The following is a 115,343-nucleotide window of genomic DNA, read 5'->3' on the forward strand; positions in this document are numbered from 1 at the left end:
AACCTTACCCCGAAGGGTAAGATCCGCTCGACTTGCATGTATTAGGCACGCCGCCAGCGTTCGTCCTGAGCCAGGATCAAACTCTCCATAAAAGAAGTGCTTGTATAGCTCATTTCTTACGTTGACATATATCGCTCATTGTTCAGTTTTCAAGGAACAAGTTTGTTTCTTTTTGTTCGTGTCGTCCGTGTTGCTCAGCGGCGACTTAAAGAATATACCATAGGTGTTTTACCCATTGCAAGTACTTTTTGAAATAAAATAATAAAAATCTGCATGGTCCGACATTCGCCTTATAAAGCACGAGTCTAATCATGCAGATTTGTTGTATTACGCGCTACCCCGAACCATGATTTCCTCGATGTAAAGGTGCCTATCGGTCGTTAAGTTGACAATCGTTCCATTCACCGAAACCCATGGTCGGGTCGGATGGTTACGATCGGAAAATACGATCTCGCCAATGCGGTCATCGCTTAAGCGAACGATGGTGCCATTATGAAACTGGGTTACCTTCTCGATAAAGGTCTGAACGTACGAAGGCTCTAGCTTACCGAACGAATCCTTCTGTATTTGTTCCAACACCAAATAGGGAGATGCCGCTTTGCGATAAGCCCGCTTCATCGTCATTGCGTTAAATATATCGCATATGGCCACGATCTTCGCATACGGGTGAATTTTGTCCGCCTCCACGCCAAGCGGGTAGCCACTGCCGTCTACGCGCTCATGGTGCTGCAGAGCGGCTAGTTTGACGCCCTCGTTAATCGCGGTTACGTTCTTCAACAACTGATAACCCAGAACCGTGTGGCGACGCATTTCCTCCATCTCATTGAGCGATAAGGAGTCAGGCTTATACAACACAGCCGGATCGACCTTAACGTTACCGATATCATGAAGCAAGCCCGCCAAGGATGCTTGCATCCAATCCTTCTTGGGAAGCCCCACCCACTGAGCCAACATATAGCAGCTCATGGCGACCATGACGCTCTTATGCTGAATAAACTCTTCATTCTGAACAACCTGCGGCGCAAACTGCAGCACTTTGTATTCCTCGATATAGCCGAGCAGCGCTTCGAGCTGCGTGCGCAGCTCCAGCACAGGAATGCTCTGTCCGCTCACCGTCTGGTTGTAGACTTTCTTGAGCAGCTTCACCATTAGAACGTATTGCTCACCCAGTTCGGATTTTACCTCCACCGAAGGTTTCATCACTTCCGAGTTAGCACTCGCGTCTTTATCCTGGAATTTGTCCGGAGCATCTATGACAACGGTAGGGACAAGGAATGCTTGAAGAATGTCCAATTCTCTCGGCGTTACGACTTTGCCTTTGTGAAACAGCACGCTTCCCAGCGGCGTCAATACGTCTTCAACTAGCTTATCTCCGAGTTTGACCTGCGTAACCGGTACCGTCGCCATTCCCTGAACCCTCCCGTTATCATAAATGTCTAAATAGTTATTCTTCCGCTTGCGGCGGCGTTGATTCTCCGGATTCTTCCGTGGACTCCGATTCTTCGTCCTCTTCTTCGCTGCGGGCAACGCGCGTCACGGTCGCAACCGAATCGTCTTCGCGGATATGGATGAGTTTAACGCCAACCGTATTGCGGCCCATTGTGTTAATGCCGTCCATGCTTGTGCGGATCATCGTACCCGAGGAAGTCATGATCATCAGATCCTCATCGTTCTGCACGACTTTAAGCGCCACGACCGTACCGTTCTTCTCCGTGACGTTGAGCGTCTTGATGCCTTTGCCGCCGCGCGTCTGAATACGGTATTCGCTGATCGGCGTACGCTTGCCGTAGCCTTTGGCCGTCACGATCAGCACTTCGTTCTCCGGAACGACGACATCCATGCCGATGACATAGTCGCCCTCATCCGTCTGAATCCCCTTCACTCCTGTTGCCGCGCGTCCCATGGAGCGAACGTCCTGCTCTTGGAAACGGATCGACATCCCTTGACTCGTCCCCATGATGATCTCTTGGTTGCCATCGGTCAGACGTACGCCAATAAGCGAGTCTTCTTCGCGAAGATTAATCGCGATCAATCCGACCTTGCGAATATTCGCGTAATCGTCGAGCGGCGTTTTCTTGACCACGCCTTCCTTGGTCGCAAAGAAGAGGTACTTATCCGGTTCGAACGCTTCGACAGGTATGACGGCATTCACCGTTTCACCTTGCTCGATCTGGATTAGATTTATAATAGGCGTGCCTTTGGCCGTCCGGCTAAGATCCGGTATCTCGTAGGCTTTCAAGCGATAAACCTTGCCTTTGTCCGTAAAGAACAGCAGATAGTGGTGCGTATTGGAAACGAAAAGATGCTCGACGAAGTCGCTTTCTTTGGTTCCCATGCCGAGAATTCCTTTGCCGCCGCGCTTCTGACTACGGTACGTGGTGACCGGCAGACGTTTCACGTAACCGCCGTGCGTAATCGAAATAATGACGTCTTCGCGCGGAATCAGGTCTTCGTCCAAAATCTCGTCGTCGCTGAGCGTGATTTCGGTACGGCGTTCGTCGCCGAATTTCTCCCGAACTTCGTTGAGCTCGTCGCTGATGATCTGAAGGACAAGTTGTTCGTCGGCCAGAATCGCTTTGTATTCGGCGATCTTATTCTGGAGCTCTTCATACTCGGCTTCGATCTTCTCGCGCTCCAAACCCGTCAGGCGTTGGAGACGCATGTCGAGAATGGCTTGGGCTTGATCATAGCTAAGCGCGAATCTGGAAATCAATCCTTCGCGAGCTTCTTCGGCCGTTCTCGAAGATCGAATCAATGCGATGACTTCATCCAGATGGTCAAGCGCAATGCGCAAGCCTTCGAGAATGTGCGCCCGAGCCTCTGCTTTCTTGAGGTCGAATTCGGTTCTCCGGCGGATGACTTCGACTTGGTGCTGCAGGTAGTAATACAGGCAATCTTTCAGGTTCAACACGCGCGGCTCTTTGTTGACGATCGCGAGCATGTTGATGCCGAAATTGGTTTGCAGCTGCGTTTGTTTGTAAAGGTTGTTCAGCACGACATTCGGATTGACGTCGCGACGAAGCTCGATGACGACTCGCATGCCGTTCCGGTCCGACTCATCCCGCAGATCGGTGATGCCTTCGATCTTCTTCTCGCGGACGAGTTCGGCGATCTTCTCGACCAAGCGCGCCTTATTAACCATATAGGGCAGCTCGTATACGACGATACGCGCTTTGCCGGCATTATCCTCGATGTTGACGCGCGCGCGCATCGTAACCGAACCGCGGCCCGTCGTATAGGCCTGGCGAATGCCTTCCCGGCCCATGACGAAACCTGCCGTCGGGAAATCCGGTCCCTTGATATATTCCATTAGCTCGATCGGGGTAATATCCGGGTTCTTGATGAGCGCCTGCACGCCTTCGATGACTTCCGTCAAGTTGTGCGGCGGAATGTTCGTCGCCATGCCGACCGCGATCCCCGAAACGCCGTTCACGAGCAAGTTCGGGATACGCGCCGGCAGAACGGCCGGCTCATGTTCTTCGCCATCGTAGTTCGGCACGAAGTCGATCGTGTCTTTGTTAATATCGCGCAGCATCTCCATGGCGATCTTAGACAAACGGGCCTCCGTATAACGCATGGCTGCCGCAAAGTCGCCGTCGATCGAACCGAAGTTGCCGTGCCCGTCGATCATCATATAGCGGAGCGAGAAGTCCTGAGCCATCCGGACCATGGATTCATAGACGGCCGAGTCGCCGTGCGGGTGATACTTGCCGATGACTTCGCCGACGATCCTCGCCGATTTCTTGTAAGGCTTGTCCGGCGACATGCCGAGTTCCGACATCGCATACAAAATGCGGCGGTGAACCGGCTTCAACCCATCCCTGACGTCGGGAAGGGCGCGGCTCACAATGATGCTCATCGCGTAGTCCATAAACGATTCGCGCATCTCGGTACTGATATCGCGGTCATGAATCTGCGATTGTTGTTCTTCCGCCATCGTAAACCTCCTAAAAGTTTCGCGTATGATTGTGCTTCGCAGCATCGCCGCTGTTCAATACGACCACACGCAAGTTGACTCCATGCGGGGATATCCGCGGCTTACCTATTCGCGAAGCTTGGTTGCCCCGCACTAATTTCGTATAAGAAATAAAGGGATAACATTACAGTTTGCCCATAAACGGGAGTCGCTTAAACCTCGCAACCGAAGCGCCAGCGCATGGATATTCGTCAATCTATCCGGGTCGATGGGTACAAACCCTCTCCACTCGCCTTGCTTCGACATAAACTATCCCCGGGGTACCAAAAAACAAACGAAAAATAGGCATTATCCCTGATATTATACCATTGTTTGCAGCCTCTGTCTTGTTTGTCTTGTGCCCCTACCAACTCCTGAGAGGCGGATGACATTGGCTATTCAACGGGTTCGAAGCAAATGGGCCAAGACGAGCGTCCTCCTGAGGTCGCCGCTCCTGGCTCCCCGGATACCGGACACGAAGCTATGGAGCGCGGATACCCTGGCCACCATGCTCGATCAATACGGGATGGTGTACGTAAAACCCGACGGCGGCACATTCGGCAAAGGCGTTATGCGGGTATGGAAAGCCGGCGAAGGAGAGTATTCCTTTCAGTCGGGAACAGTGGCGCATGCCTTAACGTCGGTTTCGTCTCTAGTTGAACAGTTGGAATCGATCATAGGCGGACGCGGCTATCTCATTCAACGCGGCATCTCCTTGCTGCAGCTGGAGGGACGAAGCTTCGACTTGCGCGTCATGGTTCAACGAAACGGAGCTAATCGCTGGGAGACGACAGGGATGATCGGCCGCTTGGCGCAGGCGAACAAAATCGTAACCAACTATCATAGCGGGGGCACGCTCACCGAAGTATCCGTCCTTCTACGTCCTTATTTGGACTTAGAAAGCCAGCAACAGCTCTACGAGCAGCTACGTCAGTTGGGCACCGATACGGCCAATCAGCTCTCTGCCGCATATCCCGGCTTGAAGGAAATCGGTCTGGACGTCGCTCTCGACGATCAGTTCCGTTTCTGGGTGCTCGAAGTCAATACAAAGCCGGATCCGTATATATTCCGCGCCTTAAAGGATCCTGCGGTTTTCCGGAAAATCTACCGTTATGCCGTGCGGTACGGCCGGATCAAACGCCCCAAAAAGCGCCGTGCGGCAAAATAATGCAGCCTTACACACACGTCTGGAGCGGTATACCAATCAAAAACAAGCCGCCGGTCGCCCGTGCGGCTTGTTCGCTTACTTCCTCTATCGCTACACGTCGAGGTTCTTCACGAACTTCGCAAATTGCTGAATAAAATCGCGTCGCGGCTCGACTTCGTCGCCCATCAGCGTCTCGAAAATTTCGTCCGCCTTGATCGCGTCTTCGATCGATACCTGCAGCATCGTGCGGCTCTCCGGATCCATGGTCGTCTCCCACAGCTGGCCGGCATTCATCTCGCCCAAACCTTTGTAACGCTGAACGTTGACTTTCACGCCTTCGCCGAATTCCGCGATAATCTCGTCGCGTTCCCGCTCGCTCTGCGCATAACGCACGACCTTATTGCGCTCGATCTTGAAGAGCGGCGGCTGCGCGATGTAGATATAGCCCGCCTCGAGAATTTTGCGCATGTACCGGTAGAAGAACGTCAGCAGCAGCGTACGGATATGCGCGCCGTCGACGTCGGCATCGGTCATGATGATGACTTTGTGGTAACGCGCCTTCGAAATATCGAAATCATCGCTGATGCCCGTGCCAAGCGCCGTAATGATCGCGCGAATTTCGGCATTGCCGAGAATTTTATCCAGACGGGCCTTCTCGACGTTCAAAATTTTGCCCCGCAGCGGAAGGATCGCCTGGAAATGGCGGTCGCGTCCTTGTTTGGCCGAGCCGCCCGCGGAGTCGCCTTCGACAATGTACAGTTCGCTGATCGAAGCGTCCTTAGATGAACAGTCGGCCAGCTTACCCGGAAGGGAACTCACTTCCAGCGCGCTCTTGCGGCGCGTCAGTTCGCGGGCTTTGCGCGCGGCTTCGCGCGCTCTGGCCGCCTGCAAACCTTTGTCGATGATTTTGCGAGAGACGGCCGGGTTCTCTTCGAGGAACTCCTGGAACTTCTCCGCGAAGAAGGACTCTACGATTCCGCGGACTTCACTATTGCCGAGCTTCGTCTTCGTTTGGCCTTCGAACTGAGGTTCCGGGATTTTGACCGAAATGATGGCCGTGAGTCCTTCGCGAACGTCGTCGCCGGAAAGGTTCGAGTCGTTGTCCTTCACGAGATTCGTCTTGCGGGCGTAATCGTTAATGATCCGCGTGAGCGCGCTCTTGAAGCCAGACTCGTGCGTGCCGCCTTCATGCGTATTGATATTATTGGCGAACGAGTAGATGTTCTCCGTGTAACTGTCGTTATACTGGAGCGCTACCTCGACATGGATGTTATCTTTGGCGCCTTCCACGTAAATCGGAGTTTCATGCAGCGCTTCGCGCTTCCGGTTCAAGTGCTGGACGAACTCGATAATGCCGCCGTCGAACTTAAACGTATTGGATGTCGCGGTCCGCTCGTCGGTCAGATTAATCTCGATGCCTTTATTCAAAAACGCAAGTTCGCGAATACGTCCTTGCAAAATCTCATACTCATAAACCGTCGTCTCCGTGAAAATCTCCGGGTCCGGTTTGAAACGAACGGTCGTTCCCGTCTCGTCGCTATCTCCGATAATCTGGAGATCGGATTGCGGCGTTCCGCGACGGTACTCTTGTTGGTGTACTTTGCCTTCCCGTTTAACCGTCACGATGACCTGTTCCGACAACGCGTTCACGACCGAGATGCCGACGCCATGCAGACCGCCGGATACTTTATAGCCTTCGCCGCCGAACTTGCCGCCCGCATGAAGGACGGTCATTACGACTTCAAGCGTGGACTTCTTCAGCTTGACGTTCTCTCCGACCGGGATCCCACGTCCGTTGTCGACAACGGTAATGCTGTTGTCTTCATGGATGGTCACGTCAATGCGCGTACAAAAGCCGGCCAGCGCCTCGTCGATACTGTTGTCGACGACTTCCCATACGAGATGGTGCAGGCCTTTGCTGCTCGTGGAGCCAATGTACATGCCCGGCCGTTTGCGGACAGCCTCTAAACCTTCTAGAACCTGTATCTGACTTTCATCGTAGGTGTGTTGATTCAACGACATGCTTGAATTCACTGCTCCTCTCGACTGCTATGCCCCAGCCCGAAGACGGGCTGCTAAATGCAGGGCTGCTCGCTTCACTTACCGCTGGAATCAAGTCGTCGCAAAATGGTGCGATCTCTTCTTCAGCGTGGAGGACGAGATTGGCGAATAGTAGACTTTGTGCTGCGTCACAACGATTGATTTCGCTTCTTCTTCGCCTATAACTTCGACGTCTTTCCGCTTCCGGGCCTGCGCCACGAATTGTTTGGACAGCTTCGAGGATTGCTCGATCGAAATATCGAAAATCGCCACGAGCTCCGCCGCGCGTATGATCTTTTCCCCGCCCAAATGAATATACATGGCAAGCACGCTCCCCGCAAAATTCCTCTGGTAGTACCAGAAGCGCCGCTACCGCACAACCTGGCCGTCCCTCACCTGATAGATGCGGGAATCGTGCAGTTTGGCGATATTGACGCTCTCAAGCCCGGTCGTCGTAACGAACGTTTGTACTTTGTTCTGGAAGGTCTCAATGAGTTGGGTCTGCCGGTTCTGATCGAGTTCCGACAAGACGTCGTCTAGCAAAAGCAGCGGGTATTCTCCGATCTCTTCGTGAATCAGCTCGATCTCCGCTAGTTTCAGCGAGAGAGCCGCCGTCCGCTGTTGGCCTTGCGAACCGTATACCTGCGCTTCCTTGCCGTTGATGAAGAAGGCGATGTCATCCCGGTGGGGTCCTACAAGCGTTACCCCTCGGCGCAGTTCCTGATCTTTTACCTGTGTTAACTTTATCATAAATCGATCGAATAAAACAGATTCATCTTTTGCATCTTCCGTCTCGAAGGAGGGGCGGTAGACAATGGTGAGCTCTTCGGTGCCGCCCGTAATGCCGGCATGGATCTGCTGCGCCCATCTTTGCAGTTTATGAATAAAGTTTTCCCTTTTTTTAATAATTTTAACACCATACTCCGCAAGCTGCATGTTCCAGATGTCGAGCATGGCCTGGTTGACTGACCCGGGAGTGGCGGTCTTGAGGTAGTTATTGCGCTGTACGAGCACTTTGGAATATTGGCCGAGGGAATGCAAATAACCGGGCTGCACCTGACCGATTTCCATGTCCAGAAACCGTCTGCGAATGCCCGGCGTTCCCTTAACGATCTCCAAATCTTCCGGCGCGAACATGACCACGTTGAGCGAGCCGACAAAATCGCTCAGCTTGCGCTGTTCCAGTCCGTTGATCTTCGCCTTCTTGCCTTGTCCGGATAGCGTCAAGTCGAGCGTCACCGTACCATATCGCTTATCCACCTCGCCGCGAATCCTCGCGTCTTGCGACTGCCATCCGATGAGCTCCTTGTCCTTGCTCGTTCGATGGGATTTGGTGAGCGCCAGCACGAAAATGGCTTCCAGCAGATTCGTCTTCCCCTGGGCGTTCGGACCGACAAACAGGTTCACCTGGCTGTCGGTCCGAAGTTCCAGCTGCTCGTAGTTGCGGTAATGTTGCAATTGAATGGAATTTAAGAACAAGCTGCCGCCTCCTACGCGCCATATATGCGGTGTCTTACCGCCGAACGACCCGGAACTTGCCGCAGCCTTCCACTTCGACCTGATCGTCGTCGTACAGCTTGCGTCCCCTTCTGTTATCCGGCTCCCCGTTAATGACGACCTTCGTTTCCTGCAAAAAGAATTTCGCCTCGCCGCCGGTGCTGATGCAATCGGCCAGCTTTAAAAATTGTCCGAGCGCGATATACTCGGTCGAAATCGAGATGTCTTTCATGTTGGTCCGCCTCTTTCCTCTGCTGCGATTCGTTAGCCTGTCGTCCGGTAAGGCAAAATGAGATGCAAACTATGCGGATGATCCGTCGGCTTGATAATAATGGGACTCATCGGGCCGTTGAAACCGACGAACAAATATTCGCTGTCGATGACTTTGAGCGCATCGAGCATATATTTGGAGTTAAAAGCCACCCGCAGCGGATCGCCGGTGAACTGCTTTACTTCCAACTGCTCGGTCACGCGTCCGAGTTCCGTCGAGCTGGACGAGATTTCAACCATGCCGTCGTCTTGCGTCGCCAGCCGAACGATGTTCGTTTTCTCTTCGCGGGACATCAAGTAGGCGCGGTCGATTGCGTCGGTCAGCTTTTTCGTGTGAAGGACGAGTTCTGTTTTGAAGTTCTGCGGAATAATCTTGGAAGTATCCGGATATGTCCCATCCAAAATACGCGAGAAGAACAACACATGTCCAATTTTGAACAACACCTGATTGTCCGCGACGACAATTTCAACAAGAGTGTTGTCATCCGGTACCAACTTGGACAGTTCAGCGAGCGTCTTGCCGGCGATGACGACATTGGAAAAGCGGAGTCCACTCTCAGTGGACACCGAAGCGGTGCGGCTTGCCAGTCTGTGACGATCTGTAGCAACAAACTTGAATTGATCTTCTTGGAGATTCCATAACACGCCGGTTAAGATAGGCGTTTGCTCGCTCGTGGAAGCAGCGAATACGGTTTGGCGGATCATCGATTTGATCAGGTCGCCCGGAACCGAGATGCTTTCGCTTTGATCGATTGTCGGGAGAACGGGGAATTCTTCCGGATCCAGGCCTACCATTTGGATATCGGTGGAACCGGAGCGCACGAGCGTCTGATGGCCGTCTTTCACTTCAATTTCGACATTTTCGGAAGGGAGCTTCTTCACAATCTCGACAAAAAATTTAGCCGGGAGCACGACGCTGCCGGGTTTGTCGATGGATGCGATGATTTGATCGCCGTCTTCGACGGGAATAAAACTTTGGATGGAGATGTCGGTATCCGATGCGGTGAGCGTGACGCCTTGATGCGTAACATCGAACTTTATGCCTCCCAAAATCGGTATTGCGGGTCTAGAGGACGAAGCTTTGGATACTTGCTGAATAGCGTCATTGAGTTGGTCTTTACGTATCGTTAGTTTCATGATTTCACTCCTCGTGATTTTGGCGAACGGTCGATCGTCTTCGGGAGAAATCGACGTTGTTCTATTGATGATATTTCTTTTAAAAAAAGAGTAGTCGTAGTAGTAGGCGCGGTGGATATGTGGATAAGCGGGTTTGGCCCTGATAGATCAAGCCTATCCACATGTTAATAGCTTGTGCATAGGCTTGTCCGTATAAACTATACACGCGTGCATAACTTTTGTCGTTTATGTCACGCGAATTGTCGATTCTAGGAGTGGTTCTTAATTTTCTCCGTCAGCGTCTGGATGATCTTGAACAGATCGGGGTCGATCTTCAGCTGCTGCGATATTTTCTCATGGGCATGAATGACCGTCGTATGGTCGCGGCCGCCGAAAGCCTCGCCGATCTTCGGCAAAGAATAGTCGGTGAGCTCACGGGAGAGATACATGGCGATTTGACGCGGATAGGCAACCGCTTTCGTGCGCTTGCGGGCTTTGAACTCCTCCATCCGCAGCCCGTAAAACTCGCCTACCTTCTGCTGAATGTCCTGCATGGTGATCATCTTCGGACGGCTGGCGGGAATAATATCCTTAAGCGCCTCGGCTGCCAAATGCGACGTAATGTCGGCATTGATGAGCGAAGAATAGGCGACGACGCGAATGAGCGCGCCCTCGAGCTCGCGGATGTTCGTATCGATCTGGTTGGCGATATAGACCATCGCTTCGTTCGGAATATCCAGGTTCTCGGCCTTCGCCTTCTTGCGTAAAATCGCGATCCGAGTCTCTAAATCCGGGGCTTGGATATCGGTGATGAGCCCCCATTCGAAACGGGAGCGAAGCCGTTCTTCGAGCGTCGGAATTTCCTTAGGCGGCCGGTCGGATGAAATGACGATCTGCTTGCGTTCTTCGTGAAGCGCGTTAAAGGTATGGAAAAATTCCTCTTGTGTCCCGTCTTTGCCGGCCAAAAACTGGATGTCGTCAATGAGCAGCACGTCTATGCTGCGGTACTTGTTGCGGAAACTTTCCCCCCGGTCGTCCCGGATCGAGTTGATGAATTCGTTGGTAAATTTCTCGGACGACAAATAAAGAACGCGCGTGCTCGGATTATGCTCCAATATGTAATGGCCGATCGCGTGCATCAAGTGCGTTTTGCCTAGTCCGACGCCGCCGTATAAAAATAGCGGGTTGTATGCCTTGGCCGGCGCTTCCGCTACGGCAAGCGATGCCGCATGCGCAAACCGGTTGTTGGCGCCGATGACGAACGTGTCGAACGTATACTTGGGATTCAGCATGTGCTGAACCGTTTCTTCCGGCTGAGCCGGTACCGCCGTCACGATAGGCATTTGGACGGCCGGCTCGGGCGGCTTGTTCTCCTCGATCACGAACTTTATGTCAAATTGACGCCCCATATATTCCTGGAGCGTGGTGCGTACTAATTTGGTATAGCGGCTTTCCAACCATTCAACGGCAAAAGTCGTCGGTGCCGTCACAACCACTAGCGATTCGCCATGCAGCGATGCCTTGGTTGCTTTGAACCATGTATCGAAGCTAGGTTTGCTCAGCTTGGTCTGTATAATCGACAGCACCTGCTGCCACATTTCGCTCGTATGGGCTTCCACAGATTGTCACTCCTTATCCAATTCGCCCTTATGCGGCGCAGACATGCGCTTGATGTCGAATAGACCCGTATAGGGAAACCTTCATCCACAGTATAAAGTTATTCGAGAGTAAGATATCAATAGGGGAATGATGTTGTTCACAGTATTATCCACAGGCTGTTGATAAATAAGAGGGGATTGCATAGCTATCCACACAGAAAACATATCTATCATAGCAAAACGACCCCGTATTTTCAACGATTCTAACGAGTCTATCCACAAATTCTATAGGTTGTGTACAAAAGTTATCACCAACACTACATATTGTTTATAACTTGTTGGGATTCGACAAAAATCGCGGAGGGCTATTTAAAGCCATCCACATGTTATTAGTTTGCGACGGATTATCCCGATTATTCTTGTTATCCACAGGCGGGTGTCAGCCAATCCGTTATCCACGGTTTCGAACGGCTGCGGGACTGTTAGGCGCTGGGACCTTCGGTTGACATTTGAGCGTAGGCATGGTTTAATTGAAAAAGCGTTTTTTTTATGTTAAAGATCCGTCGTTCGATCGGCGAAGTATAGAAAGTCGCTTGGCGAGGGAATATGGAAACAGGAGGTGCAATAATGAGACCGACATTTAAACCGAACGTTAGCAAACGTAAGAAAGTGCACGGATTCCGCAAACGTATGGCTTCGAAGAACGGACGTAAAGTGCTTGCTGCCCGCCGTCAAAAAGGTAGAAAAGTACTGAGCGCGTAAGAACAAGACCACGCACCGTGGTCTTTTTTTTATGCCTTGAACCGGAATCGGCCGCGAGTCAGAGGATTTTGTTGCTGTGATCGCGGTTTTTTTTGTATAAAATGAGGGAGCATTTCGTCCAAAAACGTACCTTCATTAATGAGGAAACAAGCCGTTTAGGTTGGCGGAAGCAGGCAATACTTGAAATTAGCGCAAGAAGGTTGGTGAACGAAGAGCCGTGCAAAGGAAATTGCGGTTGCGAAACCGGGAAGATTTTAGCCGGATCTACCGGCAGGGAAAGTCGTTCGCGAACGGACAGTTCGTCCTCTACTGGTCCCGGCAGCCGAAGGCGGAGCCGTTCCGGTTGGGCGTGTCCGCCAGCAAGAAAATCGGCAATGCCGTCGTGCGGAACCGGATGAGACGTGTCGCCAAGGAAATCGTCCGACTGCAGGCCGACCGGATCCAGGCACATGTCGATTTTATTCTGATCGTCCGCAAGCCGGCGGTCGGGATGACGAGCAAGGAACTGGAGCGTAGCATTATGCACGTGTTGAAGCGGGCCGGACTGCTGAAAACGTCGAAATAACGGCGGTTTTGGCGGTTTTTTGCTTCGTCTGCGCTTGTTTCTTTGTTCCATAAAATATGCTATAGTTTGTAATGTATGCATCGGGAGCGGGACGCTTCGTGCAGAAGCCCTTGGCGCTTGATTGCGATGGTTACTCTAGAGAGGAGTTTTTCTGTTGTCCCGTATTTCTAAACGCAGTTGGATCACCATGCTCACGCTTGTACTTCTCGCTCTCTTCTTATCGGGGTGCGCGCCGTCAGCGTCGCATACGGTTGACACTGCCGATCTAAAGGAAGGCAACTTCTGGGAGAAGTATGTCGTGTATTACTTTGCGCAGACGCTCGATACGTTCGCCGATTGGTTTAACGGCGAGTACGGTCTTGCGATTCTGTTGCTGACGATCATCGTTCGCACCTTGATTTTGCCGCTGACGCTCAAGCAGTACAGGAGTTCGAAGGCGATGCAGGCTATTCAGCCGGAGCTCGCCAAAATCAAAGAGAAATATAAAGACAATCCGCAAAAGCAGCAGGAAGAGACGATGAAGCTGTTCCAGCAGAATCAGGTCAATCCGCTTGCAGGCTGTTTGCCGTTGTTCGTTCAAATGCCGATTTTTATCGCGCTGTATAATTCGATCTATTGGAACCCGGCTATTCGAGACCACTCCTTCCTGGGAATCAAGATGGGGATAGCCGTTAACGAACAAGCCTGGTACGCGTATATTTTGCCGCTGCTCGCCGCGTTAACGACATATGTCCAGTCGAAAATGATGCAATCGCAGCAAAAAGGCAACAACCCGATGATGCCGGCGATGAATACGATCATGCTGATTTTCCCGGTGCTGATCTTCGTCATGGCGCTGTCGCTTCCGGCCGCGCTGCCGATCTACTGGATCTTCAGTAACATCTATACGATCATTCAAAACTATTTCTTGTATATCCGCTCTGCAGAGAAGGACAAGGAGAGTGCACCTGCGAAATGAGGAAAATCGTCGCATCGGGCAAAACGATAGATGATGCTGTGCGCAACGGTTTAACGGAATTGAATACGACGATGGACCAGGTAGCCGTTACGGTGCTTGAAGCGCCAAGCCGCGGTTTGTTCGGTCTGATCGGGGTCAAGCCCGCCAAGGTTGAGATCGCGCTGATCGAACGCGAGGTTTCGCCGGCTGCCGCGGAAGCTTCGCCGGAGGGCATTGAACCGGATCATGGCGATGTGGATCCGTTGGATGAGGCCGAGCGTTTCATCGTCGACGTGGGCGCCACCATGGGACTGTCTCTCTCGGTCACGAGAAGCAAGTCGAGGGAAGGGACGACCCTTGCCATCCAAGGCAGCGGCGATCTTGGACTGCTCATCGGGCGCCGCGGTCAGACGCTGGACGCGATGCAGTACCTGGTCAATATCGTTGCCAACCGTTATTCCGACAGCCATCTGCGCATTGTGCTCGATGCGGAGAATTTCCGCGACCGCAGACGCAAGACGCTGGAGGACTTATCCGATCGTCTGGCGGGACGGGTCATCCGGACGAAGAAGGAAGTCATGCTGGAGCCAATGTCCCCGCAGGACCGGAAAGTGATTCACGCCCAACTGCAGAATCATGCTCGGGTCAAAACGTACAGCAAAGGCGACGAGCCGAACCGGTGCGTCGTGATTACATTAAAGCAAGATGCATAAATGAGATGAAGCAATGGCATGCAACAGTTGTCATTGCTCATTTTTTTAAGGGAGTATAAACCATCTATGATGACACAAGAAACGATCGCCGCAATCGCCACCGCGGTCGGCGAAGGCGGAATTGCCGTGATTCGCGTGAGCGGTCCCGATGCCGTGGCCGAGTCGGCGAAGTTGTTCAAGAGTGCTTCGAATATTGTGGAGGCGCCGTCGCATACGGTACATTACGGTCATATCGTGGATCCGGCGAACGGGGAGAAAATCGAAGAGATTCTGCTGACCATCATGCGCGGGCCTCGTTCGTTCACGGCGGAGGATGTCGTGGAATTGAGCACGCACGGCGGCGTTGTCGCGGTCAAGCGGGTGCTGGAGCTGCTGCTGCGGCAGGGCACGGTACGGATTGCCGAACCGGGGGAATTCACGAAGCGCGCTTTCCTGAACGGACGGATCGACCTGGCGCAAGCTGAAGCGGTTATTGACTTGATCCGTTCGAAATCCGACCGCGCGTTCTCGGTCGCGATGAAGCAGGCGGAAGGCACGTTGTCCCGCCGGGTGAAGGCGCTGCGCCATAACTTGGTGGAATTGCTCGCCCATATTGAAGTGAATATCGACTATCCGGAGCACGACGTGGCGGAAATGACAAACAACTATATTCGCGAACGGAGCCAGGAGGCTTGCGACGAAATTGACCGTCTGTTAAAAACAGCGAGCGAAGGCAAGATATTGAGGGAAGGCATTATGACCGCCATCGTCGGTCGCCCGAATGTCGGCAAATCGTCGCTGCTCAATGCGCTCGTGCAGGAGAACAAAGCGATTGTCACCGATATTCCGGGCACGACGCGCGACGTTATTGAAGAGTATGTTACGCTTGGCGGGATTCCGCTTCGGCTACTCGACACGGCAGGGATTAGGGAGACGACCGACGTCGTCGAGCGGATCGGCGTCGAGCGCTCGCGCACCGCGCTGGAGGAAGCGGATCTCATTTTGTTCGTGGTGAATGCCTCGGAATCGCTTCATGAGGACGACTATAAATTAATGGAAGAGCTGCAGGGGCGACCGGTAATTGTACTCTTGAACAAGACGGATTTGCCGGTGGCGGTGGATGAAGGCGAGATGGCCAGCCGTTTTGCCTCGGGATCGATCGTGCGGTTATCGGTATTGCGAGAGCAAGGGCTCGATCAACTGGAGAAGGTCATTCGCGGCATGTTCTTCGGCGGCGAGATCGATAGCGGGGATCTGACCTATGTCAGCAACGTTCGACATATTGCGCTACTGCATCAAGCCAAGCAGTCGCTTGTGGACGCAATGGAAGCGACGGATGCCGGCATTCCAATTGATTTAGTGCAAATTGACGTGCGAACCGCATGGGAACAATTGGGCGAAATGATAGGCGATTCGGTATCGGAGTCGCTCATCGACCAGATTTTCTCGCAGTTCTGTTTAGGTAAATAAGACAACAACGATAAACATTGATAACTGCCAGTTCTGGATTTGCAATCCTTTTCACGAAAAAGAGGGAGAAGAGGGGCTGGCAAGGAGGTAAATTGGCAAAATGGGATATGAAGCAGGAAATTTCGACGTCCTCGTGATAGGCGCAGGCCATGCGGGATGCGAAGCGGCGTTGGCGTCGGCCCGGATGGGCTGCGAGACGCTGTTGCTGACGATTAACTTGGATATGGTGGCATTCATGCCATGTAACCCGTCGATCGGCGGTCCGGCGAAAGGGCATGTGGTACGCGAAATCGACGCCCTCGGCGGCGAGATGGGGCGTAATATCGACAAGACGTTCATTCAAATGCGGATGTTGAACACCGGCAAAGGTCCGGCGGTTCACGCGTTGCGCGCGCAAGCGGACAAATTTCTGTATCAACATACGATGAAGAAAACGATCGAGGAAACCGATCATCTGACGCTTCGGCAAGGGATGGCGGAAGAGCTGATCGTCGAGGACGGCGTCTGCGTCGGCGTTATTACGAAGACGGGGGCCATCTACCGGGCGAGAACGGTCGTACTGACGACGGGAACCTACTTGCGAGGGAAAATCATCATGGGCGAGCTGATGTATGAAAGCGGACCGAACAACCAGCAGCCATCGGTACGATTGTCGCAAAGCCTGCGCGAGCTCGGTCTGGATCTGGTGCGGTTCAAAACCGGTACACCGCCTCGGGTGCATAAGGACACGATCGACTTCGACAAAACGGAGATTCAGCCAGGCGACGACAATCCGAAGTTCTTTTCTTACGAGACGGAATACTCCAACAACGAGCAGCTGCCATGCTGGCTGACATATACCTCGGAAGAGACGCATCGCATTATTAACGACAATCTTCACCGCGCGCCGATGTTCTCGGGAGCGATCGAAGGGACGGGGCCGCGGTATTGCCCGTCGATCGAGGATAAAATCGTGCGCTTCGCCGATAAGCCGAAGCATCAGATTTTCCTGGAGCCGGAAGGTAAAAATACGTCCGAATATTACGTGCAAGGTCTCTCGACGAGCATGCCGGAAGACGTGCAGCTAAGCATTCTTCGTTCGATCCCGGGATTGGAGCGGGTCGAGATGATGCGTACCGGCTACGCCATCGAATACGACGCCGTCGTACCAACGCAGCTGTGGCCGTCGCTGGAGACGAAGGTCGTACCGAATCTGTTCACCGCTGGCCAGATTAACGGTACGTCGGGATACGAGGAAGCCGCTGGTCAAGGGATTATGGCCGGCATCAATGCCGCTCGCAAAGCCCAAGGCAAGGATCCGATCATTTTGGATCGTTCGCAAGGTTATATCGGCGTATTGATCGATGATCTCGTGACGAAAGGGACGAGCGAGCCTTACCGTTTGCTCACTTCGCGTGCCGAATATCGCTTGCTGCTCCGCCATGATAACGCGGATCTGCGTCTGACGCCAACCGGTTACGAGATTGGTTTGATCAGCGAAGCGCGCTACGCGAAGTTCGCGAAGAAGAAGGAGCTCGTCGAACAGGAAATCGAAAGATTAAAATCGGCGAAAATCAAAGCAGAGCAAGGCGTACAAGATATGCTGGCCGAGCTTGGATCGGCGCCTCTGCAGTTTACGACCGATGCGCTCACGCTGCTGCGCCGTCCTGAAGTGACATATACGCATGTGGAACGCTTCGTGCCTTCGCCCGTAGAACTGACGGATGAGATGAAGGAACAGGTCGAGATACAAATTAAATATTCCGGTTACATCGAGAAGCAGCTTCTTCAAGTCGAACGTCTATCCAAAATGGAGAAGAAACGCATTCCTGAAGATATCGACTATACGGCGGTTCATGGTCTTGCTTCCGAAGCGAAGCAAAAGCTGACGAATATTCGCCCGCTCTCGATCGGTCAGGCATCCAGGATCGGCGGCGTCACGCCGGCGGATATCTCGATCTTGCTCGTCTATCTGGAACATTATAACCGCGTAACGGCGGCGCGGGGGTAGGCATCATGAATGATACGCCGCAGTGGTTCCCTTCCCTGCTGGCGGAGAAAGGGGTCGAATTGTCTGCGGAACAGTTAGGGCAGTTCGACCTCTACTTTCGCCTGCTGGTGGAATGGAACGAGAAGATGAATTTAACCGGCATTACGGAGCGGGAAGCGGTATACGAGAAGCATTTTTATGATTCGGTATCGCTTGCTTTCTATGTTTCGATGAATGGGATCGGCAGTATAGCGGATATCGGGTCAGGGGCAGGATTCCCAAGCATTCCGTTGAAAATTTGTTTCCCTCATTTGCGAATAACGATCGTCGATTCGCTTAACAAGCGCATATCGTTCTTGAATCATGTGGCGCAGGAACTTGGCTTGAAGGACGTGAAGTGCGTGCATGGCCGAGCCGAAGATATCGCCAGACAGCCGGAACATCGAGATCGTTATGATTTGGTCACCGCCCGGGCCGTGGCGCGCATGAGCGTGCTGAATGAGTTTTGCCTGCCTTTCGCGAAGAAGGGCGGTGCGTTCGCCGCAATGAAAGGGGCTTCTCTAGAGGAAGAATTACAAGTAGCCAGTCGAAGTTTGAGCGAGCTCCGGGGCAAAGTGCGGACGACGCATTATCTCCAACTGCCGTTCGAGCAGTCGGAACGCCATATCGTCATCGTGGACAAATTGGATGCGACGCCAAAGAAATACCCTCGAAAAGCCGGGTTGCCATTAAAGCAGCCGATTGAGTAGTTTTATAAACGGGAATCTGAGCGCGAGGAGATTTTGACGAGTAGGTAGATTGCGATATGCGAGAAATGCACTGCTCAGTAACATGTTCTATTCTAAATATCTATGTGGAAGACAGGCGAGCAGAAAGAAACACGCTTGTCTTCCGTTTTACATATAAAGTTGAGGCTGGATGTGTTCCTGTATTCATATGGAATGAAGTCGATCTTATGGTATTCGACTAACGCGACGCATTTGAAGTTGGTAGCAATTTGATTCCATACAGTTGTTTGACCGATACGCATAATGTTTGAGTAATGTTCCACGTGAAACATTTTCCCGACTAATAAGAGGCAAGGCTTCTTGTCAAGCAGGAAATCATTTTGAAGCCAGAGAATATATATCGAGAAAGCATTTCTCTGGCACTTTGAATTCGGGTGGTAGTTGACGAGATGAAAGAACAATTTTCGCGTTTATTTGGTCTATCCTCAGATCCAAAGAGCGCCCAAGATGAAGTGAAGCAAATACCGATCGGCGATATCGATACTAGCCCTTATCAGCCGCGGACGATATTCGATGACGAGCGGATCGACGAGCTATGCCAAACGATTAAGACCCACGGCGTCATTCAGCCAATCGTCGTTCGGATTCGGAACAACCGCTATGAGATTATCGCGGGCGAGCGTCGTTACCGGGCTGTCAAAAAACTTGGGTTGGACACTATTCCTGCTATTGTGCGGGAGTTCAATGATTCGCAGGCTGCCTCGATTGCATTGATCGAGAATTTGCAGCGCGAAGGATTGACGGCTATCGAGGAAGCGGTTGCGTATCAGAAACTGATCGATCTCCACTCGTTAACACAAGAAAGTCTTGCACAGCGACTGGGCAAGAGCCAGTCGACGATCGCCAATAAAATCCGTTTGCTCGGCCTGGGCGAAGCGGTGAAAAACGCGCTAATTGAGCGCAAAATCACGGAGCGTCATGCGCGTGCGCTGTTGGCGCTGGATACGGACGAGCTTCAGCAGAAGGTGCTGGAGGATGTCGTTGCCAAAGAATTGAACGTGAAGCAAACCGAAGCTCGGGTTGCGTTCTATAAAGAAGTCGCCAAAGCCAAAAAGTCAAAACGGGTTTCCTTTACTAAAGACGTTAGGTTGGCTTTGAATACGATTCGCCAATCGATCGACATGGTAACCGAATCGGGCTTGCAGATTAAAACGAACGAAAAGGATTTTGAAGATCATTATGAAATCGTCATTCAGATTCCAAAACGATCTCGTGAAGGGTAGCGATCAGCAACCGCCATTAAACTTTTTTCATTTTGTAGCTTTTAAAACGAGAAATATGCGAAAATGATAAGGTGATATCGCCTTTAGGCACTGTTCAGCCGTCCTGACGAAGGGCGGCATCGCCATTTTTCGCAACCATACAACGCGATTGCGCGAAGGAATGTTCCGGCAACTTGAAATCCATGGGGTCGGAACGTTTTTTATATTCTCGCGAAACAAAGTAGAGGGTATGAGGCGTGAGGTGACGGGTAATGGCGGTTTGCGCGTCAACTTCTGATCGTGTTGGAGATGAATGCAGCAAAGCGTGACGACCATGGGTATGGACGTATGAATGTATGTGATGGGAAAATCCTTTTGGACAACAATCTTATGGATGTGCAAGAGCATCGATCGGAGCGCGCCATAAAGCATGCGCTAGCTTAAATGGTGGCGCTACGCTAGTACGGTTTGCAATGTTTCATTAGGAGACGCTCTATTTTGGTTAGCTGCATCTGACTTCAAATCTAATGCTATTGCTGCTTGCGATCTTCCCTCCTATTGGTTGGATATGATGCGCCAAGGCATGCGTGAATCACGGAGGCCTCGATATAGCTAAGTGTGCTGCTGCATTTGTCATTTGAACTTTAAGCGAGACTTTTTCGGTAAATCTGTTTAGTAGTTAGTCGCTATTCAATGCCTTTCCCAGTTGGGCGACATATAAATATATGAGCGATTAATCAACGTTTCATTGATCATGGCCGAGTAAGCTCTTATAATGAATCTATCGATTACACAGTGAACGAGTTTCAACAAGCTATCAACATTAGAGGTGAACGGTTTTGTCTAAAACGATTGCGATATCCAACCAGAAGGGCGGTGTCGGAAAAACGACAACGTCGGTGAATCTGGGCGCCTGCCTTGCTACGCTAGGCAAGAAAGTGCTGTTGGTCGACATTGATCCGCAAGGAAATACGACGAGCGGAATCGGCGTCAACAAGGCAGACGTGAAGTATTGTATTTATGACGTGCTGATTGACGATGTGCATCCGAACGATGCAACGGTAGCAACCGCAATCGAGGGATTGAGCATCATTCCTGCGACGATTCAACTTGCCGGTGCGGAGATCGAGTTGGTGTCGACGATTTCGCGCGAAATGAAGCTGAAGAACGCGTTGAAAAAGGTGAAGAGCCAATACGATTATATTCTCATTGATTGCCCGCCGTCACTTGGCATTTTGACCGTCAATTCGTTGACTGCTTCGGACTCATTGATCATTCCAATTCAGTGCGAATATTACGCCCTAGAGGGGCTTAGCCAGCTGCTCAATACCGTGCGTCTTGTGCAGAAGCATCTGAACACGTCGCTCCAGATCGAAGGCGTGCTGCTTACCATGTTGGATGCCCGCACGAATCTCGGTATTCAAGTCATTGAAGAAGTAAAGAAGTATTTCCAACAGAAGGTCTACCAAACGATCATCCCGCGCAACGTTCGTCTGAGCGAAGCGCCGTCGCATGGACAAGCCATTATCACGTACGATCCGAGATCCAAAGGGGCCGAGGTTTATCTTGAACTCGCGAAGGAAGTGATCATGTATGAGCAAGCGGCTAGGTAGAGGACTTGATGCGCTTATTCCGTCTCTTTCAGTAAGCGATGAAGATAAGGTCGTTGAAGTCAACCTGACGGAGCTTAGACCGAACCCTTATCAGCCACGTAAAACATTTGACGAAGATGCCATTAGAGAATTGGCGGAATCGATTCGGCAGCATGGCGTTATTCAGCCGATTATTGTCCGTTCGGTACTAAAAGGGTTTGAAATCATCGCCGGTGAACGTCGTTTCCGCGCCTCGCAGTTATGCGGTAATGGTACCATTCCGGCCGTCGTCCGCAACTTCTCCGATCAACAGGTCATGGAGATTGCTTTGATCGAGAACTTGCAGCGCGAGGATTTGAACGCAATCGAGCTTGCGCTTGCCTATCAAGCGCTTATGGATAAATTCGATCTGACACAAGAAGAGCTGTCGCTCAAGGTCGGAAAGTCTCGTTCTCACATTGCTAACTTCCTGCGGTTGTTAACGCTGCCGGAACAGATCAAAGAAAATGTTTCACGTGGAACATTATCGATGGGTCATGCGCGCGCGCTGGTCGGCGTGAAAGAAGAGTCGCGTCGTAAAGAGTTGGCTGAACTGACGATGACGCACGAGTGGAGCGTTCGACAGCTTGAAGAAGCGATCCAGAAGTTGTCTCAGCAGGTAGAGCCGGAGAAGACGAAGCAGATTCTAAAAAGACGCGATCCCTACATCGAGCAAGTTGAGGAATCGTTGCGAGATCAGTTTAAGACGACCGTTAAGATTAAACAGCAGAAAGACAAGGGACGTATCGAGCTTCTCTACTACAACAAACAAGACCTGGAGCGGCTGCTTGAGCTGCTGCAGCAAATGGCCTAATTCGTCCGAATGGACGGTAAGGCGAACCATAGCACACGGTTGCAGCGAGCACGTGATTCGCTGTAGGCTGTGTGCTATTATTGTATAGAACGAATACGGTCGGTTAGCATGGAAAGGAGAAATCGATATGGCAGAGGGGCAAGACAGACCATTTATCTATCTGGATCATGCGGCGACATCGTGGCCGAAAGCACCTGGCGTAGTAGAAGCGGTGGCGAAAGCGATGGAGGAGGATGCAGCCAATCCTGGTCGCGGTAGTCATAAGATGGCGGTTCGGGCAAGCCGAGTATTGTTCGATACCCGTAAGGCATTGGCTAGATTGTTCCACATTGCCAACCCCAACGATATCGCATTCATGCTAAATACGACGATGGGTCTGAACCAGGCGATCAAAGGCATGGTCCAACCCGGGGATCATGTAATCGCGACGGCCGTCGAGCATAATTCCATCCGACGACCGTTGGAGTACTTGAAAGCGGCATTCGGCGTGGAAGTGACCTATCTAGAGACCGATGCGAGCGGACAGTTGGATCCGAATCAAGTTAAACAGGCGCTGCGCACCAATACGAGGCTAGTTGCCGTTAACCATAGTTCGAACTTGCTGGGTTCTATTCTGCCCGTAGCGGAGATCGGCGAGATTACGAGGGCGCATGGCAGCGCCAAGCTGCTCGTGGATGCGGCTCAAAGCGCGGGGGCACTGGAGATTGACGTAGATGCCATGGGGATCGATATACTTGCTTTCCCGGGACACAAGGGACTGTTAGGGCCGCAAGGCACCGGAGGCTTGTATATATCGCCTCAGATCGATCCCGTGCCGCTTATGCATGGCGGAACAGGCAGTCAATCCGAATCGCCTGAACAGCCTCAGGTGAGGCCTGATCGATATGAAGCCGGCACGCCGAACACGCCGGGCATCGCGGGTCTGAGAATAGGGGTACATTACGTGCTGAATGAGACACCGCAAAAGATACATACTAAGGAGTGGGACTTAACCCAGCGCATGATCGAAGGATTACTGCGTATCGATGGCGTGCGCGTGCTCGGGCCTGAACAAGGACAAAACCGGACGGGCATCGTATCGATCGTGGTGGATCGCATCGATCCGTCGGAGACGGCTTTTATTCTCGATCAACACTACAACATCGCCGTAAGATCCGGATTCCATTGCACGCCGCTTGCTCACGGCATGGCCGGGACGACGGATACGGGAGCCATTCGGGCTAGCGTAGGGTATGGCACGACGGAGCAGGAAGCAGACGCCTTCGTCGAGGCGATCGCAGAAATCAAACAGCACTATCGTTGAAGTAGGGAATGGGAGCGAAGAAACATTGATGGAAGCATGGAACTTGCAGCCAATGGACGGGGTAACGATCGGTCTGGCGATCGTAGTCTTGATCCTCGTTATTCGGTCAATCGCATTAGGCGGCAAATTAAAAAAACTGCGCAAAAGTTATACGCAGTTTACGAGCGGGTCGGGCATAGAGGATTTGGAACACATTATTATCGCAATGAAGGAAAAACAGGCGCATCAGGAACAGCAGCATGCCGCGCTGCAGCAGCAGGTGGAAGAGCTGCAACGCCTCGTCAAAGAACAGAAAGGGCACGTCGGCATTCATCGTTACAATGCGTTCTCCGACGGAGGCAGCGACCTCAGCTTCTCGCTAGCTATTCTTAGCGAAACGGAAGAAGGACTCGTCCTCAGCGGATTGCACAATCGGGAGAACACATTCGTGTACGCCAAACCAATCCGAGACGGCAATTCCGACTATACGCTAACCCCGGAGGAGAAAAAGGCGATCAATCTTGCGTTGAAGCGGGAATAGCCGGGTGAACCGACTTCACGATCGCCGAGAAGAGGCTGTGCGCGATGACTTCGGACATTCGCATGACAAGATGCAACCTCGTGTTCTGCAAGACGAAGTATTCCATAAAGCCGCCCACATTGACGATGCCCGTTACATGGATGTCGCCGACGGGCGGCAGTTCTTTATTCACGCCGGCGCCGGGGCGGACCGGGCCTGTCCCGACTTGAATGCTGCCGACGCTCGAGACTTGTCCCAAGCATGCATCGATGCCGATGACGTAGGGATGACGAACTTGTCTGTTGATACGCTGTAGCGTGTCATCTAAGTTCATAGCATGCACGGGTTCTTCCAAGGTGCCGTAAATATCAAAGTAGCGGCTGCGATATTTGCTAAGGGCCGTTCCGACGAGGGGGCCAAGCGCATCGCCGGTAGAACGGTCGGTGCCAACGCACACCACGACAATACGCGCATGATCGGGCACATCGCTCAGCAAATAAGCCATACGATTAATGAGCAGACCTGTTACGTTGGGCTCCGAATAGGGTACCTTGAGTGGATTGTCCTTGCTTGAAAACTTCATTGAAATCCCTCCCGCCTGATGGTGAGCAATGGCCCGCGCGTCGGCCCTATTAATCTATGACGATATCGATGCGAGCGATCCGAGAGTCGATAGGATCTTCGCTTATTTACTAGCTAGTATATGGATAAGACAGCCATTTTATACTTGCGGCATGCGAGAAATGATAAAGGAGGCGGGGCTGGATGCTGATTGCGTTCGATTCGACCCAACAAGCGCTTCGGGCGGAAATGCTGCTAGAATACGCCGACGTAGAAATAGATATTTGTCCAACGCCTAAAGAGATCACCGCGGGCTGCGCGTTATCGATTCATTTTCCCCAAGACGATCTGACGACCGTCCGAACGGTGCTGGTCCAAGAAAAAGTTGAAATTCGCGGCATATTTCGTCCATTAGCAGGTGGAGGTTACGAGCCGGTCATCGTATAATGGGGATATCGAAGGACAAGGCGTCCTGATCGGGAAAGAGGGGCGGAAGCGATTGGAACGGAAACAATTTGAACTCGGCGATATCGTCCAGATGAAGAAGCCTCATCCTTGCGGCACGAACGAGATGGAGATCATCCGAATGGGAATGGATATTCGGATTAAATGCGTCGGATGCAAGCATAGCGTGCTCATCCCGCGGTTAAAGTTCGAGAAGAATATGAAGAAGGTGCTTCGATCGAAAGCCGCGGAAGCCGGAGAAACGCAGGCTGAAGGCGGGATCTAATTTTTTTACGGGTACCGCTTGCAATCGTCCAAGCCCTATGCTACAATGAACTTCGTTGACTAATTGGAGAGGTACCCAAGAGGCCCAAGGGGGCTGACTCGAAATCAGCTAGGCGTGTCAAAGCGTGCGTGGGTTCGAATCCCACTCTCTCCGTTCTCTAATTACTCCAATAACGCCTCCTGCAGATGATGCAGGAGGTTTTGTTATTTCTGGCCCATAATCGCCCCATCATAGGGAGTGGAAATCGAGCGTAAATAGGAAGCAGAAACGCTGCCGGGAGAACTGGATGCTCCAATTCGGCGTTACCCGTTTGAAGCCATTGGTATCATGTAATGGGCAGTAAGATAGGGGCAGCAGAGCACGAAAGGTTGTATTTAAAGTAAGCGGGGAACTGCAATTAGCAGTAAGCCCAAGTCGAATTCACCGAAGTTCGTGGTCTCGAAAGGATAAGATCAGGTGGCGAAATTTCGAACCGGTTCGATGCCCAAGGGTGTCCGAGCGTCGGTTCACCATCTGTTTCCGTTTGCATACCATTCAGCTTTTGTGATAAAATACATGGTGTTGATTACTCATGGAGAGGTACCCAAGAGGCCCAAGGGGGCTGACTCGAAATCAGCTAGGCGTGTCAAAGCGTGCGTGGGTTCGAATCCCACTCTCTCCGCCATACATAACAGACGACGACTCCGAGGGAGTCGTTTTTTTTGTGTCTTTGCTTAGTCGTGTGACTGTAGGCGCCATGAGCTGCATCATTGGATGAGAGCCTGTCGGTCAACCAATAAGAAAGCAACAAACTTAGAGCTGACGAATGAGTATTGTAAAGGCATACGTTCTAGGGAAGAGGAAGAGGGTATTGGACGTGATTTTCTACTGGGGGATAGGAAGGACGCCGGAACCATCCAAATGGCGGCGCAGACGATGAGAAGCCGCGGCCAACGAAAAAAGGACTCTTGCGAGTCCTTTTCCGACGGTGGTTGATCGATTGTAATTCGTCATCACTATAACGTCTTCTTCTGAAACCACGGTCATCGGTTACCCCGATGTGCTTGTGTTACGGACGCTGGTCTTTGGCACAACCCCTCGCTTCTTCGTAATCGGCTATTCGTGGACAAAATCACACTGCGGTCCTTGCGCATTCGCGTTCAACGGAACCACGCCTCTCTTCACACCGTCAAGAATAGAATGCGCGTTCGAGCTTCGTTTTATGCAACGGGCTGCAACTAGTGATTATGATGCAGTCGTTTCCACTTGCGCCCATCGTTCGACGTTTCCGGGAAACGCTCGCCTTTATCCAAATGGACTTTCTGCGGATTCGTGACGCCCATATGGTACGAGTTCTCGCCGATCTCAATATACGTACCTTCGTTCGGTGCCCGGTCGCCAGGCCGGAATTCGGTCCATTCACCCATCGTTATCAGCCTCCAAAGCGAATAATGGTCAACGGCCCGCGGATGCGGAGCCGACGCTTAGTGTATGTATCGACGCGAGCGAACATAAGCGGGAGAAAGAGCCAGGCGCTCGAATGCATGGTTTCACTTGTCAACGGATAGGCGACTCTGGTATAGTGTTATGGTATGCGAGAAATTACTTGCGAGAAATTACTCGCTCCTTGCTCCCTCTCGAGGGGGCCGTTAGTCCAAAAGGAGGTGAATCGAAATGCGCAAATATGAAGTGATGTACATCATTCGTCCAGATGTGGAACAAGAAGCGGTACAAGCTTTGACCGACAAGTTCCAAGCAATCATCTCGAACGGCGGAGAAGTTACGAAGCACGACGTGCTGGGTAAGCGCCGCCTTGCGTATGAGATCAACAAGATTCGTGACGGTATCTATGTCCTCGTTCATTTCAACGCCACGCCGGCTGTTGTCGCTGAACTTGACCGCGTCATGAAGATTACGGATGAAGTTATCCGTTTCTTGGTTGTCAAAGACGTTGCTTAAGATGTCTAACTCACGCAAGGAATGTTCGATTGGAGGCGAAAGTCGATGTTGAACCGTGTTATTCTAATCGGCCGATTAACAAGAGATCCCGAAATGCGCTATACACCAGCAGGCGTTGCGGTAACGCAATTCACGCTGGCCGTAGACCGTCCGTTCCAAAGCGGCGGCGAGCGGGAAGCGGATTTCATACCCGTGGTAACATGGCGTCAGCTGGCTGAGCTGTGCGCGAATTATTTGCGTAAAGGCCGTCTTGCGGCGGTGGAAGGCCGTATTCAGGTACGGAACTACGAGAACAACGAAGGCAAGCGCGTCTACGTGACGGAAGTTATTGCCGATAACGTGCGTTTCTTGGAATCCAACCGCGAAGGTGGACAACGCGAAGAATCGGGCGGCTACGGCGGCGGAAACCAAGGCGGAGGCGGCGGCAACTATGGCGGAAGCCAAGGTGGCGGCGGTCAAAGCGGCGGTAGTGGCGGAGGTTCTTACGGCGGAGGCGGTGGCCGGTCCGGAGGTTCCGGAGGGTCATCACGGAACGACAGTCGTGATCCGTTCTCGGATGACGGACGTCCGATCGACATTTCCGAAGATGATTTGCCATTCTAACTGAAAGGACGGATACAGATGAGCTTCAAGCAAAGAGAAGGCGGCGACGAGCGTCCAGAGCGCAAGTTCGGCGGTCGCAAAGGCCGTAACAAGCGTCGTAAAGTATGCTTCTTCACGGCTAACAAAATCACGCACATCGACTATAAAGATACGGACCTGCTCCGTAAATTTATCAGCGAGCGCGGTAAAATTTTGCCTCGCCGTGTAACCGGAACAAGCGCGAAATACCAACGTCTGCTGACGATCGCTATCAAGCGTTCGCGTCAAGTGGCGCTGCTCCCTTACACAACGGAATAGTAGGACACGCGTACTTCGGTACGCTGGACGATATACCAGGAAACAGCCGACAGCGATGTCGGCTGTTTTTGTTTTGCTCGTATGCATGCCGAAAGACAGATGCGTGCGCTCGAAAGTAACCGCCGTTGTGCGGAGGAGGAGGAAAGGCGCGTTAACGCCGAGCTCATTAAAACAGCTGCGACTGCCGCTCGGCGAACTCTCCGATAACCGGCAGCTTGAACCAGCGCCCCTGCATGGCGAGCACCATCATGGCCACCCATAAGATGAAGCACAGCGGCGCGAAGAATATGCCAAGAATCCAGCCGATAAACGGGAGCAGGCCGAGCACAATATTGATGATCATCATGGCCGCGGCGACCATAATCGATTGCAGCGCATGAAATTTGACGAAGCGGCTTTGACGTTCAATGACCAAGAATAGCATGCCGGTGACGCAAAGGCCGAAGTAACAAAGCAATCCAACGAGCCGCGGATCGAGCCCGGTCGATGAGCGGTCAGGCATATATGGCTGCATAGACAAGGATCTCCTTCCCGATTATGTCCTAGTGTTACTTATTCGGCATTCAGGCAAACTATGCCCAGGTTGTACAGGTGGGGGCAAGGGGCGGAAATTCAGCGGAATCCAGGGAGCTTTATCCGTGGGACAAGAACGTTGTTAACGTAAGCTTTGTCTGTAAGACAAGAGCGTGCTACGCTCGAAAATACCCGCCGTCCGCTACATCACGGGTCAGCACGAAATGGGAGTCCATAGGGCAAAGCCCTTGGAGAGGGCAATGCTGTCAGGTTAAGGAAAAACGTCCGATGAAACTAGGGCCTATAGTTGATAGGCTTAAGTCTTAGGACGGACTTCTAAACCGACTGAAGCTTTGTCCGTCAGGACAAAAGCGTGCTCCGCTCAAACCCAATCGCCGACCGCGAACAAGTGCGCCAGCACGAAAAAGGGAGTCCAGAGGGCAAAGCCCTTTGGAGCCTCCTCGGCGGAGGGGGAAGGGGGAGTGGCTAATGTTACCATACTGTAACTTTCGGTCCGGCTGCGTCGTTTAAAATAAAGGTGGTTCGTTTATATAGATAAAGGGATAGGAGTAAACCATTCATGGCTACACAACCCCAACCAGAACGCAAATCACGCAAATGGAAGTGGATGGCCGCGGTGATGGCGTTCGTTCTTGTGACGGGCACCCTCGGCTATGTCAACCGGGCGACGTTGGCTTCCTGGGGATTCGACTTGTTCTTGGCCGATCAGGTGAAGAAGAAGCTCGATCAATCCTACAAGCCGCTCGAGGGCCGCGAGGTGAAGCGGGTCGCGCAGACGAAGAAGGAAGATCCGTTCACGCTGCTGCTGCTCGGCGTTGATCAGCGCGATCAGGAGATCGGCCGATCGGACACGATGATTTACACGGTCGTGCGTCCAAGCGACGGAGCGATGCTCATGATCTCGATCCCGCGCGATACGTACGCGATCATCGTCGGGAAGACGAAGAAGAACGGCGAACCGTGGGAAGACAAGATTACCCATGCCTACGCATTCGGCGGCCCGGCCATGTCGGTCGAAACCGTCGAGAAGTTGTTCGGCTCTCATGTGGATCATTACGCCACCATTAATTTCAATGGATTCCGCGATGTGATCGATGCCATGGGAGGCATTGCGCTGCCAATCACCGAAGATTTGGTCAACGACGACGCAGACCATGAGAAATTCGTGGTAAAAGCCGGGCAAGACAAGTACAACGGCAAGGACGCGCTCAACTATGTCCGTTATCGGGAGGATGCGGGCGGCGATATGAGCCGGACCGGCCGGCATCAGATTTTCTTGAACGCGATCATGGAGAAGGCCTCGAAAGTCGGGCAATGGACGAAAATTCCGGAACTTATCGATATTATGGGTCATAACTTCAGCACTGATTTAACCTCCACGCAGATGATCAATTTGGCCAAAAGCATGCTGCAGACCGAGACGCGCACGATTTATAGCCACACGCTAAAAGGAGACGGCCACCGGAAATCGAAAGGCGGCGCGTGGTACTACTTCGCGGACGAAACGGATCTGGATGCGGTTGGCGCATTGATCGAGGCCTGGCTGGACCCGAAGCTGACCAAGAGCCAGCTGCCGCTGCCGGAGGAATATGAGAAGAGCAAGGCTGCGAACACCGCGGCGACGACAATGACTGTGCGCTCGTCCGCGGTTTCGGAGGCCGCTGCGCCGTAAGCAGCTGGCACAAGGTGAAACGGCTATCCCCGTCTTTGAGGACGTAGCGCGTTTCATTCCGCGATATGAAATAGAGGATGATTTATAAGCGTACAACTAAATAAATTCCTATATTTCAAGAGAGCCGCGAGCGACACGCGCCAGGGGGTCAAAACTAGGGAGTAGGAGATCATCTGGATGAATATTGCATTTTTCTTATTACCGAAACAAGAAGTCGTCTGCCTCTCGACCGAAGCGACGCTGAGGCAAACGCTGGAGCGGATGGAGCATCACCGGTACACGTCGGTGCCGATTCTCGATCGCGACGGCTGCTACGCGGGCACCGTGACGGAAGGCGATCTATTATGGTATATGAAGAACAACCCGGAACTGACATTCGAACAGACGCACCGGGTGAAGCTATCCGATGTCCAGCTTCGGCTGGCGCACCGCGCGGTGCGCATCGACGCCAATATGGAAGACTTGGTGTCGCTGGCGAAGCTGCAGAACTTCGTCCCCGTGATCGACGACATGAACCGGTTCATCGGCATCGTGAGACGAAGCGACATTATCGACTACTGCGAGAAGCTGATCGTGAGCGGCGGGGCGGAGATGAAGGAGATCGCCGCCGGTTAAACGCGTTTGCGAATTGCGCAGCGACGTAGTACGATTAAGGAAACGGTTGGAAGCGTGGCAAACCAAAGCAATAGCAAAGGGCCGTCCTCCCAAGGGGACGGCCCTTCTACATGTAGGAGGCGTAGGGAATGAGCAGCAGGCAGGATCGAAACAAGCGGGGACGCGGGTCGATGCGGGGTATTATGGTGATCGCCATCGTCCTCGTGCTCGGATTCGCGGGCTATTTGGCTTACTCGATGACGCAAGAGGACTCGCAATCGCCGGGGAATACCGTGGAGCAAGGGTCCGGTAATGGCGGCACCGGCGGTAACGCGGAAGACGCCAATAATGGGCAAGCCGGCGGAACCAACGCTCCAGGCAGCGGGGGCGAGAATGCCGGCGAGGGTGAAGGCGAAGCGACGGACAAGCCGGAACAGACGCCGGCGGAGCTGTTGGAGGCGACCGTCACGGAGGCGGACTTGGCGAAGGAATATGATATCGTCATTACCGGCGGGCGCGTCATCAACCCGGAGACGAAGCTGGATCAGGAAGGACTCAATGTCGGCGTAACGGACGGCACGGTCGGCGTCGTGACGTCCAAGACGCTCAAGGGCAAGAAGACGATCGACGCCAAGGGACTGGTGGTCTCGCCGGGCTTCATCGATAACCTGTCGTACGACCCGAATCCGCTCGGCGTCTGGCAGAAGATCGGCGACGGCGTGACGAGCAATATCGCGATGCATGGCGGTACGTCGACGCCGAAGGCGTGGTATGCGCATTACGAGCGCGATATGCCGCCGGTTCACTTCGGCGCGTCCTATTTCTACACGCAAGCGCGGAATCAGTTCAAGTTGAGCCGCTACGACGCGGCCAAGCCCGAGCAGATCGCGAAGCTGCGCGAGCAGGCGGAAGAAGCGCTGAACAACGGGGCGCTCGGCATCTCGTTCAGTCTCGAATACGTGCCGGGCATCTCCGCGGAGGAGATTATCTCGCTTATGGAACTCGCCAACGAATACAATGTGCCGGTATACTTCCATGGCCGCTATTCCGACGCCGAGGCGCCGGGCACGGAGCTGGAAGGGACGCAGGAGCTGATCGACTACGGCGAGAAGACGGGCGCAGCGGTACATATCGACCATATCAACAGTACGGGCGGCACGTTCTCCATGCAGGAGGCGCTCGGCATGATCGAGAAGGCCCGTGCGGAAGGCTACGATATTACGGCATGCGTGTACCCGTATGATTATTGGGGGACGTACCTGAACTCCGCTCGCTTCGACGAAGGCTGGCAGGAGCGGTTCCGTATTTCTTACGACGATCTTCAGATCGCCGGCACGACGGAACGTCTGACGAAAGAGAGCTTCGCCAAGTATCAGAAGGAAGGCAAGCTGGCGGTTGCATACGCCATTCCGGCAGAAGCGGTCGTACAAGCGTTCCAGGCGCCGTTCGTCATGATCGGCAGCGACGCGATCCTGGAGCCGAGCAACAATAACCATCCGCGCGCGTCGGGCACGTTCGCGCGCACTCTCGGCATGTACGTACGCGATCAGAAGGTCATGTCGCTCATGGACGGCATCGCCAAGCTGTCTCTCATGCCGGCTCAGCGACTGGAGAAGCAGGCGCCGGCGCTTCGCAAGAAGGGCCGCATCGCGAAAGGCATGGACGCGGATATCGTCATTTTCAACCCGAATACGGTCACCGATAAATCGACGGTCGAGAATCCGGAGCTCATGTCGGCCGGCATCGACTACGTGCTCGTAGCGGGCCAGGTCGTGCTCGACCACGGCACGATGAACAAGAAGGTGCGGCTGGGCGAACCGCTGCGCAGCCAATTCCAGCGGGTCGGCGCGAATACGGCGGCCGGCACGCTGCAGTGGGAAGGCGCAAGCTATCCGGTGCTAAGCTATAATCAAGCCAGCTATGTGGACGTCGAGGCGCTCGCGGAACACGGGTATACGCTGACGTGGGACGAAGTGACCAAGACATTCGCCTTGGCGAAGGGCGAAGGCGGTCAGACGGCCGGCACGGCAGGCCAGATGCCGAAGAACGGCGAGCTGATGCTCGAACGCGGCTACCGCGTCGTATCGGGCGAAGCAAGCAGCGAGTTGCTGTCGATCGGCAAGCGCGAATTCGCGCCGGTGTCGTTCCTGACAACGCTCGGCCTTGCCGCCGAGAACGACGGCGATGCCTGGACGATCGAATAACGGCTAACCGACCCCGATAGCGCGCGGATCGGTCCCATAGGCAAAGCAAGAGACGCTCCCGGCAATGGGGGCGTTTTTGCATGGCGTCCATAAGGACCACGGCTCATTGGAGCGCGTGGCGATGTTGGGAATAGACCCGTTGCGTAGCAGCGCCGAAACGCCGGCCTCTTGCAAGGGTGTCGGCTTCATGTTTAGGCGAAGGCGCTTCCGGCAACGGGGGCGTCCTTCTGCCGCGAGTCTCGCAGCGCTTCTTCGCTGCTCACATCGGCAAGCCATGCGTCTTAGCTGGTCATGCGGGTAATAGACTAAAGCAAAGGCGGCCTAGACCGCTGGTTAGCGGCCCAACAGGCACCATTCTAGTTGCCTGATGTTTTATGTTATAATGAGGACTACAGTTTAGGCATACAACTTCATCCTGCAAGAGGTGAACGGGCTTGAGAACCGGCATGAAATCTTTGTTATGGAGCGCGCTCCTGCTGGCGCTGCTGCTCGCCGTCGCCGTTCCGCTGCTGAACGCGCTTGCGCTGGCCGTGATGTTGGTTCCCGCGGTTCTGTTGTATGCGACCTTATCGAAGCCCATGTTCGCCGTTCATATGGGGGCCGTATACGGCATCGCGCTGGCGATTATGGGCCCGCCCGCGCTTATCGTCGGGCTGTTCTTCGTGGTGCCGGCCATCGTGATGGGGCATCTGTACCGGAAGGGCGCTCCGGCGCGCAAAGTCGTCACCGCGACGTTGCTGACGCTTCTCGCGGAGCTGATGCTCGAACTGGTGCTGCTGGACCGGTTGTTCGATATGTCCTTGCTGACCGAGATCCGCGATCTCATTCTCCAGGCTACGGGCGATCTGGACGCGCAAGGGCTGCTGCCGGCAACGTGGGGCGCGGATATGACGGACGCGTTCATTCAGACGATGATTCATTCGATTCCGATGACGATGATCACGGTGGCGTTCCTGTATGCGGTCATTACGCACGCCATCGCACGGCCGCTGCTGCGCGCATCGGGAATCGAGGTTCCCGGCTTGCAGAAGGCGCGCGAATGGATGCTTCCGCGCCTTATGGTGTTTTATTATTTGATCGTGCTGTTCGCCGACATGGTCGTTCCCGATCAGGGCGATTCTTTTCTGACGGTGGCACTGCTGAACCTCGTACCGCTCATGCGGCTCGCGTTTACGATTCAAGCGATCGGGTTTTTCTTTTATGTGGCCCATCAACGGGGCTGGAGCAGAGTCGTGCCGATTCTGCTTGGAGCGCTCGTCGTGGCTTTTCCTCCGCTCAGCTTGATTGGGGTATTCGATGCCGCATTCCCCATCCGCGCAGCGTTCAAGAAACCGTAAGTACAGGGGCGAAGTGAAGATGCCGAAGTTTTTGATTAAACGCTGGCACGGGATGCACCATCTATGGGCATTCGTGCTCATGCTGCTGCTCACGGTCGCCGTGGCGTGGTACGAATGGAAGCTGGGCCTTGTCGGCTTGCTGCTGTCCGGCGCCGTGGGCGTCTACTCCTGGATGGCGGAGCGCGCGTTCCGGCGCGATCTGAAGACCTATCTGGGCACGCTCTCGTACCGGGTGAAGAAAGCCGGCAGCGAGGTTATCAGCGAATTGCCGTTCGGCATTATCCTCTACAACGAGGAGAAGACGGTCGAATGGCACAACTCGTTCGTGACGCACATGCTGGAGCGGGACTCGGTCGTCGGCGAGTCGCTTACCGACCTGTTCCCGATGCTGGCGCAGGCCAAGGACAAGGAAGGCACCGTGGAAGCGGTCATCGGCCAAGAAGTGTACGAGCTGATGTTCCGCTTCGAGGAACGGCTGCTGTATGTCCGCAATATTACGCAGCGCTGGGAGTTGGCCAGACGCTACGAGGACGAGAAGCTGGCGATCGGCATCGTCATGATGGATAATCTGGAGGAAGTGACGCAGGGGATGGATGACCAGCAGCGTAGCCAACTCCTCTCCAAGGTCACGGCCGAGATTACGGAATGGTCGCAGAAATTCCAGGTGTATCTGAAGCGTCTGACGAGCGATCGGTATCTCGTGATTACCGACCAACGGACGCTGAAACAGCTCGAGCTGTCCCGGTTCGTGCTGCTCGACGAAGTGCGCGAGATGACCGCCGATCAGAAAATCCCGATGACGCTCAGCATCGGCTTCGCCGCCGGCGCGGAGACGATCGTCGAGCTGGGGCAGTGGGCGCAGACGAGCCTGGATATCGCGCTCGGCCGCGGCGGCGACCAGGCAGCGGTGAAGGTCGGACAGCGGCAGACGTTCTACGGCGGCAAGTCCAACGCGGTGGAGAAACGCACCCGCGTCCGCGCGCGCGTCGTGGCCCACGCCCTGCGCGACCTCATCAAGGAATGCGACAACATCGTCATCATGGGGCACAAAATGCCGGACATGGACGCGATCGGCGCCGCCATCGGCGTGCTGAAAGCCGCGCAGCTCTTCCATAAGGATGCCCACATCGTGCTGGAAGGGATCAATCCGGCCATCCAGAAGATGATGGAGAATTTGAAGGAAGACGAGAAGCTGTTCAAGCGGTTCGTCTCGCCTGAACAAGCGCTCGGCCTGATCGAAGCGGGCACGCTCGTCGTCGTCGTCGACACGCATAAGGCGTCGATGGTGAAGGAGCCGAAGCTGCTGCAGCAGGCGGGCAAAATCGTCGTCATCGACCATCACCGCCGCGGCGAGGAGTTTATCAACAACGCCATTCTCGTCTACATGGAGCCGTACGCATCCTCTACGTGCGAGCTGGTCACGGAGCTGCTGCAATACATCCATGACCGCGTCGTGCTCGACGTGCGCGAGTCGACGGCGCTGCTGGCGGGCATTACGGTGGACACGAAGAGCTTCTCGCTTCGCACCGGCTCCCGCACGTTCGAGGCGGCCTCGTTCCTGCGCCGCAGCGGCGCGGATACGACGATGATCCAGAAGATGCTCAAGGAAGACCTGGCCGAATACATCAAGAAGGCGGAGATGATCAAACATGCCGAGATTCTGTATGAGCATGTGGCGATCGCCGTCACGGAGCCAGGGCGCAAATATTCGCAGCTGCTGATCGCGCAGTCCGCGGACACGCTGCTGAACATGACCGACGTGCTGGCCTCGTTCGTCATTGGCGAGCGTCAGGACGGCCTGATCGGAGTCAGCGCCCGGTCGCTCGGTCATATGAACGTCCAGATCGTCATGGAACGGATGGGCGGCGGCGGTCATCTGACCAACGCGGCCGCGCAGCTGGAAGGCTCCGTCTCCGAGGTGGCCCACAAATTAAAGCAGGTGCTTCGCGATATTGAAGAGGAAGAGGGGTTATTCGAATGAAAGTAATCTTTTTGCAAGACGTCAAAGGGCAGGGCAAGAAAGGCGAAGTAAAGGAAGTATCGGAAGGTTACGTGCGCAATTTCTTGCTGCCGAAAGGGCTCGTCAAAGCCGCATCGGATGGCAACCTGAAAACGCTGGATATCCAGAAGGCAGCCGAAGTGAAGCGCAAGGAGAAGGAAAAAGAAGACGCGCAGGCGTTCGCCGCGAAGCTCGAGGCGATCACGGTCGTCGTCAAGACGAAGTCCGGCGCGGACGGCCGCCTGTTCGGCTCCGTCACGAGCAAGCAGATCGCCGAAGCGCTTGAGAAGCAAGGTCACAAGATCGACAAGCGCAAAATCGAGCTGGATGAGCCGATTCGCGCGCTTGGCTACACGAACGTGCCGGTCAAATTGCATCCGGAAGTCAAAGCAACGCTTAAAGTGCAGACGGTTGAAGAATAATACTACAGTGGGTAAAGGAGACAAGCGAAAACAATGAGCGATGAACAGCTGATGTTTGACCGTGTACCCCCGCAGAATACAGAAGCCGAGCAGGCGGTCCTTGGTGCCGTCCTGATCCAAGCCGAGTCGCTCGTCACGGCGATGGAGCGGCTGCGCAGCGAAGACTTCTACACGCCGTCTCACCAGTTGATTTATGAAGCCATGGTCGAGCTGGGGGAAGCGAATCAGCCGATTGACCTTGTCACATTAACCGCCCATCTGCAAGGCAAACAGCAGCTTGAAGAGGTCGGCGGCGTGAGCTATTTGGCGAAGCTCGCGGGCGCGGTTCCGACCGCGGCCAACGTGGACTACTATGCGCAGATCGTCGAAGAGAAGTCCCTATTGCGGCGCCTGATCCGCACGGCGACCCAGATCGTATCCAATGGTTACGCGGCCGCCGAAGACGTCGGCATCATGCTGAACGAAGCGGAGCAGCGCATTCTCGAGCTGTCCAACCGACGTTCGAGCAGCGGGTTCGTCTCCATCCGCGATGTGTTGATGGAAGCGTTCGAGCGCGTAGAAATTCTGTATTCGAATAAAGGCACTTCGACGGGCATTCCCTCGGGGTTCGTGGATTTGGATAAAATGACGGCCGGTTTCCAACGAAACGACTTGATTATCGTGGCGGCCCGTCCTTCCGTAGGCAAAACCGCCTTCGCGCTCAATATCGCCCAGAACGTCGGGGTGCGCGCGAAGGAAACGGTCGCGATCTTCTCGCTCGAGATGTCGGCCGTGCAGCTCGTCAACCGGATGATCTGCGCGGAATCGAACGTCGATGCGGGACGTCTGCGGACCGGCTACCTGGAAGGGGATGACTGGGAGAAGCTGACGATGGCGATCAGCGCCTTGTCCGAAGCGCAAATCTACATCGACGACACGCCCGGCATTACGGTAGCCGATATCCGCGCCAAGTGCCGCCGCCTGAAGAAAGAGCGCGGTCTCGGCATGATTCTGATCGATTACCTCCAGCTGATCCAGGGCCGAGGCAAAGCCGGCGAGAACCGGCAGCAGGAAGTATCGGAGATCTCCCGTACGCTGAAGCAGATCGCGCGCGAACTCGAAGTGCCGGTCATCGCGCTGTCGCAGCTCTCCCGCGGCGTCGAGCAGCGGCAGGACAAGCGTCCGATGATGTCCGACCTTCGGGAATCCGGATCGATCGAGCAGGATGCCGACATCGTCGCGTTCTTGTACCGGGACGACTACTACGACAAGGAATCCGAGAAGAAAAACATCATCGAGATCATCATCGCCAAGCAGCGTAACGGCCCGGTTGGCACCGTGGAGCTGGCGTTCCTCAAGAGCTTCAACAAATTCGTCAGTTTGGACCGGACGCACCAAGAGCCCGGACAAGCCTCGTAAACCGCACTTATTCGTTTTTCATATGTCATATTTCCGAACGATTGTATGGAACCCCATGCAATCGTTCGTTTTTTGTTGACTTTGATTTTTAACATTGCTACACTAAGACTGCTGCCTTTTGCGACCGGCAGTAATTTTCGGTGTGTGCAAATACATCGAGTGGGGGTATGAGCATGTCAACGGTAGTTGTTGTCGGAACACAATGGGGAGACGAGGGCAAAGGCAAGATCACCGACTTTCTCGCAGAGGGCGCCGACGTCGTAGCCCGTTATCAAGGCGGTAACAACGCGGGCCACACGATTATGATTGGCAACAAGAAGTACAAGCTGACCATGGTGCCATCGGGTATTTTCAATCAGGATAAAACATGCGTCATCGGCAACGGGATGGTTATCAACCCGCAAGCGCTGATCGACGAAATTAACTATATACATGAGAACGGCTTCAAGACGGACAACCTGCGCATCAGCGACCGCGCGCACATCATCATGCCGTATCATCTGGTGCTCGACGGGCTGGAAGAAGAGCGCAAGGGCGACAACAAGATCGGCACGACGCGCAAGGGCATCGGCCCGTGCTACATGGATAAAGCGGCGCGCAACGGCATCCGCATGGCGGACTTGCTGGATGCGGAAGAGTTCGAATCGAAGCTTCGCCGCCTCGTCGTGGAGAAGAACCAAGTAATCTCGCAAGTGTACGGCAGCGACGGCCTCGACGTAGAGAGCATTCTGACCGAATACATCGGCTATGCAGAAGTGCTGCGTCCGTACGTCACGGATACGTCCGTCGTGTTGAACGATGCGATCGACTCGGGCCAGAAGGTGCTGTTCGAAGGCGCGCAAGGCGTCATGCTGGACATTGACCAGGGTACATATCCGTATGTCACGTCGTCGAACCCGTCGGCTGGCGGCGTGTGCATCGGCTCCGGCGTTGGACCGTCGAAGATTCAAGAGGTTGTCGGCGTGGCGAAAGCCTACACGACGCGCGTCGGCGACGGCCCGTTCCCGACCGAGCTGTCGAACCAGACGGGCGACTGGATTCGCGAGCGCGGCCATGAGTACGGCACGGTCACGGGTCGTCCGCGCCGCGTCGGCTGGTTCGACACGGTCGTCGTCCGCCATGCACGCCGCGTCAGCGGCATTACGGGCTTGTCCCTGAACTCCTTGGACGTCTTGTCCGGCCTCGAGACGGTTAAGATCTGCACGCACTACATGCTGCGCGGCGAAGTCATCGAGCACTATCCGGCGAGCCTGAAGCTGATCTCCGAGTGCGAAGCGGTGTACGAGGAGCTGCCGGGCTGGAGCGAGGACATCTCGAACGCGAAGACGTTGGCCGACCTGCCGGAGAACACGCGCCGTTACGTCGAGCGCGTATCCGAACTGACCGGCATTCCGATCTCGATCTTCTCCGTCGGCCGCAACCGCGAGCAGACGAACCAGATTCGTCCGATCTATAAATAAGCCGCGAGTCCTGCCCGTTCGGCTAGATGGCGGAAGCCCCGATCCCTTCAAGGGATTGGGGCTTTTTTGACGTTCGGCCGCCGCAAAACCAACCGTTTACACACCCAATTCGCCCCTTACGATCAAGTATATTTTACCAGTCTTGGTGAATGGTTCCGCAGCAGCGTGCCCATACTAGGAAGTAGGAAACAGGCAGGTATCCGGCTTGATAGGCGGGTGCGCAAGCGGAAAGGTGAGGAAACATGATTCTGAAAATGGTCAGTTGGCTGGGAAAAACGGTGGCGGCGGGATTAATTATTAGCTTCTTGTCAATCTGGACGACGGGCTATGTCGTCAATAGTTATGTGGAGACGCTGCTCAAGCAATTCAACATCCCGCTCGAAATGAAGCCGATCGCGATGGACGGCGTATGGGGCGCCCTGTGGGGGGCGGACCCGGAGGTCAAGTCGGATGCCGGCGCGTTGGCCGCGGAAGCGGGGCAAGACGAAGGTGGCACGGCGGATGAAGGCGGTCCGGCGAAAGACGGCGAGAAGGATGCGTCGGCCTCCACGCGGACGGAAGCGAGCAGCGGATCCGGCGAATCGGAAGAAGCGAACGGCTCCCGTACGGCAGCTGCGGAAGGCGAAGGAAGCGAAGGCGATCAAGGCGGCGAGGCAAGCGGCGAACCGCTCGCGGTGGATGCGTACGGCGAGCTGCCGGACGGCATCGTCACCGATGTCGGGGGCGGAACGGGAACGAAGGCGAACAGCGGCGCGACATCGGAGGAAGACGGCACGGCGTTGGACGATGCCCGGGAGGGCGGCGTCGCGATGACGACGGAAGAGATGAGCGAAGCAAAGAACCGGATCAGCGCCGAGGATAAGAACGAGCTGTTCGACGTCATGATGAAAAAACTGCCGCAGGAAGCGTGGCAGAGCATCTCGACGATGATGGAAAACGGGCTGACGGAACAGGAAATGACGGACGTGGAGCAGTTGTTCGCCCAACATCTGAATCGGGAAGAATACGACCGGATGACCGAAATTCTGAGCAAATATTAATGTTTCGTAACCCGCCGTTTGGTTGATCGCCCTTTTAAGCGTATGATACAGTAGACAACGGAGCCAATCGATGTAGATTTATGTCGAAATCGAGCAAAAGAATGTACCCGTACACGAAAAGGAGACGATCATGTCTGTTTTTAACGAACCGGATCGGATCCGAAAGGGATGGAATTCTCTCCGGCAATCCTTTCGGCGCGCCCGATCTCATACATCCAGCAGCATAGAGCACGAAGAAGGCACGAACAAAGGCAAACGCATTTTACATAGAAAACCGTTCATGTTGGCGGGGGGCGCGCTCGCCTTCCTGCTGATCGCCGGATTCAGCGGCGCGGAATATATGAAAGCCAATACGGTGGATTATTACGATGTGTACCGGAACGGAAGCTTGGTCGGGTCCGTCGCGACTCGGGAGCAGGTCGAGGCGCTCGTGGCGGAGCAGAAGAAAGCTATCGCGGCGGCGAATCCCGATGTCACGATGGAGCTCGACACCGGGACGATCACGTACAAGGCGCAGAGCGCCTACAAGGCGGCTCCGGATACGGACGGCACGCTGGACAAGCTGGCGGATCTGTTCGACTCGCATGCCATGGGCGTGGAGCTGAAGGTAGACGGCAAGGTCATCGCGGTCGTGAAGGACCAAGCGACGGCGGACAAGATCCTCGCCAGCGTCAAGAACCGCTATGCGCCTCAGGCCCCGCAAGCCAAGACGGCGGTGACCGCGCTCGCGTATACCGGAACGTCCAAGACGGCTTCGGCCACGCCATCCACGGTCGTGAAGTCCGTGAAGATCGTGGAGAGCGTCAGCACGGCGGCGGCGAGCGTCGATCCGAGCGCGATCGCCGATGCGGGCGAGGTTTACACGAAGATGATCAAGGGCAGCGTCAAGCCGACGAAATACACGGTGCAGGCCGGCGATTGCGTCGGATGCATCGCGGAGAAGTTCGACATTTCGCCGCAGGTCATTTATGAGAACAACAAATGGATTAAAGACGATATGATCAAGATCGGAGACGTGCTGGACCTGACGGTGCTGCAGCCCGAAGTGACGGTGCAGACGGTGGAGCATGTCACGGAGACGGAATCGATCGAACCGATCACGGTCATTCAGAAGAATAGCAACATGCGCGCCGGCGAATCGAAGGTCGTGCGCGAAGGCAAAGCCGGCAAGAAGAAAGTGGTTTATCAACTGACGAAGCAGAACGGTTACTTGATGAACGAGGAGCTGCTCGGCGAACAGGTGTTGGAGCCCTCCGTCCCCGCCATTGTCATGAAAGGGACGAAGGTCATACTCGGCGAAGGAACGGGCAGGTTCGCTTGGCCGGTAAGCGGCGCCAAATTGACCAGCAGTTACGGTACGAGATGGGGAAGGCTGCACAAGGGGATCGACTTGATCGGGAACAAGACGATTTTGGCCGCGGACAGCGGGGTCGTCTCATTCGCCGGTTACAAGAACGGCCTTGGCAACGCGGTTATTATTAACCATAAAAACGGATATGAAACCATCTACGGCCATTTGAGCAAAGTTACCGTCGAGAAAGGCCAAGTCGTCGAACAAGGAGACAAGCTCGGCATTATGGGCAACACCGGCCATTCGTTCGGGACGCATCTGCATTTCGAGATTCACAAGGACGGCAAGGTCCAGAATCCGATCAAATATTTATAATTCTTACTCGGCGCTGCCGTGGCCTGAACGGGCCATGGCGGCGCTTTTTTACGTAGGCCGGGAGAAAGCGCGGGCGGACGGAGAATATTTTCCGGAATGCGGCTTACATGAGGGAACTTTCATTGGGACAACCCCGGTACCTATGATAGAATAGACGAGTGGCCAAGCGGCATGAATGCTGGGTTTGGCAAGCAAAATGACAAGCAATGCGACAGGCGGTGGCGTTAGTTGCACGGTAAAATTTTGGTCGTCGATGACGAACAGCCGATTGCGGATATTTTAAAGTTCAATTTGGAGAAGGAAGGCTATCAGGTCATCTGCGCGTTCGATGGCGGCGAGGCGGTCAAGCTCGCGTTCGAAGAGCGGCCGGACCTGATTTTGCTTGATTTGATGCTGCCCGTGAAGGATGGCATGGACGTGTGCCGCGAAGTGCGCGCGCGTCTGCAGACGCCGATCATCATGCTGACCGCCAAGGACACGGAACTCGACAAGGTGCTGGGCCTTGAGCTAGGCGCGGACGATTACGTCACGAAGCCGTTCAGCACGCGCGAGCTTCTCGCCCGGGTGAAGGCGCATCTGCGCCGGCAGAAGAACGAGCAGGGCGCAAGCGGACAGGCGGCCGCGGCGGGTACGGCGCAAGCGCAGGCGGAGGAGAAGCAAGGGCTTTCCCTATTCAACTTGTTTATCGATACGGATATGTACGTGGTGTATAAGGACAACGAACCGCTCGATCTGACGCATCGCGAATACGAGCTGGTGTATTATCTGGCCCGCAACAGCGGCAAAGTGATGACGCGCGAGCATCTGCTCCAGGCGGTATGGGGCTTCGAATACTTCGGCGACGTGCGCACGGTGGACGTGACGATCCGCCGGCTGCGGGAGAAGATCGAGGATGATCCGAGCCGTCCGGAATACATTATGACGCGCCGTGGCCTCGGGTATATGATGCGCAATCCGAAGTCCGGAGGCTTCGGAGCCGGATGAACGGCGTTCGATTTTTTCGATCCATTCAGGTCAAGCTGATCATTATCTACGTGCTGCTCATTCTGATCGCGATGCAGCTGATCGGCGTTTATTTCATCAGCACGATGAAGACGTCGCTGACGTCGAATTTCACGACGAACATGAACAACCAGGCGGACGTACTCGCGGGCTTCGCGGCCGAGAAGCTGAACGCCCGGACCGAGAAGCCGGGGGAGGACGAACAAGCGGGGGAGGACGACCTCAGCTCGCTCGTGCGCAACCTGTTCAGCATCAACGAAGCGGAGATCCAGCTGATCGACGCGAGCGGCAAGGTGCTGGCCACGTCGCTGTCGATTCATCAGGAATACGTCGGCAAGAAGAATACGGCGCTCGCGGTCAGCCGCGCCCTGCAGGGCATCCGGGACAACGAGGAAGAGATTATCGACGAGGACAACGTCCGCAAGAAGATCATCGCCAAGCCCGTTCTGTACGAGAGCAAAATCGTCGGCGCCGTCTACATGGTCGCTTCGATGAAGGAGCTCTACGCGACGGTGAACCGGATCAACCGGATTTTCATGTCGGGCATGCTCATCGCGCTCGGCCTGACCGGGGTGCTCGGCATTCTGCTGGCGCATACGATCACGAGTCCGATCAAAGGGCTGACCCGCCAGGCGGCCGCGGTCGCGGAAGGGCGGTTCGACCGTCAGGTTCCGGTGCATGGCGACGACGAGATCGGCCGGCTTAGCGAAGTGTTCAACAACATGACGATGCGGCTGCGCGAAGCGCTCGAGACGAACGAGGAAGAGAAGGAGAAGCTCGCCTCGATTCTCGCCAACATGAGCGACGGCGTCGTCGCGACGGACGAACAGGGCGTCGTCATGATCGCCAACCGGCGCGCGCGGGAGATGCTGCAGAGCGACTGCCAAGAGCGTCCGCTGTCCGAGTTGTTCGATATGGACGACCGGTATCTGCAGGCAATGCTGGGCGGCGGCGGCGAGTCGTCGACCGTCATTCACCGCCAGCATCCGGACGAGGAGCTCGACGAGGTGATGCGCGTGACCTTCACCCCGATTCATCGCCGGGACAAAGGCATATCCGGCGCGATCGCCGTCCTGCAGGACGTGACGGAGCAGGAGAAGCTGGAGCAATCCCGCCGCGAGTTCGTCGCGAACGTCTCGCACGAGCTGCGGACGCCGCTGACGACGATCAAGAGTTACGCGGAAGCGCTGGACGACGGGGCGATGGATGACCGCGAGCTCGCCCAGCGGTTCGTCTCCGTGATCCGGAACGAGACCGAGCGGATGATCCGGCTGGTCACCGACCTGCTGCATTTATCGCGCCTCGATTCCAACCAAGCTCCGCTGCGCCGCCAGTCGACGAGCGTACCGGAGATGCTGGAGGAAGTGGCCGACCGGTTCTCGTTCCAGATGCGCAAGAAATCGATCCGCTCGACCGTTCGCGTCGAGGACGGCATCAAGCACGTGCTGCTGGACCGGGATCAGATCGACCAGGTGCTAGACAATCTCGTCTCCAACGCGATCAAATATACGCTCGACGGCGGCCGGATCGAGATCGTCGCGAGCAAGCCGGACCCTGGTTCCATCGCGATTCGGGTGAAGGACACCGGCATCGGCATCTCGCGCAAAGATTTAAGCCGCATCTTCGACCGGTTCTACCGGGTGGACAAGGCGCGCTCCCGCAATATGGGCGGCACGGGTCTGGGGCTCTCTATTGCCCGGGAAATCGTCAAGGCGCACGGCGGCACGATCGCCCTCGATTCGGAACCGAACGAAGGCACGACCGTAACCGTCACGCTGCCCGCCCTCCATGAGGGAGGTGCGGCGTCATGATGGAGAAGATCAAGACGGTGCTGCTCGTTTTCCTGGTCGCGCTCAGTCTGCTGCAGAGCTATTGGCTGGCATACAGCATGCCGGGCATCGGGGTGACGGTCAGCCAGAAGCAGGATTACGTGAAAGCCGATCTGAAGAGCGACGAGGAGAAACTGGAAAATTTGATTTTCCCCGAGGATATGGTGCTGCACTTCGGCAGCAACCAGCACACGCTGCTCTACCCGGAGACCAACTTCTACGACCTGATCTTCGATCGGGTAAGAGGAAGGGAGTTCAAGGACTTCCAACGCGATGCGCGTTATGCCGTCGATTGGGACGAAGTGCGCGCCCAGAGCATCGGCGTCGAGCTGCGCTTCGGCACGGGCGTGCCGGTCGAGCTTTTGTCCAAGGTGTTGAAGCTGTCGGAGGGCGACTCGATCTTCCAGAACGACTCGATCTCGAATATATGGATTTTCAAAAGTCCGGCGCGCGAGGAAGTAAGCACGTACTTCTTCAGCACGGACGGCACGACCGTCTACGAGTCCGTGCGCGCGGACTTGACGGTGCGCGACGTGCAGAACTACGTGGGCTTCGGCCAATATTGGACGCCTTATCAATATGTCGCGCCGAATCTGTACTTGGCGAAGGAGCCGCTGCAGGCGGTCGAAGCGGTCGTTGGCTTCAGTACGTACACGCCGGAGCAGATGCAGCATAACCTGTTCTCCGATCCGAGCGCCACGCGGGCGATCAACGACGAGAACGACGTGCAGACGTATACCGACCACAAGCGCGGTCTTCAGGTGGAGCAAGGCGGCCGGTGGATCCGGTATACCGATCCGGCGCCGGCGCAAGATTCCGTCGCCGAGCGGGTGAGCGAGAACGTCTACGCTTCCATCCAGTTCATTAACGAGCATGGAGGCTGGGACGGAAGACACCGGTTCATCGAGCCCGGCATGGCGGGCGGCGAACAGATGATTCGTTATCAGCAATATTACGGGGCGTTCCCGGTACTCTCCAAGAAGCCGTTCCTGTACGGGGAGATGCTGCTTCGCATGCAGCAGGGGGTCGTCACGGAATACGAACGCTCGATCGCGACGATGGCCGATACCGAAGACCGCAAAGAAGTGCGCTGGCTGCCGGGCGGGAGCCTGCTCAGTCAGACGCTGGCCGGCTATAGCCGGCGGGGCGAGGTGGAAGCGATATTCCCGGCGGTCGAGGTCGAATTGGTCGAGGGACGCACGGAAGCCGATGCGGACAAGCTCCGGGTGACCCCGATATGGGCTGTCCGTCTGCGCGACGGTTCGCAGGAGAAGCTGCTGTCCGCCGTGGCGGGCAGTCGCAAGCCGGCGGCCGGCGAACCGGGCGGGGCGGATAAGGATAATCCGGGGGCGCTGCCCGGCGGGCTATCGCTCGGCGGAACGGCGGGAAGTCTGGGCGCCGTCGGCGTGCAGCTATCGACCGGCGCCAGCCTGCCGGATATGCGGAGGTAACGGCGGATGGATTGGAGACGCGCGAAAAGCGTATTGATATTGGCGTTCCTGCTGCTGAACGTGGCGCTCGGCTATCAGTTGTGGTCGAGCTATGGGGAAGGGTTCAGCGCGAGCGCGGACGTGAACGATCTGCCGCCGGAGACGCTGGCCGTCATCCAGGAGAAGCGAATCTCCGTGCAGGCGAACATTCCGGCGGAGACGCCGGAGCTGCGGGATTTGACGTACCGGGCGGAGGCGCCGCTCGGCAGCGGAGAACGCACGATGCTGAAGAAACCGGTCGCGAGCAAGGCCGTCTACAACGAGCAGGAGCTGAGACAGGCGCTGGGCGGCGAGATCCCGGGCCTGGCGCAGTACCAGTTCGATCAGTCGGTCAGCCGCGACGGCGTGGACGGCGTGTTCGTGCTGTACCGGATGATCGACGGGCGGCCGATGTTCGACGTGAAGCTGGAGCTGTTCTACAGCAATCAGCGCATCGTCGCCTATCGTCAGGACCGCATCGAGCTGCTGCCCGCCGAACAGTCGCAGAAGCAGGAAGTGCTGCCGGCCACGAAGGCGGCGGCGAGCCTGATCGACCGCAACTATTTGCCGGTGGGCGCCGTCATTAAAGAGATCAAGCTGGGCTATCACCATGGCCAGATTTTCGACTCGCAGACCCAGGTATCCGCGCCTTCGTGGCGGGTGCTGCTGGAGGACGGCACGGCGTATTACGTCTACGCGATCAGCGGCGAAGTTGTAACGGGCAAAGAAGAAGGACAGTAGACAACAAGGCGCCTTATGCAACCAGGGAGAGGGAAAGGACAGGTTAAACGAGCTATGGGGATGCGGTTTACCGTACTGTCGAGCGGATCGACGGGCAACGCGACCATCGTGCAGAGCGATGAGGCGGCGGTGCTTGTGGACGTCGGAATGAGTGTAAAAAAAATGGAGGAGCTTATGCGGGAGCGGGGCATCGCGGGCCATCACTTGGACGCGATTCTCGTTACCCACGAGCACTCTGACCATATTAAGGGCTTGGGGGCGTTCGCCCGCAAGTTCAACCTGCCGATCTTCGCGAACGAGGCGACGTGGGCTGCGCTGGAGCGCCATGTCGGCAAAATCGAGCCGGAGAAGCGGGTCATCATGCAGACGGGGGAAACGCTGACGTTCGGCGATCTGCGGACGACCTCGTACGCGATCTCGCATGACGCCGCGGAGCCGGTCGGCTACGTGTTCGAGGACGAGGACGTCAAGCTGAGCCTGGCGACCGACCTCGGTTACGTGAGCGACAAAGTGCGCAAGATGATCGAAGATTCCGACGTGCTCGTGCTCGAGTCGAACCACGACGTGGATATGCTCCGCATGGGGCATTACCCGTGGAGCACGAAGCGACGGATCTTGAGCGACGTCGGCCATCTCTCGAACGAGGCGGCCGGCGAGGCGCTCTGTTATTTGATGACGGACCGGACGAAGCGGGTGTATCTGGCGCATCTCAGTCTGGACCATAATTTGATGGACTTGGCGAAGCTTACCGTTAATAATGTATTAGAAGGCAATGGGCATTTCTTCCGCGCGGACGAATACCCGCTGCGGGAGACGTATCACGACCGGCCTACGCCATGGGACGAAGTGAGGCGGAAACAAGCGTATCTAGCTCTAGGTCGAGTGCAGCGGCTTTAAGCGCGATTTCCTCGCGGGTGAGGAGTCCTTTCTCGATGAGGAGTTCCGTCATCGCGCCGAGGCTGAGCAGCAGGCGGTAGTGATCCTCTTTCAAATCGGCCAGTTTGGCGGCCAGATGGACGTGTTCCATCGCAGTGGATGATTGACGCGGTTTCATCAATATCGCTCCTTTGGTTATGCGGCAACGCGTGCTAGCGCAAAATCTAGCATATATTTCCGCATTTCGTTCATACTCTATTATTAGTGTAGGCGATTCTTCCGATATCATTCCTAGATTCGTAAAAAAACAGTTCTTGATGCCAGCAGGACATCGAGAGGAGCGATTATAGATGAGCTTGTTCGACGACGATTTTTATTCGACCCGCGTCTCGCGTCGCGTCCGTTCTTCGTCCCAAACGGAGGACCGGCGGTTCTTGACCCGTCCCCGCCGCAGCAGCCGGTCTTGGTCGCAGGTCCGGCTCGCGGCGGCCTCCTCCCTTGTAAGCGCGGCGGCGGTCGTGCTCCTGTTCGGCTTGTTCACCGGCGGCTTCGACCGGGGCTCCGGCCCGCTGGCGGACGCGCGCCCGGCGGTGGCCACGGTGCAGACGACCGACCCGCTCGAGAAGACGGTCGAAGCGGCGGGCAAGGTCCGTCCGGCCGTCGTCAGCATCATTAACGAGCAATCGCTCGCGGTGCTGCAAGGCGAGGCGCCGGAGGAGACGACCGGCGAAGAAGAGCTGACGCAGGCGGCGCTGGGTTCGGGCGTGATTTTCGAGAAAGAGAATGGCAAAGCCCATATCATCACGAACGCGCATGTCGTGGCGGATGCGGCGGCCCTGAAGGCCGTCCTTAGCACGGGCGAGGTGCGCGAGGCGACGCTGATCGGCGCCGACACGATTACCGATCTGGCCGTGCTCGAGATCGATGCCGGCGGGATCGATACGGTCGCGGAGATCGGCGACTCCAAGGAGCTGCGCGCCGGCCAGGTGGTCATGGCGATCGGCAACCCGCTGGGCTTGTCCGACTCGCTGACGATGGGCATCGTGAGCAAGACCGAGCGCGTCATACCGGTGTCGCTCGCGCAGGACGGCGTTTACGACTGGGAGCAGGAAGTAATCCAGGTCGATGCGTCCATTAACCAGGGCAACAGCGGCGGTCCGCTGATCGACTTGAACGGCCGCGTCATGGGCATCAACAGCATGAAGGTATCCGATTTCGGCGTGGAAGGGGTCGGCTTCGCGATTCCGACGAACGAAGCGATGCCGATCGTGCAGAGCCTGCTCGATTACGGCAAAGTGAAGCGTCCTTATCTGGGCGTGTACACGATGGACGTCGATCAGTATTTGGCTCAGCAGGAGGCGGCGAGCTTGGAATCCGGCGGCCATGAGCCGGAGGAAGAGGGCGCAACGGGCGAAGACGAAGGCGCCTATGAAGAGGACGCCAGCTTGCCGCAAGCGGACCTCAAGTTGCCGGAGGAAGTCGATAAGGGCGTTATCGTCCTGGAGGCGGTCGGACCGGCAGCCGATGCGGGGCTGGCGTTCAACGACGTCATCGTCAAGCTCGACAAGCAGACGATCGGCAGCACGCTGGATTTGCGGAAGTACCTGTACGAGGCGAAAGAGATCGGCCAATCGATCGACGTGACGTTCTACCGGGACGGCGAGCGCCAGACGCTGACGCTCGAATTGCGGGAGAAGACGGAGGACGAATAATGCCGTGCGGATGGCGGTCTTGGGCATATGCCCGAGGCCGCTATTTTGCATCTACCGCGGACGTTGCCGATCCACGTGCCTGTGGTGTAAGATTGGAAGACGACAAGCGTTAACGCCCGGTGGCTAAAAATTGGCGTTTTGGTCGATGCTACTAGGCAGGACAGATTATGAGAACGAGGGAACTGACCGCATGTATTGTGTATGCAAAGAACATATTGAACTGGCGATCGACAAGTTCGTGGACGACTACGAAGACGCGCCGGATATCGTGGATTTGGGGACGACGAAGTTTAGCGATTGGGAAGCGCCCGCGACGTGCGATATGTGCGCGAGCATCGCGGCGTATTTGGTCGTATAATGCTCCGATTACTCCTGTCCGCTCCCGTTGTAGACCTGTTCCTCGATTAGATGAATGCTGAAGCAGTAGGAAAAGGCCTACAAAAGTCGCTTATCAGGAGTAATCTCCGCTGCAGGGTGGTGCTGGTTGGTTGCGTCCAGCACGAATGATGAAACCTTAGAGCAGAAACCTTAGACATCACCTCAAGCGGTAAGTGCTTACCGGCTGAATGAGGTGATGTTTTTTTGTTGTGGGACTGGACGCAGAAGTCGTTTGAAGAGGAGAATGGATTAGCATAAACACTGCTGAATGGCAAACATGAAACCAGCCCCGCAAAGCATCCAAAAATAATTTTCGTCTCCCGATGATAATAATTATCATTCTTGGTTAATATATAAGTGAGCAAGGTGAACCGGTTAACGCCGTCTTTGCGGCGAAGCGAGTTTCATTCCGGTAAAGCTGATTGGTTTGCGTTCACAATCCGAAGATTGGGAATGCAGCATTCAGCTAAAAGCTGATTGGTTTGCGTTCACAATCCGAAGATTGGGAATGCAGCATTCAGCTAAAAGCGGATTGGTTTGCGTTCACAATCCGAAGATTGGGAATGCAGCATTCAGCTAAAAGCGGATTGGTTTGCGTTCACAATCCGAAGATTGGGAATGCCAGCATTCAGCTAAAAGCTGATTGGTTTGCGTTCACAATCCGAAGATTGGGAATGCAGCATTCAGCTAAAAGCGGATTGGTTTGCGTTCACAATCCGAAGATTGGGAATGCAGCATTCAGCTAAAAGCGGATTGGTTTGCGTTCACAATCCGAAGATTGGGAATGCAGCATTCAGCGAAAGGAAAAGGACAGCCGGTCGCTCGGCTGCCCCAAGAAATTGCTTCGTGAAGTTAGATCTTCGGTTCGAACGTTTTGCAATCCGTTTCCTCCGAATTGCTGGCCTGCTTGCCACGGTTGCTCACCACGTAAATGGAGGAAGCGTTGCATTGGTTGCCGGCGGCCCAGTACTTGCAGTTGTTCACTTCGCACAGAACATCTTTCGCCATGAGAATTCACCTCCTTGGCATTAGGATGGTCGAACGGTGTACCTCTTTATACCTCGGACAGCCTGCTTTGAATCTCTTTTTTTAGGAGAGACAAGGCGGGCTTGTTCGAGTTGGCGTCATTCGCAAGGTGGAATCGGTCGACGGTCGGTCGCAGGTGGGATAGAATAAGGAGTTGTCAGGTGTTGAAGATGCAGATCCTTTCCGGTTGCCGGACGGGGGATGAATATAGAGCAGCGAAGGAGCAGCAGGACCATGCACATTCAGTTGATTACGGTTGGCAAGTTGAAAGAGAAATATTGGAACGACGCCGTGGCGGAGTACGCCAAGCGGCTGGGGGCTTACGCGAAGCTCCACCTGCGCGAGGTGCCGGACGAGAAAGCGCCGGAGAACATGAGCGCGGCCGAGGCGGAGCAGGTGAAGCAGCGGGAGGGCGAGCGCATCCTGGCGGCGATCAAGCCGGACGCGCACGTCGTGGCGCTGGCGATCGAGGGCGAGACGTGGACGAGCGAGCAGCTGGCGACGCATTTGGACAAGCAGGCGGTGTATGGCGGGGGTTCGGTCGCTTTCGTCATCGGAGGCTCGCTGGGACTGTCCGGCGCGGTCATGGCGCGGGCGGATAAGAAGCTGAGCTTCGGGCGTATGACGTACCCGCACCAGATGATGAAGGTCATGGTGCTGGAGCAGGTGTATCGCGCATTTAAGATTAATCGGGGAGAACCTTATCATAAGTAGGGCGAAATGAATCACTCCATTATGGTACATTTGTATGCAATAAGACTTATAACGAAATGAAGTTATGGACATATCGCGCCAAGGACATAAAGGAGTTGTGTCAAATGAATAAGAATAAAAGTACGGAAATGAAACGTTCTTCAAAAGCAGAAAACATTCTATCACAGATCAATAGTAAAACGAAGCTAGGCGACTTACGAATGATCGCGAAGGATATTAAAATCGATCACGAACTAGCTATGGAACTTTGGTCAACCGAAGCGTTTTTGCCCAGACTATTGGCGATCTTGCTTATGGACAAAAAACTTCTTTCAGAAGATGTGCTAAATAGGCTTGATAAGGATATGCAGATTCACGCATTCGATGAGCGAAATAACGTAATGGATTGGTTAATGGCTAATCAGCTCACCAAAGACAAGAAGAACATTGCATTGATGGAGTTATGGCAAAATAGTCCTTCTGCTCTTCAAAGGCGAGCCTTCTGGTATTATAAAGGGCGATTGAGATGGACAGGACAAACGCCGCCTGATAACACCGAGGACTTGCTATCTGCAATTGAAGCTACGATTACGCAGGAAGAACCGGAAGTTCAATGGGCGATGAATTTCACCGCAGGATGGATAGGCGTTTATGATGAAAAGTATCGAGCACGTTGTATTAAACTTGGTGAGAAAACGGGTCTTTATAAAGATGATAGGGTATCAAAGGGCTGTACGCCCAATTATTTGCCGGCATTCATTGCGATTGAAGTTAACAAACGTGCTTGATGTGAAAATAAAGGAATTCAAAGCCTCAATATGGATAAAGGATCTGAAGGTAAGCTTCCAGATCCTTTTTGCTTAAATTCATAAGTGAGGGTGAAATTACGAAACTATGAATGAACGCTGCTCTGGGGGATCTAGCTTATGGAATTATACAAAGAACCGATTGTTTATCACGATCCGCTGCTGCGTATTCAAATCCGCAGCTTTTACACGGCCGCGATCTGTCAGCATGGATGGCACTTCCACCCGGAGCTAGAGATTATTGCCGTACGATCCGGAACGATGGAAATCCACACACCGGATGAAGTCTATCACTTGCGAGCGGGGGACGTGTTAATTCTGGGTTCTTGTCACCCCCATCTCGATCTGAGAAAACAAAACCAAGTGGTGGATTATGTGGTGATCCAATTCGAGCTGGAGGCATTCTTGGATTCCAACATGCTCCCTTTCCTTTACTTGTTTCAAGAATCATTGCTGCCTTTGGTTAAGTTAAACTCCTTGTTTAGGGACAACCCGGAATTGCGGGAACAATTCTACGCCACCGTAATCGAATTGCAAAGGGAACATGAACAGAGGCAAAGAGGCTATGAGATGGCCATTAACTATCTGGTCAAGAAAAGTCTCTTCCTCTTATTGCGCCATGACAATGAGGGGAAGTTGGATCACAACCGATCGATGAACTATGCCAAGCTCAAATTAGTGTTCGATTATGTGGAAGCTCATTTATCCGACAAAATAACGGTGGAGCAGGCCTGTCTTCTCGTCAATTTCAGCTATACCTATTTCCTTAAATATTTCAAACAAACCTTGGGCATGACGTTCACGGACTATGTCATTCATCGCAGGATCAAATATGCCGAACGCCTGCTGCTGACCGAAGATCTCAGCATTGCCCAGATTGCCGAGCAGGTCGGCTTGCCGAACCTATCGCACTTCTACAAGTTGTTCAGACGCGTCCATCATTGTTCCCCTAAAAGCTTTAAAGACGCCATCCTAGCCAGAGCGAACGAAACCGTTCACGGTAAGAGCGTATGATCACAATCCACAACAGAATAGCATCATGATGGAGCGGTATCGGATATTGGAAGCCTATCCCAATACGGATACGATAGACGAAGAGAGCGAAATAAAAATCTTCGAGGTGACTTCATATGGTGCAGCAAGTAGATGATAAGAGGAAATGGTGGAAAGAAAGCGTCGTGTATCAAATTTACCCGAGAAGTTTCATGGATACCAATGGAGATGGCATTGGAGACCTGAAAGGGATTATTTCGAAGCTGGATTATCTCCGCGATTTAGGCGTTGACGTGATTTGGATCTGTCCATTCTACCAATCGCCTAACGACGATAACGGTTATGATATTAGCGATTATTATGCGGTGGCCGAAGAATTCGGAACGATGGAAGACTTTGAGCAGTTATTGGCAGAAGCGCATCGCAGGGGAATCAAGGTGATCGCCGATCTCGTCTTAAACCATACGTCGGACGAGCATCCATGGTTCGTAGAAGCCCGGGCATCCAAAGACAGCCCTAAACGCGATTATTATATATGGAAAAAAGGAAAAGAGAACAAAGAGCCCCCATCGAACTGGGGATCGTTCTTCGGCGGTTCCGCATGGGAATTCGATGAACAATCCGAGGAGTATTATTTACATATTTTCAACCGCAAGCAACCGGATTTGAATTGGGAGAATCCGCTCCTCATCGAAGAGCTTCATCGCATGGTACGCTGGTGGCTGGATAAAGGCTTGGATGGATTTCGTATCGATGCGATCAATCATATCGTCAAGATGGACGGTTATCCGGATGCAGAAGCGCCGGCTCATGAGAAAATCGTATCCGCGCATCATTTCTTCTCGAATCTCCCCAAAGTACACGATCATATCCAACATCTTCATCGCGAAGTGTTGAGTCACTATGACATTATGACCGTCGGGGAAGCGGCGAACACGGGTCCGGAAGAAGCGTTGTTGTATGTAGGCGACAATCGAGACGAGCTTAACATGGTCTTTCACTTTGAGCATATAAGCATGGACAATAACAACGCAGGTCTCGAAAGCTGGGAAAAGCAGCCTTGGCAGTTGTCTCGGCTCAAAGAAATTCTGAATCAATGGCAAACCAAACTGCATGCCAAAGGGTGGAATGCGAACTTCTGGAGCAATCATGATCAGCCGCGGGCCGTTTCTCGCTTTGGAAATGATCGGGAGTTCCGTATCGAGTCGGCGAAGCTATTGGCAACCCTGATATTCATGCTGGAAGGCACCCCCTATATCTATCAAGGGGAAGAGATCGGCATGACGAATATCAAGTTGGATGCGATTGATGACTATCGGGATAGCGTGACCCATCAATTTTACCGCCAGGCACAGAAGGAAGGTTGGACGGAGGATCGGATCATGCGGGCCATCCACCAATCCAGCAGAGACAATGCCCGAACGCCCATGCAATGGAATGACCAACCGCATGGCGGGTTCACGACCGGAACGCCATGGATGCAAGCGAATCCCAATGCAAGCTGGATTAATGTGGAGGCAGCTGAGCAAGAACCGAACTCTATATTGAACTATTACAAGAAACTAATTGCGCTTCGCAAACAACATCTCGTTGCCGTTTATGGCCAATATGAACCCCTTCTCCATGACCATTCATCCATTCTAGCCTTCACTAGGACTCTAGGGAAAGAACAATTAGTCGTGGTTATGAACTTCGCGGCCGCATTGGCACGCTTGGAAATCCCTGATGTTCTGGCTGACCCATCGATTCGATTACTGTTATCCAATGTAGCGTCGTCTACGCATGAAACGTTGGCTGAGGATCGCCTTCAGCCCTATGAGTCAAGAATCTATGTAAGGGAGGTCATCCCATGCTAACTACATTTCCAACCAAGGGAACTAAAGGCGTACGATTCGTTTATTATACGGACGCCCCTGTTGATAGCGTTGCTCTAGCAGGGACCTTTAATAATTGGAATGGCGATCGGAATTACATGAACAGAATGGAGGACGGCACCGGTTGGGAGATTGAGTTGCCGATTCTTAAGGGAAGACATCTCTACAAATTCGTGGTGAATGGGGAAGCGTGGATCGTAGACCCGCTCAATCCGAGTATATCGGAAGATGCGCAGAATAACTCCGCGATTACCGTAACCGAAGATGGCGACGTGCTCATCCGAACCCATGAGATTTCAAAAAACAACCCGGGCTATATGTATGAGAACTTTACCGCGCTCTCTAGTCCTGAATGGATTAAAAAATCGGTTATTTATGAGCTTCATCTCCGTGCGTACACGGAGGCCGGTTTCCGGGGACTTGCTGATAAAATCGACTACTTCAAAGAACTGGGCATCAATACGCTTTGGCTGATGCCGTTCAACGAAGTGGGGCATGAACGCAGGATTGGTACATACGGCGATCCCTACGCGGTAAAAGATTTCTATTCTATAGACCCGGAATTCGGAACGAAAGAGGATGTATTGTTCTTTATGCGCAAAGCCCATGAGAACGGGATCCGAGTCATTCTGGATTGGGTCTTGAACCGCGCCAGCGTGGATCATATTCTGACGCAAAGCCATCCGGAGTATTTCACGCGTAATGAACAAGGGGAGCTCTACTATGACGTGCCGCTTCGCGAGTATTTTGCCGGACTAGAGTTTAGCAATCGCGACATGAGGAAATACGTCATCCAGTCGATGAAATACTGGATTACCGAGTTCGATTTTGACGGCATTCGTTTGGATGATTCGGATATTACGCCGTATGATTTCCTCACCGAGATCAAGCAAGCCTTGCAGGAAGTCAAAGCGGATCTTATCCTGATCTCTCAGTCTTACGATGAATATCATCATCTTGAATCCTGTGATTTGACCTATAACGGGAATCCTCGCATACTTATTCGTCAGATGATCGACGGCACGATTACGCAGCATGATTTTATCACGATTTATAACTCGTTCAAGTACAGCTTTCCTAAAAACGCGCTGAGGATGAATTGGCTGGAGGACAAAGAACAGTCCAGAATCGGCGAGTATTTGGGCGCGGAGCATGCAGCGCCTGCCGCTTCGATCTTACTGACGCTCGAAGGCGTTCCCCTAGTCATGATGGGACAAGAGTTCAATGAGAATACGCTGTCGACATGGACGTCCTTATTCGATGAATATCAACTCGACTGGGATTCGTTCGATACCAGGATGTTCGAGCACTATAAATTCCTGACCCGCCTTCGAACTAGCGAGCCGGCATTCTGGACGGGCGAATTCGAATTCGTACGGAACTCGAATAATATGGCGTTGTCCTACATCAGGCAGCACGAAGGCGTCACGTTCTTGGTTATCGTGAATCTGTCGGCGGAGCCTGCGCGCGTTCAATTCGATCAGGAAACCCTGGCAGACGAGATGACTAAAGATGAGCGAAATAGGCTCTATCGTACGGGAAGGGACGATCTTCACGCCGAGAGAGAAGGTTCGGCATTATGGGTGGATCGCTATGAGACGATCATCTACAGAATGGGTGAAAGCATCAAAGGGGGGAGCCTCTAGCATGTACCCGCAGTTTGATTTGACCGGCAAGGTTGCCCTGATCACGGGAGCTAGCAAAGGGATCGGGTTCGGGCTTGCAAAAGCATTGGCTCACGCTGGCGCGAAGGTTGCCGTTGCGGCAAGAAACCGGGAACAACTCGATCAATTAGTATCCGATATCCGGGCTGACGGCGGCGAAGCGGCAGCTTTTACGCTGGATGTTCGGGATGTGAAGGAGATCGACTCGGTCGTCCATCAAGTCATACGGCACTTTGGCAGATTAGATATTCTAGTTAACAATGCCGGACTGGGCGACAATCATCCGGCCGTCGAGGTTACGGAAGAAGAGTGGGATAACATGATGGATGTGAATCTCAAAGGGTTGTTCTTCTGTTGTCAATCGGCAGGGAAGATCATGCTTGCTCAGGGCTATGGCAAGATCATCAATATGAGCTCGCAGGCGAGCGTCGTCGGCATCGTCGATCATGCCGTCTACTGCGCCTCCAAGGGCGGGGTTAATCAGCTGACGAAAGTGCTGGCTTTGGAGTGGTCGGCCAAGGGCGTGAACGTGAACGCGGTCGGACCCACCTTTACCTACACGCCGGGAAATGCAGAGCGTCTGGATGATCCCGCTTATTTGGAAGGGGTGCTGGCGAGAATACCGAACCGGCGTTTGGCTGAGATCAGCGATGTCGCAGGCGCGGTCATCTATCTGGCATCGCCGGCAAGCGACATGGTAACGGGCGTCACGCTCATGGTTGACGGAGGGTGGACCGCGCAGTAAACGAAGTAAGGGCTCCCGAATGGGTGCCCTTACTTTTTGCTCGCATCTTAGACATCACGGTACAACCGCTAACTGCTGAACGCTAAAAACAGCCCGAAAGTCGTTCATATGAACATGATGCTGATAGACGAAGCGATCGACATCCAGAACGATGTCCAAGTCGAGCCCCTTGCGCATAGACTCAAGCGTCTCATATAACAAGGCGATTTCGTCCTGTTCCAGCTTCATTGGTTTGAAGTAGCCAAGCGAGACGTGCGGCACATAGGGCTTGCGTTCCGGGAAGATCTTCTCCATCCGGTTGTATAAATCGGTTAATAGCTGGTAATCGCGCTCGGATGCCGGCACATATTTAATACTGACGACATCTTTGCCGCCGGTACTTGCTCCAAGAGAACGCATCCGAATGCGCTGCCCTCCGTATCGTGCCGCTATGTTCCGAAACTCCGCCGCGATGGCTTCTTCAAGCTGCGCTAAATTCGCCTGTATGATTTCAATGCCGCCAGACGTGTTGTTGTCATTGCTGAACGCGTGGATCGTCAAATGGAAGGTTTCGGGCACGAGCGGCACGATATGATGCTCCAACGCGCCAAGCAGCCGCTCCTGCGCAATCCGGCATTTGTGGCGATCAGAGTCAGATAAGGGGATTACAGAGGTGGCGCCGTAAAATTCGTTCATTTGCCCGCCCTGCGTAATTTTTCTGGCTAGACTCTCCGACACGACCCATTCCTCCGGTCTTGCACGCCGATCTTGCTCCAGCCGTTTTTCCAGATCGGAAACGTATGTTTCGTAGTTCATGAGCATTCTCCTCGTCCGCATTCATCGTACAATTTCATGAGCTGTAGATTACCACAGATCGATTCCGCATGCTGTCATCTTTTTGTAAATGCTGCCGGATCTTCGCGACTACCGGACAAACGTAGTTTTTTTTCTTGTCCACATTTATACCATTCCAAAACCGACTCTATTGCATGTAATGAACGATATCCATCAAAAGGGAGGTTTTGAGAATGGGAAATAGACCCGGAGGACCTGGCGGTTATGACCCCGTTCAGATTCATAACTCCACTCCGTATACTGTGTTTGGGAGAGTGGAGTATGCATCCATCTTTTGTAGCGACGACAATTATAGCGTAGAGTCCGGCAACACTTGGAGAGCTTCTGGCCGCGGCGTCTGTTTGGTGACGAGAATCACCGCAACGGTTAGAACGCCGAGCGGAAATATTGAGGCGGAACCTTACACGTCTTCCGGTACTTCTTTCAGCCAATTTGCCGTTATCCAGGTAGGGGTAAACCGGTTCCAAGTGACGCGCGTTGTTAGTGCGGCCAAAAAACGCCGATAAAATCCCGAACGGGACATGATCAAGAACAGGTGCCAACCATGAAAAGACGACTGGCCAATAAAGGCCGGTCGTCTTTTGGCGCAATACAAGAATGAATACGTATCGCGTATATAGCTCACTTCTTATACCGTAAAATTCTGCGATACATCGCGCGATCTTGTAGGCGTCGAAAAGGGCGCACGTCCGGTCGATAATTGCCTTCGATGATCCAAATCCGGCGGTTGCTGTCGATGCCGATATCGAACCCGACTTGTCGAAGCTTGGGGTAACGCTCTCCCAGTCGTTGGGCCGCCGATAGCGCGATCCGTTCCGCTTGGACAAGCAAGCGGCGATCTCCGATGCCAGCTAACTTGAGCGCTTCAATCACGGGCATCGTACGGCTGGCCACATTCGTGACGAGATAGCCTCGCGCCGCCACTTTCGCGTATGAACCCGTTACGGTCCACGGGGAAGCGGCGCCTTTTTTTCGCTGGGTCATGATCCGAATGTCGAACGGCTTGCGGCGAATTCGAGCAAGGTGCAGACGCCGTTGAACAATATAGCCGCGACTTCTTTTTTTATGACGGAGCCATTGGAGTACCTTGCCGGTGCCTCTTATGGTCGCCCCGTTGTTTTCGTTCTGAATCCGATAGGCGTTCGCGCCGTTCCGCCGCATGAACACGATATCCCGTCCGTAACTCCCGTCGCGAGGTTTCAGCACGACGCTTCGGTATTGAAGCAGCATCTTCGACAAAGCCTTCTTCTGGAGCAACCGTGTTTCCGGCAACCGTCCGGCGAGCGAGGACCTGTTGCGAAGGATGCGATATTGCAACCATTTGTCCTTTTGAATCGACACGGGGATCACAGCCTTTTTAACCGTTTACGGTCATTCTAAGGCAAATACGCGATCAGCATAAGCGACTATTCGTCTATATATCCGCAGTGTTACATTTCATTATTGTACTTAAAGCGATAATAGGTGCCATATCCCACGATGAACAGATAGGCACAAGCCAACAGCACGACCATGGTTAAATCGACAGCCATTAAGGCCATTGCCGTAATTAAGGCGCCCAGCACAAAAATCATCATGTCATACGCCTTCGCTTTGGCGCGATTAGCGATGGCCAAGTTACGCTCATCCTTCTGGTCAATCTCTAGCTGCTTGGCGGCGGCAGGGGCGTTCTTCTTCGCGTACAGGAGCAGGAGTTCTCCCATGCCGTGACCGAACATTCCGCTGCCGATCCCAACGCAGATGTAAGGCAGCGCGCGCAGCAAGCCTTGCGGATCTTCCATTGTCTTAATGAAGTACAGACCCACCACGAACAGCGCTACGCCCGCAACGGTAAGAAAATAAGGCGAAATCGGTTTTTTCATGCCTGTTCATCCTCCTCGTAAATAAAAATCTCTTCGATACTCATCCCGAAATACCGAGCAATTTTGAATGCCAAAAGGATGGAGGGGTTGTAACGTCCGTTTTCCAGCGAACCGATCGTCTGCCTGGACACTTCAAGAGCCGATGCCAATTCTTCTTGCTTAATGCCGCGCTGCTTGCGAATTTCTTCTAAACGGTTATTCAAGGCGTTCACTCCCTTATGGAAAGCATGCTTTCCATAAGGGAGTGAACCGCGCGGCGCGAGAAATGTAAAGCCCGCTTTCCATTTCGCAAAGCGAGGACAACGAAAAGGCCATCCCGCAAAAGGATGGCCCTAAAATAATCGACCCGGCAATCGGTTTGTGCCGGCAGTCTTAAGGTGCCGTTATAACCCACCACAAATTACGAAACGGATCTACGAAACCTGCCATTTGACTGCCGTCGTCTTCATCTGTAACGGCCATGACGGATATCGCGCCTGCCTCGAGCGCATTGGCATAAGTAGCCGCCACATTGCCAGGTGTCCTGCTGCCCCCTAAATCGAGACAAATGCCCTTCCCGATATGCGGAAGGGTATTTGTCACTCCATTATTTTGCAAGCCGAAGACCGAATTCGCGATGAAGTCCGTCCATCCCTTCGCTGGTCACCAGGATCGCCCTGCCTTGCGGTACTCGCTCAATCCACTTCAGCTCGAAAAGCCGATTCGTGATCGCGGCCCCCAGATAGCCCGCCAAGTGATGGCGCCGTTCGCTCCAATCCAAGCACTGCCTGGCATAAAGGCGGCGCTTATTGGCGTCGTCATCGGTATCTGCTCCCCAAGCCTTCAATCGCTCCACGCCCTTGGCGTGAATCCGATAATCTTGGCCCGACGCCTCCAGCCATCCCAGCGCAACGAACCGATCGGTAAGCGCGACGCCGACTTCTCCGGCCAGATGATCGTAGCAAGTCCGGCAATGGCGCATCCGCTTCAGTTCATCGGATTCTCGCAGCGAACGGACCGGCTTGGATGGGGAAATCGCCAGCAGGGCCTCGAGCGCATGCGCGACTTCCCAATTGGCTAGCCGGAAGTACTTGTGCCGGCCATAACGCTCATGAACGAGCAGGCCGCCTGCAACCAGCTTCGCTAAGTGAGCGCTTGCCGTCTGAGGCGAAATGCTGGAGGCGCGCGCGAGGTCGTTTGCGGGCAGCGCTCTTCCCCCAAGCAAACTCATCAGCATCGACAGCCGAGAGGGATCGCCCATTAATTGCGCGGTATCAAGCACGTTCGGATTCATCTTTATTCTCCTTTGCACCGATCATTCGGCCGCCATCGAAATATGTACATGGTAGCATAAAAGCATCAATCCACGAAAGAGGTCGCATCTATGAATCGTTCGCTGTTCGTACTCCTTGTGCTGCTTGCCACTTCGCTAATGGGGTCATCTTTTGCGGTCGGCAAAGTCGGCCTTTCTTATGTATCGCCCTTACTGTTGGTAGGAATTCGATTTGCGCTGGCAGGGGGAATCATGGCGCTTGCGGTCCGGTTGCAAAGACGGCGTTTGCCAGACAATCTGAGGGATTGGACCAAGCTGCTGCTCGTCGGAGCGTGCCAGACGACAGCGGTTATGGGATGCATATTCTTAAGCATGCGGTCGATTCCAGCCGGAGAGACATCCATCTTAACGTTCATGAATCCGCTGTTCGTCGTCGTGTTAGGCGTTCTATTCATGCGGCTCCAATATCGGTTCCATCAATGGGCGGGCGTTGTTGTCGGATTCGCGGGCGTTGTCGTTACGCTAGGGTCGCATATGCAATTATCGACGGGTACGCTGCTTGGACTTGGATCGGCCATCGCATGGGCCATCGCGACCTTGCTGGTCAAGAAGTGGGGGAGCGGATTCGATCGTTGGGTCTTAACCGCCTATCAGATGCTATTCGGAGGCTTGCTGCTGCTGGTCCTCGCATGCAGCATGGAAACGCCGCGGCTGGATTTGAATTGGACATCGCTGGGGGTCATCTTGTATTTGGCGATCCTAGGCTCCATCGTCCAATTTGCGACGTGGTACTACTTGCTTGCCAAAGGCGACCCCGGAAGAACGAGCGCGTTTCTATTCTTGGCTCCGTTCTTCGGCGCGCTATCCGGATGGCTTATTCTGGGAGAGGTGATCCGCTGGTACGCGTATGCGGGCGGGCTATTGATTTTCGTCGGGATATTCCTGGTCAATTGGACGAGCCGCGTGACCAAGAACTAGCAGATCCCATGGGCAGGTTAATAGGTATGCCGCGATTAAAGGCACCCGCTTGGGTGCCTGTGTAATTGCGCTTATTCGAATCACCCGGCTATCGTGCAATCGCATAATGCAGTTGAACGACGCCGCCGCCAAGGGGCCTGCAGCCTAGCAGCTCCACATGCTTAAAGCGGTAGTGATCCTGGTCGATCAATAGGTTTAACCCTTTCCCCTCCATTACGGGCGCTACATTGAAAATCACTTCGTCTACAAGCCCTTGGCCGAGAAACGAATTGTGGACGTCCGCGCCGCCGCTAATGAGCGCGGTTCGATGGCCTTTCTGCCGCAGGTAGGCCAACGCCTCTTGAGGCGATCTGACAATCTTCACGCCGGGGATGTCCGCAGCGTGCTTGGAAACGACGACAATGTCGACTTCGCCGAATGGCCCCGGTCCGCCGCCGCCGCGCATAGCCTCGAAGGTCCGCCGCCCGACAATAAAGTTTCCCGCCGCCGAAGCGTGTGTTACGAAGTCCGCCCACGCTTCTTTCTTCGGCGGGTTGTCGGGGCTGGATTGCGCATAGTTGCCGTTGGCGGTCATCGTTGCCCAAAGGATCGTTTTCATCTCATAACTCCTCCTCGTGTTCGATTCGCTACTCTTCGAATGGATGCCGCTACCCGAGCCGCGATTGCGTGCTCTGGTTTACATGGTAAATCCAGTATGGTACTTTTGAAAAGTAGTTACATTTAAGTGCAATAGTTACAAAAAATGAACGATGGAGTGGTCGTGATGATGGATCGATCCTGCCCCGGTACCGTCGAGCCGATCCTGGAGATCCTCGATGGCAAGTGGATGCTTCTTCTCTTGTTCGAGCTGTTTAACGGCAATCGCCGTTTCGGGGAATTGCGCCGCAAGCTTCATCCCATTAGCCCGAAGACGTTGACGGACCGCTTGAGGCTGTTAGAGGAGAAGGGAATCGTGACCCGTACGATTTTTCCGGGCGTTCCGCTTCATGTCGAGTACGACCTTACGGAAGCCGGTCAGGGGCTGCAGCCGATTTTCGCCGCCATGTGGGCGTGGACGCAAGCGCACGGCGGACATTTGCGAGGAGAGACGAACGATGCGGGTTCCGGGTCCCAGCAGGCGACGTGAATGAAGGCAGATAAACGGTTGTTTCGGCCAATTGCATCTCGCAAGGCAATTAAGGAATAATGATCATGGGGTATCGAGCTAGGAGCCGCCAATCGAGGATGGCGGTGCTGCCGAAATATAGCGTCGTTCGATATCTCAAGATTGAGGAACGGGCTGCCGTAACTTAAAAGGGGAGTTGGAGATGTCCTATATCGTCGATTTTAAAAACGTGTCTACGGTTGGGTTGGAGTCGTCGCCCGTAGCAGAAGCGCTTGCCGGCTTACGCGCGAATGAAGCCCGTTATTTTATGAACAAATACAAGCATGAATTTACGACCGTGCCAGCTAGCGAAAGCCAGGAGACTCTTGATTATGTGAATCGGGTTTTGAAAGAACGCGATATTGCGTTTGCGGCCCCCCCTTTGGAAACGTCGCGGTTTCAAGTGGAGAATATCAAATTTGCCTTCGTCTTTTATGAGGATGGACTTGCGGTCAACGTCATGTATACGGTTGACGACGCGAAGAAGCGGGCCATTGGTTTTAAGCTTTCCGAGGGGATGGAGATACCAGAGGAGTTAGAAGGGAAGTTCAAGTTTGCCCGGCAGAAGTCCAAGCTAGCCGGAACGATTCGGGGCTCGTTTTTTGTCATCAAAGGCGAGTATTAAGCAAGGCAAGCGCGATCGAAGATTTATATAAGGGCCAGTCACGGAAGTCATGCAGCCGTCCCGAAGGGGCGGCTTCTTCGCGTTGACGAACCGGACGCAAGTTAAACATGTCCGTCGGCACCTGTTGCTTGTCGGCAACATTTAGGCGAAAATGGTCCCAAGCTCACTTGTCGACAACAAGTGCCAACATTTGCGGTTACCGAAAGCGCGAAGGGAGAAAAGGATGCATACGAAAGAGAGTTTGATGAAACAAATCGAGCAGTTGGGCATTGCCGGCAAAGGAACGTTGTTGATGCATTCGTCGATGAAAAGCATAGGGCCGGTTGAAGGCGGGGCGGATACCGTCCTGGATGCGTTAACGGCGCATATGCGGGAGGGACTCCTTGTACTGCCTACGCATACGTGGTCTTACATCAAAGCGGACAATCCGAAATTTCACGTCGCTAGTTCGCCATCCTGCGTGGGGATTCTGTCCGAACGGTTCCGCCAGCGTCCGGGCGTGGTTCGTTCCTGGCATCCGACGCACTCGGTGGCTGCGCTAGGCCGGGATGCGCTCGCTTTTACCGCCGACGATCATCGATTCGATACGCCCTGCGCAAGGGGCTCGGCGTGGGGGAAGCTGCTCGACCGGGGAGCGACGATCCTGTTAGTCGGCGTTGATCTGCGGCGCAATACCTTTATACATGGCGTAGAAGAGTGGGCGGACATACCGGGCAGACTTACGGATGAGCCTGAGCTGCTGTACACGGTATTACCCGACGGAACGGAGATTCCCGTCCCTTCTCGCAGACATTGCGGATTGTCATGGCATCAGCACTTTTGGAAAGTGGACGAAGTTCTTGAGGAGAAAGGCGCGATGCGGAAGGGGCAGCTCGGCGATGCCGTCGTCCGGGTCTGCGATGCGGCGGCCGTGGCGAACGTGATTACGGACATGCTCAGGGACAATCCGGATTTGTTCTCGGATAATAACCCCCTGCCATAATAATCTTTCGCAAATAAGACAAAAAAGTGAACTCCTCCGGCAACATTTTACGTATATCCATTGCCGGGTAAGAAAACATTACGTACATATGCATTCGTCGGAACGACAAATCATCACATGGTAGCAGAGGGGAGAAATGCAAGTTGGATTCCATTTGGTTAGAGTATGCATGGGCACTACTGATATTGATCGGATTGGAAGGGTTGCTGTCGGCGGACAATGCGCTTGTGCTGGCGGTCATCGCGAAGCATTTGCCGGAGGATCAGAAGAAGAAAGCGATTAACTACGGGATTATTATGGCGTTCGTCTTCCGCTTCGGCGCGCTGTTCGCGATCTCGTTCATTGCCAACGTGTGGCAAATCCAGGCGATCGGTGCGGCTTACCTGCTGTACCTCGGTCTGAAGCATATTATCAAGGCGAAGTTCGGCAAGGAAAACGAGAATATTCGCGAGGACATCAAACAGGATTCGGCGGGCAAAAAGTTCTGGCCAACCGTCGGCAAAATCGCGCTGGCGGACCTTGCCTTCGCGATCGACTCCATCCTCGCCGCGGTCGCGCTGGCGCTCGGTCTGCCCGATTCGCCGCTGGACGACTTCGGCGGCATGGACGGCGGCAAGTTCATCGTCGTCGTGCTCGGCGGCGTCGCGGGACTCGTCCTCATCAAATTCGCGGCGACGTGGTTCGTCAAATTGCTGGCGGAGCGCCCGGCGCTCGAGACGACCGCTTATGCCATCGTTGCTTGGGTCGGCGTGAAGCTGGCGGTGATTACGCTGGCGCATGAAGATATCGGCGTGCTGGATCACCACTTCCCGCACGGCACGGTCTGGACGATCATTTTCTACAGCGTCTTGGTGTTGATCGCGCTGGCCGGCTGGTTCGCCCCGGCGAACAAGAATCGGGCGCAGACGGATGTTTAGGCGCAGGCGCCTCGAATAAGATTTAGACGGACAAGCGGCCACCTCTTAGCGGGTGGCCGTTTTTTGTATTTAAGGACGCGGATTACTCCAAATTCGCGTGTTTCCCGTACATCGTGCCGGAGGTTTGCGCCTGCGCGGCCATGATGCGCAAAATGACGGCGTCGAGGAATAGCAGCAGCGTCTGCTCGAACAAGGAGCCCATCGGCTGTATGGTCAGGTCCGCTCCCGAAGATTGGTTCTTCGGCGAACCGGGCAGCAGCACGACGAGGTCGGCGCGAGACCCCAGCGTAGAATGCGGCTGGATGGTCAATCCGGCAACGGCTGCCTGCAGCGACTGCGCCTTCTCCAGCATGCCGAGCAAGCTTCTCGTCTCGCCGGAGCCGGAGCCGATCAGGAGCAGGTCGGCGGATGTCATGCCGGGCGTCACGGTCTCGCCGACCACGTGCGCGCGCAGGCCGAGATGCATCAGGCGCATCGCGAACGCCTTCATCATCAGGCCGGAACGTCCGGCGCCGGCGACGAAGATGGCATCGGCCTTCAGGAGGGCGTCCGCGAGCCGGTCGCAGGCGCCTTCCGGCAGCTGTTCGGCGGCGCGCTCCAGCTCGCGAACGATCGTCGCGACATAGTTCGTCATGGCGGACGTCCTCTTAACGCGCCGCGATCAGCTGTTTCATTTCGGCTGCGGCCCCCGCTTTGTTGGCGTGGCCGGTGATCCCGCCGCCGACGATGACCAGGTCGGGGGAAGCGGCGATGACTTCCGGCAGCGTCGCCAGCTTGATGCCGCCCGCGACGGCGGTTTTGGCGCGCGTCACGACGCTCTTGATGACGCGCAGCTGCTCGAAGGAATTCTCGCCTGCGGCTTGCAGATCATAGCCGGTATGGACGCAGATGTAATCCACGCCGAGCGCGTCGATCTCGCGGGCGCGCTGCTCCAGGTTCTTCACGTTGATCATGTCGACGAGAATCTGTTTGCCGTTCTTGCGCGCTTCCTCGACGGCGCCCTTGATGGTGGAATCGTCGGTTGCGCCCAGAACCGTAATGATGTCGGCGCCGGCCTCGGAGGCCTTCATGACTTCGTACGCGCCGGCATCCATGATTTTCAGATCGGCCAGTACCTGAAGGGACGGGAAAGCGTCCTTGATGGCTTTGACCGCATGCAGCCCTTCGTTAATGACGACGGGCGTCCCGATCTCGACGATATCGATATAGGATTGGACTTCTTCGACGACCGCGATGGCCTCCGGAATGTTCACCAAATCAAGCGCGAGTTGAAGTTTCATAGGGAAAATGCCTCCTTGCATTCGGATGGGTTTGGCGTGGCTGGCTTGCGAGGTTCAGTATAGCCAAACGGTATCCAAGTTGAAAGTAGGCACATTTTTATTATATAGTGTCGTAAAGTATACCATGGAGATAGGGGAGGGCTGCACGTGTCCCGGAATATGGACCGCGTCTTTAACTGCGAGAAGGAACTTACGCTCTCGATCATCGGCGGCAAGTGGAAAATGATCATCATGTGGCATCTGGGGAAAGAGGGGACGAAGCGGTTCAGTCAGCTGAAGTCGCTTATTCCCGATATTACGCAGCGTATGTTGACGACGCAGCTGCGCGAGCTGGAGGAAGACGGCATCGTCGACCGCAAGGTGTATCCCGTCGTGCCGCCGAAGGTGGAGTATAGGTTGACGCCGCGCGGCGAGAGCTTGATTCCGATCCTGGATCTGATGTACGAGTGGGGGAAGGCGTACATAAGGGAGTCGGGGCAGGAGATTAAGCTGCATAACGCGTCATCGGTAGAAGGTTAGAGTATTCATACGCGATCAAGAACCGCCAAGGAGGCGTACGACACCGATGTCGAAGACGATCGTCGAGAAATTGAATTTGACCAAATACAACAGAGCCGCCGTGCTGAACCAGCCGGAGGGCGAAGATTTGCTCGCGGGGCTGCAGCAGGCGGATAAGGAGCTCGGCGAGGGCGGGTATGATCTGATCTTCGCGTTCACGCTCGAGATGGAGGCGATGCGGTGCCTCGTCGCTCGGGTGATCGCAGGCGATTCGCTATTGCCGGGCGGTTACTTGTTCGTGGCCTATCCGAAGAAAGGCAACAAGGTCTATCCGACTTACATCCACCGGGACAGCCTGTTCGAGGGGCTGGGCGCGGACGAAGACGGCTACATCGGGACGAGCAGCTTGAAGTTCGCGCGCATGGTCGGGCTGAACGACGTGTTCACGGTGGTCGGCTTCAAAATCGAGAAGCGCGGCGCGGCGCCCTCCGGCAAGCCAAGCCAGTCCGTCGACGACTACATTGCGATGATCCCGAGCGTCGAGCAGGACCTGCAGGATACGCCGGAGCTGCTCGCATTCTATCAATCGCTCACGCCGGGTTACAAGAAGGACTGGGCGCGATTCGTATACAGCGTCGTGCAAGAAGGCACCCGGAAGAAGCGTCGCGAAGAGATGAAGCACATCCTCGGGCAGGGATTCAAAACGGCGGATCTGTACCGCCGCAGCGCGGCCAGCCGCACGCAAGACGCGGAGTAGCCAAGCGGATAAGCCGGCGACGGCAAGCATTCGCGCACAGCAAGCGCAAACGAACGAAAATAGCGGCCTTCCCGACAAGGAAGGCCGCTATTCGTCGTGTCTTCGTTACTCCCGCGCGCGCAAAAATCATTGTATCGTCAAACTTCCCCCTGATTTTGTAAAGGAGCGCGTTGGGCCGCCATCGAACATGTATACAGTCAGTCCATGGAAGCGAATGTGCCCGCTTGTCCGTGATCCGTATGAATTGCAGCCATCGCGGGGACATTGACTGTATCCATCACCACGTAGAGGAGCATCAGGATGAATTACAAACATGTAACGGTCGCCGGCAGCGGCGTATTGGGCAGCCAGATCGCGTTCCAAACGGCGTTCCACGGCTTTCAAGTGACGGTGTACGACATTAACGACGATGTGCTCGAGAAGGCCAAGAAGCGCATTGCCGACCTAAAGCCGCACTACCGGGCCGATCTGGGCGCGAGCGAGGATGCCGTGAACGCGGCCTATGAGCGGATTTCCTATAACAGCGATCTGGCCGGCGCGGTGAAGCAGGCGGATCTCGTGGTCGAAGCGGTACCGGAAGTGGTGGACATCAAGATCGAATTCTATACGAAACTGGGCCAAGTCGCGCCGGAGAAAACGATTTTCGCCACCAACTCCTCGACGCTGCTGCCGAGCCAGTTCGCGGAGGCCACCGGCCGACCGGCGAAATTTCTGGCGCTGCATTTTGCCAACGAGATCTGGAAGAACAACACCGCGGAGATCATGCGACACCCGGGCACGGACGGCGCGGTGTTCGACGATGTCGTTGCCTTCGCGAAGGCAATCGGGATGGTGGCGCTCCCGCTCCACAAGGAGCAGCCGGGCTACATTCTGAACTCGCTCCTCGTCCCGCTGCTCGAGGCGGCCCAGCAGCTGCTCGTGAAGGAAATCGCCGACGTCGAGACGATCGACCGCACGTGGATGGTCGGCACGGGCGCGCCGCTCGGACCGTTCGCGATTTTGGACGTGGTCGGCATCACGACGGCGTACAATATCGGCATGGCCAAGGCGAAGGCAACGGGCAAGCCGGAGTACGAGCAAGTGGCGAACCTGCTCAAGACCGACTATATCGACAAAGGCAAGCTGGGGCGCTCGACCGGAGAGGGCTTCTACAAGTACCCGAATCCGTCCTATGCGCAGCCGGGTTTTCTGAAGGGGTAGCAGTAAAAGGCACGACCAAAAGCAGTCTGCTCGACGGCGGCATAAGGCCTCTCGGGCAAGACTGCTTTTTCACCATAAAGGAGCGGGCTAGCCCCTAATTAATGGAGTCGTTGCGATCAAGAACGCTTGCTGTTTGCTTCGCCATCTGCAGCTTAATCGGCGGCGCTCTCCGCCTGCTCGCCAGCGGCCGCATGCCAGTCCAGCGCTTTGGCTTCGAGCTCCTTCGCGAGCGCATCCTTGCCTTCGATATAAGCGTGCATATCGGATGGGAACTGCCTCGCCAGCTCGATTTTCAAGTCCGCGTACCGCTTCGCATCATCCGGATGAGCCGTTAAATAGTCACGGAACGCCAAGTGGCGAATTACATGCTCGCTGCCGGCCTGGAAGACGTGGACGTGATGCGTCCGCCGGGCGCCGCCTTTGTTGAAATACCGGCGCAGCGGGATGCCGTTCTCGCCCTTCGGCTGATAGCCGAGTCGCCGCATTTGATCGTTGTACGCATCGACGGCTTCGATATCCCGGACCTCGACGAGCACGTCGATGATCGGTTTGGCGTGCATGCCGGGGATAGACGTGCTCCCGATATGGTGGATAGCCGCAAGCTCCGGACCGAGCACGCGCCGTAGTTTCTCGGCTTCCTCCCGATAACGCGCGGGCCAGTTCGCATCCGGCGGGGATACCTCGACATTTCGCCGGAATCGTTCGTCGGCGGCCGTCTGCAGCAGCTCCTCCACCGGAATGCCGTTGATCCGAAGCCCGCCGATCCGGCAGTCCCGGATGTCCACGCCGGACAGATCGCAGCCGCTGAACTGCGCGCCGGACAGATCGCAATCCTCGAACGACACGGGCTTGTACGAACCATCGGCGCTGTAGTTGCCGTCGCCTAATTGCGGAAGCACTACGCGCCGGAATTCCGTCCCGAACAGGTGCACATGGTCGATCGTCGCGTGGCTGAGGTTCGCGTCTTGAATGCGGGTGCCGGACAGATTGGCATTCGTGATCGTCGTTCCCGCCGCATTCACGTCGTCGAGCCGCATGCCGCTCATATTCGCGTTATGAATGCCGCTATGCGCCAGACTGACATTGTCGAGTTGCATCGATTCGGCCTTGACCTCCTCGAAGCGCGATCCGGAAATATCCCGCATGCGAATATCCAACCGTTCCGTGTTCATCATAACCACTCCTCGTTTTGTTATGGAAAAATTATACACGTTTTCATGCGCGCCCGGTCAACCTTCTTCCCGAAATAGATGGCCTCCCGCGAATCGCGTCCGCGGCGCAGGGCATAACTATAGGCAAGACATCGCGATATACGCGTACCGAGCGAATGCCCGATTCCGCCAGGTTTTTCGCGCCTTTCGGGTTGCCTGCGTCTTGTTCATAAGGTCAAAAGGCGAAGCGCGCCGTTGTCAGGTTATGCAGCTTTTCCCTTATTAGAAAGCCTTCAGAATCCCCACACCCAGATTAATGCGTGTTACGATACTCCTCGGACAGCCAAACCAACACCAGGAGGTAACACAACATGACGACAATCAACTGGATGAAGAAAACGATCCTCGCGACGACTTGTTGCTTTGCTCTTCTGTCTGCCAATGGGCTGGTAGGCGACGCTTTCGTGGGACAAGCCCATGCGGCGACGGCTACGACGCAAGCGACGAAGGCGGACAGCATTATCGCGACGGCCAAATCGCTGCAAGGCAAAGTACGTTACGTATACGGCACGAACAATCCGAGCCAGCTTATCTTCGACTGCTCGTCCTTTACGAAATACGTGTTCGGCAAGAGCGGCGTCAGCCTGAAGTGGGGCACGTCGAGCCAGAAGAAGCAGGGGACATACGTATCGAAGAGTAACCTGCGCAAGGGCGACCTCATTTTCTTCAACAACGGCAGGACGTCGACGATCAGCCACGTGGGCATCTATATTGGCAACGGCCAATTCATTCATAATACGATCGGCAGCAAAGTGAACGGCGTCGTGATCGCGAAGCTGAGCGATTACACGAAGCGTTATTCGACGGCGCGCCGCGTGCTGTAATCACAAAGAGAAAGCTATGACTAGCCGCGCTAGCCATAGCTTTTTTTGCCGTCGCGAAACTCGGGTGCAAGGACTGAAACAGCGGTAAGCCAGCGAAGAATGTGCTAGTATAGCAATAGATCGAGACTGGATTTGGACGACGTAGATGTGACGAGCATCCGCGCCGAAAGGAACGCACGGGCAAGTTCGAAAGGAGTTGAAGGGGCCATGCCGAAAATTATCCCCCCGACGTTTTTGTTTATCGGCAATGAGCCGATGCTGGACTTTACGAATACGCATATCATGGCGGGCGGGCAGCCGCTCGACCTGTTGACCGATTATGACGCGCTGTGGGAATGGATGGGCAGGGCCGGCCTGCTCACCGAGGAAGCCGAGGCCGCGGCATCGACGTGGGGCGAAGCGGCGAAGGAGCGCTTGCATGGCGCGGCCGTCGAACTGCGCCGCCATCTGCTCGCCGTGGTGAAGAGCCTGCTGGAGGGCAAACCGGTAAACGAGACGCATCTGGCGCCGATCAACGGCCTGCTGGACCATCAGGCCTTCGCGACCCGGCTGTACCAGGAGAACGGCATGTTCCGGGAGGAACGCCGCCGCCTGGTGCGCGGTCCGCTGGATCTGCTGGCGCCGATTGCCGAGTCGGCGGCGAAGTTCCTGAGCCGCAACGAGCCGCACCTCCTCCGGAAGTGCGAGAATCCGGAATGCGTGCTTCACTTCTACGATAACAGCAAGAACGGCATGAGACGCTGGTGCAGTCCCAAAACATGCGGCAACCGCATGAAGGTGACGGCTTACCTGGAGCGTCGGCGCGCGCAGAGCCAATCGATAAGCGAGTCTTAGAAAGCGGGAGCTTTCTTAGACTCGCTTTTTCGTATCCACGGAAACAATCGTTTTTAACTGTTAAAATAAGTGTATACACATTAAATAAAAGTGTATATAATACCCAATAAGGTCATTCAGACGTTAAAAGAGGGGATGCGATCATGGATAACCCTTATCATGAAGGCGAATTGGCGGTGCAGCGATTGGCCGGGGCCTCCATCGTCGCGCAGCAGAACGGGCGAAGCATTCGAGGTTCGCTCGTGCCGGGGGCTGCCGCTTTCCTGGAGCAGCAGACGCTCCTGGTCGCGGCCGCCGCCGGCGCCGATGAGCGGATATGGGTCTCCTGCTTGACGGGCTCGCCCGGTTTTATCGCGGTACAGGACGACAAGCGCTTGACGGTGGCGTGGGACCCGGCGCAGGACCCGCTGTTAGCCGCCGGACTGGCGGCCAATCGGGACGTCGGATTGCTGGCGATCGATTTGGGCAGGCGGTTGCGGCTGCGGATCAACGGGACGGCCACGCTTGCGCGGGACGGCACGATTGTCGTGGCGGCGGAGCAGGTATACGGCAATTGCCCGAAATACATTCAGCAGCGCGCCGCTCCGTCGTGCCCCGAAGCGGGCAGTCTGACTGCAAGACGGACGCGCGCTTCCCGGCTGAACGATGGCGAGCGGCAGTGGATCGCCAAGGCCGACACGTTCTTCATCGGGAGCCGAAGCGCGGCGGGGAAGGCAGATGCTTCGCACCGCGGCGGCTTGCCGGGCTTCGTTCGCGTCGTGGACGAGAGGACGATCGTGTTCCCCGATTATTTTGGCAACTCGATGTTAAACACGCTCGGCAATATATACAGCGACCCGGGCACGGGGCTCCTGTTCATCGATTTCGAGAACGGTCATATCCTCCAGTTGACCGGCCGCTCCCGAATTATATGGGATGAGGAGCAGATCGCGTCGTTTCCCGGCGCCGAGCGATTGGTGCGTTTCGAGCTGGACGAAGTATGGCATGCCGAGCGGGGGAACGGACTCCGACGGGATTTGATCGCTTATTCGCCGGCCAATCCGTCGCTGTAGCAGTAGCATGGGAGCGGCCGCCAAGGAGGTGGTGCGGGGCGGTAAAGCCCGATGGCGGGCAGCTCTGGTTGGAAGGTTCAAGCTTAACGGTATGTTCACGATAACGAGGAGGAATGGCCATGTCAGCGAACAAATACGTCCTTATTATTCAAGCGAATCAGCAGGATGTCGGGAAGGCGGTTCACGGTTTGCTATACGGCCAAGAGCTGCACGAAGCGGGTTTCGAGGTCGACATTCTATTCGACGGCATGGGCACGCAGTGGCCGCAGGAGTTCGACAAAGCCGACCATCCGTTCCACGCGCTCTACAAGCAGGTCATGCGGCTTGGCATCATCAAAGGGGGCTGCCAGGCTTGTTCCGGATTCTTCGGCGTGGAGAACGACATGCAGGAGGCGGGCGTCGCGCTGACGGGGAGCGAGAAGAGCGGCGGACATATTCCGTTCGCGCGGTACGTCGCGGATGGCTACCTGCCGATCATACTCTAGGATCGGAGCCTGTCGGAATCGCTCGGCTGTAGAGGGCAGGTTCAAGGGCACGGGCCGCCACCTCCAATAAAGACGCTTCCGCCGCTCGCGCATCTTGCGCGGCCGGGGAAGCGTCTTCGCGTTTTATTCCGACAGCGTATTGCCGTATTTGGTGACCGGAAGGCCCGTCATCGCCGAAGGCGCTTGCGCGAGCCTTCTCCCGGGGGCCGGGCATATATCCGCCTTCGTCCCGCTCCTTTCCCGCAAAAAAAAAGACTCCCGCGCGAAGCGGGAGCCGCACACTTGCATAATGGCCGACACGCGGCGTCCGAATCCAGGTTCGACCGCCGCATGCTTTCTTCTCTACAGCTGTCTTGCCTTGCCGACGCGAGGTCGGTTAGATATCCGCCGTTGCCACTTGGATAAAACCGAACGTGGCGCCGCCGCCGTTAGCCAAGAGCGCCGCGACGAGCAAGCCGTGCGCGACGATCGTCAAGCTGTTGCCGGCTGGAATCGCGTACGAGATGACGGGCGCGTTCACGCGCGTCAAGACGAGTTCGACCGCGAACGTCGAGTTGTTTTGCACCGTAACCGACGCGTTTTTGCCGCCTGTCAGATCCTCATAGTACGATTTGCCGACGCCTGCAGCCAGATTAAAGAATTGTTGGGGAAGGAGAATCGCCATAGCCTATCAACCTCCTTTCCGTAGAGATAGGATATTGTATGCCGAATCTCGCAATCGGTCCGGGGGAGTGTCTTTCGTAGATTCGCACATTTGCTAGAGCAAGATCGTCGGATCGTGCGTGCGTGTCCGGGCATTCGTCCATGAAACCAAACCTCCGCGCTTCACGAAAGAAGCCGGAGGTTTCGTCGTTCGTCATATCGCCGCAAGTCAAATGGACGGCGCTAGCCATTTCGCTTTGATTATGCGACCGTTATCCAGATTCCCGCTGCTGGCCGGCGTTGGCCGTGATCCGGTTGCGCCCAAGCTGCTTCGATTCGAGCAGCAGCTGATCCGCGTAGATGTAACCCTTCTCGATCGGTACTTCCTCCTGCTCCGTGAAGAAATAGAGACCGAACGAGGCGGTATAGGCGATGCGCTTCGTCTCGTCCCGGAACTCGGCTTCGACCGTATCGCGTTCGACCTGCCGCCGCAGCTCCTCGACGAGCGCAAGGCAAGTCTCGTAGCTTCGGCCGCGCAGGAACATCGTGAATTCCTCGCCCCCGCTGCGCGCCAAAATATCGTCGGGTCCCGACTTCTCCTTCAACGCCGCCGCGAAGTGCTGGATGACCCGGTCGCCGACGCTGTGGTTGTACGTATCGTTGATCGTCTTGAACTTGTCGATGTCCGCCACGACGATGCCGATCGTCTCCTTCGTCTTCTCCAGCTCCTTCATCTTCATCTCCATGTAGGCGCGGTTGTGAAGACCGGTGAGGAAGTCGGTGTAGGCCATATGCTCGTATTTGTTCCGCTCGTGCTTGTCCTGCGCGATCTGCGCTTTGACGAGATAGGATTGGCTGACCAAATAGTTGAGCACGAACAGGCCGATGATCGCCGTCCAATTTCGCTGTTCGAGGAACAGCAGCAGCAGACCGTTGGAGAACGACGTCTTGGCCATGTCCAGGATGCTGCGCTCCTTCAGGAACGCCGCCGCGTCCGCCCGCGTGCGGATATCGCCGAGCAGGCCGAACACCCCGAGCAGGAAGAGATCGGACAATACCGCCGTGACGGCGATGAGCAGGAAGACGAGCAGCCAGAAGGCGACGAGGTTGCCGTCGAACCAGGGGAGCAGCCACTGGTAAACATAATACGCGGCCGTTCCTTGAATGACGAAGGAACCGACGTTGTAGAACGACTGAATGCCTTCATCGGGCTCGTCGGTTTTCGTCTTTTTCTTATATAGATAGCCGGCAAGCCGGTAGACCGCTTCGAATAGAAACAGACCGAACGGGCCCGTGAACAGGATCAGCGACAAATTATAATTAATGCCGTACTCGATGCTCGTGCTGCCCCGTCGGCTGTTAACCCGCAAGTGGTAGTACAGCAAGGAGAACAGCCAGTACACGCCCATGACCCGGAAGGTGAACGGGGTGGGGACGAACGCGGAGAATGTCGAGACGGCGATGAGGGCTGCGATGAGAAACAGCGACAAGATGTAGACGCGAAGTCGGGCTTGAGTCACAGTTATCATTCTCCTTTGTAGTTAATTATGCCCATTTCCTTTGTTTCGTCAACGTCTTGCCGGGCGGTTCTCTTCGCTTGGCGGGATTGCTTGCTTTTGTGCCATGTACCTCCTTCGCGGCAATCGTTCTGCGCCCAGTCGACCAAGAAACGACTGCCAGGCGCTACGTATGCAAGCTAAACTTCCCGAAAGGTGGTACACTAGAGACAGACGGCTCGCCAGAGCCCCCATACGATTAAAGGACGTGACACGAACGTGATTACCATTACGATCCCGGAGCCGAACGTGACGATTACGAAGCAGGACGCGCCGGAGCTTAGCAATATCTATGGTTTTACCGACTTCCACCTCATTACGCGGGAGCACGGCGGCATCTTCATGCTCTACAACGAGAAGGACGAGCTGCTCTTCGTAGGCAAAGCCCGGAAGCTGCGTCAGCGGATCAAGAAGCATTTCGAGGATTCGGTATCCCCGATGAAGAAGCATCGCGACGAGGTAGCCAAGATCTCCGTCTGCCATGTCAGCGATCCGGTCGAGCGCGAGCTGTACGAAGTGTTCATCGCCAACCGCCACAACGCGAAATACAACACGAACCGGGTTGAATACTAAGGCTGATTGGTTTGCGTTCACGGTCGAAAGACCGGGAATGCAGCATTCAAAGCGCATTGGTTTGCGTTCACGGTCGAAAGACCGAGAATGCAGCATTGCGCTAAATAAGGCTGATTGGTTTGCGTTCACGGTCGAAGGACCGGGAATGCAGCATTCAGCTAAGGCTGATTGGTTTGCGTTCACGGTCGAAGGACCGGGAATGCAGCATTCAGCTAAGGCTGATTGGTTTGCGTTCACGGTCGAAAGATCGGGAATGCAGCATTCAGCTAAGCCGATCCGCGCCGGCAAAGGAGAGGGGACGATCGCTTGACGAGCGACCGTCCTCTTCAGCTTCGTGCCCGTCGCCGTATGGATTTCCGCACGCTCCCTCTTCTGCTTCATCCGTATTCGTGTTATCCTTAACCACTAGCCGTTATTCACCTCGCATTCAGGCACCAATCCAAATAGAAGCAACCTAATAGGAGACCTTATGACATTTGAATCGTTACAATTGAATCCCGCCATTCTAAAGGCGCTGCGCAAAGAGAACTACGAGACGCCGACGCCGATCCAGGCGCAATCGATCCCGGCCGCGCTCGCGGGCCGAGACCTGCTTGGCTGCGCCCAGACGGGGACGGGCAAGACGGCCGCGTTCTCGCTGCCGATCATTCACCGCTTAAGCGGACAAGCCCGCAAAGGCGGCAAGCGGGCCATTCGCGCGCTCATCCTGACGCCGACCCGGGAGCTGGCGATCCAGATCATGGACAACATCAAAGCCTACAGCCAGTTCACCGAGCTGCGCGCGCTCGTCATCGTCGGCGGCGTGCCGCAGAGGCCGCAGGAGCGGGACTTGGCGCAAGGGTGCGATATTCTGATCGCCACGCCGGGCCGTCTGATCGACCTGATCAACCAGAAGCATGTCGACTTGAAGGACGTCGAGACGTTCGTGCTCGACGAAGCCGACCGCATGCTGGATATGGGCTTCATCCACGACGTGAAGCGCGTCATCGCGAAGCTGCCGGCCAAGCGCCAGACGCTGTTCTTCTCGGCGACGATGCCGCCGGAGATCGCGCAGCTGGTGAAGACGCTGCTGATCGACCCGGTGAAGGTGGAGATTACCCCGGCATCGTCGACGGTGGACCGCATCGAGCAATCCGTCTATTTCGTAGACAAGGATAACAAGCCGCATCTGCTCAACCATCTGCTGGAGGATCAGTCGATCGTCTCGGCGCTCGTGTTCACCCGCACGAAGCACGGGGCGGACCGCGTCGTTCGCGGGCTGTCCAAGCAGAACATTACGGCCCAGGCGATTCACGGCAACAAGTCGCAGAACGCGCGCCAGCTGGCGCTCAGCAACTTCAAGAGCGGCGCGACGCGCGTGCTCGTGGCAACCGATATCGCGGCGCGGGGCATCGACATCGACGAGCTGTCTCACGTCATCAACTTCAACCTGCCGAACATCCCGGAGACGTACGTGCACCGGATCGGCCGTACGGGCCGCGCGGGTCTGAGCGGAACGGCGATCTCCTTCTGCGAGACGGAGGAAATTCCGTACCTGAAGGACATCGAGAAGGTGATCAAGAAGAAGGTACCGGTCGTCGCGGAGCATCCGTATCCGATGACGGGCGAGATCCCGCCAGCCGCGCCGCAGCCGAACGCGGGGCAGCAGAACGCCCGCAAGGGCGGAGCGGGCGGCCAAGGCAAAGCGCAGCAGCAGCGCCAGGGCGGCGGTCAGCCATCCGGCGGAGGCGCGAACAAACCGCAAGGGCAGCGCAAGCCGCAGGCGCAAGGCGGCGGAGCAAGCGGCCAAGGCAAAGCGCAGCAACAGCGTCAGGGCGGCGGTCAGCCATCCGGCGGAGGCGCGAACAAGCCGCAGGGCCAGCGCAAGCCGCAGGCGCAAGGCAGCGGAGCAAGAGGCCACGGGCAGCGCCGGGGACAACGCGGCGGCACGCCGACGGGCGCGGGTCAGCGCTAGACGAGCGCGTCCGTCTAGCGGGCGGACAAGCAAGAAGGGACATTCCATCACGCGGAATGTCCCTTTTTGTCATGCCTCTATCGTTGCTCGGCCGCGGCGGACGGCGAAGGGCGCCGGGTTCTCCCGTACCGGCGCAGCGGATGCCAGGCCCGGACGGCGGAGCTCTGAACGCGAAGCAAGCCGTAGAACAGCAGCAGCGTGTTCGGAATGATGCTAAAGGCGAGCCGATAGTCGCGGCTGTACTCCGCCAGGGCGAAGAGCAGCGCCGACTCCGCGGCAGTCAGAAGGAGCGATGCTAAAGAACGAAACTACCAAAAACAGCGAACGCAGCCCAGCCTCGCCGTTCCCTCCCTAACTCAAATCTCCGCACATGGGTTAAAAACAAAGACAGGACAAGCGATCCTGCCATGGAAGTTCACATCGAAAGCGGAGCCATCTTTTATCCATAAAGGAGGAACGGAGCCATGCAGTGGAAAGGGAGAAGAGGAAGCTCGAACGTGGAAGACCGCAGAGGAATGGGGGGACTGGGCGGCGGACGCGGCGTCATCGGCGGCGGTCTTGGCATCGGCGGGGTCATCATCGTCCTATTGGTAACGCTCATGGGCGGCGGCAATATCGGGGACGTCTTAGGATCGCTGACCGGCATGGGAACGGGCTCGTCCATCAGCTCGGGAACCCAGACGCCTTACGCCCAGACCGCGGAGGAGCAGGAGCTCGCGCAATTCGTCTCGGTCGTGCTGGCCGATACGGAGCAGGTGTGGAGCGACCTGTTCCAAGAGCGCGGCCTGGATTACGAAGAGCCGACGCTCGTGCTATATACGAACAGCGTTCAATCCGCCTGCGGCGCGGCGGGGGCTTCGGTCGGGCCGTTCTACTGCCCGGGCGACCATAAGCTGTACATCGACCTGAGCTTCTATGACGAGCTGCGGCAGAAGTTCCAGGCGCCCGGCGACTTTGCCATGGCGTACGTCATCGCGCATGAGGTCGGACACCACGTGCAGACGCTGCTGCAGACGGGCAAGGGAAAGGGAGACCCGCGTTCGAACGAGTATTCCGTCCGGTTCGAGCTGCAAGCGGATTACTTGGCCGGCGTATGGGCGCATCATGCCAAGGACATGAACGTGCTGGAGCAGGGCGATCTGGAAGAAGCGATTACGGCGGCGAGCGCGGTCGGCGACGATACGATCCAGAAGCGGGCGCAGGGCTACGCGGTGCCGGAGAGCTTCACGCACGGCACGTCCGAGCAGCGGATGCGCTGGTTCCGCAAAGGCTACGAGAGCGGCACGATCGAAGGCGGCGATACGTTCGGCGTCAAGCAGCCGTAACCGAGCGGATATCGCGCGGATATATAGAAGGGAGTCCAATTGGGGCAATCGGGATCGAGCCGTGCCGCGTTGGGCTTCTTTTTGCGCGCGATCCCGTTCTACAATGCCGTCTTGCTGGATAACATGGAGCAACCAATGCTGAGGAGAGGTGCAGGAGATGCTAAGTTCAGTCGATTTGATCCAACGGTGGCACGACATGGCGTCGCGCGGCGAGCCGCATGCTTCCATCCGCTTCGGGGACGCGTCGGCGGCCGTGATGGCGCATGGCGCCATATTGACGATGGACTTCATGCGCAAGCATTACGGCTGGATCGGCGACCCCGCCTACTGCGGCGTGACGCTGCCCAACGACGAGGCGCGACGGCGGCTTGCGCATTGTCTGCGCGCCGCCGATTACGTCGGCCATCTGACGCAGACGGAGCATTGGTACTTCAAGCCGCTCTTCGACATGTGCCTGACTTATTACGACGTCGCGCCGAAGGAAACGTTCTACGCGTTCGAGAATGTGTACATCGCCCGTTACCCGCTCTTCTACGAACGGTTCCGCGCGCTGCCGATCGTCCTGTGCGGGGCGAAGTCCGTCTCGTACCGCGAGGTGCTCGAACGGCGCTACGGCTTCACGGGCATCGTCGGCACGGTGGATTGCCCCGACTGGAACGGGCTGCTCCGCGCGGAGCGCGAGATGGAGGCGCTCTACGCGGCCGCGCCGTGGAAGCTGGCGCTCGTCTGCGCCGGCGCGCCGGGCAAAGCGCTGGTCGTGAAGGCCAAGGAACTGGGGACCGTCGGCGTCGACTTCGGCTCCGGGTGCGAGGCGGCGATTCAGGCGGACCGTGCGGGCTTGGACGCTTGGGATTATACCGAGCCGCTCAAGTACTAGCGCCGCGCGTTCCGTCACTCCCCCGAACTTGCGCGTGGGCGCGCCGCTTGCTTGCCCCGCGCTTCGCTTTGTTTTCGCCCCGCCCAAACTCCGTTCATTTCTATCAAAAATCAAGCCTCAGTGCTATATTTTTCCCGCAGGGGGTGTGATACGCTTCGAGAGCAGTCATGCACGTACTACGGTGAACGGTTTACCAAGCGGGGAGGAAGCAAGCGTGAAGTTGCGTTTTGAAGGGGATTCGATCGCGGAGTTCAGAGCGGGGATCCTCGAATTGGCGAAAGAAATATCGTTTACGGAAGCCGAGGACGGTATTCCGGTGGCCGTGCTGCCATCCGAAGGCGATCTGGAGGTCGGATTGACGGAGGGCCGGGCGTACATTCGTTACGGCGCGAAGCACCAGTTCTTCCGGGGGCTTGGCCTGCTCGTCCAGAAAGGTGCGGGCGGCGCGGAGTTCGCGATCACGGAGAAGCAGCAGTTCGATACGATCGGGCCGATGTTCGATCTGTCCCGCAACGGCGTGCTGAACATCGACAGCTTCCAATTCCTGCTGCGCAAAATGGCGCTCATGGGTTTAAATACGGTCATGCTCTACATGGAGGATACGTACGAGCTGGAAGGCGAGCCGTACTTCGGCTACATGCGCGGCCGCTATTCGCAAGCCGAGCTGCGCGAGATCGACGATTACGCCGATCAATTCGGGATTGAAGCGTTCCCGAGCATTCAGACGCTGGCCCATCTGGAGGAGTTCCTGAAGTGGGACTACGTGAAGACGTACAAGGACACGAAGGGCGCGCTGCTGGTCGGGGACGACAAGGCGATGCAGCTCATCGAGAACATGATCGTCGCGGCGACGGCACCGTTCCGCAGCAACCGGATCAACATCGGCATGGACGAGGCGGAGGAGCTGGGCCGGGGCAAATATTTGGATAAGAACGGCTACCGCGGCCGTCTCGACATCATGACCGACCATCTTGACCGGGTGCTCGAGATCACGCGCCGCCGCGGCTTGAAGCCGATGATGTGGAGCGACATGTTCCTCAAATTCGCTTCGGCTAACGGCGAGGAGCACTATGATAAGCACACGCAGATCCCGGAGGAAATGGCGCGCAAAATTCCGAAAGACGTCGACATGGTCTATTGGGATTACGCCCACCAAGAGCAGGACGATTACGAGAAGCTGATCGCCAAGCACCGCCCGCTCGGCTGCAACCTCGCGTTCGCCGGCGCGGTCTGGGTATTCAACACGTTCGGCGTCAACTACGGCTTGTCGCTCGGCGCGACGGACAGCGCGCTGCAGGTGTGCAAGCGCGAAGGCATTCGCGAGGTGTACGCGACGATGTGGGGCGACGACGGCATGGAGAGCAACCCGTACATCGCGCTGCTCGGCCTGCAGTTCTACGCCGAGCATGCCTACACGGAAGGCGAGGTCGATTCGGCGAAGCTGGCCGAGCGGGTCAAGTTCTGTACCGGCATCGACGAAGAGACGTTCCTGAACGTGAAGTACCTCGACGAGACGCCGGGCGCCGAGCCGAACAACGTCAAGCAGAGCAATCCGTCCAAGTTCCTGCTGTACCAGGACGTGCTGCTCGGCCTGTTCGACAAGCAGATCGAAGGGCTGCCGCTGAACGACCACTACAAGCAGTTGGAGCGCAAGCTGCACGATCGCCGCGACCCGTCCGCCGCGCTCGACTTCGTCTTCGAAGTGCCGGAGCGGCTGAGCGCCGTGCTGGCGCGCAAGAGCGAGGTCGGCATCGCGCTGAAGCGGGCGTACGACGCGGACGACAAGGCGGAACTCGCGCGGATCGCGGCCGAGGTGCTGCCGGCGATCTCGCAGGACGTGCAGGCGCTGCGCCAGGCGCACCGCGCGCAATGGATGCGCATCTACAAGCCGTTCGGCTGGGAAGTCATCGACATCCGCTACGGCGGCGTGGTCGCGCGGCTCGATACGGCCGTCTACCGGTTGGTCGAATACGCCGAGGGCCGTCTGGACCGTATCGAGGAGCTGGAGCAGGAACGCCTGTACTACAGCGCCGTCAACAAGTCCGTGCCGGGCAAGGGAATCGGCTGGTGCAGCTGGTACTACCGGATGGCGTCGCCGAACGTCTTTTATCACGTGCTCAGTCCGTTTTGATCGGCAACGAGACTCCCGTTTGGGGGTCTTTTTTTATCCTCCCCCTTCCCCCTCCGCTGAGGGGAACCAAAGGACTTCGCCCTCTGGACACCCTGTTCGTGCTGACGCGTGGCAGCGTGGACGGCGGGTAGTTTTGAGTGGGCACGCTTTTGTCCTTGCGGACAAAGCTGACGTTGAGTTTCCTTACCCGCCCCCCTCCGCCGCAATGCTGTCAGGTTAAGGGGGCTCTGCCCCTTTGACCCGAGATTTGTTACCGCCTCCCCCTTTCCCCTCCGCCGAGGGGAACCAAAAGGCTCCGCCCTCTGGACACCCTTTTTCGTGCTTGCACCTTTGTTCGCGATCGGCGGATTGCTTCGAGTTGGCACGCTTTTGTCCCTGCGGACAAAGCTAACGTTGTTTTTTCCTCCCCCCTCCTTGCCAATGCTGTCAGGTTAAGCGCGTCGGGAAAGAGATAGAGCAGCCGGAGAGCTGGTGTGGAGATGGAACAGGGAGTGAAAGCCGACAACATTCGCAGGCCGCGGATTCTTCACCCGAACGAATTTCTCTTAACCTGACGACATTGGCCTAGACCGATAGTCGCCGTCGGCGGCGCCGCTCTTGGCGGGGCTTCCTCTTGTTTTACCCCCGGAATTTTGCGACAATACAGAGATCGGCCGCCATGTTCGGCTTTTACGCGAAAAGAGGAGTTCCCATGAACAAACCATCCATTTATGGATTAACATTAGAGCAATTAACCGGCTGGCTGGGCGAGCGCGGACATAAGAAAGGACGGGCGCATCAGGTATGGGAGTATCTGTACCGCATGCGCGTGACGTCGTTCGGGGACATGTCGGAGGTGCGGGCGGAGTGCCTGGCGCTGCTCGAGGAGCATTATTCGCTGCAGCCGCTGGAGGAGCACGTGAAGCAGCAGTCGACGGACGGCACGGTCAAGTTCCTGCTTCGCCTTGCCGACGGCAACCTGATCGAGACCGTGCTTATGCGGCACAAGTTCGGCTTGTCTGTCTGCGTGACGACTCAGGTCGGCTGCAACATCGGCTGCAGCTTCTGCGCGAGCGGCCTGCTGAAGAAGAGCCGGGACCTGACGAGCGGCGAGATCGTCGGACAGATCATGAAGGCGCAGCTGTTCCTCGACGAACGCGGGGAAGGCGAGCGCGTCAGCCACATCGTCGTCATGGGCATCGGCGAGCCGTTCGATAATTACGAGCACATGTCCAATTTCATCCGCGTCGTGAAGGACCATAAGGGGCTCGCGATCGGACCGCGGCACATTACGGTATCGACGAGCGGCTTGGCGGACAAGATCAAGGAGTTCGCGGATTCCGACCTCGGCACGAACCTGGCCATCTCGCTCCATGCGCCGAACAACGAACTGCGCACGCGGATCATGATCATCAACCGCGCGATTCCGCTCGAGAAGCTGATGCCGGCGATCGACTACTACCTGGAGCGGACGAACCGGCGGATAACGCTGGAGTATATTTTGCTCAAGGATATCAACGACCGCGTGGAGCATGCCCAAGAATTAGCGGACTTGATCGGCGAGGGCAAGCGGAAGCAGCTCTCCAACGTTAACCTCATTCCGTACAATCCGGTCGACGAGCACAGCCAGTACAAGCGGACGGAGCAGGAGTCGGTGCGAGCGTTCTACGACGCGCTGAAGAAGCGGGGCGTGAGCGTCAGCGTCCGGCTCGAGCACGGCGTCGACATCGACGCGGCTTGCGGCCAGCTGCGCAGCAAGCAGATCAAGAAGACGGGCGGCAGCCAGCCGGAGGGCGTGGCGCTGTAGGCGCGCGACGCGGCGGCATAAGCGGGTTAGCCGCCGCAACGGCTCGGTCCGGTCGGAATTCGACCCTTGCCCATAACGAAGAGCCTTTCATCCCGAGCGGGGTGAAAGGCTCTTCTTCTATTACGCTTGATTGTCATCCGGCCGCGGGGTCCTGACCCGCCGCCTGCCTGCCGCGTTCATGAGATGCCGCTCCGAGCGAACGGCGAAGGTCCCGCGCGCCGCCCCCGCAGCGCGCCTGCTCCTTCTTAATGGTGCCCGCGCTTGCGCGTCAGGAACACCAGGCCGCCGACGACGATGAGCGCGCCGGCGATCATCGGCTGGCCGCCCAGGACGGTGCCGAGCAGCGCGCCGACCGAGAAGACGGCGAAGAACAGCACCGACAGCACGGTCAGAATGTTGATCGGGATGAGGAGCCACTTGTTGCGGCCGCCGAACCAGTATAGTTCGAACAGACCGACGGCCGGCGCGAGCAGGAAGCCCGGCCACATGATGTGCCAGCTGTCGAACAGCGTGGCCAATTGGCAGACCGCGCCGACGGTCAGCAGGATGCCGCCCGGCACGAGCACGCCGACGCCGCGGCGCTGCAGGAGGCCGAAGTACAGCCAGTGCATGAACAAGCCGGTCGGAATGACGAACAGCGTGGGCCAGAAATACTCGAAGATCGTACCCGTTCCCCAGTCGACCTGTCCCCGGAAGAACATGAAGATGCCGAGCAGGATGAGAAGCGGGCCGAGAATGGCGTTGCGATTCACGGACATGGCGAACACTCCTTAAGTTGGGCTTTTATAGCCTAAGCATAGCATGGCCCGGCAGGGACGTCTTCCGGCCGAAGTATAGCAGGAAGATCGGGCTGGAGACCGATTTTTTCTCCGGCATCCTACGCACGCCGACAACGCGGAGTCGAACGCCGCCCTCGCGACGCGTTATTTCTTGAAAATGCCCATCGGCGCGCCGATCGGCAGGAACGTTCGACCGAAATGCGCGTTCAGCACGGCCGCGCCGGCGCCGTACAGCGACAGGATGCCGATGCCCAGCTCGGCGTAAGCCGCGATTGTATGGAAGACGTCCGCCATCACGCCGAAGGCGTCCATCGTAAGGCCAAGGAAAAGGAAATCGATCAGGACGAAGATATAGAACAGTACCTTGTTCGTCTCCGTGGCGCCGATCGTCATGAACAGCGTAAAGACCAGATAGCCGGCGAAGGCGAAACCCAACTGTTTCGGCTCCACGCCCGCGGCCAGCGTCTCGCCGAATATGCCGAGCTTGATCAGCCAGTTCGATGCCATGGCGAACCAGAAGAAAGCGTAAGCGCCGAACGCGGTCGTGCCGAACGTATTGTTGCGCTTGGAATCCTGCACGCAGGCGAACAGCTGCGCGCACGCGCCGAGAAACACGGCCCATGGGACGGCGTAGCTAAGGCCGGACGTGATGCCGAGCTTCTGCGACGAAGCGACCAGCGTGACAATGGCCAGGCCGAACAAGCCGAGCGCGCTCGGGTCCGCGTTGGTGATTTTGATCGGTGTAGCGACTTCTTTCTGCAAATCAAACAGCCTCCAATAAAGTGTCTTCCGCCGGTTTCCGCGGGAGGAATCCGGTCTGGTGATGGTAGTATACCTGTCAATAGGCACACAGGCTGTTAATTGTATCACGCGTCCTAGTTTCGGGGTAGGGGAATTTTGGACGGCGGCCCGAGCGCCGATTTATTTTGGCGAAGGCCGCTACGGAAGCGCGATATGGGGTACAATGGGAAGATGGAAACAAAATGAAAGGAATGGAATCGCAATGTCGAAAGAAGAAGTGGTCTTAACGCGCGAGGGTCTGGCGAAGCTGGAGGCGGAGCTGGAGGAGCTGAAGGTGGTCGGACGCCGGGAGCTCGCCGCCCGGATCAAACTGGCGATCAGCTACGGCGACCTGAAGGAGAACAGCGAGTACCATTCGGCCAAGGACGATCAGGCGCATATGGAGACACGCATTCAAATTTTGGAGAAAATGATCACGAAGGCGCGCATCGTCGATGCCGGCAGCTTGAGCGCGTCCACGGTGCAGATCGGCTCCACCGTCGTCTTGCACGATAAGGAATTCGACGAGAAGGTCGAGTATCAAATCGTCGGTCCGGCCGAAGCGGACGTGCTCGAGAACCGGATCTCGTACGAGAGTCCGCTCGGCAAGGAGCTGCTTGGCAAAGCGGTGGGCGCCGTCGTGAGCGTGACCGCGCCGATGGGCATCATCCAATACGAAGTGCTGGAGATTCGGATTTAGCGCAATGCCGATACATGTAAAAAGAGGACGCCGCGTGCTGCGGCAGTCCTCTTTTTTGGCGTGCGCGCGGCGCGACATCCCTTGCGATTCGAGACCTATCTTAAGGGATAACCTTCCACACCGTCGCGCCGGACGAGCCCGGCACTTCGCCTTGCGTCCACCACTTGGCTTCGTAGTTGACGCCGTTATGCGTCACCTTGCTGCCGCCGACATAGGCGGTGGACGAGTTCCAGGCCGGATACGTCGTCGGCGGAGCCGGCGTCGTCACGCTCAGGCCGTTGCTGGCCGCGGAGACGTTGCCTGCCGCGTCGACGGCTTTGACCGTGAACGCGTAGGTCGTGCTGCCGGTCAAGCCGGTGACCGTGTAGCTGGTCGTCGTGCCGGATACGGTGGCGACGAGCGTCGCGCCCCGGTAAATTTGGTAGCCGGTGACGCCGACGTTGTCCGTCGACGCGCCCCACATGAGCGGCACGCTCGTCGCGGTCGTCGTACCCATGACATGAAGGGCGCTAGGCGCGGTCGGCGCGGCCGTATCCGGGCCGGAGACGACCGGCGTCGTGAACGTCGCCGTATTGCTGGCGGCGGACAAGTTGCCGGCGGCATCGACGGCCTTGACCGTGATCGCGTAGCTCGTATTGGCCGAGAGGCCCGTTAGCGTCGCGCTCGTAGCCCCGCTCGTCGTCGCGATCTGGGTCGCGCCGTTATAGAGACGGTAGCCGGTCACGCCGACATTGTCGGTCGACGCCGTCCAGGAGATCGTCGCGCTCGTCGCGCCGATATTCGACGCGCTCGCGCCGGTAGGCGCGCTAGGGGCGGAGGTATCGTTGTTGCCGCCGAAGTTCACGTCGATGACTTGGTAGAAGGCGTTCTGCGTGTCGGCGATTTCCCACACGGCCAGAATGACCTGGTAGCCGGTGCGGACCGGAATGTTGCACGTGTCGGAGTAGGAGTTGCCCGGCTCGGTGCCGTTGTACGCGACGCTGCAGAACGGCGTCAGGTTGAACTGCGCGCGCGTCAACGGCGAGTTCGGGTCCCAATCCTGCTTGGTGATATAGTACTTCCAGCTCGACGTGGCGTGCGGCACCTTGATGTTCCAATGGAACGTCGTCGGGCCCGCGCTGACGTTGACCTTCGACCAGCGCGTGGCGGTTTGCTGATCGAGCGGGGCGAAGAGACCGTTGGCGCTGGCGATTTTGCCATCGGCCGGACCGGCGGCCGGGAACCCCTTGTAGGCTTCGAGACTGTACGGCTCGTAAATAATCATTCCGCAGTTCTTGTTGACGCCGCTGGCGCATAGCGCCGCCCGGCTGGACGGGTTGTCGACATACCCGTGGGCGGAAGCCTTGCCTCCGAATAGGAGCAGCACGGCGGCTGCCATGGCGAGCATCATGCCTGCGGTAAGCAGCAGGCGACGGGATGACGCGGCATTCAATCGAAGCGTAGACATGAATAATTCCTCCTTTGTCCTGTGAACGTTCGGCTTGCATGATGCATGCGTTGAGCCGTGATGGGCGAACGGCTTGTGCGGGTCATGCCCGGATGCCCGGATGGCCGTTCGATTACCCTTGCAGGCGATCATCTCCTTTCCCGATAAGGCTTGTATATAAACTCGCGAGGAGCTTATACCAAGGGGGCCGCGACAAGTCGGGCATTAAGGTAAGCGGTTACATTTTGAGGAAAAGCACATGGACGCAAGACGGGCGAACGGCGGCGATTAGGAGATGGAATAGAGAAGGAAAGGCTCTGGATCCAATCCACACTATACATTTTATGTAAATTACAGGCAATAGTCCGCTGGCTGCTGTTTTGTAGTCCCTTGTCCAATGCCGGGGCAAGCGAGCGCATGCCGTTCGTCTGCTCCCGCCGCGAATGGTGTAAGTTGTCGTCATCCGTCGTCTAACGACGAAAGCGGTTGCGGCTATGGTCCTGGGGTTTACGTCCAGCTTGCCGGAATCGGAATACGCCCATTCGATTGCGCAGCGGCAAGAGGAAGCGCTTGGTGACCAAGTGCAGCGGCCTCGCGACAAGGCGAGGAGCGTTCGCGTTCGAGCGGGAGAGGCGCGTGCATGTCATGCAATCCTTTTGCAACGAGCAAAAAAGCCCCGGACGCCGCGCTTAACGGACGTCCAGGGCTTGCCGTGCGGGCCGGCTGCGTCGATGGCAGCCGGTGATGGCATGTTAAGAGACTTACGGTTTAGAAAAATTTCAGCAGCTCGTTCTTCACCGCTTCGTTCGTGCCGTCCACGACGGTTTGCGCCTGCGGCTTGTCGAACAACGCTTGAATTTGCTCGGGATACGTCTGCGCGATGCCGCGCAGCTCGATCGCCTCGTTGAACTTGGCCGGGTGGGCGGTGGACAGCGCCACGGTCACTTCGCCTTCGCCCGCGATCGCATCCGTCGCCGCGACGCCGCAAGCGGTATGCGGATCAAGCAGGTAGCCGTATTGGTCGTAGTAGCCGCCGATCGTATCGAGGCACTCGTCGTTGCGCACGCCGTAAGCGGCAAAATCCGTCTGCACTTGCGCGAGCTTCTCGCCCTCGACGACGATGCGACCTTCTTGCTTGAACGCGTCCATGTACGAGGCTACGGCCGCCGCGTCCCCGCCGCACAGATAATACAGGTAACGCTCGAAGTTGCTCGCCACCTGAATGTCCATCGACGGGCTGTACGTGCCGCGGAATTCGCCCGGCTGGTAGACGCCCTCGCGCACGAAGCGCTCGAGGATGTTGTTCTCGTTCGTCGCCAGGATGAGCTTGCCGACCGGCAGTCCCATCTGCTTGGCAAGGTACCCGGCGAAGATATCGCCGAAGTTGCCCGTCGGAACGCTGAAGTTGACCGCGCCGGCCTGTCCTTCGTCCGCAAGGCGGAAATACGCGTAGAAGTAGTACACCGTCTGCGCCAGAATGCGGGCGATGTTGATCGAGTTGATCGCGCGCAGGTGGTATTGGTGCTTGAACTCGACGTCGGCGAACAGCTCCTTGATGATGCGCTGGCAATCGTCGAACGTGCCTTCCACCGAGAGGTTGAGCACGTTGTCGTCGGCGATCGTCGTCATCTGCAGCTCCTGCACGCGGCTGACTTTGCCATGCGGGTGGAGGATGCAGATGCGGATGCCTTCCTTGCCGCGGACGCCTTCGATTGCCGAAGCGCCCGTGTCGCCGGAGGTTGCGCCGAGAATATGGATGGTGGCGTTGCGCTGCTTGGCAATGTAGCCGTACAGGTTGCCGAGGAACTGAAGCGCAATATCCTTGAAGGCGAACGTCGGGCCGTGGAACAGCTCGAGCACGTGCAGGCCTTCATGAATGCGGCGCACCGGCGTGACGTGCGCGTCGCGGAAGGTGGCGTAGCTGGCGTCGACGAGCTGCTTCAGCTCTTCGCGCGGAATTTCGTCGTTCACGAACAGCGTGAACAGCTCGAGCGCAAGCTCCGGATAAGAGAGCTTCTGCCACGCGAAGAGCGTATCGGCGGACAACTTCGGCAGTTCGGTCGGCACGAGCAGGCCGCCGTCGTCTGCCAAGCCCATGAGAATAGCGTCGATGAAGCCGGTTGGGGCGACTTCTCCCCTTGTGCTGATGTACTTCATAGTGGTCCCCTTATGCGAGTGAATTTTCAATCATTTTAACAAAAAAACGGCCCCGTGCCTAACCCTCCATAAAATTTTTCTAGCTTTCCCGAAGGTATTTATTGGCATTGGGCGCGATAACGTTTACTGTGGAGGAAAGACGCGGCGCGCCTGGCGCGCCCAACCCGAAGGAGGGCCTTACCCATGGGCAAGCAATTCGCATCGATGCTCCCGGAGCATGAGGCGTTTATCCGCAAGCAACATCTGTTTTTCGTGGCCTCGGCGCCGCTCGCGTCGGACGGGCACGTCAACTTGTCGCCGAAGGGGCACGACGCGCTCCGGATTCTAGGACCGAACCGGGTCGCGTACCTCGACATGACCGGCAGCGGCAACGAGACGAGCGCTCACTTGTTGGAGAACGGGCGAATCACCGTCATGTTCTGCGCGTTCGAAGGCCCGCCGAATATTCTTCGCTTATACGGGAGAGGGAGCGTGCATCTGCCGGGTACGGCGGAGTGGGACTCGCTTTATCCGCTCTTCCCGCCGCTGGAGGGGGCGCGTCAAGTTGTCGCCGTAGACGTTGAGCTGGTGCAGACGTCGTGCGGGTTCGCGGTGCCGTTCATGGCTTACGAGCGCGACCGGGACACGCTGCGGCGGTGGAGCGAGCAGAAGGGCGAGCAAGGCTTGAACGAATATTGGACGCAGAAAAACAAAACGAGTCTCGACGGGTTGCCCACGCCGATGGGATTGCGGATGGAGTCGTAGGAGTGGCTGGTCCGATCATGGCGGCGAAAGGCTTTTTCTTGGGCGTGATCTTCCTATGCGAGCTGGCGGCGCTGGCTGCGTACGGGTACTGGGGATTAAAGTTGCCGGCTCCGTTACTCGTCAAAGGCGCGGTCATGCTGGGGCTGCCGATCGCGGTCGCCCTTGTGTGGGGATTGTTCTTGGCTCCGAAGGCCAGCTATCCGGTATCCCCCGTCCTCGGTCTGTCGATGAAGACGCTCGTATTCGGCTTTGCCGCGATGGCGCTGCATGCGGCGGGCAAATCGCGGCTGGCCGCCGCGTTCGTCGCCTGCGCGGTGATCGCGCACGCGGCGGAATACGTGTTGGAGCGCGTCCAGGGAAGCCGCATCGGATAAGTCGCGTGAGTCATTTTATGCGATTCGGAAATCCAAATAACGAAGAATAATAGAAAATTATGTTAGACTGCATCATGCTTTCTCGTAAATTCGACACCCTGACTATTGAAACAAGCGCACATAGCGTGTAAGATATACAAATAAAATTTCATACCCGCTCGTATAATAATGGGAATATGGCCCATAAGTTTCTACCGGATAACCACTGCAATTGTCCGACTATGAGTGAAAGCGCGGCACGCGCCAACCGCTATGACGGCAAACTTTCGTTTGCTGCGCGAAGCGGCGCAAGCGGACCGCGGTACGCCGCTATAGTGTACATGCCACAGGAGAACCTGGAGGACAGCCTTCACTTGAGATACGACTCTCTCAAGGGAAGCTGTCCTTTTTTATTTTCAACCAAGGGAGCGATACGGCGCAGATGAAAGAACTTCAAGAACGGATACGCCAAGAAGGCCTGATATTGTCGGACACGGTGCTGAAGGTGGATTCCTTCCTCAACCATCAGGTGGACACGAAATTGGCGCTGGCGATCGGCCAAGAATTCAAGCGGATTTTCGCGGACAAGACGATCACGAAGGTGCTGACGATCGAAGCGAGCGGCATTCAGTTCGCGATGGCGGCCGGCATCGCGCTGGACGTGCCGTTCGTGTACGCGAAGAAGAAGAAAGCCGTCACGCTGTCGGAGAGCGTCTACTCGGCGCCGGTCCACTCGTTCACGCGGCAGGAGACGTATCAGGTGAGCATTTCGCAGAAATACCTCGGCCCGGACGACAAAGTGTTGATCGTGGACGACTTCCTGGCGACGGGCGCGGCGCTCGTCGGCCTCGTCGACATCGTGCGCGAATCGGGCGCGGAGCTGGCGGGCGTCGGCTGCGTCATCGAGAAGAGCTTCCAGGAAGGCCGGGGGCTGCTGGCGGCGAAGGGCGTCCGCGTGCATTCGCTCGCGCGGATCGCGTCGATGTCCCCGGGGCATGTCGACTTCATCGAAGACGAGGAGCTGGCGCAAGTCTAGCGAACCGACCCGAGGCGAATACCGCCTGCACGCCAATCTCGTCCAATTTTAAATCCAACACCTAAGGGGAAACCATCCATGAGCGCGTTAAGCAAACGAAAAGTAGTCACGCTGGGCATCCAGCATCTGCTGGCCATGTACGCCGGCGCCATCGCCGTGCCGCTGATCGTCGGCGGGGCGCTGAATCTGAACGAGACGCAGATGGCGTATCTGGTCGCGGCCGACCTGTTCACCTGCGGCCTGGCCACGATCCTGCAGGTCATGGGCACGCGGTTCTTCGGCAGCGGACTGCCGGTTATTCTCGGCTGTACGTTCACGGCCGTCGGGCCGATCATTACGATCGCGTCGACCTCGAATTTGGCTACGGCGTACGGAGCAATCATTTTATCCGGATTATTCGTGGTGCTCGCCGCGCCGCTGTATGGCAAAATGCTCAAGTTCTTCCCGACGATCGTCACCGGCTCGGTCGTCACCATCATCGGCCTCTCGCTCATTCCGGTCGCGATGAACAACGCCGCCGGGGGCCAGGGCAGCGCCGACTTCGGCGCGCCGCGCAATCTGCTGCTCGCGCTGATCACGTTGGTCGTCATCCTCGTCGTGGGCCGGTTCGCCAAAGGGTTCCTGAAGGCGATCTCCGTCCTCGTCGGCCTCATCGTCGGCACGATCGTCGGTTATTTCATGGACATGGTGCATTTCGGCGCGGTATCGGACGCCGCGTTCGTGAGCGTGGCCAAGCCGTTCTACTTCGGCGCGCCGGAGTTCGCGATCACCGCCGTCATCACGATGATCATCGTGAACATCGTCAGCATGGTCGAATCGACGGGCGTCTACTTCGCGGTCGGCCGGGCGACGGAACAGAAGGTCGAGCAGAAGCAGATCGTGAACGGGCTGCGTTCGGAAGGCCTCGCGATCATGCTAGGCGGGATCTTCAACGCGTTCCCGTATACGGCGTTCTCGCAGAACGTCGGCCTGATCACCTTGACGAAAGTGAAGACGCGCGACGTGATCTTCGCCGCAGGCGGCTTCATGGTCATCCTCGGCCTGCTGCCGAAGCTGGCGGCGCTGACGACCGTCATCCCGAGCGCGGTGCTCGGCGGCGCGATGATCGTCATGTTCGGCTCCGTCGCGGTATCGGGCATCTCGATTCTGTCCGAGGTCGATCTGCGCAAAGACAACAACCTCCTCATCGTCGCGGCGAGCGTCGCGGTCGGCCTCGGCTCGGCGACGGTGCCGGCGATGTTCGACCAGCTGCCGGACTTCGCGAAGATGCTGCTGCAGAACGGCATCGTCTCCGGATCGATCACGGCGATCGCCCTCAATCTGCTGTTGTCGAAGAAAGTCCAGGCGTCCGCGGACGCCGTGCGTTCGCATGCCGCCTAACCATTGCATACAAGCGCCTCTTGCCGGAATTCGGCGGGAGGCGTTTTCTGCGTCTCGGGCTCTAAGACGGGATTCCGTCGCGGGATGAGTACGATAAGGATGGGCGGGACGGCGGGAGGGAAATCTATTCCGGGGTATATAGAGATGGATGGGAATGGAAGCAGGTGACCGGCGCTGATGCGCGAAAGCGAATCAGCGCCATACCGCGATCGAAGGGAGGAACGACGTATGACATTCGAACCGCTCCATGCCGGCTTCTACGAGCAGCCGACGCTGGAACTGGCGCGGGCGCTGCTCGGCAAGCGGCTGGTGAAAGAGACGCCGGAGGGGACCGCCGCGGGCTGGATCGTCGAGACGGAGGCGTATATCGGCCCGATGGACCGCGCGGCGCACAGCTATAATAATCGGCGCACGGCCCGCACGGAGGTCATGTTCGGCCCATCGGGCCATGCCTATACCTACGTCATGCACACGCATTGTCTGGTTAACGTGGTGAGCGGCGGAGAAGGAAATCCGGAGGCCGTGCTCATTCGGGCGGTCGAGCCGTTCGAAGGGATCGGGCTTATGATCAGCCGCCGGGGACCGGTGAAGCAGGCAAGCGAGCTGGCGAGCGGGCCGGGCAAGCTGACCAAGGCGCTCGGCATTACGCCGGCGGATTACGGTCTGCCGCTGACCGCGCCGCCGCTCTATATCGCGGAAGGACGGGAGCCGACCGAGATTTCGGTTGGGCCGCGCATCGGGATTCCCAATAGCGGCGAAGCGAAGGACTACCCGTGGCGGTTCTGGGAGGCGGGCAACCCGTGCGTGTCGGGGAGTCGCCGATTGCGGACGGCGCCCGGTTGAATTCGCTCGAGGCCGGCGTTTGGCGCAAGGTTCGTCCGGGTACTAGTTAGGGAAATGTTGAACCTAGCCGGGAGGGAATAACGCATGAGCGAAACGCCAAACGCAAGCCGCAACCGCAAGGACGCGCAGCTGGACCAATTCCGCGTCGACGACGCGGGGCAGAAGCTGACGACGAATCAAGGGCTGAAAGTATCGGAGGACGAGTTCTCGCTGAAGATCGGCGAGCGCGGCCCGACGCTGCTCGAGGATTTCCACTTCCGGGAGAAAATGACCCACTTCGACCATGAGCGCATTCCCGAGCGGATCGTGCACGCGCGGGGATTCGCCGCCCATGGCGAATTTCAGGTATACGACGACTCGATGAAAGCCTACACGAAAGCGAAGTTTCTGATCGATCCGTCGCGCTTGACGCCGACGTTCGTCCGCTTCTCGACCGTGGCGGGCTCGCGCGGCTCCGCGGAGACGGTGCGGGACGCGCGCGGGTTCGCGACGAAATTTTATACGGAAGAGGGCAACTACGATTTGGTCGGCAACAACATCCCGGTGTTCTTCATCCAGGATGCGATCAAGTTCCCGGACTTGGTTCACGCGCTGAAGCCGGAGCCGCACCACGAGATGCCGCAGGCTGCGAGCGCCCACGACACGTTCTGGGATTTCGTCGCCAATAACCAGGAATCGGCCCATATGGTCATGTGGGCGATGTCCGACCGCGCCATTCCGCGCAGCTTCCGGATGATGGAAGGGTTCGGCGTCCATACGTTCCGGCTGATCAACGAGCAGGGACAGGCGCATTTCGTGAAATTCCACTGGAAGCCGGTGCTCGGCGTCCACTCGCTCGTCTGGGACGAAGCGCAGAAGATTTCGGGCAAGGATCCGGATTTCCACCGCCGCGACTTGTGGGAGTCGATCGAGACCGGCAATTATCCGGTCTACGAGCTGGGCGTGCAGCTGCTGCCGGAGGAGGACGAGTTCAAGTTCGACTTCGACATCCTGGACCCGACGAAACTATGGCCGGAAGAGGACGTGCCGGTGAAGCGCATCGGCAAAATGACGCTGAACCGCAACGTGGATAACGTGTTCGCGGAGACCGAGCAGGTCGCCTTCCACCCGGGCCACGTCGTGCCGGGCATCGATTTCTCGAACGATCCGCTGCTGCAGGGCCGGCTGTTCTCGTACACGGATACGCAGCTGATCCGCCTCGGCGGGCCGAACTTCCACGAGCTGCCGATCAACCGTCCGGTCTGCCCGTTCTTCAATAACCAGCGCGACGGCTACGGCCGCCAGACGATCAACCGCGGACAGGTGGCGTATCACAAGAACTCGCTGGCCGGCAACACGCCGGCGCCGGCTTCCGAGGCCGAAGGCGGCTACGCGCATTATCAGGAGCGGGTGGAAGGGCATAAGATTCGCGCCCGCAGCGAGAGCTTCAAGGATCACTTCTCGCAAGCGGCGCTGTTCTGGAACAGCATGAGCCCGCCGGAGAAGCAGCATATTATCGACGCGTTCAGCTTCGAGCTCGGCAAGGTGCAGAGCAAATCGGTGCGGCAGCAGGTCGTCGACATGTTCGCGAACGTGAACGTGGAGCTCGCGGCCGCGTTCGCCGCGAATATCGGCGCCCAGCAGCCGCAGCCGGTCGCGCCGATCGAGGAGCGGACCAAGGTGTCCCCGGCGCTCAGCCAGTTGAACACGGCGATGCTGCCGGATACGCGCAAGGTCGGCGTGCTCATCGGCGGCGGCTTCGACGGATTGGAGGTGCAGACGGTGCTGCACGAGCTCGCCGCGGCGGGCATTCAGGCAGAGTTGATCAGCGACAAGCTCGGCAAGGCGGCCGGGACGGGCGGCGTGGAGATGGAGATCAAGCATACGTTCCAGACGGCGCACGCGGTGCTGTTCGACGCGCTGTACGCGGCGGGCGGCAGCTGGACGTCGCCGAAGGCGGAGAAGGACGCGGCCGAGTTTCTGCGCGAGGCGTTCATGCACTACAAGACGATCGGCGCAAGCGGAGCGGGCGCGGAGCTGTTCCCGGCCGCGGGCATCGAAGGCGGGCCGGGCGTGCTGACGGGAGGCGGCCATCTGACCGCGTTCGTGCCGGCGTTCATCGAAGCCATCGCGAAGCACCGCAACTGGGACCGCGTCCTGGCGTAACGTCCCGCGGCCGGCGCCCGGCGCCATATGGCGCGAGGCGATATCATGCATGCGATAGTGGCGGCGCTTTTGGTCGATTGCGCATCTGCCCCGATGTCCCGCGGTCGCGGCGCATGTCGGGCCGATCGCGCCATCCATCGCCATACGCTGCACGGCTCGTCGTTCGAGTCGCGCATGATCCAGCCCTCGGCACCGCTTCGGCGGAGTCGGGGCTTTGCCATGCACCCTGCGGGAGCGCCGATCTTCCGAATATGGTAGGATGAGAGCAACATCATGTATGGAAAGGGCGGCTTGCGGCGATGGCGATCAAAATGACGGCGGCGCTCCTCTACCTCGCGGCGGGGCTGCTGCTATGTCGGGAGGGCGAGGCGATTCTGGCGTGGCTGCAGGGCGCGGAGAATTTGCTGCTGGCAGCCGGCATGGCCGTGTTGTTCGCGCTGTTCCCGGTGATGCCGTATCCGATTATCGGGGGCATTCTAGGCGCGGCATACGGCCCCGCGCTGGGCGGACTTGTGACATGGATCGGTTCTTGGCTCGCTTCGATGATCATGTTCGTGCTCGTGCGCCGCGTGTACCGGGGATGGGGGGAGCGGGTGCTCAGACGACATGGACGAGCGGGTAAGCTTACCGTCCTGTTCGAGCGCAATGCTTTCCTGGCGATCTTATTCGCTCGACTGGTTCCATTCGTTCCTTCGGTGCTCGTGAACGCTTACGCGGCCTTGAGCCAAGCGAGACTATCCGTCTACGCGGCGGCCTCGGCACTCGGCAAAGTGCCGTCCATGCTGCTGTTCGCGCTGCTGGGCGATAGGGCGATGACGGAGCCGTCCGGGATGGTCCTCGTCGTCCTGGTGTACGGCGCATTCCTTGTCTGCACGCTCGGCGCCTATCGGGTATGGCAGCGGCGCGCGGCATAAGCGGGCTATGGGCAAGGGACGGGTGTCAAACACGATAGCGGAAGCGGAGGGACGAACATGCAGCCATTTACCAGGGAAGTCGTCGAGATCATCAAACGCATACCGGAGGGGCGCGTTATGACCTATGGCCAAGTCGCGGCGGCGGCGGGCAGCCCGAGAGGCGCCCGGCAGGTCGTGCGAATTCTGCACACGCAGACGCGGGCGCACCGGCTGCCATGGCATCGGGTCGTGAATAGCAAAGGCGAGATCGCCATCCAGGAGGATGAAGGGCGAATGAAGCAGACGATGTACTTGGAGAGCGAAGGCGTCGAGGTCGATGCGGACGGGCGCATCGACCTGGCCCTATACCGGCATGAACCGGAACCGGGGATTTGAGCAAAGCAGCGTCGGCGGCCGAACCCCGCTTATTTACAGCCAAACGGGACCTATGGTATAGTATCCGTAAACGCTTCATTGCATAAAAGCATAAAAGCAAAGAAGCAACACGACGACGGATTACGGAAGGGACGAGGCGGCTGATGGAACGGCTTGAACTGAACGAACTACGAGCGGGCATCGATAAACTCGACCGGGAAATTATCGCCCTGCTGGCCGAGCGGTACAAATTAACCGAGACGGTCGGCGAATATAAAGCAAAACACGGCTTGCACGCGCAGGACCCGGAACGGGAAGCGCAGCAATTCCGCAAAATAACGGCGCTGGCAAGCCAATACGGCCTGGAACCGGAGCGCGCGGCGCGGATTTACCGGCTGATCATGGACTTGGCGATCGCCCGGCATCAGGAGCTGCAGGCCAGCGTCTGATGCGGCGGGCTGCAGGGTGGCTGAGGGAAGAATAGGCTTGTAATCAGGCGTACGAGATTGCTCAACCCGAAGAGGGAAGCCGGCCAATATGGCCAAGGCTTCCCTTTTTTTAAATACAAGAATTTATAAGTTTCACGTTTATTCATTCATCTTGTATTTCTCCGGAACGAAACGCGCCGCGCCGCTAAAAGACGGCGACAGCCGTTTCGCCTTGGTCGGACATCGATCGAAGAAGGACAAAAAAACGGCTTGCCCGCGGAACGCGTGCTCGATTCGAGCGGAAGGTTCCGCGGCGTAGGCCGTTTTCTCATAAGCCAGCGGTGTCGTCCGGCTTACCGGTAGGAAGGCGTCTCAAGCGGCGATTGTTGTCGCTGAAGCCCGTAAGCGATCAAGCTGATGACGACCAGGAGCGCCGCCAGGGCGGCGAACAGCCAGGCCGATGCCGTCGCCCCGACCTCGTCGAGCATCCAGCCGGTCAGCAGCGGCAGCAGCGCGCCGCCGACGCCGCCCGCGGCGATCATGAGGCTGGGCGTCGATTCCTCCGTGCCCGGCAGCAGCTTGCTCGAGAAGACGAGCGCGATGGAGAAGAGCCCCGAGAGGGCGAAGCCGAGCAGCAGGATAAGCGCGAACGCCGACCATGCCGCGCTTGCGCCCGGGAATAGAATCAGAAACAGCAGCGCCGCGATCGAGCTCAGCAGGACGTAGTTGCGATAATGAAACCGTTCGGCGACATGGCCGGCGAACAGCCGCCCGATCGTCATCGCGACCCAGAAGCACGTGACGCTGAGCGCGGCGGACGATTCGTTCAGGCCGAGCTTCTCGATTAGAATGACCGGCAGGAAGTTCGCCAGGCTCATCTCCATGCCGACATAGAGGAAGAAGAACAGAATGAATAAGATCAGAATGCCGAGATTGCGTCCGGCGTAGAGCGGGCCGGATCGCCCGCCGCCGCCCGCGGCGGCGGCATCCTCTTGGCGGCGCAGCGCCGCGTCGAGCGCGCCGAAGGAACCGCGTGCCCACAGCGCGTACGTGACGAGGGCGAACAGCGCGATGAGCAGGAACGAGTAGCGCCACTGCTCCGCCGCGATCAAGCCGCTCGCCGCCAGCGGCATGAGGAGCGCGCCGACGCCGAAGAACACTTCCAGCCGGCTCATGGCGACGGCGGTCTGATGCGTAACCGCCGAGATAATGATCGTGCCGATGACCGCTTCGATCGTGCCGAAGCCGAAGCCGGCGCAGACGGCGATCGCGTACATCCACTCCCATGGCGGGAGGAACGTATAGAGCATCTCGGAGGCGAACAGCAGACCGAGCGCGACGAGGAGAAGGCCTTTCTTGCCGAGCCGGCGGCTGAGCGCCGGCGTAAGGAGCACCCCGACCAAGAAGCCGGCGAATTGGGTAAAGATGAGCATGCCGCCCGCGCTGTACGGCCGATCGTAATGATCGAGCGCGACGGGGAGGACGGAGCCGAGGACGACGTGAGCCAGTCCGATCAGAAAATACGAGAGACAGCCAATAGCGATCAGCTTTTTCATGAGGAGCTCCTTATGAGGTTGTTCAATTGTCGACTGTGCGTATTGCGGTCGTACCTTCCATTGTAACGGATTCGGGCTGAAGGCGCTGTCACGATCTTGTTCAATCCTTGTTCGATTTTGACGGGGTTGCCCCGGATGCTCGTCTGTTGTAAAAGTCGGCGAATGCGGGTATACTGAATTTAAGTTTTTGACCGACATGCCAGCAGGTCAAAATAAGAGGTGATTCGATGTGTCCCCGGACGAAGGAGCAAAATGAAGCGATTCGGCAGCAGCGCCTGATCCAAATCCGGCATACGGCGGCCGAGCTGCTGCTGGAGAGAGGCATGCGCATGGAGATGGGCGACATCGCGGAGAAAGCCGGGCTCGGCCGCGGTACCGTGTATCATTACTACAACAGCAAAGTGGAGCTGTTCGAAGAGCTGCTCGCCGAGGCGATGCTAGCCGGCGAGCGCATCGTCGCGGACGCGATGCAGACCGGGCTTCGGCCTTCCGAACGGCTGGCGGCGTTCGCGCGGGCGAGTCTCGACGATTGGGCGCGCGAGCCGATCCATTTTATCCTGTACCTGTACGCGTTCCACTATGCGGAGCCGCTGCCCATCCAGGACCCGCAGCGGCTGCTGCGCGAGTTCCGCGACAAACTGCTTCAGCCCGTGCTGCATACGATAGAGGAAGGCATCCGGCTGGGCGAGTTGACCGCCGCGAGCGCGCAGACGCTGTTCCAGACGTTCGTCGGCGCGCTCGTCGGCGCGGCGAACGCCTACATCCGAAGCACGTTGACCCCGGAACGGGGCAGCGAAGCATGGGCGGCCGACGTAGTGTCCGTCCTCATGAACGGCATGCGGGCTTGAAGCGAGTCCAGATTAGAGACAAGAAGGGAAATTAGGTGAACCGATATGATTATTCTCAAAACACGCGAGCAAATCGAACAGATGCATAAAGCCGGCAAGCTGTTGGCGGCAATCCACCGCGAGATCGCCGGGATGATCCGCCCGGGCATTACGACCAACGCGATCGACCGCTTCGCCGAGCAATATATGCTCAAGCACGGCGCGACGCCGGAGCAGAAGGGGTATAACGGCTATCAGTTCGCGACCTGCGCCTCGGTCAACGACGTCATCTGCCACGGATTCCCGAGCGATCGTCCGCTCGAGGACGGCGACATCGTCACGATCGACATGGTCGTCAACCTGAACGGCTGGCTGGCCGACTCCGCCTGGTCGTATGCGGTCGGCAACGTGAAGCCGGAAGCCCGGCAGCTGCTGGACGTCACGAAGGAGTCGATGTACAAAGGCATCGAACAAGCGGTCGTCGGCAATCGAATCGGGGATATCGCCCATGCGATCCAGGCGTATGCGGAAGGCTTCGGCTACGGCGTCGTGAAGGAATTCGTCGGCCATGGCATCGGCCAGCAGATGCACGAGGAGCCGCAAGTGCCGCATTACGGTCCGGCCGGCAAAGGCCCGCGCCTGAAGGAAGGCATGGTCATCACGATCGAGCCGATGCTCAACACCGGCACGTGGCAGAGCAAGATGGACGCGGACGGATGGACCGCCCGCACGAAGGACGGCGGCTTGTCGGCCCAGTATGAGCATGTGATCGCGATTTTGCCGGAAGGTCCGCTTATTCTGACCGAGCAATAAGGCAAGTCGCGCGAAGCCCGCAATCTTCCCTTCGGAAGAGGGCGGGCTTCGTTCGGGTTCGGTCGGCGGAAAATCTTAGCAACCTCGCCCGAATTGGTGTATAGTCGATGACAAAAGAGCCCGCTCGCGTCATCGGCGTCATGGCGGCGAGTGCGAACGGGACCTAGGAGAAGAGAGGAAGCAGGCGTTCATGTGGACGGTCGTATGGATGGCGCTGGTCGTGCTGGCCGGCTTGGCGGGGGGCAGCTATTATTTCTACGGGAAGGCGATCAAGCGCGCGAAGAAGGATTTTCTGGACGGCGATCCGGGTCTTGCGATGGTGCCGGGCGCGCGGGAGGCGAGCGCCGCGAACGCGGCATGGTGGAGCCGGCAGCCTTTCGAGCAATGGGAGATCACCTCGCACGACGGCATCCGGCTGCGCGCGTTCTACTTGAAGGCGAAGGCGCCGACGAACAAGACGGCGATCGTCGCGCACGGCTATTCCGGACAAGCTTCGTTAATGGGCGGCAAAGCGCGGCTTTATTGGGAGAAGCTTGGCTATAATATCTTGGTACCGGATGCGCGCGGACACGGCGCGAGCGGCGGGGCGTACATCGGCTTCGGCTGGCCGGAGCGCAAAGATTGCGCGCAGTGGATCGGGCGCATATTGGAAGCCGACGGAGCGGATGCGCGGATCGTGCTGCACGGCGTCTCCATGGGCGCGGCTACCGTCATGATGACGAGCGGCGAGTCGCTGCCGGCCAACGTGCGCGCGATCGTCGCGGATTGCGGTTATACCTCGGTGAAGGACGAGCTGTCGTACCAGCTGAGGCGGATGTACAAGCTGCCGGTCTTCCCGCTGCTGCATGTGACGAGCCTGATGACGAAGCTTCGGGCCGGCTATTTCTTCGGGGAGGCCTCGGCGCTCGCGCAAGTCCGCAAATCCCGTACCCCGATTCTGTTCATCCACGGGGATGCCGACCGGTTCGTGCCGACCGATATGGTCTACCGGCTATACGAGAACTGTCCCGCGGACAAACGAATTTACGTCGTGCCCAATGCCGGGCACGGCTACGCCGAATTCGCCGATCCGGATCGTTACCGGACGGAAGTGGCTTCATTCATTGAACATTACGTTGCGCAAGGGAGCTAGACTATGACGGTATGGATTATTATTACCTTCTTGCTGCTGGTGTCGGCGGGCATCTGGTCGCTGCTGACGTTCTACCCGACGTTCGGAGGGCGGCCGACGAGCGAAGAGCGCATCCGGCATGCGAGCATTACCCCGTTCTATAAGAAAGGCAAATTCGTGAACGCCATTCCGACCGACATGCGGATGGATATGCGGACGATGCTGTCCGTCTTCCGCGACTTCAGCTGGCGGCAGGAGGGACGCAAGCCGGCGAAGCCGCTCGACGTGGTGAGCTGGGAGAAGTCCGGGCATGCGGAAAGCGCGGTCAACCGCGTCACGTGGTTCGGCCACTCCGCGCTGCTGCTGGAGCTTGGCGGCAAGACGCTGCTGCTCGATCCGATGCTGGGCCGCGCGCCTTCGCCCTTCCCCGCGATCGGGGGCAAGCGCTACAGCAAGCGGCTGCCGGTTCGGATCGAAGCGCTGCCGCAGATCGACGCCGTGGTGCTATCGCACGACCACTACGATCATCTCGATTACGGCTCGATCATGCAGCTGAAGAGCAAAGTGCGCCGGTTCTTCGTGCCGCTCGGCGTCGGGAAGCATCTCGTCCGCTGGGGCATCGATCGGTCCGCGATCCAGGAGTTTAGCTGGTGGGAGGAGGGCGAGTTCGAGGGCATTAAGCTGGTCAGCGCGCCGGCCCGCCATTTCTCCGGCCGCGGACTGGCGGGTCGGAATTCGACGCTGTGGTGCTCGTGGGTGATCGAGGGCGGCGGCGCGCGGGTGTTCTTCAGCGGCGACAGCGGGTACGGTCCGCATTTCCGGGAGATCGGGGACAAATACGGCCCGTTCGCCATGACCTTAATGGAATGCGGGCAGTATGACGAGCGGTGGTCGAACATTCACATGATGCCCGAGGAGACGGTGCAGGCGCATCGGGACGCGCAGGGCGGCGTGCTCATTCCGATCCACTGGGGCGCGTTCACGCTGTCCGTGCATGACTGGCGCGATCCGGCGGAGCGGGCGACGGCGGAAGCGCGCAAGCAGGGCGTCGCGATCGCCACGCCGCGGATCGGGGAAGCCGTCGTGATCGGCAGCGAGACGTTCCCGACGGAGCCGTGGTGGCGGCAGGTGTAGACATCGTTGCGCGAAGAAAAGACCGGTACGCGTTAGGGGTTCAGTCCCTTAGGCGTTCCGGTCTTTCTCCGTATATGGGGCGTCTGGAATGCCTCCCGCCTATTGGCGGCGTAACCAGCCCGGCGCTAGAGGAATGCGTGACCGAGTCCGGCGTTGCGCGGAGCAGCCTCAGCCTAGCAATCGGGCCGGCAGCCGGAGCCGGCCGCGTGGCGAACCATGCCGGCCGCGTCTCAGCCCCCCGTCTCTCAAGTATCGCGACGCAAACAGCTCTGTTCCAAGTAGGCGACGAACGCGGCGGTGTTCGTCTCCATGTGGCGGTTGCTGCCCTCCAGCCTGCTCAGCATAATCCCGCCCTCGAGCAGGGACAGCGTGAAGCTGGCCAGCGCTTCGGCGTTCAGATCGGGCCGGAATTCTCCGCTCTCGATGCCGGAGAGGATGATGGCGGTGATCCCGTCCAGCGAGATTGCAAGTCCCGCTTGGGCTTTCTCCCGCAGCAGCTGGTGGGTGTCGTCGCTCTCCACCGCCGTATTCTGAAGCGGACAGCCGCCGATGAACGGCGGGTTATGCGCCGCGTCCGCATAGACGCGGAAATGGGCGAGCAGCTTGCCGGCCGCGCTCGTCTCTTTGGCGACCTCTTCGGCGAACCGGCGCCCCACGACGCCGGCGGCGTAATCGTACGCCGCGAACGCAATGTCGTCCTTGCTATCGAAATGACGGTAGATCCCGCCCTTCTGAATGCCTGTCTGCGCGATGATATCGTTCATGGACGAGCCGGCGTATCCCCGCTGATTGAACAGCTCCGCCGCCTTCTGAATGATATGCTCCCGCGTTTTCTCGCCTTTCTTCATGTCGTCAGCCTCCGTCCTGCCGCGCGCGAACGCGCTTCCTGTCTCTATTATAACAAGCTTCGGAAACGAGAATAAAATGCGGTTGATTAAAAAGAGACCAAGTGGTATCTTTTTAAACGACGCATGATACTAATACCAGCGCAAAGGACGGGATCGGATGGGGATGGGGAGAAAGACGGAGCGGCTTGCGACGAATGCGTATTATCCGTGGATCGGGCTGGCCGCGTTGTGGGTCATCGGGTTCGCCGGGGCGCTAACCCGGTTCATTATGGCGTATTACCAAAGCCAGATCGCGGCGGATTTGGCGATCGGGCGCGGCTTCATCTCGATGGCATGGTCGACGAACCTGCTCATTGCCGCGCTGTGCGCGCCGGTCGGCGGCTGGCTGATCGACCGTTTCGGGGTGCGGCGGGTCATGCTGGCGAGCGCGCTGTTCGGGCTTGCCGGTACCGCGACGGTCTATTGGGGCGAGGGAGCGGCGCTTTTTTTCATCGGATACGGCGTGCTGTCGGGACTCGGGGGCTTGGGCGCTTCCGCCGCGTACGTGCTGCTGTTCGGCTGGTTCGATCGGCATAAGGCGAAGGCCGCGGCGATTCTCGGCAGCGCTTCGTCGGTCGGTCTCGCGGTCTGCACGCCGCTGTTCGTCTCGAACGTCTGGCTGACGTGGAAGCTGACGTTTCTCGTATCCGCGGCGATGAGCGTCCTGCTGACGATACCGCTCATTTTATTCGTGATTCGAATGCCGGAGCGGAATGCGGGATTCGGGTCGAAGGCGGGGGAGGAGAGCGTTGCGGTTCGGCAAAAGGCAGGCGAGGATGGTACGCGCGATGCGGCACGGGAACAACGAGGGGAACATGCCGCAGCCGGCTTCTCGCAAGCAGGAGCGATGAAGGGAGTCGCGGGGCGAGGCGGGGTGTCCGCTTATTTGCCGATTGCGATCGTGGCTTTCGCGCTCTTCACCTGCGGCATTAATATGGGGACCGTCGAAATGAATCTGGTCGCGATCCATCAAGGGGCGGAGGTGGCGCCATCCGTTATCGCCCTGTCGATGACCGTGCTCGGCGTGATGGAGATCGCGGGTTCGCTCGCTTTCGGCGTCCTGACGGACATGATGAATAAGCGGCTGGCGATGGCGCTGCTGTACGGGATACGAGTCGTTGGTTTTGCGGTGTTGTACGCGCATCTCGGATGGTCGTCTGTGCTCTTCGCCCTGCTCTTCGGGCTTACGTATTTGGGCGCGGTTCCGGGCGGCATGCTGATCGCGGGCGAATCGGCGCGCAGGAAGGGGAGCGTCGTCGGCAATCTGATGCTTTTTCACCAGGCGGGCGGCATCGTCGGAGCTTTGCTCGGCGGCTTGTCCTTCGACGCGTTCGGCAATTACCAGCTGCTGATCGCAATGGATGCGGCGCTGTGCGTCGTCGCGATGCTCGGGTACGCGTATACCGGCGGGATCGGCAGAGGGCGAGCCGCGGGGGCGGCGCAGAGACGGAAGGCGATTGAGGGTTCGGCTTAAGCGTTCGTTCCGCGTACGAGCGGCGTGCGCGGGCTGTACCGATCGGAGATTTGGCGCGTCCCGAGAGGTAACATGTGCGTTAACCATTAGATCGCGCCCGGATTTGTCCCGAGGTCGTCGGATACGTCGAAGCGCTCATGTTCCGGAAGCGCTCGAATTGCCGCCGCTATCCTCGTTCTGCCCGGACAGGTCGAGATGCGCGGGAACGATGGGAGATGAGCTGATATGGTTACGGATAGTATATTGCTTTATAAAATAAAGCGGCATATAATAGACGAGACTAAGGAGCGCGGACCCTTCGAAGTGAAGCGGACGCTTCTACAGACTGGAGTGACGAGACATGCGGGTAGAGGTATGGTCGGATTATATGTGTCCGTTTTGTTATATCGGGAAGAGACGTTTCGAGAAAGGGCTGGCGGATTTCGCCCATCAAGGCGAGGTGGAGGTCGTGTACCGCAGCTTCGAGCTCGATCCGAATTCGCCGAAATCGGTCGACCACGACGTGCATCAGATGCTCGCCGTTAAATACGGCATGAGCCGGGAGCAGGCGATCGCGAACAACAAGAATGTCGGCCGGCAGGCGGCCGAGGAAGGGCTGGCGTTCAACTTCGACGACATGGTGCTGACCAATACGTTCGACGCGCACCGTCTGAGCCATTTCGCGGAAGCGCACGGCAAGCGGACCGAAGTGTCCGAGCTGCTGTTCAAGGCGTATTTCGCCGATTCCCGCCACCTAGGCGAGCATGAGGTGCTGGCCGACATCGCGGCCGAAGCCGGATTAGACCGCGAAGCCGCGCTGGCGATGCTGGCCGGCGGCCAGTATGCGGAAGAGGTGCGGACAGAGGAAGAAGAGGGCGCGAAGCTGGGGATCCGCGGCGTGCCATTCTACGTAATCGACCGCAAGTTCGGGATTTCCGGCGCGCAGCCGGCCCATGTATTCCTGGGGGCTCTGCAGCAAGCGTGGGAAGAGGGACAATCGGCGGGGAACGCGGCCGACGCGCCATCCCGCAAGGCCGAAGGCGGAGACGCGTGCGACGACGGCTCGTGCGCGGTGAAGTAACGAGCGGCGAAAGCGGCTCATCGAATGGATCAGTGTCATTACATTGATGCATCGATGGGCCGCTTTTTCGCGTTTATGATATAGTCCGCCCAGCCGTGCAGCCGTATGAGGGGAGTGCTCGGCGTAGTCCGCCCCAAGTCTTCCAACAATACGTAACTGTTTAATTGGGCTTTCGGTTTTGGTTAATTATTCCACGCTTAATCGTGAGGGAGCGACGGTCAGCCATGTCAACGTCTGATTTTGCATTTTGGCATGCGCTTGATCGCCTCCTCTCCCTCTTTTTCATGAAAGAAACGCCATTTTCTTTCATTATGCGATTTTCTTCGCTCCGAAGTCGCTTGATGCGACGGGGTTCATGGCCGATCAGCACCATTCGCGAAGCTATTATGTCGGTTGCCGTAAGAAAGGTGTTGTTCTGAGAGCGAGGTAGCGAGGACGAACGCGAAGGGGTGGAGACTTGCGAACCTGCAGCTCGCCCAGGAATCAAAATCCACACACACATGGTGTGCAGGTGAGCGGCTCATTCGATTGGCGAGGTGCTTATTTGGCGTTCGGCGCAATTATTGTATTTCCGGCGGTGGTGCGTAGGTGAGCGTATGCGGAATCGACCGAGTATGCATGCCCCGGCGGCGGAGCACAGATCAGGGACAAAACGTTCCCTGGTCAACGATTGTAAACAGTCCGATTCGGGCCCGGGTTTCGCTTGCTGCGACAAGCGGTTAGCCAATGCATCATGCCATCGGACGCGCAAAAGTGCCCTATGTCCGCCCGCCGTATAATCTCGACTCGCTGAATTCAAACGATATGAACCGCTTTGCCGAGCGGACAAGTTCCACTCGGCTTCGACTCACCGGTTCCGAGGCTCGTCAAGTCGCCGGCGAGCCCGGCTTCCGGTTCGCCCCCGGCAATGCGGCGAGCGTTCACGACGCCGGTGGATTGCCGATTGTAGATCGAGGCCTACATGAGTACAGCATACACCGATCAGTTCTGAATTGCTCGATTATTCCGCTAACGGTTGCGAGGGAGAGGCGATCAACCCTACCAACGTCCATTTTGGCATTTGAAGATGCGTTTTAGCGTCTCTTCTCCCTCTTTTTCATGAAAGAAACGTCATTTTCTTTCATTTTGCGATTTTCTTCGTTTCGATCCCGTTGAATGCGACGGTATTCGTTCTGAACAATCGGCATTCGCGCAAGTAAATGTCGGCTGCTGAAGTTCAGGCGCATAATTGGTCGTCTCAGACTTAAGCTCCATCGATCATTGCGAGTCGTTACGTTCTTCGAGCGCATTCGTATGGGTTCTCTCAAAATCGAGGTCGATCCAATCGCTAAGGCTTCGATCCGATCCAGCCAGAAATTTCATTAATCCGCTTGGCTTCGGTACCCGATCTGCATTCATGCGCAGCTTCAATTTGGCTCGAACACGCGCCCCGGTTAGCATGTTCGTTTTTTGCGGCCATGAACATTCACCCGGATTTGGCGCAATATCGGCTATACCTGTATTGGCTCGGATCTTGGCCGTTTCGGACTTCGCTGGTTTTGCTTTGATCTCAACCATTCTGACATTGCAGGCATTCGCTCTAGTTTCGATCGTTTCGGACTTCCTCGTATTGTTCTTACTTCCGACAATTTCACGCGCTTCACCGCACCTGGTTGTTTTCTTCGCTTCTCCCCGTCATTCTTGCGATCTAATCAACTTGGATTATCTATTTCTTCAATTATTGATCTTCTAGACCACGCATGAACTAAAATGGGTTTAAATGGTATGGAATCCATGAGGGAGCAATCGTCATCCTGGGAACCGCCGAATCGGTTCCGAAACGACTCGTTTTATGGATCCTCTCCCTCTTTTTCATGAAAGAAACGTCATTTTCTTTCATTTTACCGTTTGATTCAGCGGCAAACCGGTTGATCCGACGGCATTCCCTTCGATCCGATTGGTGAAAGCTGCGATCTGCCGTCGTAATCGGGAGTCGGCTTATCTCGACTGTCGCGAAATCCGAATCGGTCGATTTATCAATCTTGCCGGATAGTTGTTTGCTTCCCTAAATACCGGCTTGTCCACCGTTGCTCTTCCCCAAGGATTCCCTTATACTTGACCTGCCCATAACCCGGAAATACTTGATTAAAACGCTATTTACCAGGTCGCGACTTCAGTCGCGAAATTGCATCAAATTAACCTTGTATCCGACAATGAAAATATCAGATTTTTGCATATATCCACACTTCAAATCGAAATGGGGCGAATGGATTGAAATCGTATCGGATCCTACTGTTCCTCGTGCTTGCGAATCTGTTCTGGGCCGGGAACTACGTGTTCGGCAAATCCATCGTCGAGACCATGACGCCGCTGCAGATGACGGTCTCGCGGTGGTGCGTGGCGGTCTGTTTTTTGTTCCCGATCACACAATTGATCGAGAAGCCGGATTGGCGCGCGGTACTGCGCAAATGGAAGCTGCTGCTCGTCATGTCCGTATTCGGGATTATCGGCTATAACTTCTTGCTCTATGAGGCGCTGCGTTTCACGACCTCGATGAACGCGGCGCTCGTCAACGCGATGAATCCGGCGCTAATCATGCTGTTATCCGCGTTGGTGCTGCGCGAGCGAGTTACGGCGAAACATGGTGTAGGGCTGGTGCTATCGCTATTCGGCGTGCTGCTTGTTCTCACCAAGGGGCAGCTCGGCCAATTGCTGCATTTGGATTATAACGAAGGAGATTTGCTTATGCTGTTGGCCATTCTCGTCTGGTCGATTTACTCCATCGTCGGTCGCCGGGCGGCTTCTATTCCGCCGATTGCGGCGACGGCCGTGTCGGCGCTGTTCGGGCTCCTCATGTTGATGCCGTTTGCGCTTGCTTTCGGAGCGTTCGACTTCGAGGTGAGCCGCGAGACGGTAACGGGCATTTTGTACATGGGCATATTCCCGTCGGTCGGCTCGTTCATCTTCTGGAATGCGTCGATTCGCGAGATCGGGGCCAGCCGGGCCGGCATTTATCTCAATCTCATTACGGTATTCACGGCGATCTTCAGCGTGCTGATGGGGCAATCGATCACGGTGGCGCAGGTGCTCGGCGGCCTGCTCGTCTTCGCGGGCGTGTACGTCACGACGCGGCAGGGAACGGACGGTAAGCGAAGCGAAGGGAATCCGGCGACGACGACTCGAGGATAACGGCGCGGCAAGCGGGCCAACCGGATCAGCCTATTAATGAAGAACAGGATCGGATACGGAAGGAAGCGGAAGCGATGTTCAAGACAATCGGGATGTTCGCGCACGTCGATGCCGGCAAGACGACGCTGGCCGAACAGTTCCTCTATCATACGAAAAGCATCCGGGAGCGCGGCCGCGTCGACCACAAAGACGCATTCCTGGACAGCCACGATATCGAGCGGGAACGGGGCATAACGGTGTTCGCCGATCAGGCGATCATGTCGTACAACGGCACGACCTATACGCTGATCGATACGCCGGGTCATGCCGACTTCTCGCCGGAGATGGAGCGCGCGGTAAACGTCATGGATGCGGCGATCGTCGTGCTTAGCGCGGTGGAAGGCGTGCAGGGACATACGGAGACGGTGTGGCGGCTGCTGCGCGATCGGGGCGTGCCAATCTTCCTGTTCATCAACAAGACCGATCGGACCGGTGCGGACGTCGACCGCGTGCTGGCGGAGATTCGGCGGGATTTGTCGCCCGACGCGCTGTTGTTGGAACAGGTGCCGATCACCGGCCAATGGCCGGAGGAGCCGGCGGCCTTCCTGGCGGAACGGGACGAAGCGCTGCTGGAGCGTTACATGTCCGGAAATTTCGATGCGGCGGCGTGGTTGACGGCGGCGAGAACGATGGTCAAGGAAGGGCGTCTCTACCCGTGCCTAAGCGGATCGGCGCTGCAGGATGAGGGCGTGCGGGAGTTGCTGGCGGTGCTCGATGCGTTAATCGACGCGAGCTGGGAAGAAGAAGGCGCGTTCGCCGGGCGGGTGTACAAAATCCGCCACGACCCGAACGGGACTCGGCTCACGTTCGCCAAGGCGCTCGGCGGCCGGATTCGGGTACGGGACGAACTCGCTTACGGACAGGGGCCGGGCGGCAGCCGGATATCGGAGAAGATAACGGCGCTGCGCTTATACAATGGCACGAAATTCAAGCCGGTCGAGGAGGTGCGCGCCGGGCAGCTGTTCGCGGCGGTCGGCTTGTCGGCGGCCGCGGCGGGCGAGGGACTCGGCGCGAACGCGGAACGGACCGACTATGCGATTAAGCCGACGATGCGCTCCAAGGCCGACATACCGCCCCGCGTGCCGGCGAAGGAGGCGCTGCGCGCGTTCCGCCTGCTCGGAGCCGAGGACCCGTCGCTGGCGGTGCAATGGGAGGAGACGCTGCAGGAAATCCAGCTGCAGGTGATGGGCTCGATTCAGCTGGACGTGCTGAGCAGGGTGGTCCGGGAACGGTTCGGCTTCGAGGCCGCGTTCGGTCCGCCGCAGATTTTGTACAACGAGACGATCGCGAATACCGTGACGGGCGCGGGGCATTTCGAACCGCTCGGCCATTACGCCGAAGTGCATCTCCGGCTGGAACCGGGCGAGCGGGGGAGCGGGCTTCAGGTTTCCAGCGAATGCCATCCGGACATGCTGCCCGTGCAATTTCAGCATCTAGTCCTGCAGCATCTGCTGGAACGCGATCATCACGGGCTGCTCACCGGCTCCCCGGTGACGGACATGAAGATCACGCTGCTCAAGGGCAAGGCGCACAATAAGCATACGAGCGGCGGCGACTTCCGGGAAGCGACGTTCCGGGCGCTGCGGCAGGGACTGGAGAAGGCGGGGAACGTGCTGCTCGAGCCGGTTTACGCGGCGAAAATCAAAGTGCCGCTCGCGCAGGTCGGGCGCGTGCTATCCGATCTGCAGCAGGGGCACGGCCGCTTCGATCCGCCGGAGACGACCGGCGAGCACGCCGTTATTACGGCACGTGTGCCGGTGGCGACCTTCATGCATTACGGCGAGGAGCTGGCGTCCTTCACGCAGGGGAAAGGGACGCTGGCGCTCGCGTTCGCCGGTTACGACCGGTGCCATGACGCGGACGCGGTCATCGCGCGCCGCGGGTACGATAAGCGGGCCGATCCGGCCTACTCGTCGACGTCGATTTTCTGCGCGAAAGGACAGGGATACCCCGTTCCGTGGGACGAGGCGGATGCGCATATGCACGTATAGTGCCGGATTGAAGCGAAAAGCACGACAAAAAGCCAGGGACGCAAATATGCGCCTGGCTTTTGTCATGTGGTCCGTCTGCCGTAAGTGTCCGGCGATCCGGCCGTGGCCAGTTGACCGACGGACCGATCCGTCGCCCGGCAGCGCTTACTCCGCCGATTCCTCGAACAGCTTGGCGATCTCGATGATGACGTTGGTCGCCTTCACCATATTGTCGGCCGAGATGTATTCGAACTTGCCGTGGTAGTTCTCCCCGCCGGTGAATATATTCGGCGTCGGCAAGCCCATGTACGACAGCTGGGAGCCGTCGGTGCCGCCGCGGATCGGCTCGACGATCGGCGTAATGCCCAGATTGGTCATCGCTTGATGGGCGATGTCGACGATCTGCATGACAGGCTCGACCTTCTCGCGCATGTTGTAGTATTGATCCTTCAGCTCCAGCACGATGTTCTCCCGGCCATAGCGTTCTTGGAACGTCCGAACGATGCCCTCGACGTTCGCTTTGCGCGCGGCGAATTTCGCCTTGTCGTGATCGCGGATGATGTAGACCAGTTTCGTCTCTTCCGCGGCGCCCGTCATCGAGATCAAATGGTAGAAGCCCTCGTAGCCTTCGGTATGCTCCGGCGATTCGGCATCCGGCAGCTCGGCGTGCAGCGCCATCGCGATTTTGGCCGAATTGACCATTTTGCCCTTGGCCGTGCCGGGATGGACGTTCGTCCCTTTGACGGTGATCTTGGCCTGGGCGGCGTTGAAGCTCTCGTACTGCAGCTCGCCGAGCGGGCCGCCGTCCATCGTGTACGCGAACTGCGCGCCGAAGGCCGCCACGTCGAACTTGTGCGGGCCGCGGCCGATCTCTTCGTCCGGCGTGAACGCGACGCGCAGCTTGCCATGCTTGATCTCCGGATGCTGAATCAGGTGGTTCATCGCCGTCATGATCTCCGCGATGCCGGCTTTGTTGTCCGCGCCGAGCAGCGTCGTGCCGTCCGTCGTGACGAGAGTATGGCCCGCGTAACGGTTCAGCTCGGGGAATTCCTTCGGCGACAGCACGACGTTCAGCGCTTCGTTCAAGACGATATCGCCGCCGTCATAAGACTCCACGATCTGCGGCTTGACGCCCGAGCCGGTGAAGTCCGTCGCCGTGTCGACGTGG

At 56.8% G+C, this 115,343-nt stretch carries 109 protein-coding genes, 2 tRNA genes, 1 rRNA gene and 1 riboswitch (1 of these 113 running past the window's edge); of the genes, 79 read left to right on the plus strand and 33 right to left on the minus strand.

Annotated features, from left to right (window positions below; all coding sequences use genetic code 11):
* The 3 genes from BCM02_RS11630 to gyrA all read right to left on the minus strand — a co-directional run.
* Window positions 1-92, minus strand: a 16S ribosomal RNA gene (locus tag BCM02_RS11630); the annotation flags it as partial.
* A gap of 235 nt (window positions 93-327) precedes the next feature.
* On the minus strand, window positions 328-1,407 hold the full coding sequence (locus BCM02_RS11635; protein ID WP_148929277.1) for an HD-GYP domain-containing protein: 1,080 nt from the start codon (window positions 1,405-1,407) through the stop codon (window positions 328-330).
* 37 nt (window positions 1,408-1,444) lie between these two features.
* Complete coding sequence (gene gyrA, locus BCM02_RS11640) at window positions 1,445-3,937, minus strand: DNA gyrase subunit A (RefSeq protein WP_148929278.1); 2,493 nt, start codon at window positions 3,935-3,937, stop codon at window positions 1,445-1,447.
* Window positions 3,938-4,346: 409 nt separating this feature from the next.
* Here gyrA and BCM02_RS11645 point away from each other — a divergent pair, with 409 nt between their 5' ends.
* Window positions 4,347-5,123, plus strand: coding sequence for a YheC/YheD family protein (locus tag BCM02_RS11645; RefSeq protein ID WP_187434170.1), 777 nt, complete (start codon window positions 4,347-4,349; stop codon window positions 5,121-5,123).
* 90 nt (window positions 5,124-5,213) lie between these two features.
* On the opposite strand, the gene gyrB is transcribed toward BCM02_RS11645, so the two are convergent.
* The 6 genes from gyrB to dnaA all read right to left on the minus strand — a co-directional run bounded on the left by gyrB (window position 5,214) and on the right by dnaA (window position 11,644).
* Window positions 5,214-7,124: a DNA topoisomerase (ATP-hydrolyzing) subunit B gene (gene gyrB, locus BCM02_RS11650; protein ID WP_148929280.1), complete on the minus strand. Its 1,911-nt coding sequence runs from the start codon at window positions 7,122-7,124 to the stop codon at window positions 5,214-5,216.
* Window positions 7,125-7,214: 90 nt separating this feature from the next.
* A complete protein-coding gene (gene remB, locus BCM02_RS11655; RefSeq protein WP_148929281.1) occupies window positions 7,215-7,463 on the minus strand; it encodes an extracellular matrix regulator RemB in 249 nt (82 codons plus the stop codon).
* Window positions 7,464-7,511: 48 nt separating this feature from the next.
* A complete protein-coding gene (gene recF, locus BCM02_RS11660; protein ID WP_148929282.1) occupies window positions 7,512-8,621 on the minus strand; it encodes a DNA replication/repair protein RecF in 1,110 nt (369 codons plus the stop codon).
* 34 nt (window positions 8,622-8,655) lie between these two features.
* Window positions 8,656-8,871 carry a S4 domain-containing protein YaaA gene (gene yaaA, locus BCM02_RS11665; RefSeq protein ID WP_148929283.1) on the minus strand — a complete coding sequence of 72 codons (216 nt, stop codon included), beginning with the start codon at window positions 8,869-8,871 and terminating at the stop codon, window positions 8,656-8,658.
* 32 nt (window positions 8,872-8,903) lie between these two features.
* Window positions 8,904-10,046, minus strand: coding sequence for a DNA polymerase III subunit beta (gene dnaN / locus BCM02_RS11670; protein WP_148929284.1), 1,143 nt, complete (start codon window positions 10,044-10,046; stop codon window positions 8,904-8,906).
* Window positions 10,047-10,294: 248 nt separating this feature from the next.
* Window positions 10,295-11,644, minus strand: a complete 1,350-nt coding sequence (gene dnaA, locus BCM02_RS11675) for a chromosomal replication initiator protein DnaA (RefSeq protein WP_148929285.1) — start codon at window positions 11,642-11,644, stop codon at window positions 10,295-10,297.
* A 606-nt stretch (window positions 11,645-12,250) separates the two neighbouring features.
* Between dnaA and rpmH the strand changes: the two genes are divergently transcribed.
* The 12 genes from rpmH (at window position 12,251) to BCM02_RS11735 (ending at window position 24,276) form a co-directional block, all read left to right on the plus strand.
* Window positions 12,251-12,385, plus strand: coding sequence for a 50S ribosomal protein L34 (rpmH, locus tag BCM02_RS11680; RefSeq protein WP_148929286.1), 135 nt, complete (start codon window positions 12,251-12,253; stop codon window positions 12,383-12,385).
* 217 nt (window positions 12,386-12,602) lie between these two features.
* Window positions 12,603-12,950: a ribonuclease P protein component gene (rnpA, locus tag BCM02_RS11685; protein WP_148929287.1), complete on the plus strand. Its 348-nt coding sequence runs from the start codon at window positions 12,603-12,605 to the stop codon at window positions 12,948-12,950.
* 187 nt (window positions 12,951-13,137) lie between these two features.
* Complete coding sequence (locus BCM02_RS11690; RefSeq protein ID WP_148929687.1) at window positions 13,138-13,908, plus strand: YidC/Oxa1 family membrane protein insertase; 771 nt, start codon at window positions 13,138-13,140, stop codon at window positions 13,906-13,908.
* A complete protein-coding gene (gene jag, locus BCM02_RS11695) occupies window positions 13,905-14,600 on the plus strand; it encodes an RNA-binding cell elongation regulator Jag/EloR (protein WP_148929288.1) in 696 nt (231 codons plus the stop codon). The genes BCM02_RS11690 and jag overlap by 4 nt, the downstream gene beginning before the upstream one ends.
* A gap of 69 nt (window positions 14,601-14,669) precedes the next feature.
* Window positions 14,670-16,049 carry a tRNA uridine-5-carboxymethylaminomethyl(34) synthesis GTPase MnmE gene (mnmE, locus tag BCM02_RS11700; protein WP_148929688.1) on the plus strand — a complete coding sequence of 460 codons (1,380 nt, stop codon included), beginning with the start codon at window positions 14,670-14,672 and terminating at the stop codon, window positions 16,047-16,049.
* A 100-nt stretch (window positions 16,050-16,149) separates the two neighbouring features.
* On the plus strand, window positions 16,150-18,039 hold the full coding sequence (gene mnmG, locus BCM02_RS11705; RefSeq protein WP_148929289.1) for a tRNA uridine-5-carboxymethylaminomethyl(34) synthesis enzyme MnmG: 1,890 nt from the start codon (window positions 16,150-16,152) through the stop codon (window positions 18,037-18,039).
* A 5-nt stretch (window positions 18,040-18,044) separates the two neighbouring features.
* Window positions 18,045-18,767, plus strand: a complete 723-nt coding sequence (gene rsmG, locus BCM02_RS11710) for a 16S rRNA (guanine(527)-N(7))-methyltransferase RsmG (protein WP_148929290.1) — start codon at window positions 18,045-18,047, stop codon at window positions 18,765-18,767.
* A gap of 428 nt (window positions 18,768-19,195) precedes the next feature.
* The gene (gene noc, locus BCM02_RS11715; RefSeq protein WP_148929291.1) at window positions 19,196-20,029 is read left to right on the plus strand and encodes a nucleoid occlusion protein; all 834 of its coding nucleotides are present in this window, start codon (window positions 19,196-19,198) and stop codon (window positions 20,027-20,029) included.
* 818 nt (window positions 20,030-20,847) lie between these two features.
* On the plus strand, window positions 20,848-21,621 hold the full coding sequence (locus tag BCM02_RS11720) for a ParA family protein (protein ID WP_148929292.1): 774 nt from the start codon (window positions 20,848-20,850) through the stop codon (window positions 21,619-21,621).
* Window positions 21,602-22,453: a ParB/RepB/Spo0J family partition protein gene (locus BCM02_RS11725; RefSeq protein ID WP_148929293.1), complete on the plus strand. Its 852-nt coding sequence runs from the start codon at window positions 21,602-21,604 to the stop codon at window positions 22,451-22,453. Before BCM02_RS11720 ends, BCM02_RS11725 begins: the two co-directional genes overlap by 20 nt.
* 127 nt (window positions 22,454-22,580) lie before the next feature.
* Window positions 22,581-23,756: an aminotransferase class V-fold PLP-dependent enzyme gene (locus BCM02_RS11730; protein WP_148929294.1), complete on the plus strand. Its 1,176-nt coding sequence runs from the start codon at window positions 22,581-22,583 to the stop codon at window positions 23,754-23,756.
* Window positions 23,757-23,784: 28 nt separating this feature from the next.
* On the plus strand, window positions 23,785-24,276 hold the full coding sequence (locus tag BCM02_RS11735) for a DUF4446 family protein (RefSeq protein ID WP_148929689.1): 492 nt from the start codon (window positions 23,785-23,787) through the stop codon (window positions 24,274-24,276).
* Here BCM02_RS11735 and yyaC read toward each other — a convergent pair.
* Window positions 24,251-24,838: a spore protease YyaC gene (gene yyaC, locus BCM02_RS11740; protein WP_148929295.1), complete on the minus strand. Its 588-nt coding sequence runs from the start codon at window positions 24,836-24,838 to the stop codon at window positions 24,251-24,253. The two genes, BCM02_RS11735 and yyaC, sit on opposite strands and share 26 nt — an antisense overlap.
* Window positions 24,839-25,020: 182 nt before the next feature.
* Between yyaC and BCM02_RS11745 the strand changes: the two genes are divergently transcribed.
* The 4 genes from BCM02_RS11745 to BCM02_RS11760 all read left to right on the plus strand — a co-directional run bounded on the left by BCM02_RS11745 (window position 25,021) and on the right by BCM02_RS11760 (window position 26,210).
* Window positions 25,021-25,263, plus strand: a complete 243-nt coding sequence (locus BCM02_RS11745; protein WP_148929296.1) for a putative Se/S carrier protein — start codon at window positions 25,021-25,023, stop codon at window positions 25,261-25,263.
* Between the two features lie 52 nt (window positions 25,264-25,315).
* Window positions 25,316-25,546 (plus strand): DUF951 domain-containing protein, encoded by a 231-nt coding sequence (locus BCM02_RS11750; RefSeq protein ID WP_148929297.1) that lies wholly within the window; start codon window positions 25,316-25,318, stop codon window positions 25,544-25,546.
* A 65-nt stretch (window positions 25,547-25,611) separates the two neighbouring features.
* Window positions 25,612-25,699, plus strand: a tRNA-Ser gene (locus BCM02_RS11755).
* A 420-nt stretch (window positions 25,700-26,119) separates the two neighbouring features.
* A tRNA-Ser gene (locus BCM02_RS11760) sits at window positions 26,120-26,210 on the plus strand.
* 553 nt (window positions 26,211-26,763) lie between these two features.
* On the opposite strand, the gene BCM02_RS11765 is transcribed toward BCM02_RS11760, so the two are convergent.
* Complete coding sequence (locus BCM02_RS11765) at window positions 26,764-26,952, minus strand: YjzC family protein (RefSeq protein WP_148929298.1); 189 nt, start codon at window positions 26,950-26,952, stop codon at window positions 26,764-26,766.
* A gap of 247 nt (window positions 26,953-27,199) precedes the next feature.
* Between BCM02_RS11765 and rpsF the strand changes: the two genes are divergently transcribed.
* The 3 genes from rpsF to rpsR are packed head-to-tail and all read left to right on the plus strand — an operon-like array spanning window position 27,200 to window position 28,384.
* Window positions 27,200-27,484, plus strand: coding sequence for a 30S ribosomal protein S6 (gene rpsF / locus BCM02_RS11770; RefSeq protein WP_148929299.1), 285 nt, complete (start codon window positions 27,200-27,202; stop codon window positions 27,482-27,484).
* Between the two features lie 45 nt (window positions 27,485-27,529).
* Window positions 27,530-28,087, plus strand: coding sequence for a single-stranded DNA-binding protein (gene ssb / locus BCM02_RS11775; RefSeq protein WP_148929300.1), 558 nt, complete (start codon window positions 27,530-27,532; stop codon window positions 28,085-28,087).
* A gap of 18 nt (window positions 28,088-28,105) precedes the next feature.
* Window positions 28,106-28,384 carry a 30S ribosomal protein S18 gene (rpsR, locus tag BCM02_RS11780; protein WP_148929301.1) on the plus strand — a complete coding sequence of 93 codons (279 nt, stop codon included), beginning with the start codon at window positions 28,106-28,108 and terminating at the stop codon, window positions 28,382-28,384.
* A gap of 166 nt (window positions 28,385-28,550) precedes the next feature.
* On the opposite strand, the gene BCM02_RS11785 is transcribed toward rpsR, so the two are convergent.
* The gene (locus BCM02_RS11785; protein WP_148929302.1) at window positions 28,551-28,898 is read right to left on the minus strand and encodes a DUF4870 domain-containing protein; all 348 of its coding nucleotides are present in this window, start codon (window positions 28,896-28,898) and stop codon (window positions 28,551-28,553) included.
* A 579-nt stretch (window positions 28,899-29,477) separates the two neighbouring features.
* Here BCM02_RS11785 and BCM02_RS11790 point away from each other — a divergent pair.
* The 15 genes from BCM02_RS11790 (at window position 29,478) to BCM02_RS11860 (ending at window position 48,648) form a co-directional block, all read left to right on the plus strand.
* Window positions 29,478-30,590: an LCP family protein gene (locus BCM02_RS11790; RefSeq protein ID WP_148929303.1), complete on the plus strand. Its 1,113-nt coding sequence runs from the start codon at window positions 29,478-29,480 to the stop codon at window positions 30,588-30,590.
* Window positions 30,591-30,767: 177 nt separating this feature from the next.
* Window positions 30,768-31,205, plus strand: a complete 438-nt coding sequence (locus BCM02_RS11795; protein WP_148929304.1) for a CBS domain-containing protein — start codon at window positions 30,768-30,770, stop codon at window positions 31,203-31,205.
* A gap of 128 nt (window positions 31,206-31,333) precedes the next feature.
* Complete coding sequence (locus tag BCM02_RS11800) at window positions 31,334-33,388, plus strand: amidohydrolase family protein (protein WP_246183342.1); 2,055 nt, start codon at window positions 31,334-31,336, stop codon at window positions 33,386-33,388.
* Between the two features lie 434 nt (window positions 33,389-33,822).
* Window positions 33,823-34,725 (plus strand): DUF2232 domain-containing protein, encoded by a 903-nt coding sequence (locus tag BCM02_RS11805; RefSeq protein ID WP_148929305.1) that lies wholly within the window; start codon window positions 33,823-33,825, stop codon window positions 34,723-34,725.
* Between the two features lie 19 nt (window positions 34,726-34,744).
* Window positions 34,745-36,706, plus strand: a complete 1,962-nt coding sequence (locus BCM02_RS11810; RefSeq protein ID WP_148929306.1) for a DHH family phosphoesterase — start codon at window positions 34,745-34,747, stop codon at window positions 36,704-36,706.
* The gene (rplI, locus tag BCM02_RS11815; protein WP_148929307.1) at window positions 36,703-37,146 is read left to right on the plus strand and encodes a 50S ribosomal protein L9; all 444 of its coding nucleotides are present in this window, start codon (window positions 36,703-36,705) and stop codon (window positions 37,144-37,146) included. The genes BCM02_RS11810 and rplI overlap by 4 nt, the downstream gene beginning before the upstream one ends.
* Before the next feature lie 33 nt (window positions 37,147-37,179).
* Window positions 37,180-38,544 (plus strand): replicative DNA helicase, encoded by a 1,365-nt coding sequence (gene dnaB, locus BCM02_RS11820; RefSeq protein ID WP_148929308.1) that lies wholly within the window; start codon window positions 37,180-37,182, stop codon window positions 38,542-38,544.
* 173 nt (window positions 38,545-38,717) lie between these two features.
* On the plus strand, window positions 38,718-40,004 hold the full coding sequence (locus BCM02_RS11825) for an adenylosuccinate synthase (protein WP_148929309.1): 1,287 nt from the start codon (window positions 38,718-38,720) through the stop codon (window positions 40,002-40,004).
* Between the two features lie 242 nt (window positions 40,005-40,246).
* The gene (locus BCM02_RS11830) at window positions 40,247-41,044 is read left to right on the plus strand and encodes a hypothetical protein (RefSeq protein WP_148929310.1); all 798 of its coding nucleotides are present in this window, start codon (window positions 40,247-40,249) and stop codon (window positions 41,042-41,044) included.
* Between the two features lie 130 nt (window positions 41,045-41,174).
* Window positions 41,175-42,710, plus strand: coding sequence for a M23 family metallopeptidase (locus BCM02_RS11835; protein WP_148929311.1), 1,536 nt, complete (start codon window positions 41,175-41,177; stop codon window positions 42,708-42,710).
* 228 nt (window positions 42,711-42,938) lie between these two features.
* A complete protein-coding gene (yycF, locus tag BCM02_RS11840) occupies window positions 42,939-43,694 on the plus strand; it encodes a response regulator YycF (protein ID WP_148929312.1) in 756 nt (251 codons plus the stop codon).
* Window positions 43,691-45,523, plus strand: coding sequence for a cell wall metabolism sensor histidine kinase WalK (gene walK / locus BCM02_RS11845; protein WP_148929313.1), 1,833 nt, complete (start codon window positions 43,691-43,693; stop codon window positions 45,521-45,523). The genes yycF and walK overlap by 4 nt, the downstream gene beginning before the upstream one ends.
* Window positions 45,520-46,992, plus strand: coding sequence for a YycH family regulatory protein (locus BCM02_RS11850; RefSeq protein ID WP_148929314.1), 1,473 nt, complete (start codon window positions 45,520-45,522; stop codon window positions 46,990-46,992). Before walK ends, BCM02_RS11850 begins: the two co-directional genes overlap by 4 nt.
* 6 nt (window positions 46,993-46,998) lie before the next feature.
* Window positions 46,999-47,751: a two-component system regulatory protein YycI gene (gene yycI / locus BCM02_RS11855; protein WP_148929315.1), complete on the plus strand. Its 753-nt coding sequence runs from the start codon at window positions 46,999-47,001 to the stop codon at window positions 47,749-47,751.
* Between the two features lie 54 nt (window positions 47,752-47,805).
* Complete coding sequence (locus tag BCM02_RS11860; RefSeq protein WP_148929316.1) at window positions 47,806-48,648, plus strand: MBL fold metallo-hydrolase; 843 nt, start codon at window positions 47,806-47,808, stop codon at window positions 48,646-48,648.
* Here the strand turns inward: BCM02_RS11860 and BCM02_RS11865 are convergent.
* Entirely contained in the window at window positions 48,581-48,805 is a 225-nt protein-coding gene (locus BCM02_RS11865) for a hypothetical protein (protein ID WP_148929317.1), read from the minus strand. The two genes, BCM02_RS11860 and BCM02_RS11865, sit on opposite strands and share 68 nt — an antisense overlap.
* 172 nt (window positions 48,806-48,977) lie before the next feature.
* Between BCM02_RS11865 and BCM02_RS11870 the strand changes: the two genes are divergently transcribed.
* The gene (locus BCM02_RS11870; RefSeq protein ID WP_148929318.1) at window positions 48,978-50,339 is read left to right on the plus strand and encodes a S1C family serine protease; all 1,362 of its coding nucleotides are present in this window, start codon (window positions 48,978-48,980) and stop codon (window positions 50,337-50,339) included.
* Window positions 50,340-50,529: 190 nt separating this feature from the next.
* Window positions 50,530-50,697 carry a CxxH/CxxC protein gene (locus tag BCM02_RS11875; RefSeq protein ID WP_148929319.1) on the plus strand — a complete coding sequence of 56 codons (168 nt, stop codon included), beginning with the start codon at window positions 50,530-50,532 and terminating at the stop codon, window positions 50,695-50,697.
* Between the two features lie 872 nt (window positions 50,698-51,569).
* Here BCM02_RS11875 and BCM02_RS11880 read toward each other — a convergent pair.
* The gene (locus BCM02_RS11880; protein ID WP_148929320.1) at window positions 51,570-51,725 is read right to left on the minus strand and encodes a DUF1540 domain-containing protein; all 156 of its coding nucleotides are present in this window, start codon (window positions 51,723-51,725) and stop codon (window positions 51,570-51,572) included.
* Window positions 51,726-51,977: 252 nt separating this feature from the next.
* On the opposite strand from BCM02_RS11880, the gene rlmH reads away from it, so the two are divergent.
* From rlmH to BCM02_RS11910, 6 genes are all read left to right on the plus strand, one after another.
* A complete protein-coding gene (gene rlmH, locus BCM02_RS11885) occupies window positions 51,978-52,457 on the plus strand; it encodes a 23S rRNA (pseudouridine(1915)-N(3))-methyltransferase RlmH (protein WP_148929321.1) in 480 nt (159 codons plus the stop codon).
* A gap of 104 nt (window positions 52,458-52,561) precedes the next feature.
* Window positions 52,562-53,224 carry a DNA alkylation repair protein gene (locus BCM02_RS11890; RefSeq protein WP_148929322.1) on the plus strand — a complete coding sequence of 221 codons (663 nt, stop codon included), beginning with the start codon at window positions 52,562-52,564 and terminating at the stop codon, window positions 53,222-53,224.
* A 138-nt stretch (window positions 53,225-53,362) separates the two neighbouring features.
* The gene (locus BCM02_RS11895; RefSeq protein WP_148929323.1) at window positions 53,363-54,256 is read left to right on the plus strand and encodes a helix-turn-helix transcriptional regulator; all 894 of its coding nucleotides are present in this window, start codon (window positions 53,363-53,365) and stop codon (window positions 54,254-54,256) included.
* 116 nt (window positions 54,257-54,372) lie between these two features.
* A complete protein-coding gene (locus BCM02_RS11900) occupies window positions 54,373-56,091 on the plus strand; it encodes a glycoside hydrolase family 13 protein (RefSeq protein WP_148929324.1) in 1,719 nt (572 codons plus the stop codon).
* A complete protein-coding gene (locus BCM02_RS11905) occupies window positions 56,085-57,755 on the plus strand; it encodes an alpha-amylase family glycosyl hydrolase (RefSeq protein WP_148929325.1) in 1,671 nt (556 codons plus the stop codon). The genes BCM02_RS11900 and BCM02_RS11905 overlap by 7 nt, the downstream gene beginning before the upstream one ends.
* A 1-nt stretch (window position 57,756) precedes the next feature.
* Window positions 57,757-58,518 carry an SDR family NAD(P)-dependent oxidoreductase gene (locus BCM02_RS11910; RefSeq protein WP_148929326.1) on the plus strand — a complete coding sequence of 254 codons (762 nt, stop codon included), beginning with the start codon at window positions 57,757-57,759 and terminating at the stop codon, window positions 58,516-58,518.
* Between the two features lie 54 nt (window positions 58,519-58,572).
* Here the strand turns inward: BCM02_RS11910 and BCM02_RS11915 are convergent, their stop codons facing one another.
* From BCM02_RS11915 to BCM02_RS11940, 5 genes are all read right to left on the minus strand, one after another.
* The gene (locus BCM02_RS11915) at window positions 58,573-59,193 is read right to left on the minus strand and encodes a 2'-5' RNA ligase family protein (protein ID WP_148929327.1); all 621 of its coding nucleotides are present in this window, start codon (window positions 59,191-59,193) and stop codon (window positions 58,573-58,575) included.
* Between the two features lie 780 nt (window positions 59,194-59,973).
* Window positions 59,974-60,702: a YheC/YheD family protein gene (locus BCM02_RS11925; RefSeq protein WP_148929329.1), complete on the minus strand. Its 729-nt coding sequence runs from the start codon at window positions 60,700-60,702 to the stop codon at window positions 59,974-59,976.
* An 80-nt stretch (window positions 60,703-60,782) separates the two neighbouring features.
* Complete coding sequence (locus tag BCM02_RS11930) at window positions 60,783-61,214, minus strand: hypothetical protein (protein ID WP_148929330.1); 432 nt, start codon at window positions 61,212-61,214, stop codon at window positions 60,783-60,785.
* Window positions 61,211-61,417 (minus strand): helix-turn-helix transcriptional regulator, encoded by a 207-nt coding sequence (locus BCM02_RS11935; protein WP_148929331.1) that lies wholly within the window; start codon window positions 61,415-61,417, stop codon window positions 61,211-61,213. Before BCM02_RS11935 ends, BCM02_RS11930 begins: the two co-directional genes overlap by 4 nt.
* 383 nt (window positions 61,418-61,800) lie before the next feature.
* Entirely contained in the window at window positions 61,801-62,493 is a 693-nt protein-coding gene (locus BCM02_RS11940) for an ArsR/SmtB family transcription factor (RefSeq protein ID WP_187434200.1), read from the minus strand.
* A gap of 84 nt (window positions 62,494-62,577) precedes the next feature.
* On the opposite strand from BCM02_RS11940, the gene BCM02_RS11945 reads away from it, so the two are divergent.
* Window positions 62,578-63,444 (plus strand): DMT family transporter, encoded by an 867-nt coding sequence (locus tag BCM02_RS11945; protein WP_148929333.1) that lies wholly within the window; start codon window positions 62,578-62,580, stop codon window positions 63,442-63,444.
* Between the two features lie 88 nt (window positions 63,445-63,532).
* Here the strand turns inward: BCM02_RS11945 and BCM02_RS11950 are convergent, their stop codons facing one another.
* Window positions 63,533-64,042, minus strand: coding sequence for a dihydrofolate reductase family protein (locus BCM02_RS11950; RefSeq protein ID WP_148929334.1), 510 nt, complete (start codon window positions 64,040-64,042; stop codon window positions 63,533-63,535).
* Window positions 64,043-64,207: 165 nt separating this feature from the next.
* Between BCM02_RS11950 and BCM02_RS11955 the strand changes: the two genes are divergently transcribed.
* The 4 genes from BCM02_RS11955 to BCM02_RS11970 all read left to right on the plus strand — a co-directional run bounded on the left by BCM02_RS11955 (window position 64,208) and on the right by BCM02_RS11970 (window position 67,112).
* Entirely contained in the window at window positions 64,208-64,570 is a 363-nt protein-coding gene (locus tag BCM02_RS11955) for a winged helix-turn-helix transcriptional regulator (protein WP_148929335.1), read from the plus strand.
* A 181-nt stretch (window positions 64,571-64,751) separates the two neighbouring features.
* Window positions 64,752-65,213, plus strand: coding sequence for a phage tail protein (locus tag BCM02_RS11960; protein ID WP_148929336.1), 462 nt, complete (start codon window positions 64,752-64,754; stop codon window positions 65,211-65,213).
* Window positions 65,214-65,436: 223 nt separating this feature from the next.
* Window positions 65,437-66,195 (plus strand): AAC(3) family N-acetyltransferase, encoded by a 759-nt coding sequence (locus BCM02_RS11965; RefSeq protein ID WP_148929337.1) that lies wholly within the window; start codon window positions 65,437-65,439, stop codon window positions 66,193-66,195.
* 143 nt (window positions 66,196-66,338) lie between these two features.
* Window positions 66,339-67,112 carry a TerC family protein gene (locus BCM02_RS11970; RefSeq protein WP_148929338.1) on the plus strand — a complete coding sequence of 258 codons (774 nt, stop codon included), beginning with the start codon at window positions 66,339-66,341 and terminating at the stop codon, window positions 67,110-67,112.
* Window positions 67,113-67,194: 82 nt separating this feature from the next.
* Here BCM02_RS11970 and hxlB read toward each other — a convergent pair whose 3' ends face one another.
* Entirely contained in the window at window positions 67,195-67,746 is a 552-nt protein-coding gene (gene hxlB / locus BCM02_RS11975; RefSeq protein WP_148929339.1) for a 6-phospho-3-hexuloisomerase, read from the minus strand.
* Window positions 67,747-67,759: 13 nt separating this feature from the next.
* The gene (gene hxlA / locus BCM02_RS11980) at window positions 67,760-68,392 is read right to left on the minus strand and encodes a 3-hexulose-6-phosphate synthase (protein ID WP_148929340.1); all 633 of its coding nucleotides are present in this window, start codon (window positions 68,390-68,392) and stop codon (window positions 67,760-67,762) included.
* A gap of 147 nt (window positions 68,393-68,539) precedes the next feature.
* Between hxlA and BCM02_RS11985 the strand changes: the two genes are divergently transcribed.
* From BCM02_RS11985 to BCM02_RS11995, 3 genes are all read left to right on the plus strand, one after another.
* Window positions 68,540-68,911, plus strand: coding sequence for a winged helix-turn-helix transcriptional regulator (locus BCM02_RS11985; protein WP_148929341.1), 372 nt, complete (start codon window positions 68,540-68,542; stop codon window positions 68,909-68,911).
* Window positions 68,912-68,957: 46 nt separating this feature from the next.
* Window positions 68,958-69,647: a YdeI/OmpD-associated family protein gene (locus BCM02_RS11990; RefSeq protein ID WP_148929342.1), complete on the plus strand. Its 690-nt coding sequence runs from the start codon at window positions 68,958-68,960 to the stop codon at window positions 69,645-69,647.
* A gap of 300 nt (window positions 69,648-69,947) precedes the next feature.
* Window positions 69,948-70,847 (plus strand): 3-hydroxyacyl-CoA dehydrogenase, encoded by a 900-nt coding sequence (locus BCM02_RS11995; protein WP_148929343.1) that lies wholly within the window; start codon window positions 69,948-69,950, stop codon window positions 70,845-70,847.
* A 152-nt stretch (window positions 70,848-70,999) separates the two neighbouring features.
* Here the strand turns inward: BCM02_RS11995 and BCM02_RS36475 are convergent, their stop codons facing one another.
* Window positions 71,000-72,022, minus strand: coding sequence for a GrpB family protein (locus BCM02_RS36475; RefSeq protein WP_342791304.1), 1,023 nt, complete (start codon window positions 72,020-72,022; stop codon window positions 71,000-71,002).
* A gap of 347 nt (window positions 72,023-72,369) precedes the next feature.
* On the opposite strand from BCM02_RS36475, the gene BCM02_RS12005 reads away from it, so the two are divergent.
* From BCM02_RS12005 to BCM02_RS12020, 4 genes are all read left to right on the plus strand, one after another.
* A complete protein-coding gene (locus tag BCM02_RS12005) occupies window positions 72,370-72,882 on the plus strand; it encodes a C40 family peptidase (protein ID WP_148929344.1) in 513 nt (170 codons plus the stop codon).
* A gap of 207 nt (window positions 72,883-73,089) precedes the next feature.
* Window positions 73,090-73,716 carry a CGNR zinc finger domain-containing protein gene (locus tag BCM02_RS12010; protein ID WP_148929345.1) on the plus strand — a complete coding sequence of 209 codons (627 nt, stop codon included), beginning with the start codon at window positions 73,090-73,092 and terminating at the stop codon, window positions 73,714-73,716.
* A 143-nt stretch (window positions 73,717-73,859) separates the two neighbouring features.
* Entirely contained in the window at window positions 73,860-74,768 is a 909-nt protein-coding gene (locus BCM02_RS12015) for a pyridoxamine 5'-phosphate oxidase family protein (RefSeq protein WP_148929346.1), read from the plus strand.
* A gap of 119 nt (window positions 74,769-74,887) precedes the next feature.
* A complete protein-coding gene (locus tag BCM02_RS12020) occupies window positions 74,888-75,253 on the plus strand; it encodes a hypothetical protein (RefSeq protein ID WP_148929347.1) in 366 nt (121 codons plus the stop codon).
* Between the two features lie 123 nt (window positions 75,254-75,376).
* Here the strand turns inward: BCM02_RS12020 and BCM02_RS36315 are convergent, their stop codons facing one another.
* The 3 genes from BCM02_RS36315 to BCM02_RS12030 all read right to left on the minus strand — a co-directional run bounded on the left by BCM02_RS36315 (window position 75,377) and on the right by BCM02_RS12030 (window position 77,415).
* Window positions 75,377-75,499: a hypothetical protein gene (locus BCM02_RS36315; RefSeq protein ID WP_281288175.1), complete on the minus strand. Its 123-nt coding sequence runs from the start codon at window positions 75,497-75,499 to the stop codon at window positions 75,377-75,379.
* Between the two features lie 130 nt (window positions 75,500-75,629).
* A complete protein-coding gene (locus BCM02_RS12025) occupies window positions 75,630-75,917 on the minus strand; it encodes a hypothetical protein (RefSeq protein WP_148929348.1) in 288 nt (95 codons plus the stop codon).
* Between the two features lie 250 nt (window positions 75,918-76,167).
* Window positions 76,168-77,415, minus strand: coding sequence for a GGDEF domain-containing protein (locus tag BCM02_RS12030; RefSeq protein WP_246183343.1), 1,248 nt, complete (start codon window positions 77,413-77,415; stop codon window positions 76,168-76,170).
* 255 nt (window positions 77,416-77,670) lie between these two features.
* Here BCM02_RS12030 and BCM02_RS12035 point away from each other — a divergent pair, with 255 nt between their 5' ends.
* From BCM02_RS12035 to rlmN, 6 genes are all read left to right on the plus strand, one after another.
* On the plus strand, window positions 77,671-78,024 hold the full coding sequence (locus BCM02_RS12035) for a nucleotide excision repair endonuclease (protein WP_148929350.1): 354 nt from the start codon (window positions 77,671-77,673) through the stop codon (window positions 78,022-78,024).
* Between the two features lie 469 nt (window positions 78,025-78,493).
* Window positions 78,494-79,978, plus strand: a complete 1,485-nt coding sequence (locus tag BCM02_RS12040; RefSeq protein WP_148929351.1) for a DEAD/DEAH box helicase — start codon at window positions 78,494-78,496, stop codon at window positions 79,976-79,978.
* 464 nt (window positions 79,979-80,442) lie between these two features.
* Complete coding sequence (gene ypfJ, locus BCM02_RS12045) at window positions 80,443-81,303, plus strand: KPN_02809 family neutral zinc metallopeptidase (RefSeq protein ID WP_148929352.1); 861 nt, start codon at window positions 80,443-80,445, stop codon at window positions 81,301-81,303.
* Between the two features lie 157 nt (window positions 81,304-81,460).
* A complete protein-coding gene (locus tag BCM02_RS12050; RefSeq protein WP_148929353.1) occupies window positions 81,461-82,180 on the plus strand; it encodes a GT-D fold domain-containing protein in 720 nt (239 codons plus the stop codon).
* Window positions 82,181-82,394: 214 nt separating this feature from the next.
* Window positions 82,395-84,311, plus strand: coding sequence for a beta-N-acetylhexosaminidase (locus BCM02_RS12055; protein WP_148929354.1), 1,917 nt, complete (start codon window positions 82,395-82,397; stop codon window positions 84,309-84,311).
* 691 nt (window positions 84,312-85,002) lie between these two features.
* On the plus strand, window positions 85,003-86,097 hold the full coding sequence (gene rlmN / locus BCM02_RS12060) for a dual-specificity RNA methyltransferase RlmN (protein ID WP_148929355.1): 1,095 nt from the start codon (window positions 85,003-85,005) through the stop codon (window positions 86,095-86,097).
* Between the two features lie 245 nt (window positions 86,098-86,342).
* Here rlmN and BCM02_RS12065 read toward each other — a convergent pair whose 3' ends face one another.
* A complete protein-coding gene (locus tag BCM02_RS12065; protein WP_246183344.1) occupies window positions 86,343-86,855 on the minus strand; it encodes a hypothetical protein in 513 nt (170 codons plus the stop codon).
* Window positions 86,856-87,020: 165 nt separating this feature from the next.
* Window positions 87,021-87,638, minus strand: a complete 618-nt coding sequence (locus BCM02_RS12070) for an acetate uptake transporter (protein WP_148929356.1) — start codon at window positions 87,636-87,638, stop codon at window positions 87,021-87,023.
* Between the two features lie 241 nt (window positions 87,639-87,879).
* Between BCM02_RS12070 and greA the strand changes: the two genes are divergently transcribed.
* Window positions 87,880-88,356 carry a transcription elongation factor GreA gene (gene greA, locus BCM02_RS12075; RefSeq protein WP_148929357.1) on the plus strand — a complete coding sequence of 159 codons (477 nt, stop codon included), beginning with the start codon at window positions 87,880-87,882 and terminating at the stop codon, window positions 88,354-88,356.
* Between the two features lie 100 nt (window positions 88,357-88,456).
* Here greA and BCM02_RS12080 read toward each other — a convergent pair whose 3' ends face one another.
* On the minus strand, window positions 88,457-89,803 hold the full coding sequence (locus tag BCM02_RS12080; protein WP_148929358.1) for a lytic polysaccharide monooxygenase: 1,347 nt from the start codon (window positions 89,801-89,803) through the stop codon (window positions 88,457-88,459).
* A 747-nt stretch (window positions 89,804-90,550) separates the two neighbouring features.
* A complete protein-coding gene (gene thrC / locus BCM02_RS12085; RefSeq protein WP_148929359.1) occupies window positions 90,551-91,939 on the minus strand; it encodes a threonine synthase in 1,389 nt (462 codons plus the stop codon).
* A gap of 183 nt (window positions 91,940-92,122) precedes the next feature.
* Between thrC and BCM02_RS12090 the strand changes: the two genes are divergently transcribed.
* From BCM02_RS12090 to BCM02_RS12130, 9 genes are all read left to right on the plus strand, one after another.
* Window positions 92,123-92,683 carry a pyridoxamine 5'-phosphate oxidase family protein gene (locus tag BCM02_RS12090; protein WP_148929360.1) on the plus strand — a complete coding sequence of 187 codons (561 nt, stop codon included), beginning with the start codon at window positions 92,123-92,125 and terminating at the stop codon, window positions 92,681-92,683.
* A gap of 2 nt (window positions 92,684-92,685) precedes the next feature.
* Complete coding sequence (locus BCM02_RS12095) at window positions 92,686-93,057, plus strand: YrdB family protein (protein ID WP_148929361.1); 372 nt, start codon at window positions 92,686-92,688, stop codon at window positions 93,055-93,057.
* A 138-nt stretch (window positions 93,058-93,195) separates the two neighbouring features.
* Window positions 93,196-93,299: riboswitch (purine riboswitch) on the plus strand.
* 179 nt (window positions 93,300-93,478) lie between these two features.
* On the plus strand, window positions 93,479-94,072 hold the full coding sequence (locus BCM02_RS12100) for a xanthine phosphoribosyltransferase (RefSeq protein ID WP_148929362.1): 594 nt from the start codon (window positions 93,479-93,481) through the stop codon (window positions 94,070-94,072).
* A 78-nt stretch (window positions 94,073-94,150) separates the two neighbouring features.
* Window positions 94,151-95,452 carry a nucleobase:cation symporter-2 family protein gene (locus tag BCM02_RS12105; protein WP_148929363.1) on the plus strand — a complete coding sequence of 434 codons (1,302 nt, stop codon included), beginning with the start codon at window positions 94,151-94,153 and terminating at the stop codon, window positions 95,450-95,452.
* 228 nt (window positions 95,453-95,680) lie between these two features.
* Window positions 95,681-96,295 carry a DNA-3-methyladenine glycosylase gene (locus tag BCM02_RS12110; RefSeq protein ID WP_148929364.1) on the plus strand — a complete coding sequence of 205 codons (615 nt, stop codon included), beginning with the start codon at window positions 95,681-95,683 and terminating at the stop codon, window positions 96,293-96,295.
* A gap of 84 nt (window positions 96,296-96,379) precedes the next feature.
* Window positions 96,380-98,440, plus strand: coding sequence for a catalase (locus BCM02_RS12115; RefSeq protein ID WP_148929365.1), 2,061 nt, complete (start codon window positions 96,380-96,382; stop codon window positions 98,438-98,440).
* A 299-nt stretch (window positions 98,441-98,739) separates the two neighbouring features.
* A complete protein-coding gene (locus BCM02_RS12120) occupies window positions 98,740-99,354 on the plus strand; it encodes a TVP38/TMEM64 family protein (RefSeq protein WP_148929366.1) in 615 nt (204 codons plus the stop codon).
* A gap of 57 nt (window positions 99,355-99,411) precedes the next feature.
* Window positions 99,412-99,729 carry an MGMT family protein gene (locus BCM02_RS12125; RefSeq protein ID WP_148929367.1) on the plus strand — a complete coding sequence of 106 codons (318 nt, stop codon included), beginning with the start codon at window positions 99,412-99,414 and terminating at the stop codon, window positions 99,727-99,729.
* 143 nt (window positions 99,730-99,872) lie between these two features.
* Window positions 99,873-100,157 carry a chorismate mutase gene (locus tag BCM02_RS12130; RefSeq protein WP_148929368.1) on the plus strand — a complete coding sequence of 95 codons (285 nt, stop codon included), beginning with the start codon at window positions 99,873-99,875 and terminating at the stop codon, window positions 100,155-100,157.
* Between the two features lie 332 nt (window positions 100,158-100,489).
* Here BCM02_RS12130 and BCM02_RS12135 read toward each other — a convergent pair whose 3' ends face one another.
* On the minus strand, window positions 100,490-101,692 hold the full coding sequence (locus BCM02_RS12135; protein WP_148929369.1) for an MFS transporter: 1,203 nt from the start codon (window positions 101,690-101,692) through the stop codon (window positions 100,490-100,492).
* Between the two features lie 227 nt (window positions 101,693-101,919).
* Between BCM02_RS12135 and BCM02_RS12140 the strand changes: the two genes are divergently transcribed.
* The 4 genes from BCM02_RS12140 (at window position 101,920) to BCM02_RS12155 (ending at window position 105,577) form a co-directional block, all read left to right on the plus strand.
* Window positions 101,920-102,540 (plus strand): TetR/AcrR family transcriptional regulator, encoded by a 621-nt coding sequence (locus BCM02_RS12140; protein WP_148929370.1) that lies wholly within the window; start codon window positions 101,920-101,922, stop codon window positions 102,538-102,540.
* A 45-nt stretch (window positions 102,541-102,585) separates the two neighbouring features.
* Window positions 102,586-103,332, plus strand: coding sequence for a type I methionyl aminopeptidase (gene map / locus BCM02_RS12145; RefSeq protein ID WP_148929371.1), 747 nt, complete (start codon window positions 102,586-102,588; stop codon window positions 103,330-103,332).
* A gap of 190 nt (window positions 103,333-103,522) precedes the next feature.
* The gene (locus tag BCM02_RS12150) at window positions 103,523-104,464 is read left to right on the plus strand and encodes an alpha/beta hydrolase (RefSeq protein WP_148929372.1); all 942 of its coding nucleotides are present in this window, start codon (window positions 103,523-103,525) and stop codon (window positions 104,462-104,464) included.
* 3 nt (window positions 104,465-104,467) lie between these two features.
* The gene (locus BCM02_RS12155; RefSeq protein ID WP_148929373.1) at window positions 104,468-105,577 is read left to right on the plus strand and encodes an MBL fold metallo-hydrolase; all 1,110 of its coding nucleotides are present in this window, start codon (window positions 104,468-104,470) and stop codon (window positions 105,575-105,577) included.
* A gap of 245 nt (window positions 105,578-105,822) precedes the next feature.
* Here BCM02_RS12155 and BCM02_RS12160 read toward each other — a convergent pair whose 3' ends face one another.
* Window positions 105,823-106,425 (minus strand): TetR/AcrR family transcriptional regulator, encoded by a 603-nt coding sequence (locus tag BCM02_RS12160; RefSeq protein ID WP_148929374.1) that lies wholly within the window; start codon window positions 106,423-106,425, stop codon window positions 105,823-105,825.
* 157 nt (window positions 106,426-106,582) lie between these two features.
* Between BCM02_RS12160 and BCM02_RS12165 the strand changes: the two genes are divergently transcribed.
* From BCM02_RS12165 to BCM02_RS12180, 4 genes are all read left to right on the plus strand, one after another.
* Complete coding sequence (locus tag BCM02_RS12165; RefSeq protein ID WP_148929375.1) at window positions 106,583-107,938, plus strand: MFS transporter; 1,356 nt, start codon at window positions 106,583-106,585, stop codon at window positions 107,936-107,938.
* A 340-nt stretch (window positions 107,939-108,278) separates the two neighbouring features.
* Window positions 108,279-108,998, plus strand: coding sequence for a DsbA family oxidoreductase (locus BCM02_RS12170; protein WP_148929376.1), 720 nt, complete (start codon window positions 108,279-108,281; stop codon window positions 108,996-108,998).
* Window positions 108,999-111,248: 2,250 nt separating this feature from the next.
* Complete coding sequence (locus BCM02_RS12175) at window positions 111,249-112,166, plus strand: DMT family transporter (RefSeq protein WP_148929377.1); 918 nt, start codon at window positions 111,249-111,251, stop codon at window positions 112,164-112,166.
* 74 nt (window positions 112,167-112,240) lie between these two features.
* Complete coding sequence (locus BCM02_RS12180; protein WP_148929378.1) at window positions 112,241-114,196, plus strand: GTP-binding protein; 1,956 nt, start codon at window positions 112,241-112,243, stop codon at window positions 114,194-114,196.
* Window positions 114,197-114,340: 144 nt separating this feature from the next.
* Here BCM02_RS12180 and pepT read toward each other — a convergent pair whose 3' ends face one another.
* On the minus strand, window positions 114,341-115,343 hold the 3' portion of the coding sequence (pepT, locus tag BCM02_RS12185) for a peptidase T (protein ID WP_148929379.1). Its footprint extends 233 nt past the window's final position; only the last 1,003 of its 1,236 coding nucleotides appear in the window; its start codon lies off the right edge, out of view; its stop codon occupies window positions 114,341-114,343.

The sequence above is a fragment of the Paenibacillus methanolicus genome (assembly GCF_008124765.1).
GTDB classification, from domain to species: domain Bacteria; phylum Bacillota; class Bacilli; order Paenibacillales; family Paenibacillaceae; genus Paenibacillus_Z; species Paenibacillus_Z methanolicus.

Excerpts from the sequence above, each read along its gene's own strand:
- BCM02_RS11635 (WP_148929277.1), bottom strand. The coding sequence starts at position 1,407 with ATGGCGACGGTACCGGTTACGCAGGTCAAACTCGGAGATAAGCTAGTT.
- gyrA (WP_148929278.1), bottom strand. The coding sequence starts at position 3,937 with ATGGCGGAAGAACAACAATCGCAGATTCATGACCGCGATATCAGTACC.
- gyrB (WP_148929280.1), bottom strand. The coding sequence starts at position 7,124 with ATGTCGTTGAATCAACACACCTACGATGAAAGTCAGATACAGGTTCTA.
- remB (WP_148929281.1), bottom strand. The coding sequence starts at position 7,463 with ATGTATATTCATTTGGGCGGGGAAAAGATCATACGCGCGGCGGAGCTC.
- yaaA (WP_148929283.1), bottom strand. The coding sequence starts at position 8,871 with ATGAAAGACATCTCGATTTCGACCGAGTATATCGCGCTCGGACAATTT.
- dnaN (WP_148929284.1), bottom strand. The coding sequence starts at position 10,046 with ATGAAACTAACGATACGTAAAGACCAACTCAATGACGCTATTCAGCAA.
- rpmH (WP_148929286.1), top strand. The coding sequence starts at position 12,251 with ATGAGACCGACATTTAAACCGAACGTTAGCAAACGTAAGAAAGTGCAC.
- BCM02_RS11690 (WP_148929687.1), top strand. The coding sequence starts at position 13,138 with ATGCTCACGCTTGTACTTCTCGCTCTCTTCTTATCGGGGTGCGCGCCG.
- jag (WP_148929288.1), top strand. The coding sequence starts at position 13,905 with ATGAGGAAAATCGTCGCATCGGGCAAAACGATAGATGATGCTGTGCGC.
- mnmE (WP_148929688.1), top strand. The coding sequence starts at position 14,670 with ATGACACAAGAAACGATCGCCGCAATCGCCACCGCGGTCGGCGAAGGC.
- mnmG (WP_148929289.1), top strand. The coding sequence starts at position 16,150 with ATGGGATATGAAGCAGGAAATTTCGACGTCCTCGTGATAGGCGCAGGC.
- rsmG (WP_148929290.1), top strand. The coding sequence starts at position 18,045 with ATGAATGATACGCCGCAGTGGTTCCCTTCCCTGCTGGCGGAGAAAGGG.
- noc (WP_148929291.1), top strand. The coding sequence starts at position 19,196 with ATGAAAGAACAATTTTCGCGTTTATTTGGTCTATCCTCAGATCCAAAG.
- BCM02_RS11725 (WP_148929293.1), top strand. The coding sequence starts at position 21,602 with ATGAGCAAGCGGCTAGGTAGAGGACTTGATGCGCTTATTCCGTCTCTT.
- BCM02_RS11730 (WP_148929294.1), top strand. The coding sequence starts at position 22,581 with ATGGCAGAGGGGCAAGACAGACCATTTATCTATCTGGATCATGCGGCG.
- BCM02_RS11735 (WP_148929689.1), top strand. The coding sequence starts at position 23,785 with ATGGAAGCATGGAACTTGCAGCCAATGGACGGGGTAACGATCGGTCTG.
- yyaC (WP_148929295.1), bottom strand. The coding sequence starts at position 24,838 with ATGAAGTTTTCAAGCAAGGACAATCCACTCAAGGTACCCTATTCGGAG.
- BCM02_RS11745 (WP_148929296.1), top strand. The coding sequence starts at position 25,021 with ATGCTGATTGCGTTCGATTCGACCCAACAAGCGCTTCGGGCGGAAATG.
- BCM02_RS11765 (WP_148929298.1), bottom strand. The coding sequence starts at position 26,952 with ATGGGTGAATGGACCGAATTCCGGCCTGGCGACCGGGCACCGAACGAA.
- rpsF (WP_148929299.1), top strand. The coding sequence starts at position 27,200 with ATGCGCAAATATGAAGTGATGTACATCATTCGTCCAGATGTGGAACAA.
- ssb (WP_148929300.1), top strand. The coding sequence starts at position 27,530 with ATGTTGAACCGTGTTATTCTAATCGGCCGATTAACAAGAGATCCCGAA.
- rpsR (WP_148929301.1), top strand. The coding sequence starts at position 28,106 with ATGAGCTTCAAGCAAAGAGAAGGCGGCGACGAGCGTCCAGAGCGCAAG.
- BCM02_RS11785 (WP_148929302.1), bottom strand. The coding sequence starts at position 28,898 with ATGCAGCCATATATGCCTGACCGCTCATCGACCGGGCTCGATCCGCGG.
- BCM02_RS11790 (WP_148929303.1), top strand. The coding sequence starts at position 29,478 with ATGGCTACACAACCCCAACCAGAACGCAAATCACGCAAATGGAAGTGG.
- BCM02_RS11795 (WP_148929304.1), top strand. The coding sequence starts at position 30,768 with ATGAATATTGCATTTTTCTTATTACCGAAACAAGAAGTCGTCTGCCTC.
- BCM02_RS11800 (WP_246183342.1), top strand. The coding sequence starts at position 31,334 with ATGAGCAGCAGGCAGGATCGAAACAAGCGGGGACGCGGGTCGATGCGG.
- BCM02_RS11810 (WP_148929306.1), top strand. The coding sequence starts at position 34,745 with ATGCCGAAGTTTTTGATTAAACGCTGGCACGGGATGCACCATCTATGG.
- rplI (WP_148929307.1), top strand. The coding sequence starts at position 36,703 with ATGAAAGTAATCTTTTTGCAAGACGTCAAAGGGCAGGGCAAGAAAGGC.
- dnaB (WP_148929308.1), top strand. The coding sequence starts at position 37,180 with ATGAGCGATGAACAGCTGATGTTTGACCGTGTACCCCCGCAGAATACA.
- BCM02_RS11825 (WP_148929309.1), top strand. The coding sequence starts at position 38,718 with ATGTCAACGGTAGTTGTTGTCGGAACACAATGGGGAGACGAGGGCAAA.
- BCM02_RS11830 (WP_148929310.1), top strand. The coding sequence starts at position 40,247 with ATGATTCTGAAAATGGTCAGTTGGCTGGGAAAAACGGTGGCGGCGGGA.
- BCM02_RS11835 (WP_148929311.1), top strand. The coding sequence starts at position 41,175 with ATGTCTGTTTTTAACGAACCGGATCGGATCCGAAAGGGATGGAATTCT.
- walK (WP_148929313.1), top strand. The coding sequence starts at position 43,691 with ATGAACGGCGTTCGATTTTTTCGATCCATTCAGGTCAAGCTGATCATT.
- BCM02_RS11850 (WP_148929314.1), top strand. The coding sequence starts at position 45,520 with ATGATGGAGAAGATCAAGACGGTGCTGCTCGTTTTCCTGGTCGCGCTC.
- yycI (WP_148929315.1), top strand. The coding sequence starts at position 46,999 with ATGGATTGGAGACGCGCGAAAAGCGTATTGATATTGGCGTTCCTGCTG.
- BCM02_RS11860 (WP_148929316.1), top strand. The coding sequence starts at position 47,806 with ATGGGGATGCGGTTTACCGTACTGTCGAGCGGATCGACGGGCAACGCG.
- BCM02_RS11865 (WP_148929317.1), bottom strand. The coding sequence starts at position 48,805 with ATGAAACCGCGTCAATCATCCACTGCGATGGAACACGTCCATCTGGCC.
- BCM02_RS11870 (WP_148929318.1), top strand. The coding sequence starts at position 48,978 with ATGAGCTTGTTCGACGACGATTTTTATTCGACCCGCGTCTCGCGTCGC.
- BCM02_RS11875 (WP_148929319.1), top strand. The coding sequence starts at position 50,530 with ATGTATTGTGTATGCAAAGAACATATTGAACTGGCGATCGACAAGTTC.
- BCM02_RS11880 (WP_148929320.1), bottom strand. The coding sequence starts at position 51,725 with ATGGCGAAAGATGTTCTGTGCGAAGTGAACAACTGCAAGTACTGGGCC.
- rlmH (WP_148929321.1), top strand. The coding sequence starts at position 51,978 with ATGCACATTCAGTTGATTACGGTTGGCAAGTTGAAAGAGAAATATTGG.
- BCM02_RS11890 (WP_148929322.1), top strand. The coding sequence starts at position 52,562 with ATGAATAAGAATAAAAGTACGGAAATGAAACGTTCTTCAAAAGCAGAA.
- BCM02_RS11895 (WP_148929323.1), top strand. The coding sequence starts at position 53,363 with ATGGAATTATACAAAGAACCGATTGTTTATCACGATCCGCTGCTGCGT.
- BCM02_RS11900 (WP_148929324.1), top strand. The coding sequence starts at position 54,373 with ATGGTGCAGCAAGTAGATGATAAGAGGAAATGGTGGAAAGAAAGCGTC.
- BCM02_RS11905 (WP_148929325.1), top strand. The coding sequence starts at position 56,085 with ATGCTAACTACATTTCCAACCAAGGGAACTAAAGGCGTACGATTCGTT.
- BCM02_RS11910 (WP_148929326.1), top strand. The coding sequence starts at position 57,757 with ATGTACCCGCAGTTTGATTTGACCGGCAAGGTTGCCCTGATCACGGGA.
- BCM02_RS11915 (WP_148929327.1), bottom strand. The coding sequence starts at position 59,193 with ATGAACGAATTTTACGGCGCCACCTCTGTAATCCCCTTATCTGACTCT.
- BCM02_RS11930 (WP_148929330.1), bottom strand. The coding sequence starts at position 61,214 with ATGAAAAAACCGATTTCGCCTTATTTTCTTACCGTTGCGGGCGTAGCG.
- BCM02_RS11945 (WP_148929333.1), top strand. The coding sequence starts at position 62,578 with ATGAATCGTTCGCTGTTCGTACTCCTTGTGCTGCTTGCCACTTCGCTA.
- BCM02_RS11950 (WP_148929334.1), bottom strand. The coding sequence starts at position 64,042 with ATGAAAACGATCCTTTGGGCAACGATGACCGCCAACGGCAACTATGCG.
- BCM02_RS11955 (WP_148929335.1), top strand. The coding sequence starts at position 64,208 with ATGATGGATCGATCCTGCCCCGGTACCGTCGAGCCGATCCTGGAGATC.
- BCM02_RS11960 (WP_148929336.1), top strand. The coding sequence starts at position 64,752 with ATGTCCTATATCGTCGATTTTAAAAACGTGTCTACGGTTGGGTTGGAG.
- BCM02_RS11965 (WP_148929337.1), top strand. The coding sequence starts at position 65,437 with ATGCATACGAAAGAGAGTTTGATGAAACAAATCGAGCAGTTGGGCATT.
- hxlB (WP_148929339.1), bottom strand. The coding sequence starts at position 67,746 with ATGACGAACTATGTCGCGACGATCGTTCGCGAGCTGGAGCGCGCCGCC.
- hxlA (WP_148929340.1), bottom strand. The coding sequence starts at position 68,392 with ATGAAACTTCAACTCGCGCTTGATTTGGTGAACATTCCGGAGGCCATC.
- BCM02_RS11990 (WP_148929342.1), top strand. The coding sequence starts at position 68,958 with ATGTCGAAGACGATCGTCGAGAAATTGAATTTGACCAAATACAACAGA.
- BCM02_RS11995 (WP_148929343.1), top strand. The coding sequence starts at position 69,948 with ATGAATTACAAACATGTAACGGTCGCCGGCAGCGGCGTATTGGGCAGC.
- BCM02_RS36475 (WP_342791304.1), bottom strand. The coding sequence starts at position 72,022 with ATGATGAACACGGAACGGTTGGATATTCGCATGCGGGATATTTCCGGA.
- BCM02_RS12005 (WP_148929344.1), top strand. The coding sequence starts at position 72,370 with ATGACGACAATCAACTGGATGAAGAAAACGATCCTCGCGACGACTTGT.
- BCM02_RS12010 (WP_148929345.1), top strand. The coding sequence starts at position 73,090 with ATGCCGAAAATTATCCCCCCGACGTTTTTGTTTATCGGCAATGAGCCG.
- BCM02_RS12015 (WP_148929346.1), top strand. The coding sequence starts at position 73,860 with ATGGATAACCCTTATCATGAAGGCGAATTGGCGGTGCAGCGATTGGCC.
- BCM02_RS12020 (WP_148929347.1), top strand. The coding sequence starts at position 74,888 with ATGTCAGCGAACAAATACGTCCTTATTATTCAAGCGAATCAGCAGGAT.
- BCM02_RS12025 (WP_148929348.1), bottom strand. The coding sequence starts at position 75,917 with ATGGCGATTCTCCTTCCCCAACAATTCTTTAATCTGGCTGCAGGCGTC.
- BCM02_RS12040 (WP_148929351.1), top strand. The coding sequence starts at position 78,494 with ATGACATTTGAATCGTTACAATTGAATCCCGCCATTCTAAAGGCGCTG.
- ypfJ (WP_148929352.1), top strand. The coding sequence starts at position 80,443 with ATGCAGTGGAAAGGGAGAAGAGGAAGCTCGAACGTGGAAGACCGCAGA.
- BCM02_RS12050 (WP_148929353.1), top strand. The coding sequence starts at position 81,461 with ATGCTAAGTTCAGTCGATTTGATCCAACGGTGGCACGACATGGCGTCG.
- rlmN (WP_148929355.1), top strand. The coding sequence starts at position 85,003 with ATGAACAAACCATCCATTTATGGATTAACATTAGAGCAATTAACCGGC.
- BCM02_RS12065 (WP_246183344.1), bottom strand. The coding sequence starts at position 86,855 with ATGTCCGTGAATCGCAACGCCATTCTCGGCCCGCTTCTCATCCTGCTC.
- greA (WP_148929357.1), top strand. The coding sequence starts at position 87,880 with ATGTCGAAAGAAGAAGTGGTCTTAACGCGCGAGGGTCTGGCGAAGCTG.
- BCM02_RS12080 (WP_148929358.1), bottom strand. The coding sequence starts at position 89,803 with ATGTCTACGCTTCGATTGAATGCCGCGTCATCCCGTCGCCTGCTGCTT.
- thrC (WP_148929359.1), bottom strand. The coding sequence starts at position 91,939 with ATGAAGTACATCAGCACAAGGGGAGAAGTCGCCCCAACCGGCTTCATC.
- BCM02_RS12090 (WP_148929360.1), top strand. The coding sequence starts at position 92,123 with ATGGGCAAGCAATTCGCATCGATGCTCCCGGAGCATGAGGCGTTTATC.
- BCM02_RS12100 (WP_148929362.1), top strand. The coding sequence starts at position 93,479 with ATGAAAGAACTTCAAGAACGGATACGCCAAGAAGGCCTGATATTGTCG.
- BCM02_RS12105 (WP_148929363.1), top strand. The coding sequence starts at position 94,151 with ATGAGCGCGTTAAGCAAACGAAAAGTAGTCACGCTGGGCATCCAGCAT.
- BCM02_RS12110 (WP_148929364.1), top strand. The coding sequence starts at position 95,681 with ATGACATTCGAACCGCTCCATGCCGGCTTCTACGAGCAGCCGACGCTG.
- BCM02_RS12115 (WP_148929365.1), top strand. The coding sequence starts at position 96,380 with ATGAGCGAAACGCCAAACGCAAGCCGCAACCGCAAGGACGCGCAGCTG.
- BCM02_RS12120 (WP_148929366.1), top strand. The coding sequence starts at position 98,740 with ATGGCGATCAAAATGACGGCGGCGCTCCTCTACCTCGCGGCGGGGCTG.
- BCM02_RS12125 (WP_148929367.1), top strand. The coding sequence starts at position 99,412 with ATGCAGCCATTTACCAGGGAAGTCGTCGAGATCATCAAACGCATACCG.
- BCM02_RS12130 (WP_148929368.1), top strand. The coding sequence starts at position 99,873 with ATGGAACGGCTTGAACTGAACGAACTACGAGCGGGCATCGATAAACTC.
- BCM02_RS12135 (WP_148929369.1), bottom strand. The coding sequence starts at position 101,692 with ATGAAAAAGCTGATCGCTATTGGCTGTCTCTCGTATTTTCTGATCGGA.
- BCM02_RS12140 (WP_148929370.1), top strand. The coding sequence starts at position 101,920 with ATGTGTCCCCGGACGAAGGAGCAAAATGAAGCGATTCGGCAGCAGCGC.
- map (WP_148929371.1), top strand. The coding sequence starts at position 102,586 with ATGATTATTCTCAAAACACGCGAGCAAATCGAACAGATGCATAAAGCC.
- BCM02_RS12150 (WP_148929372.1), top strand. The coding sequence starts at position 103,523 with ATGTGGACGGTCGTATGGATGGCGCTGGTCGTGCTGGCCGGCTTGGCG.
- BCM02_RS12155 (WP_148929373.1), top strand. The coding sequence starts at position 104,468 with ATGACGGTATGGATTATTATTACCTTCTTGCTGCTGGTGTCGGCGGGC.
- BCM02_RS12160 (WP_148929374.1), bottom strand. The coding sequence starts at position 106,425 with ATGAAGAAAGGCGAGAAAACGCGGGAGCATATCATTCAGAAGGCGGCG.
- BCM02_RS12165 (WP_148929375.1), top strand. The coding sequence starts at position 106,583 with ATGGGGATGGGGAGAAAGACGGAGCGGCTTGCGACGAATGCGTATTAT.
- BCM02_RS12170 (WP_148929376.1), top strand. The coding sequence starts at position 108,279 with ATGCGGGTAGAGGTATGGTCGGATTATATGTGTCCGTTTTGTTATATC.
- BCM02_RS12180 (WP_148929378.1), top strand. The coding sequence starts at position 112,241 with ATGTTCAAGACAATCGGGATGTTCGCGCACGTCGATGCCGGCAAGACG.